The organism is Enterococcus sp. AZ088 (assembly GCF_051714845.1).
Lineage (GTDB): Bacteria > Bacillota > Bacilli > Lactobacillales > Enterococcaceae > Enterococcus > Enterococcus faecalis.
The window spans coordinates 2,140,889-2,256,231 of sequence record NZ_JBIOSQ010000001.1; the positions used below are offsets into that span (position 1 = coordinate 2,140,889).

At 37.0% G+C, this 115,343-nt stretch carries 112 protein-coding genes and 1 other annotated feature (1 of these 113 cut by a window edge); of the genes, 29 read left to right on the top strand and 83 right to left on the bottom strand.

Features of this window, described 5'->3' with window-relative positions:
- Positions 1-48: 48 nt before the first annotated feature.
- From IGL17_RS10290 to IGL17_RS10315, 6 genes are all read right to left on the bottom strand, one after another.
- Positions 49-732, bottom strand: a complete 684-nt coding sequence (locus IGL17_RS10290; protein ID WP_002368872.1) for a TVP38/TMEM64 family protein — start codon at positions 730-732, stop codon at positions 49-51.
- A 149-nt stretch (positions 733-881) separates the two neighbouring features.
- On the bottom strand, positions 882-1,955 hold the full coding sequence (locus IGL17_RS10295; protein WP_002376560.1) for an ABC transporter substrate-binding protein: 1,074 nt from the start codon (positions 1,953-1,955) through the stop codon (positions 882-884).
- The gene (locus IGL17_RS10300) at positions 1,952-2,788 is read right to left on the bottom strand and encodes an ABC transporter permease (protein WP_002356512.1); all 837 of its coding nucleotides are present in this window, start codon (positions 2,786-2,788) and stop codon (positions 1,952-1,954) included. The genes IGL17_RS10295 and IGL17_RS10300 overlap by 4 nt, the downstream gene beginning before the upstream one ends.
- Complete coding sequence (locus IGL17_RS10305) at positions 2,788-3,594, bottom strand: ABC transporter permease (RefSeq protein WP_010707223.1); 807 nt, start codon at positions 3,592-3,594, stop codon at positions 2,788-2,790. The genes IGL17_RS10300 and IGL17_RS10305 overlap by 1 nt, the downstream gene beginning before the upstream one ends.
- Before the next feature lie 18 nt (positions 3,595-3,612).
- Entirely contained in the window at positions 3,613-4,698 is a 1,086-nt protein-coding gene (locus IGL17_RS10310) for an ABC transporter ATP-binding protein (protein WP_002356508.1), read from the bottom strand.
- A gap of 25 nt (positions 4,699-4,723) precedes the next feature.
- Complete coding sequence (locus IGL17_RS10315; RefSeq protein WP_002356507.1) at positions 4,724-5,266, bottom strand: helix-turn-helix domain-containing protein; 543 nt, start codon at positions 5,264-5,266, stop codon at positions 4,724-4,726.
- Between the two features lie 263 nt (positions 5,267-5,529).
- Between IGL17_RS10315 and IGL17_RS10320 the strand changes: the two genes are divergently transcribed.
- The 4 genes from IGL17_RS10320 to IGL17_RS10335 are packed head-to-tail and all read left to right on the top strand — an operon-like array spanning position 5,530 to position 8,501.
- Entirely contained in the window at positions 5,530-6,522 is a 993-nt protein-coding gene (locus IGL17_RS10320) for a YhdH/YhfP family quinone oxidoreductase (protein ID WP_002382628.1), read from the top strand.
- A gap of 15 nt (positions 6,523-6,537) precedes the next feature.
- On the top strand, positions 6,538-7,311 hold the full coding sequence (gene coaB, locus IGL17_RS10325; RefSeq protein WP_002409489.1) for a phosphopantothenate--cysteine ligase: 774 nt from the start codon (positions 6,538-6,540) through the stop codon (positions 7,309-7,311).
- Positions 7,308-7,862 carry a phosphopantothenoylcysteine decarboxylase gene (gene coaC / locus IGL17_RS10330; RefSeq protein ID WP_002359573.1) on the top strand — a complete coding sequence of 185 codons (555 nt, stop codon included), beginning with the start codon at positions 7,308-7,310 and terminating at the stop codon, positions 7,860-7,862. The genes coaB and coaC overlap by 4 nt, the downstream gene beginning before the upstream one ends.
- A gap of 3 nt (positions 7,863-7,865) precedes the next feature.
- Positions 7,866-8,501 (top strand): ECF transporter S component, encoded by a 636-nt coding sequence (locus IGL17_RS10335; protein WP_002356501.1) that lies wholly within the window; start codon positions 7,866-7,868, stop codon positions 8,499-8,501.
- A 55-nt stretch (positions 8,502-8,556) separates the two neighbouring features.
- On the opposite strand, the gene IGL17_RS10340 is transcribed toward IGL17_RS10335, so the two are convergent.
- Both IGL17_RS10340 and IGL17_RS10345 read right to left on the bottom strand, forming a co-directional pair.
- A complete protein-coding gene (locus IGL17_RS10340; protein ID WP_016618424.1) occupies positions 8,557-9,762 on the bottom strand; it encodes an aminoacyltransferase in 1,206 nt (401 codons plus the stop codon).
- 237 nt (positions 9,763-9,999) lie between these two features.
- On the bottom strand, positions 10,000-10,506 hold the full coding sequence (locus tag IGL17_RS10345) for a QueT transporter family protein (protein ID WP_002356499.1): 507 nt from the start codon (positions 10,504-10,506) through the stop codon (positions 10,000-10,002).
- A 262-nt stretch (positions 10,507-10,768) separates the two neighbouring features.
- Between IGL17_RS10345 and IGL17_RS10350 the strand changes: the two genes are divergently transcribed.
- The gene (locus IGL17_RS10350; RefSeq protein WP_002356498.1) at positions 10,769-11,728 is read left to right on the top strand and encodes a diacylglycerol/lipid kinase family protein; all 960 of its coding nucleotides are present in this window, start codon (positions 10,769-10,771) and stop codon (positions 11,726-11,728) included.
- A gap of 66 nt (positions 11,729-11,794) precedes the next feature.
- Here the strand turns inward: IGL17_RS10350 and recD2 are convergent, their stop codons facing one another.
- The 4 genes from recD2 to IGL17_RS10370 form a co-directional block, all read right to left on the bottom strand.
- Entirely contained in the window at positions 11,795-14,404 is a 2,610-nt protein-coding gene (gene recD2, locus IGL17_RS10355) for an SF1B family DNA helicase RecD2 (RefSeq protein ID WP_016618425.1), read from the bottom strand.
- A gap of 26 nt (positions 14,405-14,430) precedes the next feature.
- Positions 14,431-15,075 (bottom strand): histidine phosphatase family protein, encoded by a 645-nt coding sequence (locus IGL17_RS10360; RefSeq protein ID WP_002362550.1) that lies wholly within the window; start codon positions 15,073-15,075, stop codon positions 14,431-14,433.
- A 217-nt stretch (positions 15,076-15,292) separates the two neighbouring features.
- Positions 15,293-15,799, bottom strand: a complete 507-nt coding sequence (trmL, locus tag IGL17_RS10365) for a tRNA (uridine(34)/cytosine(34)/5-carboxymethylaminomethyluridine(34)-2'-O)-methyltransferase TrmL (RefSeq protein ID WP_002356493.1) — start codon at positions 15,797-15,799, stop codon at positions 15,293-15,295.
- A gap of 313 nt (positions 15,800-16,112) precedes the next feature.
- A complete protein-coding gene (locus tag IGL17_RS10370) occupies positions 16,113-16,958 on the bottom strand; it encodes a methyltransferase domain-containing protein (RefSeq protein ID WP_010707217.1) in 846 nt (281 codons plus the stop codon).
- A 129-nt stretch (positions 16,959-17,087) separates the two neighbouring features.
- Between IGL17_RS10370 and cutC the strand changes: the two genes are divergently transcribed.
- Complete coding sequence (gene cutC, locus IGL17_RS10375; RefSeq protein WP_002359565.1) at positions 17,088-17,717, top strand: copper homeostasis protein CutC; 630 nt, start codon at positions 17,088-17,090, stop codon at positions 17,715-17,717.
- Positions 17,718-17,834: 117 nt separating this feature from the next.
- Here the strand turns inward: cutC and mgtE are convergent, their stop codons facing one another.
- The 4 genes from mgtE to IGL17_RS10395 are packed head-to-tail and all read right to left on the bottom strand — an operon-like array spanning position 17,835 to position 21,612.
- Complete coding sequence (gene mgtE / locus IGL17_RS10380; RefSeq protein WP_002362548.1) at positions 17,835-19,196, bottom strand: magnesium transporter; 1,362 nt, start codon at positions 19,194-19,196, stop codon at positions 17,835-17,837.
- 30 nt (positions 19,197-19,226) lie between these two features.
- Complete coding sequence (locus IGL17_RS10385; RefSeq protein WP_002408710.1) at positions 19,227-20,120, bottom strand: RluA family pseudouridine synthase; 894 nt, start codon at positions 20,118-20,120, stop codon at positions 19,227-19,229.
- Positions 20,121-20,127: 7 nt separating this feature from the next.
- Complete coding sequence (locus tag IGL17_RS10390; RefSeq protein WP_002356486.1) at positions 20,128-20,925, bottom strand: NAD kinase; 798 nt, start codon at positions 20,923-20,925, stop codon at positions 20,128-20,130.
- Positions 20,926-20,937: 12 nt separating this feature from the next.
- Positions 20,938-21,612, bottom strand: coding sequence for a GTP pyrophosphokinase (locus IGL17_RS10395; RefSeq protein ID WP_002356484.1), 675 nt, complete (start codon positions 21,610-21,612; stop codon positions 20,938-20,940).
- 196 nt (positions 21,613-21,808) lie between these two features.
- Here IGL17_RS10395 and IGL17_RS10400 point away from each other — a divergent pair, with 196 nt between their 5' ends.
- Positions 21,809-22,387 carry a CYTH domain-containing protein gene (locus tag IGL17_RS10400; RefSeq protein ID WP_016618428.1) on the top strand — a complete coding sequence of 193 codons (579 nt, stop codon included), beginning with the start codon at positions 21,809-21,811 and terminating at the stop codon, positions 22,385-22,387.
- Between the two features lie 63 nt (positions 22,388-22,450).
- On the top strand, positions 22,451-23,104 hold the full coding sequence (locus tag IGL17_RS10405; RefSeq protein WP_016618429.1) for a ClpXP adapter SpxH family protein: 654 nt from the start codon (positions 22,451-22,453) through the stop codon (positions 23,102-23,104).
- 576 nt (positions 23,105-23,680) lie between these two features.
- On the opposite strand, the gene IGL17_RS10410 is transcribed toward IGL17_RS10405, so the two are convergent.
- From IGL17_RS10410 to spxA, 6 genes are all read right to left on the bottom strand, one after another.
- Positions 23,681-24,619 carry a glycosyltransferase family 2 protein gene (locus tag IGL17_RS10410; protein WP_002376017.1) on the bottom strand — a complete coding sequence of 313 codons (939 nt, stop codon included), beginning with the start codon at positions 24,617-24,619 and terminating at the stop codon, positions 23,681-23,683.
- Entirely contained in the window at positions 24,585-26,159 is a 1,575-nt protein-coding gene (locus IGL17_RS10415) for a hypothetical protein (protein WP_010707214.1), read from the bottom strand. Before IGL17_RS10415 ends, IGL17_RS10410 begins: the two co-directional genes overlap by 35 nt.
- Positions 26,160-26,486: 327 nt before the next feature.
- Positions 26,487-28,298, bottom strand: a complete 1,812-nt coding sequence (gene pepF / locus IGL17_RS10420; RefSeq protein ID WP_016618069.1) for an oligoendopeptidase F — start codon at positions 28,296-28,298, stop codon at positions 26,487-26,489.
- A gap of 47 nt (positions 28,299-28,345) precedes the next feature.
- Positions 28,346-29,524, bottom strand: coding sequence for a competence protein CoiA (locus IGL17_RS10425; protein WP_016618070.1), 1,179 nt, complete (start codon positions 29,522-29,524; stop codon positions 28,346-28,348).
- Between the two features lie 88 nt (positions 29,525-29,612).
- A complete protein-coding gene (locus tag IGL17_RS10430; protein ID WP_010707211.1) occupies positions 29,613-30,275 on the bottom strand; it encodes an adaptor protein MecA in 663 nt (220 codons plus the stop codon).
- Between the two features lie 342 nt (positions 30,276-30,617).
- On the bottom strand, positions 30,618-31,016 hold the full coding sequence (spxA, locus tag IGL17_RS10435; RefSeq protein WP_002356477.1) for a transcriptional regulator SpxA: 399 nt from the start codon (positions 31,014-31,016) through the stop codon (positions 30,618-30,620).
- Between the two features lie 359 nt (positions 31,017-31,375).
- Between spxA and trpS the strand changes: the two genes are divergently transcribed.
- Positions 31,376-32,386: a tryptophan--tRNA ligase gene (trpS, locus tag IGL17_RS10440; protein ID WP_002359559.1), complete on the top strand. Its 1,011-nt coding sequence runs from the start codon at positions 31,376-31,378 to the stop codon at positions 32,384-32,386.
- A 42-nt stretch (positions 32,387-32,428) separates the two neighbouring features.
- Here the strand turns inward: trpS and IGL17_RS10445 are convergent, their stop codons facing one another.
- The gene (locus IGL17_RS10445) at positions 32,429-34,144 is read right to left on the bottom strand and encodes an ABC transporter ATP-binding protein (protein ID WP_002394119.1); all 1,716 of its coding nucleotides are present in this window, start codon (positions 34,142-34,144) and stop codon (positions 32,429-32,431) included.
- A gap of 327 nt (positions 34,145-34,471) precedes the next feature.
- On the opposite strand from IGL17_RS10445, the gene IGL17_RS10450 reads away from it, so the two are divergent.
- Both IGL17_RS10450 and IGL17_RS10455 read left to right on the top strand, forming a co-directional pair.
- Positions 34,472-35,185, top strand: coding sequence for an HAD family hydrolase (locus IGL17_RS10450; protein ID WP_002356474.1), 714 nt, complete (start codon positions 34,472-34,474; stop codon positions 35,183-35,185).
- A gap of 110 nt (positions 35,186-35,295) precedes the next feature.
- Positions 35,296-36,440 (top strand): IS3 family transposase gene (locus IGL17_RS10455; protein WP_202255322.1). Its coding sequence is split into 2 segments (ribosomal slippage): positions 35,296-35,569 and positions 35,569-36,440, totalling 1,146 coding nucleotides; the frame shifts between segments, so codons are not numbered across the junction.
- A gap of 61 nt (positions 36,441-36,501) precedes the next feature.
- Here the strand turns inward: IGL17_RS10455 and elrE are convergent.
- The 10 genes from elrE to IGL17_RS10505 all read right to left on the bottom strand — a co-directional run bounded on the left by elrE (position 36,502) and on the right by IGL17_RS10505 (position 51,213).
- The gene (gene elrE, locus IGL17_RS10460; RefSeq protein WP_002376547.1) at positions 36,502-37,527 is read right to left on the bottom strand and encodes a transmembrane protein ElrE; all 1,026 of its coding nucleotides are present in this window, start codon (positions 37,525-37,527) and stop codon (positions 36,502-36,504) included.
- Between the two features lie 74 nt (positions 37,528-37,601).
- Positions 37,602-38,378 (bottom strand): WxL domain-containing protein ElrD, encoded by a 777-nt coding sequence (elrD, locus tag IGL17_RS10465; protein ID WP_002388408.1) that lies wholly within the window; start codon positions 38,376-38,378, stop codon positions 37,602-37,604.
- A gap of 39 nt (positions 38,379-38,417) precedes the next feature.
- Positions 38,418-39,200, bottom strand: a complete 783-nt coding sequence (gene elrC, locus IGL17_RS10470) for a WxL domain-containing protein ElrC (RefSeq protein ID WP_016618107.1) — start codon at positions 39,198-39,200, stop codon at positions 38,418-38,420.
- Position 39,201: 1 nt separating this feature from the next.
- Positions 39,202-39,570: an LPXTG anchor domain-containing protein ElrB gene (elrB, locus tag IGL17_RS10475; RefSeq protein ID WP_016618106.1), complete on the bottom strand. Its 369-nt coding sequence runs from the start codon at positions 39,568-39,570 to the stop codon at positions 39,202-39,204.
- A gap of 3 nt (positions 39,571-39,573) precedes the next feature.
- Positions 39,574-41,745 carry an enterococcal leucine-rich protein ElrA gene (gene elrA, locus IGL17_RS10480; protein ID WP_438839746.1) on the bottom strand — a complete coding sequence of 724 codons (2,172 nt, stop codon included), beginning with the start codon at positions 41,743-41,745 and terminating at the stop codon, positions 39,574-39,576.
- Positions 41,746-41,934: 189 nt separating this feature from the next.
- On the bottom strand, positions 41,935-42,840 hold the full coding sequence (gene elrR / locus IGL17_RS10485) for an Rgg family transcriptional regulator ElrR (RefSeq protein ID WP_016618104.1): 906 nt from the start codon (positions 42,838-42,840) through the stop codon (positions 41,935-41,937).
- A gap of 67 nt (positions 42,841-42,907) precedes the next feature.
- On the bottom strand, positions 42,908-46,105 hold the full coding sequence (locus tag IGL17_RS10490; protein WP_002362298.1) for a DEAD/DEAH box helicase: 3,198 nt from the start codon (positions 46,103-46,105) through the stop codon (positions 42,908-42,910).
- Positions 46,106-46,124: 19 nt separating this feature from the next.
- Entirely contained in the window at positions 46,125-49,262 is a 3,138-nt protein-coding gene (locus IGL17_RS10495; protein WP_016618103.1) for an SbcC/MukB-like Walker B domain-containing protein, read from the bottom strand.
- A gap of 4 nt (positions 49,263-49,266) precedes the next feature.
- Positions 49,267-50,535: an exonuclease SbcCD subunit D gene (locus IGL17_RS10500; protein WP_016618102.1), complete on the bottom strand. Its 1,269-nt coding sequence runs from the start codon at positions 50,533-50,535 to the stop codon at positions 49,267-49,269.
- 51 nt (positions 50,536-50,586) lie between these two features.
- Positions 50,587-51,213 carry a lysophospholipid acyltransferase family protein gene (locus tag IGL17_RS10505; RefSeq protein WP_002356461.1) on the bottom strand — a complete coding sequence of 209 codons (627 nt, stop codon included), beginning with the start codon at positions 51,211-51,213 and terminating at the stop codon, positions 50,587-50,589.
- A gap of 188 nt (positions 51,214-51,401) precedes the next feature.
- On the opposite strand from IGL17_RS10505, the gene IGL17_RS10510 reads away from it, so the two are divergent.
- Together IGL17_RS10510 and IGL17_RS10515 are read left to right on the top strand one after the other, a co-directional pair.
- A complete protein-coding gene (locus IGL17_RS10510) occupies positions 51,402-52,136 on the top strand; it encodes a tRNA1(Val) (adenine(37)-N6)-methyltransferase (RefSeq protein WP_002356457.1) in 735 nt (244 codons plus the stop codon).
- The gene (locus IGL17_RS10515; protein ID WP_010707201.1) at positions 52,126-52,392 is read left to right on the top strand and encodes a GIY-YIG nuclease family protein; all 267 of its coding nucleotides are present in this window, start codon (positions 52,126-52,128) and stop codon (positions 52,390-52,392) included. The genes IGL17_RS10510 and IGL17_RS10515 overlap by 11 nt, the downstream gene beginning before the upstream one ends.
- Positions 52,393-52,458: 66 nt before the next feature.
- Here the strand turns inward: IGL17_RS10515 and IGL17_RS10520 are convergent, their stop codons facing one another.
- From IGL17_RS10520 to IGL17_RS10530, 3 genes are read right to left on the bottom strand one after another with little or no spacing between them, the layout of a single operon-like run.
- The gene (locus IGL17_RS10520) at positions 52,459-53,154 is read right to left on the bottom strand and encodes a 5'-methylthioadenosine/adenosylhomocysteine nucleosidase (RefSeq protein ID WP_002356454.1); all 696 of its coding nucleotides are present in this window, start codon (positions 53,152-53,154) and stop codon (positions 52,459-52,461) included.
- Between the two features lie 15 nt (positions 53,155-53,169).
- Positions 53,170-53,466, bottom strand: a complete 297-nt coding sequence (macP, locus tag IGL17_RS10525; protein ID WP_002356451.1) for a cell wall synthase accessory phosphoprotein MacP — start codon at positions 53,464-53,466, stop codon at positions 53,170-53,172.
- On the bottom strand, positions 53,463-54,047 hold the full coding sequence (locus IGL17_RS10530; protein WP_002356449.1) for an NUDIX hydrolase: 585 nt from the start codon (positions 54,045-54,047) through the stop codon (positions 53,463-53,465). The genes macP and IGL17_RS10530 overlap by 4 nt, the downstream gene beginning before the upstream one ends.
- A gap of 402 nt (positions 54,048-54,449) precedes the next feature.
- Here IGL17_RS10530 and IGL17_RS10535 point away from each other — a divergent pair, with 402 nt between their 5' ends.
- The 4 genes from IGL17_RS10535 to IGL17_RS10550 all read left to right on the top strand — a co-directional run bounded on the left by IGL17_RS10535 (position 54,450) and on the right by IGL17_RS10550 (position 57,862).
- A complete protein-coding gene (locus IGL17_RS10535) occupies positions 54,450-55,130 on the top strand; it encodes a 5-bromo-4-chloroindolyl phosphate hydrolysis family protein (protein WP_010713149.1) in 681 nt (226 codons plus the stop codon).
- 19 nt (positions 55,131-55,149) lie between these two features.
- A complete protein-coding gene (locus IGL17_RS10540) occupies positions 55,150-56,337 on the top strand; it encodes a toxic anion resistance protein (RefSeq protein WP_002356447.1) in 1,188 nt (395 codons plus the stop codon).
- A 144-nt stretch (positions 56,338-56,481) separates the two neighbouring features.
- Positions 56,482-57,321: an NUDIX domain-containing protein gene (locus tag IGL17_RS10545; protein WP_002384084.1), complete on the top strand. Its 840-nt coding sequence runs from the start codon at positions 56,482-56,484 to the stop codon at positions 57,319-57,321.
- Positions 57,322-57,337: 16 nt separating this feature from the next.
- Entirely contained in the window at positions 57,338-57,862 is a 525-nt protein-coding gene (locus IGL17_RS10550) for a GNAT family N-acetyltransferase (protein ID WP_002356445.1), read from the top strand.
- Between the two features lie 44 nt (positions 57,863-57,906).
- On the opposite strand, the gene IGL17_RS10555 is transcribed toward IGL17_RS10550, so the two are convergent.
- The 4 genes from IGL17_RS10555 to recX all read right to left on the bottom strand — a co-directional run bounded on the left by IGL17_RS10555 (position 57,907) and on the right by recX (position 61,809).
- Entirely contained in the window at positions 57,907-58,392 is a 486-nt protein-coding gene (locus IGL17_RS10555; protein ID WP_002356444.1) for a hypothetical protein, read from the bottom strand.
- Positions 58,393-58,529: 137 nt separating this feature from the next.
- On the bottom strand, positions 58,530-59,654 hold the full coding sequence (locus tag IGL17_RS10560; protein WP_002368824.1) for an LCP family protein: 1,125 nt from the start codon (positions 59,652-59,654) through the stop codon (positions 58,530-58,532).
- 180 nt (positions 59,655-59,834) lie between these two features.
- Positions 59,835-61,019, bottom strand: coding sequence for an A/G-specific adenine glycosylase (gene mutY / locus IGL17_RS10565; protein ID WP_016618101.1), 1,185 nt, complete (start codon positions 61,017-61,019; stop codon positions 59,835-59,837).
- Entirely contained in the window at positions 61,009-61,809 is an 801-nt protein-coding gene (gene recX, locus IGL17_RS10570; RefSeq protein WP_016618100.1) for a recombination regulator RecX, read from the bottom strand. Before recX ends, mutY begins: the two co-directional genes overlap by 11 nt.
- Before the next feature lie 131 nt (positions 61,810-61,940).
- Here recX and rlmD point away from each other — a divergent pair, with 131 nt between their 5' ends.
- On the top strand, positions 61,941-63,311 hold the full coding sequence (rlmD, locus tag IGL17_RS10575; RefSeq protein ID WP_016618099.1) for a 23S rRNA (uracil(1939)-C(5))-methyltransferase RlmD: 1,371 nt from the start codon (positions 61,941-61,943) through the stop codon (positions 63,309-63,311).
- Positions 63,312-63,382: 71 nt separating this feature from the next.
- On the opposite strand, the gene IGL17_RS10580 is transcribed toward rlmD, so the two are convergent.
- From IGL17_RS10580 to IGL17_RS10590, 3 genes are all read right to left on the bottom strand, one after another.
- A complete protein-coding gene (locus tag IGL17_RS10580; protein ID WP_002356434.1) occupies positions 63,383-63,631 on the bottom strand; it encodes a GlsB/YeaQ/YmgE family stress response membrane protein in 249 nt (82 codons plus the stop codon).
- A gap of 179 nt (positions 63,632-63,810) precedes the next feature.
- Positions 63,811-66,933, bottom strand: a complete 3,123-nt coding sequence (gene ebgA, locus IGL17_RS10585) for a beta-galactosidase subunit alpha (RefSeq protein ID WP_016618098.1) — start codon at positions 66,931-66,933, stop codon at positions 63,811-63,813.
- Positions 66,866-68,365, bottom strand: coding sequence for an amino acid permease (locus IGL17_RS10590; protein ID WP_002359464.1), 1,500 nt, complete (start codon positions 68,363-68,365; stop codon positions 66,866-66,868). The genes ebgA and IGL17_RS10590 overlap by 68 nt, the downstream gene beginning before the upstream one ends.
- 148 nt (positions 68,366-68,513) lie before the next feature.
- Between IGL17_RS10590 and IGL17_RS10595 the strand changes: the two genes are divergently transcribed.
- Entirely contained in the window at positions 68,514-69,344 is an 831-nt protein-coding gene (locus tag IGL17_RS10595) for an AraC family transcriptional regulator (RefSeq protein ID WP_002356429.1), read from the top strand.
- A gap of 318 nt (positions 69,345-69,662) precedes the next feature.
- Positions 69,663-70,535: an LPXTG cell wall anchor domain-containing protein gene (locus IGL17_RS10600; RefSeq protein WP_016618097.1), complete on the top strand. Its 873-nt coding sequence runs from the start codon at positions 69,663-69,665 to the stop codon at positions 70,533-70,535.
- Between the two features lie 249 nt (positions 70,536-70,784).
- Here IGL17_RS10600 and rplL read toward each other — a convergent pair whose 3' ends face one another.
- The 6 genes from rplL to lsa(A) all read right to left on the bottom strand — a co-directional run bounded on the left by rplL (position 70,785) and on the right by lsa(A) (position 74,880).
- Positions 70,785-71,153 carry a 50S ribosomal protein L7/L12 gene (gene rplL / locus IGL17_RS10605; RefSeq protein ID WP_002356427.1) on the bottom strand — a complete coding sequence of 123 codons (369 nt, stop codon included), beginning with the start codon at positions 71,151-71,153 and terminating at the stop codon, positions 70,785-70,787.
- A 62-nt stretch (positions 71,154-71,215) separates the two neighbouring features.
- Positions 71,216-71,716 carry a 50S ribosomal protein L10 gene (gene rplJ, locus IGL17_RS10610; RefSeq protein WP_010821795.1) on the bottom strand — a complete coding sequence of 167 codons (501 nt, stop codon included), beginning with the start codon at positions 71,714-71,716 and terminating at the stop codon, positions 71,216-71,218.
- Positions 71,717-71,908, bottom strand: coding sequence for a hypothetical protein (locus tag IGL17_RS10615; protein ID WP_033594421.1), 192 nt, complete (start codon positions 71,906-71,908; stop codon positions 71,717-71,719).
- Positions 71,846-71,975: a sequence feature (ribosomal protein L10 leader region), on the bottom strand. Its footprint overlaps the gene before it by 63 nt.
- 62 nt (positions 71,976-72,037) lie before the next feature.
- Complete coding sequence (gene rplA / locus IGL17_RS10620) at positions 72,038-72,727, bottom strand: 50S ribosomal protein L1 (RefSeq protein WP_002356425.1); 690 nt, start codon at positions 72,725-72,727, stop codon at positions 72,038-72,040.
- 111 nt (positions 72,728-72,838) lie between these two features.
- The gene (gene rplK, locus IGL17_RS10625) at positions 72,839-73,261 is read right to left on the bottom strand and encodes a 50S ribosomal protein L11 (RefSeq protein ID WP_002356424.1); all 423 of its coding nucleotides are present in this window, start codon (positions 73,259-73,261) and stop codon (positions 72,839-72,841) included.
- Positions 73,262-73,383: 122 nt separating this feature from the next.
- Positions 73,384-74,880: an ABC-F type ribosomal protection protein Lsa(A) gene (gene lsa(A) / locus IGL17_RS10630; protein ID WP_016618095.1), complete on the bottom strand. Its 1,497-nt coding sequence runs from the start codon at positions 74,878-74,880 to the stop codon at positions 73,384-73,386.
- Between the two features lie 375 nt (positions 74,881-75,255).
- Between lsa(A) and sdaAB the strand changes: the two genes are divergently transcribed.
- Positions 75,256-75,924, top strand: coding sequence for an L-serine ammonia-lyase, iron-sulfur-dependent subunit beta (gene sdaAB, locus IGL17_RS10635; RefSeq protein ID WP_002414070.1), 669 nt, complete (start codon positions 75,256-75,258; stop codon positions 75,922-75,924).
- 22 nt (positions 75,925-75,946) lie between these two features.
- Positions 75,947-76,819 (top strand): L-serine ammonia-lyase, iron-sulfur-dependent, subunit alpha, encoded by an 873-nt coding sequence (sdaAA, locus tag IGL17_RS10640; protein WP_002362308.1) that lies wholly within the window; start codon positions 75,947-75,949, stop codon positions 76,817-76,819.
- Between the two features lie 64 nt (positions 76,820-76,883).
- Here the strand turns inward: sdaAA and IGL17_RS10645 are convergent, their stop codons facing one another.
- Genes IGL17_RS10645 through IGL17_RS10655 form a run of 3 tightly spaced genes read right to left on the bottom strand, consistent with a single transcriptional unit; the run spans position 76,884 to position 80,471 of the window.
- Complete coding sequence (locus IGL17_RS10645) at positions 76,884-77,729, bottom strand: M55 family metallopeptidase (RefSeq protein ID WP_016618094.1); 846 nt, start codon at positions 77,727-77,729, stop codon at positions 76,884-76,886.
- Positions 77,726-78,829, bottom strand: coding sequence for a M42 family metallopeptidase (locus tag IGL17_RS10650; RefSeq protein WP_025193392.1), 1,104 nt, complete (start codon positions 78,827-78,829; stop codon positions 77,726-77,728). Before IGL17_RS10650 ends, IGL17_RS10645 begins: the two co-directional genes overlap by 4 nt.
- 13 nt (positions 78,830-78,842) lie before the next feature.
- A complete protein-coding gene (locus tag IGL17_RS10655; RefSeq protein WP_002362312.1) occupies positions 78,843-80,471 on the bottom strand; it encodes a peptide ABC transporter substrate-binding protein in 1,629 nt (542 codons plus the stop codon).
- A 77-nt stretch (positions 80,472-80,548) separates the two neighbouring features.
- Here IGL17_RS10655 and IGL17_RS10660 point away from each other — a divergent pair, with 77 nt between their 5' ends.
- Complete coding sequence (locus tag IGL17_RS10660; protein ID WP_002356415.1) at positions 80,549-81,271, top strand: MurR/RpiR family transcriptional regulator; 723 nt, start codon at positions 80,549-80,551, stop codon at positions 81,269-81,271.
- 92 nt (positions 81,272-81,363) lie between these two features.
- Here the strand turns inward: IGL17_RS10660 and IGL17_RS10665 are convergent, their stop codons facing one another.
- From IGL17_RS10665 to rpmG, 4 genes are all read right to left on the bottom strand, one after another.
- The gene (locus IGL17_RS10665) at positions 81,364-82,251 is read right to left on the bottom strand and encodes an alpha/beta hydrolase (protein WP_016618092.1); all 888 of its coding nucleotides are present in this window, start codon (positions 82,249-82,251) and stop codon (positions 81,364-81,366) included.
- A gap of 110 nt (positions 82,252-82,361) precedes the next feature.
- Positions 82,362-82,907, bottom strand: coding sequence for a transcription termination/antitermination protein NusG (nusG, locus tag IGL17_RS10670; protein ID WP_002384070.1), 546 nt, complete (start codon positions 82,905-82,907; stop codon positions 82,362-82,364).
- 124 nt (positions 82,908-83,031) lie between these two features.
- Positions 83,032-83,202, bottom strand: a complete 171-nt coding sequence (gene secE / locus IGL17_RS10675) for a preprotein translocase subunit SecE (RefSeq protein WP_002356409.1) — start codon at positions 83,200-83,202, stop codon at positions 83,032-83,034.
- Between the two features lie 20 nt (positions 83,203-83,222).
- On the bottom strand, positions 83,223-83,375 hold the full coding sequence (gene rpmG, locus IGL17_RS10680) for a 50S ribosomal protein L33 (RefSeq protein ID WP_002356408.1): 153 nt from the start codon (positions 83,373-83,375) through the stop codon (positions 83,223-83,225).
- A 285-nt stretch (positions 83,376-83,660) separates the two neighbouring features.
- Here rpmG and cbpA point away from each other — a divergent pair, with 285 nt between their 5' ends.
- Complete coding sequence (gene cbpA / locus IGL17_RS10685) at positions 83,661-84,299, top strand: cyclic di-AMP binding protein CbpA (protein ID WP_002365057.1); 639 nt, start codon at positions 83,661-83,663, stop codon at positions 84,297-84,299.
- Between the two features lie 73 nt (positions 84,300-84,372).
- Here cbpA and murB read toward each other — a convergent pair whose 3' ends face one another.
- Both murB and IGL17_RS10695 read right to left on the bottom strand, forming a co-directional pair.
- Positions 84,373-85,260: a UDP-N-acetylmuramate dehydrogenase gene (murB, locus tag IGL17_RS10690; RefSeq protein WP_002387193.1), complete on the bottom strand. Its 888-nt coding sequence runs from the start codon at positions 85,258-85,260 to the stop codon at positions 84,373-84,375.
- Positions 85,261-85,346: 86 nt separating this feature from the next.
- Positions 85,347-86,261 carry a Gfo/Idh/MocA family protein gene (locus IGL17_RS10695; RefSeq protein WP_002359452.1) on the bottom strand — a complete coding sequence of 305 codons (915 nt, stop codon included), beginning with the start codon at positions 86,259-86,261 and terminating at the stop codon, positions 85,347-85,349.
- Positions 86,262-86,467: 206 nt separating this feature from the next.
- Between IGL17_RS10695 and IGL17_RS10700 the strand changes: the two genes are divergently transcribed.
- The 3 genes from IGL17_RS10700 (at position 86,468) to IGL17_RS10710 (ending at position 88,502) form a co-directional block, all read left to right on the top strand.
- Complete coding sequence (locus tag IGL17_RS10700) at positions 86,468-87,223, top strand: exodeoxyribonuclease III (protein WP_002367205.1); 756 nt, start codon at positions 86,468-86,470, stop codon at positions 87,221-87,223.
- Between the two features lie 34 nt (positions 87,224-87,257).
- Entirely contained in the window at positions 87,258-87,791 is a 534-nt protein-coding gene (locus IGL17_RS10705) for a 3'-5' exonuclease (RefSeq protein ID WP_002356400.1), read from the top strand.
- 120 nt (positions 87,792-87,911) lie between these two features.
- Complete coding sequence (locus tag IGL17_RS10710; protein WP_002414076.1) at positions 87,912-88,502, top strand: hypothetical protein; 591 nt, start codon at positions 87,912-87,914, stop codon at positions 88,500-88,502.
- A gap of 99 nt (positions 88,503-88,601) precedes the next feature.
- Here the strand turns inward: IGL17_RS10710 and IGL17_RS10715 are convergent, their stop codons facing one another.
- The 14 genes from IGL17_RS10715 to IGL17_RS10780 form a co-directional block, all read right to left on the bottom strand.
- Entirely contained in the window at positions 88,602-90,284 is a 1,683-nt protein-coding gene (locus tag IGL17_RS10715; protein ID WP_033624302.1) for an FAD-dependent oxidoreductase, read from the bottom strand.
- 96 nt (positions 90,285-90,380) lie between these two features.
- Positions 90,381-90,944, bottom strand: coding sequence for an alkyl hydroperoxide reductase subunit C (gene ahpC / locus IGL17_RS10720; protein ID WP_002367212.1), 564 nt, complete (start codon positions 90,942-90,944; stop codon positions 90,381-90,383).
- Positions 90,945-91,184: 240 nt separating this feature from the next.
- Entirely contained in the window at positions 91,185-91,874 is a 690-nt protein-coding gene (locus tag IGL17_RS10725; RefSeq protein ID WP_002381418.1) for an O-methyltransferase, read from the bottom strand.
- 614 nt (positions 91,875-92,488) lie between these two features.
- The gene (locus tag IGL17_RS10730) at positions 92,489-93,493 is read right to left on the bottom strand and encodes a lipoate--protein ligase (RefSeq protein WP_002356394.1); all 1,005 of its coding nucleotides are present in this window, start codon (positions 93,491-93,493) and stop codon (positions 92,489-92,491) included.
- Positions 93,494-93,525: 32 nt separating this feature from the next.
- Positions 93,526-94,266 (bottom strand): MBL fold metallo-hydrolase, encoded by a 741-nt coding sequence (locus IGL17_RS10735; RefSeq protein ID WP_002356393.1) that lies wholly within the window; start codon positions 94,264-94,266, stop codon positions 93,526-93,528.
- A 145-nt stretch (positions 94,267-94,411) separates the two neighbouring features.
- Positions 94,412-95,203, bottom strand: coding sequence for a DUF975 family protein (locus IGL17_RS10740; protein ID WP_002399317.1), 792 nt, complete (start codon positions 95,201-95,203; stop codon positions 94,412-94,414).
- A 20-nt stretch (positions 95,204-95,223) separates the two neighbouring features.
- The gene (locus IGL17_RS10745) at positions 95,224-96,306 is read right to left on the bottom strand and encodes a M42 family metallopeptidase (protein ID WP_002367214.1); all 1,083 of its coding nucleotides are present in this window, start codon (positions 96,304-96,306) and stop codon (positions 95,224-95,226) included.
- Between the two features lie 212 nt (positions 96,307-96,518).
- Positions 96,519-97,793, bottom strand: coding sequence for a D-alanyl-lipoteichoic acid biosynthesis protein DltD (gene dltD / locus IGL17_RS10750; RefSeq protein ID WP_010707183.1), 1,275 nt, complete (start codon positions 97,791-97,793; stop codon positions 96,519-96,521).
- Complete coding sequence (dltC, locus tag IGL17_RS10755; protein WP_002356389.1) at positions 97,793-98,029, bottom strand: D-alanine--poly(phosphoribitol) ligase subunit DltC; 237 nt, start codon at positions 98,027-98,029, stop codon at positions 97,793-97,795. The genes dltD and dltC overlap by 1 nt, the downstream gene beginning before the upstream one ends.
- 32 nt (positions 98,030-98,061) lie before the next feature.
- Entirely contained in the window at positions 98,062-99,267 is a 1,206-nt protein-coding gene (dltB, locus tag IGL17_RS10760; RefSeq protein WP_002382500.1) for a D-alanyl-lipoteichoic acid biosynthesis protein DltB, read from the bottom strand.
- On the bottom strand, positions 99,264-100,784 hold the full coding sequence (gene dltA / locus IGL17_RS10765) for a D-alanine--poly(phosphoribitol) ligase subunit DltA (protein WP_002359445.1): 1,521 nt from the start codon (positions 100,782-100,784) through the stop codon (positions 99,264-99,266). Before dltA ends, dltB begins: the two co-directional genes overlap by 4 nt.
- Positions 100,785-100,798: 14 nt before the next feature.
- Positions 100,799-100,948, bottom strand: coding sequence for a teichoic acid D-Ala incorporation-associated protein DltX (locus tag IGL17_RS10770; RefSeq protein ID WP_002356384.1), 150 nt, complete (start codon positions 100,946-100,948; stop codon positions 100,799-100,801).
- Between the two features lie 203 nt (positions 100,949-101,151).
- Positions 101,152-103,248 carry an ABC transporter permease gene (locus tag IGL17_RS10775; RefSeq protein WP_016618088.1) on the bottom strand — a complete coding sequence of 699 codons (2,097 nt, stop codon included), beginning with the start codon at positions 103,246-103,248 and terminating at the stop codon, positions 101,152-101,154.
- On the bottom strand, positions 103,238-104,005 hold the full coding sequence (locus IGL17_RS10780; RefSeq protein WP_002356382.1) for an ABC transporter ATP-binding protein: 768 nt from the start codon (positions 104,003-104,005) through the stop codon (positions 103,238-103,240). Before IGL17_RS10780 ends, IGL17_RS10775 begins: the two co-directional genes overlap by 11 nt.
- Before the next feature lie 405 nt (positions 104,006-104,410).
- On the opposite strand from IGL17_RS10780, the gene nrdD reads away from it, so the two are divergent.
- Positions 104,411-106,594 (top strand): anaerobic ribonucleoside-triphosphate reductase, encoded by a 2,184-nt coding sequence (nrdD, locus tag IGL17_RS10785; RefSeq protein WP_002382497.1) that lies wholly within the window; start codon positions 104,411-104,413, stop codon positions 106,592-106,594.
- 32 nt (positions 106,595-106,626) lie between these two features.
- On the top strand, positions 106,627-107,223 hold the full coding sequence (gene nrdG / locus IGL17_RS10790) for an anaerobic ribonucleoside-triphosphate reductase activating protein (RefSeq protein WP_002356379.1): 597 nt from the start codon (positions 106,627-106,629) through the stop codon (positions 107,221-107,223).
- A 44-nt stretch (positions 107,224-107,267) separates the two neighbouring features.
- Here the strand turns inward: nrdG and dinB are convergent, their stop codons facing one another.
- The 11 genes from dinB to tenA all read right to left on the bottom strand — a co-directional run.
- Complete coding sequence (gene dinB, locus IGL17_RS10795) at positions 107,268-108,383, bottom strand: DNA polymerase IV (RefSeq protein ID WP_023894966.1); 1,116 nt, start codon at positions 108,381-108,383, stop codon at positions 107,268-107,270.
- A gap of 128 nt (positions 108,384-108,511) precedes the next feature.
- Positions 108,512-109,270: an ABC transporter permease gene (locus tag IGL17_RS10800; protein WP_002356377.1), complete on the bottom strand. Its 759-nt coding sequence runs from the start codon at positions 109,268-109,270 to the stop codon at positions 108,512-108,514.
- Positions 109,254-109,916: an ABC transporter ATP-binding protein gene (locus tag IGL17_RS10805; RefSeq protein ID WP_002356375.1), complete on the bottom strand. Its 663-nt coding sequence runs from the start codon at positions 109,914-109,916 to the stop codon at positions 109,254-109,256. Before IGL17_RS10805 ends, IGL17_RS10800 begins: the two co-directional genes overlap by 17 nt.
- Positions 109,917-109,930: 14 nt before the next feature.
- On the bottom strand, positions 109,931-110,803 hold the full coding sequence (gene rsmI, locus IGL17_RS10810) for a 16S rRNA (cytidine(1402)-2'-O)-methyltransferase (RefSeq protein WP_002356373.1): 873 nt from the start codon (positions 110,801-110,803) through the stop codon (positions 109,931-109,933).
- 111 nt (positions 110,804-110,914) lie between these two features.
- Positions 110,915-111,262: a DNA replication initiation control protein YabA gene (locus IGL17_RS10815; protein ID WP_002356372.1), complete on the bottom strand. Its 348-nt coding sequence runs from the start codon at positions 111,260-111,262 to the stop codon at positions 110,915-110,917.
- The gene (locus IGL17_RS10820; protein WP_002356371.1) at positions 111,255-112,094 is read right to left on the bottom strand and encodes a PSP1 domain-containing protein; all 840 of its coding nucleotides are present in this window, start codon (positions 112,092-112,094) and stop codon (positions 111,255-111,257) included. Before IGL17_RS10820 ends, IGL17_RS10815 begins: the two co-directional genes overlap by 8 nt.
- A 115-nt stretch (positions 112,095-112,209) precedes the next feature.
- Positions 112,210-113,160, bottom strand: a complete 951-nt coding sequence (gene holB / locus IGL17_RS10825; RefSeq protein ID WP_002384059.1) for a DNA polymerase III subunit delta' — start codon at positions 113,158-113,160, stop codon at positions 112,210-112,212.
- Between the two features lies 1 nt (position 113,161).
- A complete protein-coding gene (locus IGL17_RS10830; protein ID WP_002356367.1) occupies positions 113,162-113,491 on the bottom strand; it encodes a cyclic-di-AMP receptor in 330 nt (109 codons plus the stop codon).
- Between the two features lie 19 nt (positions 113,492-113,510).
- Positions 113,511-114,149: a dTMP kinase gene (tmk, locus tag IGL17_RS10835; protein WP_002382493.1), complete on the bottom strand. Its 639-nt coding sequence runs from the start codon at positions 114,147-114,149 to the stop codon at positions 113,511-113,513.
- A gap of 208 nt (positions 114,150-114,357) precedes the next feature.
- Positions 114,358-114,954, bottom strand: coding sequence for a recombination mediator RecR (gene recR / locus IGL17_RS10840; RefSeq protein ID WP_002356363.1), 597 nt, complete (start codon positions 114,952-114,954; stop codon positions 114,358-114,360).
- Between the two features lie 175 nt (positions 114,955-115,129).
- On the bottom strand, positions 115,130-115,343 hold the 3' portion of the coding sequence (gene tenA / locus IGL17_RS10845; RefSeq protein WP_002379778.1) for a thiaminase II. 449 nt of this gene lie beyond the right edge of the window; only the last 214 of its 663 coding nucleotides appear in the window; its start codon lies beyond the right edge, outside the window; it ends in the stop codon at positions 115,130-115,132.

Genomic DNA, 115,343 nt, shown 5'->3' on the forward strand with positions numbered 1-115,343 from the left:
TTGTAAATTTAACAGGATTTATTGTTCAAATGCACAAAAAAACCGTTCTTAAAGAACAGTTTTTTGAAATCTTTTTCTATCTTTCTCAATAATGACCACCAAGCCAACGAACAAAAGAACACTCACAATTAACAATACTGCCGTTTTATTATATCCATGAAAGAGCGCTTCGCCTCCACATGCGTAAAGTATTGAGGAAGGAATTACACCAATGAATATAGCGGCTATTAAATTTTTTAATGGCAACTGCATAGTATCTGCAGCAAAATTAATCACAGAAGAAGGAATAATTGGAATCATGTAGCCCACCATAATCCCAATTTTTGGATGCTTCATCCGTCGAATGGACTGGACCCAATGATTGGTCTCCGTTTTTCTATCTAAAAATTTTATATGATGCATCAAAAAGATTGCAACTAAATTTCCCAAACTATTCCCTAAAACGTTAATGAGTGTGCCGCTGAAGGGACCAAAACTCAATCCTGCAATCACACCAATTACCGAGGTTGGAATCCCTGGTACTGCACACATGATCGCGGTCAAAAAAACTAACAATAGCGCTGCTGAAAAACCATGTGAACGAATTCGCTCTAATAATTGTGTCTTACTGGCTTTAGGATTCAAAAATAATTGAATATCTGTTTGATATTCTAGATACAAACGGTAACCTACCAGCAGGATTAAAATAAGCCCGCTACTGATTAGTAGTATTCGGATTGTTTTCCTCTTCATTTTCTTTGCTCCTTTTATGCTTTATACAAAGTGTAGCACAGGTTTCTTCGTGCCTCAATTAGAAGCTTGTATGAATAAAAGCCGCCCCTAAAAGTTAGACTAAAAATCTAGCTTTTAGGGGCGATTCGAAAGTTATGAAGGTACTTTTTTTATTTCCGATACATCTTAAACTCCAAGAACAGATCATTATAAATTCCTAAGTATTCTTGACCTAAGTCTTGGTAAACTTCTAAATGTTTGATGGTTTCATCATCTGGATAAAATTGTTTATCTTCAGCAACTTCTTTTGGTAATAGTTTTTTAGCTTCTTTATTTGGTGTGGAATAACCAATATATTCTGCGTTTTGTGCTGCATTTTCTGGTCGTAACATAAAGTTCATAAATGCATAGGCACCCTCTTTATTTTTGGCTGTCTTAGGCATCACAATGTTATCAAACCAGAGATTAGAGCCTTCACTGGGAATCACATAATGTAGATGTTCATTGTTTTCTAGCATTTCAGCAGCTTCACCAGAGAAAGTTACAGCAACTGCACTTTCTTCATTAGCCATGTACATTTTGATTTCATCGGCAACAATTGCTTTGACATTGTTCGTTAATCGGTTTAACTTATCGGTAGCCTGACGTAATTGTTGGTCGTTTTTACTGTTTAACGAATAGCCTAAACTGTTCAAAGATAATCCTAACACTTCGCGAGCGCCATCAATCAGCATGACATTATTTTTTAATTCCGGGCGCCATAAATCATCCCAATGTTGGATCTGACGACCGTCAATAAATTTATCATTATAAATAATCCCCAACGTGCCCCAGAAGTACGGAACGGAAAACTTATTTTTGGGATCAAAGGATTGATCTAAAAAGCGTGCATCAATGTTTTCTAAGCCTTTTAATTTGCTGTGATCAAGTGGTAAAAGCATCTTCGCTTTCATCATTTTTTGAATCATATATTCAGAAGGAATGGCAATATCATAGGCTGTGCCACCTTGCTGAATTTTTGTATACATAGCTTCATTAGAATCAAAGGTTTCGTAATTGACTTTATAGCCTGTTTCTTTTTCAAATTTCTTAATCAAGGCCGGATCTATATAGTCCCCCCAATTGTAAATGGTCAAGGTATCTGCTCCTGCCATGCCACTTGCTTTCTCCAATTGGCGCACGCCAAAAAACAAGATGACAATAATAGCGATAATTCCAATAAAAAGTGACTGTAATTTTTTCATTTTAACTTGGCCACCTCACTTTGTTCCCGACGCATTTTCTTTAAACGTTTTGGCGTATTGTCTTTACTGATAAAGTAATAACCGACAACTAGAATCATTGAGAATAGGAACACTAACGCACTTAAGGCATTGATTTCTAAACTAATTCCCTGACGTGCTCGTGAATAAATTTCAACAGATAATGTTGAAAAACCATTGCCTGTCACAAAGAATGTTACGGCAAAATCGTCCAACGAATAAGTAAAGGCCATAAAGTAGCCAGCAATAATTCCTGGCGCTAAAAAAGGCAAAATAATATTTTTAATCACTTGAACATTATTGGCCCCTAAATCCCGTGCCGCATCTACCATAGAATCGTTCATCTCTTGTAGTTTTGGTAAAACCATTAAAACAACAATTGGAATACTAAAGGCAATATGCGACAATAATACACTTGTAAAACCTAAACTGATAAACCCTACTGCCGTGAAGAAAATTAAGAAACTGGCTCCAATAATAACATCTGGTGAAACGAGTAAAATGTTATTAAAGCTAAGCAACGTGTTCCGGTTTTTACGACGTTTTGTATAATAAATCCCCATCGCGCCAAATGTTCCAATGATGGTTGCTATTAAAGCCGATAAGAAAGCTAGCAAAAACGTATTCAGAACAATGGTTAACAAGCGTGTGTCTTCGAAAACGTTCCGATAATTATCTAACGTAAAACCAGTAAACTGATTCATCGTTTGCGTGTCGTTAAACGAATAAAAAATCAAATAAAAGATTGGTGCGTACAGTAGCGCAAAGACAACGAATAAATACACATAAGACCATTTAAACTTTTTCTTTTGCATTATTTGCCACGCCCTTTCTTCTTCTCACCCGTCAGCAACATCACAATAAACATGGCAACAATTAAAATCACACCAATTGTTGAACCCATGCCCCAGTTTTGCGTTACTAAGAAGTGCTCCTCAATCGCCGTCCCCAACGTAATCACCCGATTGCCGCCAATTAAACGTGTTAACATAAAGAGCGAGAGCGAAGGAATAAAGACAGCTTGAACACCACTTTTCACACCGTTTAGGGAGAGAGGAAAAATGACACGGCGGAACGTTTCCGCACTGCTAGCTCCTAAGTCCCGACTAGCACTAATCAATGAAGGATTCATCTCTTCTAAGGCATTAAAAATCGGCATAATCATAAATGGAATTTCAATATACGTTGCGACAAATAAAAAACTGAAATCTGTAAACAGAATTTGGTGCGTACCCAAACCCATAAAACTCATAAACTGATTGATACTCCCATGAATACTGAAAATCCCAATAAAGGCATAAGCTTTTAATAATAAATTCACCCATGTTGGTAAAATAACTAGCATTAACCACAACTGTTTATGCTTGAGCTTTGTCAAAAAATAAGCCGTAGGATAACTTACCAATAACGTAAAAATGGTAATCAGAAAAGCATACCAAACCGAATTAACGGTCATACTTAAATACGTTCCTGATGTAAAATACGTTTGGTAATTCGCCAAGGTAAACTGGCCATTCATATCGAAAAATGATTGATAAATAATCATTAGCACTGGCGCAATGACGAATAAAAGTAACCACATTACATAGGGAATCGAATAAATTCGACGCATTGTTTTCATTTTATTTTCCCCTTTCGTTTACTCGTCGTAACTTTCTAAACGGGCATCAAAGTCTTCTTCTGATTCATTGAAGCGCATCACGTGAATATCTTCTGGCTCAAAAGAGAGCCCTACTTGAGCGCCTTCTTTGGCTTTTCGAGTGGAATGCACCATCCATTCGTTTCCTTGTTCATCAAAACAAATAATTTCATAATGAACGCCGCGGAATAGCTGTGTATCCACCGTTACGGTTAGCTTGCCTTTTTCAAGCGTGGTAATCGTTAAGTCTTCTGGACGTAAAACGACTTCTACAGGTTCATTTTTCCGCATGCCGCCATCGACACATTCAAACTTTTTGCCCACAAATGAAACTAAATTATCTTCCAGCATCACGCCATCCACAATATTACTTTCCCCTACAAAGTCAGCAACAAAGTGATTAATCGGTTCATCATAAATATCGACTGGTGTGCCACTTTGCACGATATGACCTTTATTCATGACAAAAATTTCATCACTCATCGCTAATGCTTCTTCTTGATCATGGGTCACAAAAATAAAAGTAATTCCTAAACGTTGTTGTAAATCACGTAGTTCATATTGCATCGCTGTGCGTAATTTCAAATCTAAAGCGGATAACGGCTCATCTAAAAGCAATACTTTTGGCTCATTGACAATCGCTCGTGCAATTGCGACCCGCTGACGCTGGCCCCCAGACATTTCACTAATTTCACGTGTTTCGTAGCCGGGTAATTGAACCAAACGTAATGCCTCTTTCACTTTTTTTTCAATTTCTGCTTTGGATAGTTTTTTGATTTTTAAACCAAACGCAACATTATCAAAAACATTCATGTGAGGAAACAAAGCATAATCCTGAAACACGGTATTGACTTGGCGTTTATTGGCAGGTACATCATTTATTCTTTTACCATCAAAATAAACATCGCCAGAAGTCACGTCATTGAATCCCGCAATAATACGCAAAATCGTTGTTTTGCCACATCCTGAAGGTCCTAATAAGGTATAAAATTTTCCTTCTTCAATTTCAAAGCTGACATTTTTTAATACTGGTTCATCGTCAAATTGTTTGACAACATTTTCAAATGAAATCACATGGTTTCTCACTGGATAAACTCCTCCATTTCGTCCTTTATAAATACGATTCTGTCGCCACAATTAACGCACGACTTTTTCCTCGACCATTGTTGCTAATTTGGTGAGGTTCTGTTGCTTGGTAATACATGGTTTGACCTTTTTTAGCAATATACGTGGCTTCCCCTAATGTCAAACGAATGGAGCCATCAATCACATAAATAAATGTTTCCGATAGAGAAGGTTCAAACGTTTTGTATTCGCCATTTTTATCAAAAGTAATAATGACAGGTTCCATTTCTTTTTCATTTGAGGCTGGAATTAACCATTTTAGTTCATAGCCATGTTCTTCATCATAATAGAGGGTACTTTCTTCTTCATTGTAGACAATTTTCTGTTCAAGCGGTTGCTGACTAAAAAACTGCTCTGGCGTCACGCCTAGTACTTCTAAAATTGAGAAAAATGTTTCCATTGATGGTGAGCTTAAATCCCGCTCCAATTGGGAAATATAGCCTTTGGATAAATCCGTTCTTTCGCCTAATTCTTCTTGTGTTAAATTTTTCTGAATGCGTAAATTTCTCAACTTCTCACCAATTTCCATGGCACACCTCGTTTCTATTTTCAGCTAATCTTTTCAACAAAAGTTTTGTAATACTAAACTTACAGTTTAGTTTTACCTTTTTTAGTATACGAACTTTTTGAAAAATTTCAACCATTTTTCTTTATTTTTCTAGTCTAATTGTCACACAATCTTTCTTTTCTGTATAACTTACTGTTTATAAGAAGAAAAATGATACGAAAAAATCAGAATATGATAAAATAAGACGAGTTGCTTTTTTACATAATTGGAAGGAGAGTTTTTATATGAATTCATTTCAAGCATTTACGTTAAGAGAACAAGATACATCTGTTATTGGTCAACTAGAAACCATTACTTTAGACGATTTATCAGAAGGCACTGTAGTAATCAAAGCAGCCTACTCCTCAGTTAACTTTAAAGACTCTTTAGCTTCAAAAAAAGACGGCGGTGTGATTCGCAATTATCCAATGATTCCAGGAATTGATGTCAGTGGCACCGTTGTCACATCGGAAGATCCTCGTTTCAAAGAAGGCGATAAAGTGATCGTAACAGGCTATCAATTAGGGGTTACTCATACTGGTGGTTATTCTGAATATGTGCGTGTTCCTGGCGATTGGGTAGTTCCACTTCCTGAAAAAATGAGTCTCAAAGAAGCAATGATTTTCGGAACTGCTGGCTTTACGGCCGGATTATCTGTCACAGCTTTAGAAGACGATGGCTTACGCGACGACAAAGAAGCCCCCATTATTGTAACTGGTGCGACAGGCGGTGTTGCGACATTGTCTATTGCGATGTTGCATCAATTAGGCTACACTTCAATCACTGCATTAACTAGAAAGCCAGATTCTTTTGAGCTTTTAAAAGAGTTAGGTGTTAGTGAATGCTTATTAGTAGAAGATTTCTTAGCAACTCCTGTTAAAGCATTGATGAAACAGCGTTTTGCTTTTGCAATTGATACCACTGGTGGGGAAATTACTTCTGCTGTTTTACCACAACTTCGTTATGATGGCCGTTCAGCCATTTGTGGCCGCGCTGCTGGAATTACATTAGAGACAACCGTTTTACCCTTTATTTTACGGGGCGTTCATTTATTGGGCATTGATTCGGTTAATGTTGGTATGGACAAACGAAAAATAGTTTGGCAACGTCTTGCCACTGATTTAGACATCACTGAAAAAGCTGTGTATCAAGAGATTACTTTAGAAGAACTTCCCCCTGTTTTTGAAGCATTACAAGCAGGCCAACATATTGGACGGACCATTGTCCGAATTTCTTAAGGAGGCGTTTTGATTATGGATGTTTTAGTTACTGCTGGCGGAACGTCAGAACCGATTGATAATGTTCGTTCGATTACCAATCATTCTTCTGGCGGACTAGGAAAAGCAATTGCTGAAAGTTTTTTAGCTGCTGGACACAACGTAACCTACGTAACAACCAAACATGCATTACGTCCAACCCAACAATTGGACTTATCAATTAAAGAAATAGAAACAACGGTTGAATTAGCTACTACGTTAGAACAACTCTTTGCTGAAAAGCAATTTGATGCGATTGTTCACGCAATGGCAGTCAGTGATTTTACGACGGAAACCGCGCAAACGGAAGAACAATTTATTGATTCTTTTGCTCAACAATTAAGCGAACAAACATTGCCAAAGACCAAAGAAGCCTTGGCAACTATCGTTCAAAACACATTGAATCAGATTGCTGATATTCCTCAAACAGCAACAAAAATTTCATCTGATACGGACCGATTATTAATTTTTCTAAAGAAAAATCCTAAAGTCATCCAAATGATTCGTGACAAGCAACCCCAAACTGTTTTAGTGGGCTTTAAATTGCTTGTCGACGTTTCACAAGAAGAACTTGTCCAGGTTGCACAAGCCGCTTTGGTTAAAAATCGGTGTGACTTTGTCTTAGCCAATGACTTGATGAACGTTCATGAAACAGAACACGAAGGATTATTAATTAACGAAACGGGCATTGTCCAAGAAGCTTGTTCAAAACAAGGGATTGGTTCAATGATCGTTAAAAATGTTGAAAAGAAATGGAGAGAACAACAATGAAAACTATTTTATTAGGCGTCTCTGGCAGCATTTCTGCATATAAAGCAGCAGATATTACAAGTCAACTAGCTAAGCTTGGCTACAATGTGGAAATTTTAATGACTAAAAGCAGCACAGCGTTCATCACTCCGCTGACGTTACAATCACTTTCTAAGAATCCAGTGCATACGGATGTCATGATGGAAATTGATCCCAGTAAAATTAATCACATTGAATTAGCTAAAAAAGCGGATTTATTTTTAGTAGCACCTGCTTCGGCCAATACAATTGGGAAATTAGCCCATGGGATTGCCGACGACTTATTATCAACAGTTGCTTTGGCGCTTTATCCTGAAACACCCAAAATTATTGCGCCCGCGATGAATACGTATATGTACCAAAACCCCATTGTCCAACGAAATATTGGCATTTTAAAAGAAGTCGGCTATCAAGAAATAATCCCACGTGAAGCTCTATTAGCTTGTGGCGATTATGGTCGTGGCGCACTTGCCACTGTTGAAGATATCCTTCAAACAGTGATGAAAATTTTAGCATCTGATAACAAGGAGTAATTTATGAATAACACGAAAAAATTTACGTTAACAGCAATGTTCTTAGCTATCTTACTTTTACTGGCTTTAACCCCACTAGGATTTATCACATTAGGTCCTTTAAATTCGACCACGATGCATATTCCTGTAATTATTGGTTCCATTGTTTTAGGGCCAAAAATCGGTAGTATGTTGGGCGGCACGTTTGGGATCATTAGCTTAATTAAAAATACGACAGCACCAACACCTTTGTCGTTTGTTTTTTCTCCATTTATTCCTGTGATCGGTACCGATCATGGTAGTTGGAAGGCACTTTTAATTGTGCTCATTCCGCGGATTTTAATTGGGGTCGTTCCTTATTTCGCTTACAAATGGCTAAATAAATTAACGAAGGAAAAAGCGCAACCTGTCTCCTTATTTGTGGCTGGTGTTTTAGGCTCAGCAACGAATACCATTTTAGTCATGAACATGATTTATTTTCTTTTTAATTCAGCTTATGCTGAAATTATTGGTAAAGCTGGAACTGCTGTTTACCTAGCTATTATTGCGACGATTTTCAGTTCTGGTGTGCCAGAAGCTCTTGTTGCTGGTGTAGCTGCTTCAGCAATTGCTAGCGTTTTGCTTCGCTTAATGAAACGGAATGCAACACAAAAACTATAGAAAAAAACACAGGGACTAAAAATCAAGTTTGATTTTTAGTCCCTGTGTTTTTTATTTATTTTTTTTGTTTTCGTAATTTATAAGCATATTCACTGGCTTTAAATAATAATTTATTAACCGGTAAATCGAATTCCCCAATAAATTCATTAATCGTTGGGTTGAAGTTCGCTTTAAACTTAATTAAGCCATCATTTAAACTACCTTCTAAGCCGCCCATATTACAGCTTTCGCAGCCACGGTTAAAACATTCTTGAATGGCATCTCGCCAAGTCACATAAGTTGGCATGTAGCGTTTATAACGATCATCTAAGCCAGCATAAAGGATTTCACTTGTTGGACCAAATGTCACAGCCAAGGCGCCAGCAACCGTGACGATTTCACCAGCTTCTGCGATATTTTCTTCTAATTCTTTTAGTTCCCGAGTCAAGGAAGTATCTAATTCTTCTAAATTATGGCGCTTTTTCACTTGATTTTCTTTCAAATTACTCAAGTCTTTTTGATTTTTGTCATAGCGTTGTTGCGTGCTATCTAAGCGTTCCTTTAAATTGACTTGCGCCAACATAATAAAGGAGTCTTCTGGGTAAATGTTCAACAGCTTCTTAAAGTAATCACTATTCCTCAAAGAAATATGTTGGCGTTCCATGGTTGATTGAATGACTTTTTCAAATTCATCAACAAAGTCAACATGCCCTTGCTGCACAACGACCCCTTTTTTTTCAGCTGTTTTAATCATTTTCTTGGTACTTTTTGACAATTGTTCCTCACTAAAATCTTCACGATAAATATTCGCTTGGAAGCGAGGCTGGATGGTGGCCCCCATATCCATTGTCAGTCCTTGATATTTGGCCCCTGCTTTTTTCAAGGTCTCAATAATAGCTGTCGCTTCAGCATGCGGTTGATGTTCCTCTCCCAAATGGAAATCTTGATAGTGAACCGCTGGATCCATTTTTATAAATAAAGCTCGTTTTTTCTTGCCAAATTTTTTCAATTCAGCCATAAAGTAGCTGATCAAACGTTCATTTGTATAGTCCATTACTGGACCTCTTGGTGTATATAACATCGTAAAACCGGCTGGTAATGGTTTGATTAAAACTAAACTTGATGCAACTAATGTATCCTTTTCATAAACCCCAACAATTTCAGAACCCCAGTTATCCTTGACTTTTGCCCATGAAGATGACTGTAGTAAATTACATAATGGGTGATTTTTAACAAATGTATCGTGTACTTCTGCCGGAATACCGATTTTAAATGTGTACATGTTCAAACTCCTCTGCTGTGACTTTCCAATAGTCCGTTTATCTTACACTATCATAGTGTATTCCAACAGACTAGTAAAGTTTTACATGAAAATTTTTAGAAAAAATGTAGATCTTATTCTTTATGTAAAAAAGACGAGGTAGAAACAGTTCATTCTACCACTTAGTTCACTAATAGCAACGACACTTTTCTTCACTGCCATTCAAAGGATGAATCATTTCTATCCACATCTTTTCAATTAAATACGTGTTTCAAATTTTAATGACTTGTTGATAAAGTACATGATTGGTGCTGAAATCGTCATAATAATCGCTTCACTTAATGCTAACCAACCATAAGTTGTCCAAAATGCTTGGCCGCCACTTGGTACTAGCATAAAGGCAATAAAAAACATACTTACAGTGAAAAATAGACTATTTAGACACATTCTAACAGGAATACTTGGTACCTTTTTTTGTAAAAAAGCTGTTAAGCTCAACGCAAATAATGTTTGCGCTCCACCAAACAGAGCATCCATTACACCGAAACCAAAAAATAAGTTAAAAAAGATAACGCCGCCTAAAACACCCCACATCAATTTGCGATTGAAAACGACTAGGTGATTCAAACTTTCTGAAATTCTAAATTGAATCATACCAGAAGAAACTGGCCGAACCAATAAAGAGAGGACAATATATAAGCCCATAATGATACCATTGGCTAAGACTGTTCTTAGCTTTCGATTGGCTTGAAACGAATTTTGCATACTTTTTCCTTCTTTCTCCGAGTTTTTTTACAAGGGATGGTTGATGAACCTTGGTTACAATTGCAACAGTTCACATTCTAATATGGAAAGTCAAAATAGTCAATGAAAGCCCTGTTTTACTTTGCACTTATTTGCAGTTTTCACCTCTCGTGCATTGTTTCGTGCCTTTTTCTAGTCATTTTTTACTTTTTTAAGCAATCTTTATTCGCAGAAGTTCCTCCCTCTGGTATAATGGACAATAGCGATTCAAAGGAGGAGCTCAATGAACATTCACTACTATCTTATTATCAACGAGCAGGCAAGTAGCGGCAATGGCCGAAAAGTCGCTAGAAAAGTGATTCAACAACTCAAGCAACAAGAACTTAAATATACGGCTCTTTACACTGATTACGCTGGACATGAAAAAGAATTGACGAAGGAACTTGCAGAAACAACTTTACTTCCTTGGTCTGAAGACTTAGACGTTTCAACTTTTCCAATCCTAGTCGTGCTAGGCGGCGATGGCACACTACATAATGTCATTAATTCATTACTTCCATATGATTCAGCTATTCCTTTAAGCTATATTCCATGCGGCTCTGGAAATGATTTTGCACGAGGGGTGGGATTATCAAGGAATATTGATAAAGCATTGCATCAAATCCTGCGCACCAGACGACCAAAAGAAATTCAAACGATTCATTATGTAGAAGCCAACCAAGAAGAAATCGGCTTAGCTACCAATAATGTTGGCTTAGGGTTAGATGCGGCAATCGTGGAAAAAACCAACGAATCGTCATCAAAAAAAGCCTTAAATAAATTTAAGCTTGGCTCGCTTTCCTATATTTCTTCAATCATTCATGTCTTTTTTAAACAAAAAGGCTTTCCAATTTTAGTTGAAATGAATGGTAAACAATACACATTTAATCGTGCTTTCCTATGTACGGTCACAAATCATCCTTATTTTGGCGGGGGCGTATCAATTATGCCGACGGCCAATCCTCGCAAAGCAGTCGTGGACTTAGTTGTCGTGGAACGAATCAATATTTTTAAAATTTTGTGGCTTATTTTCCTATTGCTTCGCCAAAAACAAGGGAAATCTAAGCATTTTCATCATTTTCAATCAAGCAAAATTCGAATTGTTTCGACGATTCCACAAACCATTCACGCAGATGGCGAGATTTTAGGCAAACGAAGTATTGATATGGTTTATACCACACAAAAACGTTTGTTTTGGTTTTAACTGAGTCCCTTAAGGTTGAAAAAGAGTGCCATAAGTCAAAACGACTTATGGCACTCTTTCCTTTTCTCACATAAATTGATAAGGCGTCGTATCCTTCATTCCAATCATTGGATCAACAGCATTTGTTTGAATAATTTCGACTGTTAGTCGTGGTTCTTTTGGTAATGGTTCTTCGACAACTTTTGTCGCTTTCTTTGCTGTTTCTGGGGTTGACTCTTCCCCTTCATCAGCAAATAGTGAAACTTCTTGTACCGTTGTGTCAACTAATTGCTCGTCTGTTTCTTTTATCTGATCGGCTTTCGTTGATTGCTGTTCATTTTCATAAGAGACAGCTTTTGTTTCTTTTTCAGTAAATGGATGGTCTGCCGTTAAACCTTCTTCATAGGCTTCTAACTGAGTTCTAGTCGTTAAGGTCATTTGTTCTGCGTTCACGATTCGTTCTTTTAGCATCGTCATGCGACTAGCCGATTCGTTTTTGACACATGTTTCAAAAGCAGAAACCTCACCTAATAGAATTAATAATTCTTTACTACGTGTCACTGCTGTATACAGCAAATTTCGTTGCAGCATTCGGCTATACTGATGAACCATTGGCAGTAACACCATGCGGAATTCACTACCTTGCGCTTTATGAATCGAACAACAATAGGATAACGTAATTTTATTCCATTCATTTCTTTTATACGTTACTTCATTATTATCAAACTGTAAAACCAACTCGTCCACTTTGTCCTCTGAGTCTTTGGCTAAAGTAATTCCGACGATTTCTCCCATATCTCCATTGAACACATTTAATTCTGGCGTATTGACTAGTTGCAAAACTTTGTCCCCAATCCGATAGACGGTGTCATTCCATTTGACTTCTTTTTTCTTACCATCATTTGGATTGAAGATTTCTTGCATCATCTTATTCAAGGCATCAATGCCGGCTGCGCCACGATACATTGGCGCTAAAACTTGGATATCTTGTGGCGTAAACCCTTTTGCTTTTGCCTTTGTGACGATTTGTCGAATGTATTCTTCGATATGACCAATATCACTTGCAAAGAACGAGCGATCCTTTTGATTTTTTTGAAAATCAGCAGGCAACTTTCCTTCTTTAATTTCATGGGCAAGAGGAATAATACTTGAACCGTCTCCTTGACGATAAATTTCGTTTAACTCACATTTGGGAATTTCGTTAATTTGCAATAAGTCATGTAAGACTTGACCTGGACCGACAGACGGTAGCTGATCCTTATCACCAACAAAAATCACTTGCATGTTTGTCGGAATAGCTTTTAATAACGTATTGGCTAACCAAGTATCCACCATTGACATTTCATCTACAATTAGCAAACCGCCTTCTAATTCTTTGGCGGTTAAACTCGGATTTTTTTCACGACCTGTCAAGCCTAACAAACGGTGGATGGTACTTGCAGGTAAACCTGTCGTTTCGTTCATGCGTTTCGCTGCTCGCCCAGTTGGCGCCGCTAGCAAGATTGGAAACATCTCCTGCGTGTAGTCTTTGAGATCTAATGAAAGACCATTTAGTTCCGCAAACAACGAGACAATCCCATTAATAACAGTTGTTTTCCCTGTTCCGGGCCCTCCAGTTAAAATAAATAACGGCGATTTAATCGCTTCTTCAATCGCTGCTTGTTGCGAGTCGCCATACTGAATATTTAAACGTTTCTCAATCATTCGGATACTTTTTTGGACTTCTTCTTCCTCGTAATGAATTTCTTTTTTACGAGAAAGTAAACGTTGAATCGAAGTACCAATGCCCCATTCAGAAAAATAGAGACTGTTCTCAAAAAGTTTAGTCTCTTCTTGTTGGATTTTTCCATGTTCGACTAACGTAATGATTTCATTGGCCACTTGATCAGGTGAGATTTCCACTGGGCGACTTGCTTCCAAGGTCCGAATCGCTTCTTCTAACAAAACATCTGCTTGAACATACGTATTGCCTGAGCGAATGGAGTGTTCAAACACTTCATGTAAAATCGCTGCCCGAATTCGAACAGCAGAATCCGCCTGAATGCCGATTTGTTCAGCAATATTGTCCGCTCGTTTAAATCCGACTCCCTCAATATCTTCAACTAACTGATAAGGATTTTCTTGAATCACAGAAAGGGTTTCTTCTTGATAGGTTTGATAAATTGAAAAAGCTAACTGACTACCGAAGCCGTATCGATTTAGTCCCACAATCACTTGCTCCATCCCGTGATTCAAGCGAATTGTTTCGACGATTACTTGACGTTTTTTTTCATTTAAAACAGTAACTTCTTCCAAAACACTCGGGTCATCAATAATTCGGTCAATCGCACTTTCCCCTAATACTTCAACAATTTTTTCAGCAGTTCGTTTACCAATGCCAGGAAATTTGTCACTTGATAAATAGTTAACCACCCCACTAGCCGAAGTCGGTCTTTCTTGCTGATAACTATCCACCTGAAACTGTCTGCCATAACGAGGATGGTCCACAAAATGACCAAAGAAACGATAGGGTTCCTCTTCTTGAACTTGGCCAAAACTACCAGTTACTACAATTTCTTTTTCTAAATAATCTGTATTTGTATCGGTCACATTTACAAGAACGACTTTATAAAAATTACTGGGATTTTCAAAAAAGATTGCTTGTACAGTCCCAACAATAAAGGCTTTTTCTTCGTCCTCACCAAAAAGTGTTACCACTACAAGCCCTCCTTTCTGTTGTGTGCTTATTGTGCTTTTTCTTTAGCTAAAAAAGACGTATCATTCCATAACGTTAAGTCGTACGGCATGTTCCTTGATGCCTCTTTGGTTTCAAGGATTGAAAGGCTATTGTTTAACAGCCCGCCCATTGTCCGTAATTCTGATAATGGTTTACCAGCCATCGCTTGGATTGCCGCCGTCAGCGCTGCTCCGTGACCGACAAATAGAACTGGACCTTCGTGCTGCTTCGCCGCTTCAGCAACTGTTTCTGAAATCCGTTGAATCGCTTGCTCGATTGGTTCACCATCAAAAATTGTTGGATCATACAAATCTAAACGATGCCGTAAATGATCTAATTCTTCTCCATAAAAATTACGCATTTCTTCAATATATTGTCCTTCTAGACGACCTAAACCTAATTCTTTTAAAGTATCTGTATAAACAATTTCAACTGGATGAGTCAATTCTTGTTGAATTCCCCGCGCAGTATTTTTGGCACGTAATAGCGGACTAGAATAAATTTTTTCAAACGGAATATCTTGTAAATATTGGCCTAATTGTTTAATTTCGTCATAACTAGTTGGTAATAACGGCGAATCTCCTGTCATTCCTTGAAATCGTTTCTGTTGATTCCATTCAGTTTTTCCATGTCGTGTAAAATATAATTTCATGTAACTTCTCCAAACTTCTTTATCTCTTCATATGTCTTTCTAGTTTATCACTTCCCTGCGAAAATATCCATGGAAGTTTCTAGTAATCCAAGCAAAATAAGCCTAGAACAAAAATCTAAATTGTTTTTTGTTCTAGGCTCGGAAATTGGGCAACAGTAAAAATAAAACCACTTTCTTCTGACATTTTTGAAAAAAAGCGCTACTGTCTTAACTTTTTTTAATCCAATTTATCATTTTCATAATGATGCGTCAGTTCTAAGTTCGGAAAATTTTGCTGACGTAAGGCTTCATAAACAATTAGTGCGGCAGTGTTAGAAAGATTCAATGAGCGCACATGTTCATCATTCATAGGAATTCGGATACACTTTTCTTCGTTTTCTCGCATAAACGTTTCTGGTAAGCCTGTTGTTTCTTTTCCAAAAAGGAAATAATGGTCCTCGCCATCATTATAATTGACCTCGCTGTATGTTTGGTGAGCAAATTTGGTTACTAAATGCAAGTGTTTGCCTGCCACATGGGCTAAAAAGGCAGCCAAATCTTTATGATACGTAATATTTACATCATTCCAATAATCTAATCCGGCACGTTTTAAGTGTTTATCATCTGTTGAAAATCCTAAAGGTTCAATTAAATGCAACGGTGTATTCGTCGCTGCACATGTCCGTGCAATATTTCCAGTATTTGCTGGAATTTGTGGTTCAAATAAAACAATATGGTTCGTCAACTATCTTCAGCTCCTCAAATATCAATCGTGTTCATTTTAGCATAAATTCAAAATAAATAGCGCCCACAATACTTATTTTCAAAAAAAAAACCGCATGACGCGATGATGTCAGGCGGCAGCTGTTCTAACCAATAAAAAAAACGTACCGTCTCGGTGTCTAGCACGGCGAGTCGTTACGTTAGTGAAGGTCTCTTCACTAACTTTTATCAGAACAGGACCCTGATAAAAACCAATGAAAAAACAACTTGTAAGTAATATAACACCAATGTCACTTTATTGCAAGACTTTTTTAGGATTTTCTTCACAAAAAAGTCTATCTTTTACGACCTACTAACAAGCGGACGTCAATCGTGATTTTTTCCAATGGTCGCTGTTGTAGCTCGGCTTTAACTTTTTGAGAAACTTGCCACTCTAATGGCGACATTTCTAATAAATCCAACCGTCTTTCCTCGGGAATGTCAAAGCAATAAGTTATTCGTTCATCTACTTCCACAGCTAATTCCTCGGCAAAACGTTGGACTACTTTTTGATTGGAATAACTTTGTTTCTTTTCGTCATTGGGATAAAAAGCCGCTCGTAATTCCTTTAAATAATTCTCTTCAGGAATAATTTTAATCACAGTCCCGTCAGCTTTTAGTACTCGCCGAAATTCTTGATAATGTGAAGGAGAAAAAATATTCAAAATCGTATCAAGCCCTTGATCCGCAAATGGCAAATTCGTTAAATCCGCCACACACCAAAACGCATCAATTGGCTGATTACTTGCTAAATAGATTCCTTCCTTTGATAAATCAAACCCGATTTTCAGTCCAGATAAGCCTGCTTGACTTAACTCAGCTAGAAAACTCCCTTCACCACAACCAACATCGACTACTGTTTTATTTTGAGGAAGATAGTGCATAATTTTGTTTAAAACAGGCGCGTACATGCCACTTTGAATCATTTTTCCTCGAGAAGTAAACATTTTTTTATTATATTCTGTCTGAACGCCATGATTTAGAAAGTATAACGTGCCTTTCTTGGATAAATCAAATTGATGCCTCTGTTGACAAATCAGACCAACCCCTTCTACATGCATTGGTTGATGACAAGTTGGACAGCGAAATACAGCTGCTTCTTTTTTCAATAATTGTTGTGCTCGTTCAATTTTCTTTAACATTTAAAACTCCTTACGTTCATCAAATGAACATTTTCTCTTATAAAAAGTTGCACTCTTTTTTTCAGGGCTATGGTAGTAAGCAGAATTATGGTACAATGCCTGTGAAGAAAAAGCAAGGAGCGATAAGAAATGATTAAAGAATTCTGTGCCGAAAATTTCACTAAGATTCCCCAAGCCATTCAAAAAGGTGCGAATCGCATCGAATTATGCGATAACTTAGCCGTGGGTGGAACGACGCCAAGTACTGGTGTTATTGAAGAAGTCTTAGCATACGCTGGCGAACATTCTGTACCAGTGATGACAATCATTCGTCCTCGTGGCGGCAATTTTGTCTATAATGATATTGAATTAAAAATTATGCATACCGATTTAATCGAAGCAAAGAAATTAGGAACCGACGGCATTGTTATTGGCTGTTTAACTGAGGATGGTTGGTTAGATGAAGAAGCTTTGGACTTATTCATTGAAACAGCTGAAGGCTTGCAAATCACTTTTCATATGGCTTTTGATGCCTTGTCGAAAGAAAACCAATTTAAGGCGATCGACTGGTTAGCTGAGCGTGGTGTGACGCGTATTTTAACTCATGGCGGGCCAGCTGGTACCCCTATCGAAGACAACTTTGATCATTTAAAAGAATTAATTGCCTACGCAGATCAACGGATTCTTATTTTACCAGGTGGCGGTATTTCCACAGAAAACGTTCAAACTGTGATGGACACTTTAAAAGTCACAGAAGTCCATGGCACAAAAATTGTTTAATTTCTTGTATCTAAAAAAGTGAGGTAGCCGTCGTATTAACGGCTATCTCACTTTTTTGATTTTGAGCAAACCAACGTATCCTTTTACCTCAGTCTCATGATAAATAAGTGCAATTTTTTAAACAAAATAACGCATAAACATGCTTGCAATATTGAAATAAATTAATACACTGGTTAAATCACTTAAGGTAGTAATAAACGGGCCACTGGCAACTGCGGGATCAAACCCTAATTTATCCATTAACATTGGGATTAAACTCCCTGCTAAATTCGCCACAGTAATTGCGCAGAGCATTGCCATCCCAATCACAAATCCAAGCGGAAGATTATGTTGCCACACGCCAACCACAATCATAATGGTTAAACCTGTCACAGCCCCCGTCACTAGTCCCGTGAGCACTTCACTTAAGATTAAGCGACCAAAATTACTATCCTTTTCATCTTTCATAGCCAAACGGCGTACCGCGACCGCCAATGATTGCGTCCCGGCATTGCCGGCTGTTCCGGTAATTAAAGAAATAAAAACGGCTAAAATACTCGCTTCGCTAACTAAAGACTCATAATTACTGATTAACGAGGCCGTAGACATTCCTAAAAACAGCAATGTAATTAACCAAGGTAATCGTTTAGAAGCGGCTTTTAAAGGGTTCTCACTAACTTCCTCAACGTCGACCCCGGCTAAACCAGAGTAGTCGCTAGCGGCCTCATCATCAATAACATCAATAATATCATCAACTGTTACAATCCCCAACAAATGATCATCATAATCTGTAACTGGTACAGCCAAGAAGTCATAGTCACGAATTGTTTGCGCGACATCTTCTTGGTCATCGCCAACATGAACTGAAATAACCCGTTCATTCAAAATATCAGCAATCAAGGTATCATCATCATTAACAATTAAATCCCGCAACGAAATAACGCCGACTAAATGATTTTCTTGGTCGACTACGTAAACGTAATAGATTGTTTCTGCCATGTCCGCTTGATTCTTTAAGACGTACATCGCAGAACGCACTGTTTGATTCGCCACAATCGAAACAAATTCGGTGGTCATAATCGCCCCAGCAGTTTCATCTTCGTAATGAAGTAACTCTTTAATTTCGCCTGCTTCTTCACTACTTAACAAACTAAGATATTTCGCCTTTTGACTTTTATCTAACATATTTAGTAAATCCACCGCATTATCGGTATACATCTCAGCTAACATATCGGCTGCATAACTTGGGCGCATTTCAGCTAAATAATCTTTCATATTCTCATTATCTTCTTCGATAACATCAAACATATCCGCTAGTTCTTTCGGAGATAGGTAATTGTATAAATGTTGTCGGTCTTTTTCATCTAACGATTGGTAAAATTGTCCTTGTTCATAAATGTGTAACGCTAAAAATAGCTCACGAAATTCGTTCATTTGTTGATTTTTTAGCGTTTCTAAAAGAAGGGCAAATTGCTCTTCCATTTCTTGGCCTTCATTCATCTTACACTTTCCCCTCCTGCCTCTTTATTATTATAACGTATCATCTACACTTTTCATATCCTCCGCTAGTGGGGAAATCAGATGAACCGTTTCTTTGGTAAAAGGATGAGTAAAAATCAGTTCCATACAATGCAACGCTTGCCGCTCAATTCCTTGATCCATCTCTCCATGATACATCTCATCCCCTAACAATGAACAGCCAATTGCTTCAAAATGTACCCGAATTTGGTGTGTTCGTCCTGTATGGAGCTGAATGCGCACAGCTGCTGCTTTGGCTCCTCTTTTTGCGAGCCAATATTCTGTACTAGCAAATTGACCTGTTTCGATAACTTGGCGTTTTAATAAAGAGGACAAGTCGCGCCCAATTGGCTTTTCAATCAATTGATGCTCGTTTAACTGCTCAATCGCTCCACCAACAAGGGCATAATAAATTTTTGTCACCTTTTTTTCTCGTAATTCTTGGTCAATTAAAGCATGAGCAAAGCCGTGTTTCGCAAATAACATCAGCCCAGAAGTATCTCGATCTAAACGAGTCACGACATGAATGACTTGATTCACGTAATTTTGTCGCTTGTAATAGCCCTTAACACGATTCGCCATCGTTCCTGAAGGATGATACTGAGCAGGTATTGAGGCAATGCCAGCAGGCTTATTAACTACTAAAAAATGATCATCTTCAAACACAATTTCAATCGGTTCATCATCTGTTAATAATGTCTCATGTTCCGCTTCATCTGGAATCGTCATTTTAACGACATCGCCAGTTTGTAAAGGATAGATGGCATTTTGAACGGTCCCATTCACTTGAATTTTACCACCCTGAAATTTCACCTTAGCTAATAACCCTTTTGAAACGCCTTGTTCCTTTAAAAAATATTTCACTTGTTGTGTTGTTTCTTTGTCATATGTCCATTGAAATTCCATCGTTTAATTAATCCTCACCAATAAAGGCATCTTTCACTCGATGCCAAAAATGCATGTGCCGATAAGAGGCAAAATGAATCCGTTCGTCTGCAATTCGATAGCAGACAGAAGCGATATTTTCTTGATAAATATCTAATTGGTCCACCGTGACAAAATAATCATCACTTTCCTGTAATTTAATCTCCAGCCACTCCGTATGTGCGATTACAATCGGTGACCCCAATGTTCGAAAGACACGATTGTTTAAGGAGGCGATTTCGGTTAACTGAAACGCATTAATGCTTGGATGCAAAACAGCTCCACCAATACTTTTATTATACGCAGTAGAGCCGGTTGGGGTCGAAATCGACAACCCATCACCACGAAATCGTTCAAACAGTTCGTCTTTAATAAACACATCGCCCACCATCGTCCGGTTTCCTCGTTTAATTGTCGATTCATTTAATGCTAAAAAATGTTTATCTGGTTTCCCATCTCTAAACCGAATCCGCACATCTAATAATGGATAACTCGTACTTTTTTCACGATGAATACACAAACTTTCAACTAGTTCTTTTAATTCATAATCACGCCAATCTGTATAGAAACCCAAGTGTCCGGTATGTACACCTAAGAAGCTTACTTCGTTTAACAGATGATTAAATCGATGAAAAGCGGAAAGAAGCGTACCATCTCCGCCGACTGAAATCACAAGTTCAGGTTGACGATTGTCTATTTGAATTTGGTTTTGCTCTAATAGTGTTGTCAGTTGTTTTGTGACTTGTTTCGATTTTTCTTCCGAGTTATGAACAATCGCCACTTTCATAAGCAGACTCCTTTACTGATTTTCTGGTGTTTCGTTTTTAATTTGCTTATAGTATTCGTTTTCTAGCAAGCCACGGCCATGAGAGAAGTAATGTTGTGCTTCTTGAATTTCTTCACGAATAGATGACATTTCTTCATCTAATAAATAGGCTGCCTCTGCCGCTCGCTGAAGGCGTTCTTTCATTTCTTCAGGAAAGACACCTTGATATTTATAATTCAAAGAATGTTCAATCGTTGCCCAAAAATTCATGGAGAGTGTCCGAATTTGGATTTCGGCCAAAATAATCTTTTCCCCAGTGACTAATTGCACAGGATATTCCACTACCACATGGTACGAACGATAGCCACTTTCTTTTTTATTTTCAATGTAGTCCCGTTCTTCCACAATTTTTAAGTCTTTACGATTTCTTAAAAGTGCGACTACCTGGTAAATGTCTTCCACAAATTGGCACATAATCCGCAAACCAGCAATGTCTTGCATTTCTTCTTCAATCCGATTTAAAGGAATATGCCGAATTGCCGTCTTTGTCAAAATACTATCTACTGGTTTCACACGTCCTGTAACGAATTCAATTGGTATGTGTTTATCTTGCTCCCGAAATTGTTTACGAATACCTCGTAGTTTTACTTTTAATTCGCTGACCGCCTGTTCATATGGCGCTAAAAACAGCTCCCACTCTCGTTCCATGGTAGATCCCTCAATTTCCTTGAATTTCATTCACTGATTATTTTACCACAGTCCTCCCTAAAATAGGGTGTTATTCGCTATTTGATTTCCAAACGCCTTTCATTAGAAAAAATTTTCACAGAGAAGACCACTTTTCTTGACGGAAACCTATATAATATGTGAAAATTGGAGTGATTTAAGAAAGAGAGAGAACCCCATGAGTGAGCACTTAGAAATTGAATTTAAAACATTAGTTAGTCCACAAGATTTCAAACGATTAATCGACCATTTTGCTATTCAAAAAACGGACTTTTTTACGCAAACAAATCATTATTTTGATACGGACGATTTTCAATTAAAAGCACAACGAATGGGCTTAAGAATTCGCGTATTAGCAGATCGTGGTGAGTTAACCTTAAAAGTTCCTGCGCCAGAAGGATTATTAGAAATCAATGACCCTTTATCGCTTGAGACGGCGAACCACTTTATCAAGAGGAATCACCTCCCTACTGATGGGGCTGTGGCGAAGAAATTACAAGAATTAGGGATTGAAATCGCCTCGATCCATTTAATTGGTTCATTAAAAACAGCACGTGCAGAAAAACAAATTCCTCAAGGACTACTTGCGTTAGACGAAAGTTGGTATAACCAACAGCACGATTTTGAATTAGAGTTAGAAGTTACTGAAGCTAAAAGCGGCAAGCAAGCGTTTCAAACATTAATGGCTGATTTGAACATTCCCATTACGCTTGCACCTAACAAGATTCAACGCATGATGCGGACCACTGCCCCTTAGTATTCGAAGCACTGACGTTCTGGCACCTGTATTTGAAAAAGCATGGCATTGGAGGAAGTATGAATGGTTGAAATTTATTTGTTCGTCAATCCTTTAGGCGGCGTCTGTTTAGAAATTGAAAAAGAAATTATACAATTGTCTGTTAACGACAAGAAGAAAATACAATTGCGCTTTATTCCTTTATTAAACATGAAAACGATCAATGAATTTTTGAGTCGTCAACATATTCCGATTAATGACATTAAACGACGGAATCGAATTTTTGAAGATTTATACTCAGCCGCTCTTGACTATAAAGCAGCACAGTTACAAGGCCGAAAAAAAGGCCGACAATTGTTGATTGGCTTACAAAAAGCAGTAGCTGAAGACGGTCTAGCTTACTCTCCTGAGTTATCAGAAGAACTACTTCTAGCGGCCGGCGGGGATATTGATATGTATCGTAAAGACCGACAATCCGATTTTGTCAAAGAATCTTTCCAAACCGACCAAAAAGTTGCTCGAGAAATGGGGATTAAACAACATCCTACCGCAGTCGTTTACAACTATACTTGCGAGAACGATTTCGGCATTTTAGTCGAAAATTTTGAAAACATGGATGAAATTAAACAACTTTGTCGTGTCCATCCACATAACGAACCGTTGCTGAGCCAAGATGACGCAACCTTTGAATTTAAACGTCGCTCCAATTATCATTTTCCAAATTTACATTTATTATAAAAAAGAAGGACCATATAGCTGTATATTACGCCTCCAAAATTAGAACAAAAATCTAACTTTGGAGGCGTATTTAAACTAGCAAAATATGATTATTCATTCAAGAACAAAGTAGTAAAAGCTTATCAAAATGGAGAAAAGATGCTATCAAACACTGGACAAAGCAATTTAATATCTCTTCATATTCCACTGTACAAGAATGAGTCAAAATAGTAGAAAAATTTAATTTTAAGGTCCTTCATCAAAAACTACCAACGGATACACCTGAATTTAAGCATTCGAAACATAATCAAAACGGAACATCCTAATTAAGAATGATGCTCTAGCTGAATCCTTTTCTTGATTTGTTTAATGATGAAGTTTTGTCCTTTCCATATTGCTAAACACTCGAATATAAAAGCGATTCTTGACAAAAGAAATTAATAAATTGATTTCCTCTAATTATCAGCGAAGCAAAACGAAACTTCGGTTCAGTGTTCAATACTGTAAACGGTTCATTTCATAAAAATACCGGCCAGATTTCTCCAGCCGGTATTCGAGCTCAATTTTGTATTTTACTAAAAAATTCTATTTTTTAATTTAGACTTCTTCTTCAATAATAAAACGTGGTCGCCCCTTAACTTCGGAATAAATTTTACCAATATATTCGCCCACAATAGACAGACTGATTAATTGAATTCCCCCTAAAAACCAGATACTGATGATAAGAGAAGACCAACCAGCTTCAACATTTCCTGTAAAATGTTGTATTAAACTATAAATCATATAAAAGATACCAATTAATAAAGTAATAAACCCTATGTTTCTAACCATTTTTATTGGTACAATTGAAAAGGAAGTAATGCCTTCCATAGCAAAATTAAGCATTTTTTTTAGCGGATATTTTGACTCACCAGCTACTCGAATATTTCTTGAATAATAAACTTTTGTACTAGGAAATCCAACTAATGGAACCATCCCTCTTAAAAATAAGTTTTCTTCTTTAAAAGTTAGTAATACCTTAGTCGCTCGATTGCTCATCAAACGAAAATCTGCATGGTTTGGTACGGTATTCACACCTAGTTTATTCATAAATGAATAAAACATTTCTGCAGTTTTTCTTTTGAACGCGGTATCTGTATCACGGTTACTACGAACGCCATAAACAACATCGTTTCCATCATGATAAGCATCAATCATTCCCTCAATTGCCTCGACATCATCTTGTAAATCTGCATCAATCGTAACAATCATATCTGCAAATTGAACCGCTGTCGTCATACCAGCTAAAAGTGCATTTTGGTGACCAAAGTTGCGACTAAATTTAAGACCTTTAAAATGTTCTTCTTGTTCAGATAGTCTTTTAATAATAGCCCATGTTTTATCTTTACTACCATCATCCACAAACAAAATGGAACTTTCTGTACTTACTTTATTCTTAGCAATCATTCGTTTTAAAAAATCCAACAATACCTTGCTGGAAATAGGTAGTACTTCCTCTTCATTATAACATGGTACTACTATAAAAAGTTTTGACATTTTCTTTTTTCCTCCTATTAGTTGCTGTTAACACACTTTCCCATCCAATTGCTGAAAGTAAATAGAAAAATGGTAAAAATTGAATTAAATAGCGTGAACGACCACCTTCAAATAATAGTAGAAACATCATAGCTCCAATAATAGTAAGCTTTATGATTAATTCTTTTTCATCTATTTTTTTCATATTAAATGAACATCCAGTAATAAACATACCTATTATGGTTATTAGCCACATAATCTGCATATAAAGTTTCATGAATGACGTCCATTTACCTACTTGAAAATAATTGTCTTGTAAAAATATTTTAAACCTTGATCTATTAGAATCGCGGTCGAGTTCCATAGGTCGTGGTCCATAATCTTTCCAATCAAAATCTCCAGCGGCTGTATTATAATATTGCTTATTCAATAAAAACTTTGTATATCCTATCGGTCCATAATCTTTTAGTCTTTTTTTTATGACTTTAATATTGTAGTCCTTTTTATCCTGATATTTTTTTTGACTACTAGTCGCATTAGAATCGGATAAGTTATATCCTCCGTTGCCTTTTAATCCCATCATCATCCAATGAGTCATTGGATACTGTTCATTTTTATTGAATTCAATCGTTGTTTGTGTACTTCTATAAATAGAGAAACTACTGATTGTACCAAACATAAAAATAAAAGCAATAAGAATATTCAATACCTTCGCTAAATTTATTGGTTGTATTTTCTTCTGTAAACAATCAATAAATTTAACAATACTCCAAGCAATGATAAATATGATTGCAGATGGCTTAATTAGATATAATATTGCACAACAAATGCCTAACATCATACTAAAAAGTAAGCTATTTTGTTTTTTTGTGTTAATAAACGAATACAAAAACATACTAAAAGACACAATTGTGAATGCTCCTATATCTGTGTACGGAACAATAATTAACGGAGATAACGCTAAACTAAGAATCGACAAATAAAATACTAAATAAGCAATCATATGAGAAAATAACCGTTTGGTAGCGGTATATAAGAAAAAGAATCCTAAATCAATAAACACCGTACTACATAATTGCCAAAATAGCCACGTATTACCTATACCATCTACAAAAATATTAGCTATTTTTGTTATTCCTAACATCACAAAAAAGAAAAATGCATTATTAGGATATCTCGAAAGATACGCATCCATAGGTTGATTTTTTGTTACTCCCAAAAATATCACTTTGACATCCCAACCAATGGGAGCTGATATAGTACTCACAAGAATGAATTGTAATAATATAGTAATCGCAACAATTAAAATTGTAATAACTTTTATATTCTTTCTAATATAATCCTTAATTTGTTTCAAAAAAAATAAAAAATAATTTCTAACATTACTTGATATGATAATACAGACAATAAAACAAACTAATGCTAATCCTAAAACAAGTGATGCACCCTTTAAGTTTGCTATATTGAAATACGGATGTCGTATAACTCCAAAAAGTGTAATTAAGATTGCTAAAGTAAAAATAAAGTTAATAGACTTGTATAGAAAATTCTTAATATTCATCTCTTCTTCCTTCCAAAAAAATTACTGTATATTTTAACATAAGCAAAAACAGACAGCTTAAAATATAAAATCTCAGCTGTCTGTTAATTATATCATATTTATTTTGCAAAAAAATTTAATATGGGTAAATTTAAACTTATAAAAAATTAATTATTTTAGAACGCTTTTTATTTAATAATCTTCTCATAAAATACAGACAATAGAATTTAACACTTTATTTGATAGTTGAAACAGAAGCATTTCATTTTGATAAAACAAAGATAGAATCTCTATTCACTTATCAAGTTTCTAACATTTCTTAACTTAAACTTTAGTTTCTAATCCTTGTTATAATTTTTCAACCAAAGCTTCTAATTCCGTTAAACGTTCTTCAAAAACTTTCATTGCATCTTCGATATACGCGGCTTGTGTCATATCCACGCCCGCTTTTTTCATCACTTCAATTGGGAAGTCACTACTTCCTGCTTTCAAGTAGTTAAGATAGTTCTCTAAAGCTCCCTCTTCTCCAGCTAAAATATGTTTAGACAATGCCGAAGCGGCTGAGAAGCCAGTTGCATATTGATAAACATAGTAATTGTAATAAAAATGTGGAATTCTCGCCCATTCGTAACTGATTTCTTCGTCTCTAACTACTTCTGGTCCATAATATTTAGCATTGAGCTCGCCATAATACTCACTCAAATATTCACTTGTTAATGGCGTGCCTTTAGCATCTTCCGTGTGAATAAAATGTTCAAATTCCGCAAATTGCGTTTGACGGAAAATGGTTCCCTTAAAGCCGTCTAAATAGTGATTTAAGACATACGCACGTACTTTAGGATCTGTTTCTGTTTGTAATAAATATTCTGTTAAAATATTTTCATTTGTGGTTGAAGCAATCTCAGCTAAGAAAATTGAATAGTCGCCATAAACATACGGCTGATTATTTCTTGTATAGTAACTATGAACACTATGGCCCATCTCATGAACTAATGTAAATAGTTGATCCAAACTATCATGCCAATTCATTAAAATGTATGGGGCTGTATCATAAGCTCCTGAAGAATATGCGCCACTTCGTTTTCCTTGATTTTCAATCACATCAATCCAACGACTTGAAAAAGCTTCTTTAACAATAGATAAATAGTCTTCACCTAGTGGTTTTAAAGCCTCAATTGCTTTTTCTTTTGCTTCTTCATAGCTGTAACGAATTGGTGCTTCACCTAGCAAAGGCGCATACAAGTCGTACATGTGTAATTCTTCTACGTTTAATAATTTTTTTCTTAATTTTACATAACGATGTAGCAAAGGTAAATGTTTATTTACTACAGCTACTAATGTTTCGTGAACACTTTCAGGGATATGATTACTTGCTAAAGAGGCTGCCCGAGCAGAATCATAATTTCTAATTTTTGCTTTATAATTATGCGTTTTAACATGTGCACCTAAAGTTGAGGCTAATGTATTTCTAAATTGTTTGTACACTTTGTACAACCCTTTAAATGCTGCTTCACGAACAGATGGATCGACACTTTCCATTAACTGACCATAAACGCCATGAGAAAGTTGAATCGTTTCGCCTTCAGCATTTTGCACAGTTGGAAATTCTAAGTCTGCATTATTTAAAATTGAAAATGTATTACTTGAGGCACCAAAAATTTCACTAGCCCCCGCCAGTAAAGCTTCTTGTTCCATCGATAAAACATGGGGACGTTCATCTAAAATATTTTGAATATAGTGACGATAAACAGCTAATTTGGGCTGCTCTTCAAAATATCCCCAGATTTGTTCATCACTTAATGTTAAAACCTCTGGATCAAACCAAGAAACAGCTTCACTAACTTGTGCATATAAAGAACTAGCTCTGGCATATAAAGCTTGGTAAGCTGTATTTGTAGTGTCTTGATCATTTTTTAAATGAGAATAGACATATAATATTTCCACTTTTCGATAGACATCTAAAACGTATTCTAACGCAGCTAGAAAAGCTTCTGCACCATTCCCTAAGGTACCTTTAAATGTTTCTGCTTGATTTAGCTCCTCTGTCAACTGATTATACGCAACATCAAAAGCAGCATCATCTTTAAAAATTTTGGTTAAATCCCAAGTTAATGGAGTTGGAACTTCATCACGTGTTGGTAATTGTTTAATTTCGCTCATAGTTTACTCTCCTTTAAGAAACGTTTTACTCATTATACTATCATAATTTAACACGTGTGACTAAAAAAATGTTGTTTTTTCACTTTTTTTAGCCAATGAACGAGCTTTTCAGGATCTTCTCTTAGGAAAATACTAGTTATTAGGTACTTATTGTTTACTTTAATTAACACATAACATTCTTGTAACCAGATCAATAAGCTATTCCCCACGATTTTAAAAAGCTTTTTTAAGCCAATATTCGGCAGTGGTTGCCAAATAAAGTTCCCTTCTTCCAAAAAACTAGCTTCCAAGATACGCCATAGTTCCTGTTTGGTCACTAAACGCCCTTCTTTGGTTTTTAGTGCTTCCCAAACAAGCATTTTTAAATGAATATCTTCTTCAGAAGAAGGTAATAGCTTCAATCCAGGATAGTAAAACCAAGGAGGTAACTGGAGAAGGTGACAACCTTTCGTGTATAAAAAGCTTTGTGTTCTAAGCAACTGAGCATTTCTGTAACCAAGTTGTTGCGTCAATTTTTGATAATAATCATGCATCAATTGACCAGTATGCCGTCTACCTGGCAGTAAATTTAAATTAGCAGTCGGTAGTTGGATGATTTCTAGTAATTTTTTTTCGTAAAAATCCCATGATTGTTTTCTTCTATAAAATTGTTGACATTGACTCTCTTCAATATGACAAAGTAACTCTATTCGTTCTTGTTTCTTATTGGCCGTCCATAAATAAAACCCCAAGGACTCCGAAAAGTAAAGAAATTGTTTCGTTAATTGCGTGAGCTTGTCTTTAGGCACTAATCGTTCACCTAAAATCCAAACAACTTGATAGCCATGAGTTTGATAAGTCTCCGTCCGTTCCACCAAACGTTTAATTGGCAATGGACTACATTGAATTTCAATGGCTATCTTCCCAATGAGTAAATCTGGGCGTTGCTTCAAGGCGGGTAAGTATGCCTCAACTTGAAAGGACAGCTTTTCGCGTAAACACTTTTCCGCAAAAAGCTGCTTCAAGCGGAGGTGTTCTTCTGTTTCAGCTTCTGCTTCGTACCAACAACTATTCTTTTTACGATGAGCAAAATGGGGTATTTTAATGGGGCCTGCCTTCAAAATGACCGATTGATGACACATTGGACACACAAAAGCTTGTTCGCTTCGTATCTGTGTTAATTCATCAATCGAGCAATCGATTAAAGAAAATAATTCTTGGTTGTCTGCCGTTAAAGCTGTTAACATGATTTTCACCTCTCATAAATAAACTACGCAAAGTTTCTTAATTTTCATCAAAAAAAAAGCAAAAACTCGAAAGTTTTTGCTTTTTTGCTTAATCATTAAAGTAATAACGTGTTAATTCCAACGCACTGCGTTCCATAATACAAGTGCCATATTCGACTAAAGTATCCTGAGTGACAGTTGTTTTATGAGCAAATTCTAAAATCTGTGCAATTTCATTGTCAACATTTGTCTTTTCTAATTCATCGGTTAAGAACAAAACTTGTAAGTAATAACGATCGTTGTACGTGTATAAGTTAGTCAAAACAGATTGCATGAAGACTTCTTTGGATAATTGGATCATCGCTTCAAAATTATCTAATTCAAAGATTACATTTCTGTTTGTTTCATCTGTGGTTTCCATCTCATCAAGTTCATCGGCGGCTGCCTTGTCTGCTTCAATTTGTTTGCGAATTAATTCGCTAACATCTGCATTGACTTCGCTCAGACCTTCTAAGGAAGACAAGTCGTCCATAGCGACATTTTTACTAATAAACAGTTCTAAACCATCATTTTTAGGCAAGACTTGGAAAGTGACTGCTTCACTACCTTGGAATTCATCTTCGACATCAACTTCTTCTAAAATACTATAAAAGAAATTTTCAACATCTTTGTGGTTTCCTAGTAAGTCAAGAAAAGTAATCCCTCTATCCGCCAGGTCTTCGTTGCCAATTAACACACGAATCGTATTTTCATTAATATGTTCCATTTCCATAGCGCTACACCTCTCTTTGCTTCAATCAGGAAACTTCTTACGTTCATTGTAGCGAAAACTACACAAAAGTAAAGTGGAAAGTCTATAAATCCTCGAAAACTAGCGAACGTTTTATAAACTTTGAACTTTTTTAACGATTGGTTTTTCGCTCCTTCTACCTCTTCATCTTAACGCAGTCTCTCCAAAAAAGATACTATTTTTCCTTGACCACGTTCTGCTAAATCAAATGAATACAAGTTCTAAATATGTATTAAAAAGCCAGAGATAAAAATCCCTGGCCCTAAATTCATATGAATCGTTCTTTATTACAATTAACAAATAAAGAACAAAATTTTATATTTTTTATAAACCTGCCATTAATTGTGCTTGGCGCAATTCCAGTTGTCGAACATCTCTTGGTAAGAATCGGCGAATTTCATCTTCGTTAAAACCGACTTGTAATCTTTTCTCATCAATCATAATTGGCCGACGCAACAATCCAGGGTTTTCTTGAACCAACTCTAATAAATCTTGAAGTGGAAGCTCGTCCAAATCCATATTTAATTTTTGGAAAACTTTAGAGCGAGTAGAGATAATCTCTTCTGTTCCATCTTCTGTCATGATTAAAATTGCTTTTAATTCCTCAATATTTAAAGGTTCAGAAAAAATATTTCTTTCTTTAAAAGGAATTTCGTGCTCTTGCAACCAGGCTCTAGCCTTACGACATGACGTGCAACTTGGGGAAGTATAAAGTGTCAACATTGTGCATCACTCCTTTTCGCGAATCATCGCGTTTCTGAAACAGGGAACTGTACTGTTCCTCTATTTAAAACCAGTATACCTAATTTCTAATAAAAATACTAGGGGTTTTTAAACATTTTTTATTAACTTTGTTTATTTTTCCTTCATTACATCCGTGTAAAATTAGGGTTAATTTTTATGAAATTTTATGGATATTCGTTATGATTCTGTAAAAAAGTAATACAGTTTTCTATTTTTATGGTTGCTGTTATAATTTACTTCTCTTGGTGATTTTTCAAGAAGTTCCCATGTATTTTTTTCTAATAAAATGTATAATAGAACTATTCACTATCTTAAGTCTAAAGTCAGGTGGTTATTTAATGAAAACAATTTTTTCTGGTATTCAGCCCAGTGGTACTCCGACAATCGGAAATTACATTGGTGCAATGAAACAATTTATCGAATTACAAAATGAATACAATTGTTATTTTTGTATTGTGGATGAACATGCCATTACCGTTCCCCAAGAACCGCAAAAGCTACGCCAACAAATTCGTAGTTTAGCAGCTCTTTACCTAGCGGTTGGTTTAGACCCACAAAAAGCAACAATTTTCATACAGTCTGAAGTGAGTGCGCATGCAGAAGCTGGTTGGATCATTCAGTGCAATACTTCTATTGGTGAGTTAGAGCGAATGACACAATTTAAAGATAAATCGCAAAAAAATGGTCGTGCTGGCGTAAGCGCTGGTCTTTTAACATACCCTCCATTAATGGTTGGTGATATCGTGTTGTACAACGCTGACTTAGTGCCAGTCGGAGATGATCAAAAACAACATTTAGAATTAACACGTGATTTTGTGGAACGCTTCAATAAACGTTATGCCCAAAAAAATCAAGAAATTTTAACGATGCCTGAAGTAAAAATCGCTGAGCAAGGTAGTCGAATTATGAGCTTACAGGAACCAACGAAAAAGATGAGTAAGTCTGATACAAATGTGAAGGGCTTTATTTCAATGCTTGATGAGCCAGCAGTGATTCGCAAAAAAATCCGCTCTGCTGTAACTGATTCAACTGGTGTAATTGAATATAATAAAGAAGAAAAGCCTGGTATTACTAACTTACTAAATATTTATTCTGCTGCGACAGGTCAAACTGTTGAGGAACTTGTTCAAGCATACGAAGGCAAAGGCTATGGAGACTTCAAAGCAGATTTAGCAGAAGCAGTAGTTGCCTTATTAGAACCTATTCAAGTGCGCTACCAAGAGCTTCTAGCTTCAGAAGAATTAGATATGATTTTAGATGAGGGTGCAGAAAACGCTCGCCAGGTAGCCAACAAAACACTTCAACGAATGAAAAATGCTGTTGGTTTGGGAAGAAAAGTTCGGCGCTAACTAAACATAATAAAAACCTGCGAAGTTTTATTCGCGGGTTTTTTATGTTCTAAATTGAGCATCGTACAAGCGACGATAGTGGCCTCTTTGCGCGTACAAAGTTTCATGTGTTCCATCTTCTAAAATTCCTTGGTCACTCACTACGATTATTCGATCAGCATGTTTAATCGTTGCCAGTCTGTGGGCAATAATTAATGTTGTTCGCCCGTCAGCTAACGAGTTTAATGACTCTTGAATCACTTGCTCTGTTTCTGTATCTAATGCAGAAGTCGCTTCATCTAGAATTAAAATCGGCGGGTTCTTCAAGAACATTCGCGCAATTGCCACTCGCTGCTTTTGACCGCCCGATAATTTCACGCCACGTTCGCCAATAATTGTGTCCAAGCCATCTGGCATTAGCTGAATTACATGTTCTAAATGTGCTAATTTCACCGCTTGTTGAATGTCTATTTCTGTAGCATTTAAATTCCCATAAGCAATATTTTCTCGTAATGTTCCAGGGAATAAAAACACATCTTGTTGAACAATTCCAATTTGCTTACGTAATGAAGCCAAGGTCATTTGCTGGATATTTCTACCGTCAATCGTAATTTCACCACTACTGACTTCATAAAAACGAGGCAACAGATTGCACAAGGTCGTTTTTCCTGAACCACTTTGGCCAACGAAAGCAACGGTTTCACCAGGTTGAATTTTTAAATTGATATGGTCTAAAACTTTTGTGCCATCTTCATAAGCAAATGAAACATCTTTATAGGCAATCGTTCCTTCTAAATGCGAAACAGCAACAGCTCCTGGCAAATCTTTGATGGACGGTTGTTTGTCCATTTCTTCCGTAAAACGTTTAAAACCAGCAAATCCTTTGGGATAACTTTCAATCATATTGTTGACTTTTTCAATCGGCCGAATAAAAATATTGGCTAATAAAATAAATCCTACAAACTGACCTTCTGTAATTTCTCCTTTAATTGTATAATACGCACCAAAAATTAATGAAAATAAATTTATCAGACGAATTAATAAGTAATTATAGGCGGAACTGACACCCATCACCTTATAAAAATATAATTTCGATTTTCGATACATTTGATTTAAATAATTAAACTGTTTTCGTTCAAATGGTTCATTTGCAAAAGATTGCGTGACACGTATCCCACTTACTGACGCTTCAATCCCAGCATTAAATTCACCTAAATTATCGTAAATATCCGTATTCGCTTTTGTCATTTTTTTATTAAAATAGCCTAGCGCAATCGTGATAAATGGCAATAAAATAAACGTAGCGATGGCTAATTTCACGTGAATGGTTAACATTAATAAAAAAGAACCTGCTAACGTCATAATCGTAATAAAGACGTCTTCTGGACCATGATGCGCCACTTCCGAAATTTCAAAAAGATCAGTGGTCAAACGGCTCATTAATTTCCCTGTTTTTTGATTATCATAATACTCAAACGGTTGTGTTTGCAGATGTTGATATAATTCTTCACGCATATCTGTTTCAATATTCACGCCTAACATATGACCAAAATAAACCACAATAAATTGTAAAAACGTATTGATTATATAAAATGCAAATAAGCCCGCACTAGCTAATGCAATGAGGCGAAAATCTCCTTTTGGCATAATCTTATCAATTACTTGGTTGACTGCTACTGGAAAAGCCAACTCTAACAGCCCCGCAAAAACGGCACACCCAAAATCCAAAATAAATAATCGACGATAAGGTCGATAATACCCAAAAAAACGCTTTAACATAACTCCCTAACTCTCCCCCTTCATTCTCATTCATTATACGGAAAAAGACTGTCTCTTGCAAAATTCTAACTTCTATCAGAACACGTGTTATTTAAGTAACTTTGACTCAAAATCATTTTCACAAACTTTTCATTATCAGAATATTTTTTCATTTATCGTTTCCATTTTTTCGGTAAAAATAACTATAATTGTCTTTTCCCGCAAGGCTTTGATTTCTGTACAAAACCTTGAAATACAGTGAAAAATACTCTATTTATTTGTGAAAATATCGGCTACAATATAACATATGAAAAGTTTTGTAAAAAAGTTAAGAGGTGCACTTGTTAAATGAGAACCATTGTTTTTGATGTTGATGACACGCTGTACGATCAGCAACAACCCTTTCGAAATGCGATGACTAAAATTTTCCCGAACGTTGCGACAGAGGATATGCATGAATTGTATCTTCGTTTTAGACACCACAGCGATGAAACGTTTCCGAAAGTTTTAGCCAATGAATGGTCCCTAGATTTCATGCGGTTTTTCCGGATGAATGAAACATTAAAGGATCTAAACTATCCAGGAATTTCACAAGAAGAAGGAAAAATTTTCCAACAAGTTTATGAAGAAGAATTGGATAATATTACGATGCATCCAGAAGTTACTAAGCTTCTTGATACTTTACAAGAAAAGGAAATTCCGATGGGGATTATTACAAATGGTCCAACAGACCATCAATTTAAAAAAGTTAAACAATTGAATCTTGAAAAATGGGTTCCAAGCCAAAATATCATTATTTCTCAAAGTACGGGTTTTCAAAAACCTGAAAAGGAAATTTTTGATTTAGCCTGTAATCAATTTTGTATGGAACCTGAACATACTTTATATGTTGGTGATAGTTATGACAATGATATTGTAGGCGCACGTAATGGTGGCTGGCATTCTCTTTGGTTTAACCACCGCTCTCGTGAACTACCAAGTTGCCAACCTGCATCACACCTTGCAGAAGTCACTTGTTTCACCGAACTTTGTCCGACTGTGGAGAAATTATTTAATCTTTAAAAAAAAAGCCGCTCTTCAAATTGAACTGACCCAATAAACTGAGACAAAATAAAAAAGCACCTCTTGTTGAATTCACGTTAAAATGAATTTAACTAGGAGGTGCTTTTTCAATGGGAAATCGAGTGTCTTATCCGATTCACATCAAAGAAATGGCTATACAGATGAAAAAAGAGAATATTCCTGTAAAAATGATTATGGAAGAATTAGGCATTAAAAACAAAACACAAATTGAAACATGGTGGCGTTGGTACCGTAATGGCGAGAATCATCGTCTGGTTCAACCCGTTGGAAAACAATATGCTTATGGTAAAGGTCCAGAAATTCTATCAAATGAACAACAGCTTAGAAATGAAAATAACTATTTAAAAATGCATATTGAGGTGCTAAAAAAGTACAAAGAATTGGAAAGGACGTGGAGCCAGAAATATTTGTAGAATTAGTTAAAAAAATGAAAGGAAAAATAACCATTACTGCATTGTGTCAACTTTTCGGCGTTTCGCGAGCTACTTATTATCGTTGGACTCATCGAAAAGACTTGGGAAAGTTAACACCTCTTGAAGAAGCCGTTCGTCGACTTTGCTTCCAGCATAAGTTTCGATATGGCTATCGAAAGATTACTGCGTTGATTAATCAGGAATACAAAGTAAACAAAAACACCGTACAAAAGATTATGCAGAAATATCATTGGAATTGTCGCGTGAAAATGAAGAAACGCAGTAAAGTGGGACAACCTTACACGGTTGTCGAGAACAAGCTAAATAGACAATTTTCTTCAGACGCTCCTTTAAAGAAATTGGTAACAGATATTACTTATCTGCCTTTTGGTCAAAAGCAATTGTATTTGTCTTCAATTATGGATTTATACAATGGTGAAATTATCGCCTATACCATCGGTGATAAGCAAGATACGGCTTTTGTTCTGGATACACTTGATCAATTGCCCCAAACAACGGATTGTCTATTGCATAGTGATCAGGGCTCTGTTTATACTTCTTTTGACTACCAGAATCAAATAAAAACAAAAGGCATTACCATGAGTATGTCCCGCAAAGGGACACCTTCAGATAATGCCTGCATCGAATCGTTTCATGCCTCACTAAAGTCTGAAACGTTCTACTTAGATGGGCTCACAAATGAACCTACATCTATTGTAATAGAAATTGTAAAAAAATACATTACTTATTATAATGAAAGTCGAATTCAACAAAAACTAGACTACCAATCGCCGATAGATTATCGGAAATCAGCAGTCTAGGAAAATGCTTTTTTATTCCTGTCTCACAATCTTAGGTCAGTTCCTTGAAGAGCGGCTTTTTTTATTTATTTTTTTGTTTTTTCAGACGTAAAATGATGAACAGGCAGATTATCAGTAAAAGGATCAATAAACCGATTAAGAGATAAATAAGTTTAGATTCCGTTTTTTTGACGGTTACATCTTTCTCATTAAATGTTTTTGCTTCCTCTTTTGAAATCGTAAATTCTTTCGTAAATTGCCATTTTTTTCCTGAGCCTTCCACAGTCATTGCCAATACATACGTCCCAGCTTCCATTTCATTTTCTTCATAAGGAATAGGGAAATTAAAAATTGAATTGGGCGCCATTTGCATATCTTCTTGTTCTTTCTCTAAAATAACGTTATTTGTTTTCTTATTTTTAACATTTGCCGTTACTTTCATTGATTGAAGATAGGCTGCTTCATGGTTTAACAGTGTTGCAGAAATAACACTGCGCGCATTTCTTTGCGTCGGTTCAACTTTCTCTAAAGACAATTCTGGTTGTACAACTGTTTCATTTTCTCGAAGTAAAACAGCTACTGTATAGGCATAGCGATTTTCAATTGCTAAGCCGTTTGTATTTTCTTTTTGCTTGTCTTTCGTTTCATCGACTTTTTCACTAAACGTGATCCCGCCCGCTAGTTGCCCTGAAAACTCTTCTTTAGGCATCTTCACTCGTAATTCAACTACTTTTTCACTTTTAGCAGGCAATTCAACACTCTCACCGCCGTCTTTCAGTTGAATGATTTCTGATAAATCTGCTGGTGCAGATTTATCTAATGCTGTCAACGACTCACCATATTCAATCACTCCGTTGCTGTTTGTTGTGGCCGACTTCACACTAACATCAATCACTAAATTTTCATCTGTACTATTGGCCGCTCGAACTTTCAAAATTTGTTCTTGGTCTGGTTTCATCATTAAATCAAAATATGTTTTTGTTTTATCTATTTGGTTTTCTGGAATTTCTGTTTCAACACTAAATCGTAATTCTGCTGCTGAGGTTTCAATCCCAAAAGCAAAGAAATAAAAACTTAGGATCATCAGAATAAAATATCTATTTTTCATTTCGCTCTACACTCCATTTCTATGTAAAGGAGAAAGGCTGAGTTCCCCTCTTCCTTTCTCCAAAAAGGTTCTTTTTATACTGGCGTATTAGCTAATGTCCAAGTAATTGTTGTTTTGTAGGCATCATTTAATTTAACTGATTTACCTGGCACTTTTAATTGAACATCTTTCATTACTTGACGGCCGTCAACTTCAGCAATTGAACTAGCATTGCCGTATAAGTATGACCATTTCCCAGCGCCTTGATCTGTTGCGGCTACCATCACGTTATGACTTTCACCCACTGTACCAAAAGTTACGCTCGCTAAACTTGTTGGTGCAGCGCTTTGTCCTGCTGTCACAGCTGAAGCATTTTGAAAGACAATTTCAGTTCCTTCAAGCGTCTGACCTTTTGTAGCAGAAGTAAATGCAGAATTTTGTTTTGCAGATAAAGTCCAGCCTTCTAAAGTTCCACGATTATCTGTAATTTGAGCAAATAATGGGCCCGTTTTTTCAACATTATTTTTATCTTTTAAAACTTGTGCTGATGCAAAATAGGTTTCATCTTTTGTGCTGATGATATTTTCACCAAAGTTTAAACTTGAAGCATAGTCCAAGGTTAAGGGACCTGTAGAACCTTCATCAACTGGTTTGTCAGGATTTACTGGGTCGATAGGTGTCACAGGATCTTTGCCGTCTTTGTCTTCTGGATCCACTACAGGATTTTTGCTGTTGGGGTCTTTTTCATCTGGTGCTTTAAATTTTACAATAGCATCTGTGTCGCGATTAGCCACTTCCTCTGCTTGAACTGGTAGTGTGCCTACCGCGATGGTTGCTAAAATTAAGCTGCTTGCGATGGTCATTTTTTTCATGTTAGTGCTCCTTCTCTTCTATTGTTATAGTTTCAATAATTATACGCTTGGTAAATCAGCGATTGTCCATGTTAAAACAGTTTTGTATTGAACAGCATCTTTTGGTGTTGCTCCTGGTACAGTTAATGTGATCGCTGTATTTTTATCTACGCTTTCACCGTCAACTTCCACTTTTTCAATCCCACCGAACGCACTAAGCCAAGTTCCAGAACCTTGACCTTCAGCGGCAGACATCACATTTGATGAATCGCCAGCTACTAAAGTTACTTCATGCGCAGTTGGTGTGACTGCTTTGGAATTAGACACTGCTTTGTTTTGACTTAATTTAATTTCTGAACCGTCTAAAACTTTATTTAATGTTTCTTTTGTCGCTGTTAATTGTGTTTCTTGTTTAACTGTTAAGGCCCAACCGGCATTCGTTCCGCGTTTGTCGGAAATTTGTACATAATTTGGTTTAGGATTAGTCAAATCAGGACCAGAACCGTCTGCCAAGAAAAAGTATTGTGGATTTGCATAATATTTTTCATCTTTATTTGAAATTTTATTTTTGCCAAAGTCTAAACTAGAAGCATAATCGATACTTAGTGGACCAGTTGTTCCTTCATTTGGCTTATTACCAGTGTCTGGTGTCGTTGGGTCAAAGGGTTCAACAGGTTTTTCGGTATCTGGATTCACTGGATCGACAGGTTTGTTGATAGAGGTATCCGGCGTAAATTCTACGATGGCATTTGATTCATAGTTTTTTTCTTCTGCATTCACTTCTGGTGCAATAGCCATGCCTAAAGTGATAGCTGGGATTGTTGCTAAGATAATTTTTTTCATTTTATTGTTCCTTCTTTCTTTTTTTTAAAATAAAACTAGCCAAAAAGATGACTATTATTCCGAGATAATTAAACATTTGTTGCTGTTTAATACCAGTTCGAGGTAAGAAGCCTGAGCCTTTTTGATCAACCGTTTTACTTGTTGAATGCTTCAATGATTCTCCACTCACTGCTGGTATTGCTTCCGACTGCTTGGGGAAACGCTGTGGTATCTTACCATCTGGTTTTTCTTTGTTGGCTGGTGGCTCATACTCGCCATAAAAAGAAACTTCTGCATTTGTCGGATAGGCATTTGTTTCAGCAAATACATCAACTGATGAAAACAATCCTAATAACAACACGCCGTTAACTATTTTTTTGATAAGACTCACCCCCTATTTTGCACTGCCATCAGGTACGTCCATCAAGTGCCAAGTTAGTTTTGCTTCGTATTCTTCTGCTTTGGCCGTCCCTCCAGGAACAGATAATAACAACTCTTGGTCATTTTCTTTCCATTGATCAGAAATATTTGTTTCTTGATGTCCATTGACTTGGTTGTGAACAAAAATCGATTGGCCTTCTGGAATGTCCTGTAAGCGATGGTTGGTTCTAAATTTTAAAATATTTGGCAACGTAGCACCTGATTCAGATTTGAAATCAGAAGTAACGGTTAGTGCAAGCGACCAATTATTCCCCGTTTGACGAGTATCCCGTATCACTAATGGTTGATCCATGGAAACAATTGGATATTGGGTCGTGCTACTAGCGATTTGCAGCTCATTCCCAAAGGAAATCGCTGTGGGTACCGTTTTGAACCTGACAGAGCCAACCACAGTGACTGTTAGCGCTAATTCATCAATCTTGTAGCCTTTATCATAGACTTCCACGACCAACTGCTGTTTTCCATAAGTTAGTTCTGGTAATAACAAGGCTTTTTCCTTAAATGTTTTAGAATTAGTGGTTGTTTCATCTGCTAATTTCTGGATTTCTTGGCCCTCTTTTTTGACAATAAATTGTAATCTATTCCCAGCATCGACATCTTGCCAATAAAAAGGCAGGGCTGTTTTTTGAAAGTCATCAATATCGATTGTTTTTTCCATCGACTTTTCTATACGCTCTTTTGACCAAGATAGTTTCGTTTCACTTAAGAAAACTTCTTTGACAGGTTGGACGACTGTTCCAGAAAAGTTCCCTAAGTATGCTTTATCTGTTGATTCCCAGATATAAGAAACGCCTTCATGAGCTTTGGGTAAATTCCATTCAAACAGTCCTTTTGTGGCATCGTAACTTCCATAAGGGCTAATCGTCAGCGGTGGAAATAGTTGACCATCACGAGATACCACCTTATTTTTTAATTGCAGTGGTTTCCCAGCAATATAATCGACAGAAGATAAGATAATCATTTGATTAGATACATCTAGCCCTGTAATGGCCGTTAAGCCTTTTAACGGACTGATATCTGAAATTTGATTTTCTCCCACATCTAAAACTGTTAGATTGAGTGTTTTCTCTAACGGTGCCAAGGAAGAAATTTGATTGTTTCTTGCATACAGTACACGCAGATTAGGAACAGTGCTTAAAGCTTCCAGACTAGCAATCGTTTGATTCATAATACTCAACTCTTCTAGACGTGGCTTATTCGCCAAGGGCGCAATTGTTTTTAATTGATTATTTTCCACATAAAGACGGAGTAGGTTATTTGCTTCCGTAAGCCCATCTAAAGTAGCAATCTGATTATTGGCAGCCCAAATGGTTTCTAAATTACGAAGAGAACGAAGCGGGTCGAAGGAAGTCACTCGATTATTCGGCGTGATTTTTGACGGATGATCTGTCGTATTTTGGATACTTAAATTTTTTAAAGCAGCCATTCCTTCAAGTCCATTTAATGTCGTTAATTGATTGTTCTCAACATACAAGCCTTCTAAACTAATTAATCCTGCTTGACCTAACGGACTAAGATCAGCTATTTTATTATTTCTCATATATAAAAAACGTAATAGCTTAAATTCACCTTTAGCAAAAGGACTCAAATCTGTTACATTGAGCGAATCTTGAAAAGATAATTCTTCTAAGTTTCTTAGGTATTGAACTCCTTCCACATTAGAAACAACGACATTTTCTAAAATAACTTTATTCAGTTTATCCAATTCTGCTTGGGTGACAGTATTAGAGATCCGAGATTTGCTTAACTGTTTTCTGATATTTTCCGCAAAGGCTGGATCAGGAAATAGTGTACTGATAGGCGTCGCTTTATCTAAGACAGCACCTGCGTATAATTGGGGCATCATCAGTTGTGCTTCCGTTATCGCTAGTGCTTCATTTGGCGGCTCTTCACTTGTTTCAACAGTCGTTAACTCTTCTGATTGGGGAATCTCCGAACTACTGGTTGCTGAATTTTGCTCTTCTGCTGATGAAGTTTCTGGAATCTTTTCTTCTGAAACAGATGAAACATTTTCTTCACTGGAGGATGCGATTGTTTCGGTCGTTTCGGCGAAAGTTGTTACAGGAAGTAGCAAACTATTAGCCAAAAGTAAGGCACTAACTGCGGAGATGCACATTTTTTTCATAAACTTCACCTCCTGATATTTTCTTAATTATAGTGAATATCAACTGAAAATGGGTTCAATTACGACAAACTGTCCAAATTAATTTGTATAGACAAGACAAAGAGCGCCAAATAGGGTTTTCTACCCCTATTTGGCGCTCTTTGTCGCTAAACACAACCAGAATGTATTATGACAAATTCTCAATTATGCCTAGTTTTCTTTTATTTCTTTTAAACTATCCTCTATTTTTTCCAATTGCCCAGCAAAAAATTCTTGTTTGGCTTTTGGTAAAAACAATGTGATAGATAAGAGGATTTGTTCTTTAAAGATTGACCAATCTGCGAATATTTCTTCATTGGTTAAAATCATTTCTATTTTTTCTGCTATTTTTTTCCAGAGGATCATTCGCCAGTTATTTTCACCCACTTCATATTCTTTAAACATGCCTAATACATGAAGAATATGGGGAACATTTTGGCTGACAATCGCCGCAAATAAAAAATCAATAATTACTTGCTCGATAATTTCTAGCGAGCGAATATCAATAATTTCCCGCTCATTGACAGATTGTAGCACACGAAAAAGTAACGAAGTTGGAAACGGCTGCAAGCCAACGTTTTTTTGTAATGCTAAAAATTTCAAATTAAAAATAGTATACACATCGGCATTAATTAATCGTTCCAGAATCTGATTTTCTAATGCAATAATTTCCTCTTTTGTCACAACCGTTTGAGGGTTAAAAAGATATTCCAACGCCAACATCGAATACATTACTTCTTGCTTTCCTAAAGCAAAAGACGATTTATCATAATACGCTCGATAATCTGCAACGATTCGACTACTTTCTTGAAAATTTTTACTAAAGATTGCTTGATTAAACTGCTCCTTAGCTAAAACTGTTTTGGACATTGGCGTTAATTTTTCTGTCATTTCCATCGGCGAAATAGACAAGATTTCGACAATAATGGCTAAATCCGAAATACGCAATTCACTATTTCCTTGGACAAAGCGTTGATAACTTCTACTAGAAACACCATTTTCATCAAAGACACGCAGAGGAATATTTTTTCCTTTACGAATCCGTTCAATTTCTTCACCTAGCGGCCGATATTCCATATATTCTTTTTGTTTCAAACGAATTACTCCATTTCTCTTTAAATAAGATAGCAACTAAGTTGAACGGCTATTCTCCAATGCTTAAAATTGTGCGAATATCTTCTTCCGTCATTTTCGCTAATTGCTCTTCATTTCCTTGAATCACTTTTTGGAACAGCTCGCGTTTCTCTTGCTGTAAGGAATTCATTTTTTCTTCAACCGTTCCTTCTGCAATCATCCGCCACACTTCAACAACTTTTTTTTGTCCCATGCGGTGTGCCCGACCAGCCGCTTGTTCTTCGACTGCGGGATTCCACCATAAATCGTATAAAATAACTGTATCTGCACCAGTTAAATTTAGTCCGGTTCCCCCTGCTTTCAATGAAATTAAGAAGACATCTTTTTCTCCTTCATTGAAAGCATTCGCCATCGTTAACCGATCTTGAGGCTTCGTACTTCCTCGTAAATAAAACGTCTCTAAGCCTAATTCATTCAATTCTTTTTCTAAGATAGAAAGCATGCTTGTGAACTGAGAAAATAATAGGACACGACGATTGTTTTCTTTGGCAGCCACTAAAAAGTCTTTGACTTGTTCCACTTTGCCAGAACCTCCCGTGTAATCCTCAATAAACAAACGCGGATCGCAACAGATTTGTCGTAAACGGGTCAAGCCTGCTAAAATACTCATGCGATTTTTCTTGAAGGTCGCCTGATCCATTTGACTGACATCTGCTTGCATTTGTTTTAGATAGGCCAAATAAACCGTTTTTTGTTCTTCTGTTAAGACACTGTACATATTATTTTCAATTTTTTCTGGTAAGTCTGCGAGCACCGTTTTCTTGTCTCGTCGTAAAATGAATGGTTGAATCATTTTGGCAATTTCTTCCGGCTTAATTTCTCGAAAGGCTTTTTTGCCTGGGAACAATCCCGGTAAGATCATTTGAAAAATTGACCACAGTTCATCTAAATTATTTTCAATTGGTGTGCCACTTAATGCAAAACGTTGGGGTACTTTTAAACTTTTTAAGGCTTGCGCCGTTTTAGTCCCACTATTTTTAACCATTTGGGCCTCATCTAGAATCAAATAGCCGACACGCATTTCCTGATAAAGCTGAACATCTTGTCGCATACTTGCATAAGAAGTAATCAGAATATCTTCGGTGCTATTTTGTAAAAGCGCTGCTCGTTCTTGGCGATTGCCAGAAACCACTTGAACATTTAAGGTTGGCGCAAAACGTTTGACTTCGGCTAACCAGTTATAGGTTAAACTTGCAGGAGCGACAATCAAAGCTGTCCCTTTCAAGCGCTCTTCTTCTTTTTCCGAAAGTAAATAGGTAATGGTTTGTAGTGTCTTCCCTAAACCCATTTCATCAGCTAAAATACCGCCAAATTGATAATGGCTAAGCATTTTCAGCCATTTATACCCTGTTTCTTGGTAATGGCGTAACGTTGCTTGTAAGGTTTTGGGGACTTGCGCTTCAAAGTTTTCTGGATGTGTTAAATCCGTGACCATTTTTTTAAAGGAATCTGAAAAATGTGCCCGCTCGTTGTCTTCTAATAAACTTTCGATCATGAGGCCTTGGTTTTTGGGCACATGAATGACATTGTCTTCTTGATGCATATTTTTTCGCAGCTTCGTTAAAATTGCACTTGTATGGAAAAATTCCTCTGAGTCAAAAGCAAGAATTTCACCACTTTTTAACGTATAAAAAGCATCATTACGTAGCAGACTAGTCAATACTGCATCGATTTCGGTTTCATCAATGCCAGTGACATCAAACCGAATATCCAACCAAGAATCCCCTTCCGCAACTTCAATCGTTGGTTGATGATGCTGGGCATCTAAATACAATTCCCGTAATTTCCGTCCCATCCGAACTTCTCCTAATTGACGGAAAGCTGGAACTTCGGCTTTAAAGAAATAATACAAGGACTCTCCAGCAGGTAAGACTTTTTCAAAGCCTGTGGTTGTTTGCTGATAGGCAAACTGTTGAAATTGCTGCTTAATTGCTGTTTCTTTTGCTTTATCTCGAACGATTTCTTGATTGACTTCAGGTAATTGAGCATATTTCGGGTTTGTCGAGAAAATGACTTCTCCATAGTGATAGTCAATCCGAGCGTTAATCCGACCTTTAATTTTCTTAAAAATAAAGACTGCTTTTAAAGGATGATGGACGACTAATTCTTCAACTGATTCTTCAACAGACACTCGACCAATTTTTTCCAATAATGGTAACACTTCACTAAATAAATCAGAAACTGTTTCTTTTTCATAAATAATTGACGGCTCTTCCAAGCGTTTCATTAATTGAAGTAACGTGGTGTAGATGGCTTCCTGCTCTTCTGTTAGTAAATAAACCGTTTGATCCGCAATCGCCCAGTGATAGTGGGCTAGAAACGTTGTAATAGGATTCTGAATAGTTAATTTGAAGCTTTGTTCCTCGGTTTTTTGCACTGTAAACGTAAGTGGCAAACTGGTTTCTTTGAACGTTAGATAGCGATACTTATGAGTTTGATTGGTCAATATAAACTGACCCGTTCGATTCATTTTTTCAACTAACGATTGACTGCGATCAATTGGTAATAATAGATAACGTTTGTCGATTTTCCCTTTAACTTGAATACCGTTTGCACCTAATAATTGGCTGGTATGATAAATTGCCGCAAGTTCTGTTAAAATTTCTTGAATCTCCATTGAAAAAGAATCATGTAGCAAGGTAAATTGGTGTTGTTTATTCACCATAAAGGTCATTTCTTTTTCATATGCTTGTAAAAAATCACCAATATTTTTCACAATATATGTTTTAGGTTTGGTGCCTTCCAAACCAATTTTTAAAGAAAGACCAATCGTTGATAATTCTGGATAGTAATTATTCGTTTCGATCACATCTAAATGAAATTCTAAACGTAAAGGCTGCAAGGGAACTTCGGCAGAAGCTTTGCTTAATTTGGCAAAGCCTTTGGTAAACATTTCAGCTGTTGATCGATTTGTTTTCTCAAAACTGACTGTTTGATTCGCTTGAATAATTCTTGACACGCCTCGTTGTTTCAGTGCCAGTTCAACTGCCACTGTATGCTTGCAATAGCCATGTTCCATCCAATATTGACATTCACAAACATCTTGTTCTTTGGCGGTACCATCCAATTCAACAAGATAAAGTTCTTCCCCTAAAACCTCAGACAACCAGATCCTTTTTTCTGGATTTTGAACGATAGATAAGACCCGGCCTTCTTGCATATATTCGCGCCCTTGTTCAACGATTCGCTCTGGAATACTCCATTTCATCGACTCACCTCCTCTTCTACTAAGCTAGCTGATAGTGAACGGTACTTTGACCATTCCCATTGCTTTTTATTTGTAATTGTTGTGGAATTCGTGCTTTTAATTCGCCAATATGACTAATAATCCCAATCATGCGGCCTTCATTTTCAATCGTTTCTAACGCCTCCATTGCCATTTCCAATGCTTCTTCATCTAAGGAACCAAAGCCTTCATCAATAAACAACGCATCAATTAAGACTCCGCCGGCTTGTTCTTGAATCACTTCTGCTAAAGAAAGTGCCAAAGCTAACGCTGCTATAAAACTTTCCCCGCCTGATAACGTGTGAGCACTGCGCACCGTCCCCGAATTGTCATCATAAATATTGATTTCTAGCCCCGTTTGATTCCGATAACTGCCTGCTTCGTGATTCAATTCAAATTGATAACGACTATTGGTCAGGCGGTCTAAACGCTGATTAGCGACTGCCAGCACTCTTTCTAAATACGTTTGTAACATATACCGTTCAAAACTAATTTTTTTAGGATTATTGCCATTCACCGTATCTGCCAACTGCTGTAGTGCAGCAACTTCCTCAAACTTGTCTTCAATTGTTGTTCTTTGCGCATTAATTTCTTGAACCAACTGTTGATTGTTCAGCATTTTTTCATGCAGTTGATAGTATTTTTTTTCTTGTTCTTCAATTTGTTGTGTTATTTGTTCAATTTCTGTGGTGATTAAAGATAATTCTGGGAACGTATCACTAGATAATTTTTTTTCAATTTCAGCGAGTTGGATAGTCAGTTGGGTTTGCTCTTGTTCAAATAAAGCAATTTGTTCTTGCTGACTTTCTAGTGTCGGTACCTCTTTCAACCACTCCGTCAATTGGTCCTCTGTCACTCCTTGTTCCGTTAAAACTGCCTTTAACTGACTCTCAAGTTGTGCGACTGTTTGTTGAAGTGTTTGTTGTTCTTTCTCCAAATGCGTCAACGTACTTTCAAGGATCATTTCTTCTTTCTTCAAGGTTTCTCCTTGTGTCGTCACGTTTTCTTTTTGACGTTCAAATGCAGAGAGTTCTTCTTGAAGCAAAGCTTGTCGTTTAGTCATTTCTTCGTATGTGACGGTTGCATCCAATAATTGGCTAGCAATCATTTGCTGCTGGATAGTGATTCTTTCCAGACTTTGTTGCATTGTTTCTACTTGTTGTCGGAGCACTTCAAAGCGTTGAGAATTTTCAGCTACTTGTTCTTCTAGTTCCGCCAGACGGTCCTTTTCGACTGAAATTTCCGTTAGTTTTTGTGCTATTTGTTGTTTTTCTTTAGCTAATTGCGACTCAACTTCCGCAATTTCTGCAGGTGTTACTTGTGAAAAAGTTAGTCCTGTTAACGGCAACTGCAAGTCAGCAAACTGCGCTGCTAATTGTTCTTGTTCCTCAGTATACGCAGCTTCCTGTTCTTGTAATTGGCTTTCTTTCTGTTGCTTTTCCGCCCCTAATGCAGAGAGCGTTTCAGTAAATCGTTGAACCGTTTTTTCAACTTCCGTTAATTCCCGTTCCGCTTGATCAATCTCTTCTAAAGAAACTTCTTGATGAGTTTGTTGCTTTGGATGTTCTAAAGAGCCACAAACTGGGCAAGGTTCCCCCTCTTCAAGTAACAAGCTTAATCGTTGGATTTGTAAAGAGGCCCATTGACTTTTCTTTGTCTGCAACTTCGCTTCTTCGGCGCTTTTTTGTTGCTGTTCAACTGCAAACCGTTGTGTCAACTCGTGCAATTCCCCTTGGTTTTGACTAATTTTTTGCCAAGCTTTTTGATTTTTTTGCCAACGTTCTACAAAATTTTGCCAATGATCTGCTACACTAGAACATTCAAAATTTGCTTTTTCAAGTGTTCCTTCTTGTTCAATAAATTGTTTGGCTGTCGCCACTTTATCCGCTAATGTTATTTTTTCCTGTTGGCAAGATTCATACTCTTTTTGAATGACTTGATAATTGGCTTGTTCTGCTATTTGTTGTTGGGCTAACTGTTCATATTCTTGGTATTGTGGTAATTGACGTTGAATCGTTTGAAGACGTTCTTGTTTTTCAGCAATCAATGGTTGTTGTTCTTCCAACTCACTCATGATTGCTTGCCAATCTGTCAATGCTTGTTGCGTTTCCATAAGAGCTTGTTGTTTGGACTTTGTTTCTTGCTCTTTTTGTTGTTTTTCGCTTCGTTTTTCAAAGACTTTTTCAGCTAAAGGTTGCTGTTTTTGGCTCCATTTTAATTGCTGAATCTGTTCCTTTAACCGCTCAATGACGGTTTCCTGTTCAGCTTTTTTTGCTTTCTTTTCCAGTAATTCTTCTTTTTGCTGTTGCAAGTTTTGTCGTTCTTCAATAGCATAACGAACTTGCTCTTTTGCTTGTTTGGCTTGTTTTAAGGTTGTAATTTGTTCTCTTTCAACTAATAGTTGTTGCTGAGCCTCTTGTTGTTGGCTTTCTAATAATTGAAGTTTTTCAAAAAGTGTCATTGTCGGTTCAGGTTCTTCTGACCAATGCAACTGTTCTGTTTTCAGTTCAATTTTTTGCTGGGTTTCTTGAATCTCTTGATTGGCAATTTTTAAGCGTTCTTTTAAATTTTCGCTGAACAACTGATACAATTCTGTTCCGAATAAATTACGCAAAACCTTTTCTTTTTCATCACTTTTAGCAATTAAAAAAGTCCGAAACTCTCCTTGTGGTAACAATACAATTTGAGCAAATTGATTGGCATTCAAATGCAATAATTCTTGAATGAGTTCGTCCACTTCACGTCTTTTAGAATAGGCTCGTAGTTCTTTCCCTTGAGCATCTTTGACAATTAAAGAAATTTTGGCACTTTGTTTACGGACTCCTGTGCCACGTTTTTTAAAAAGTTCTTGTTCGGGAAGGCGGTTCAGTTCATAGAGATACTCGTTATGTTTAAAAAGCAAAGTAACTTCAGTGGCTTCTGAGGGGTCAGCAAATGTGGAACGCATTTCTTTGCCTAAACGTAATTTTCCAGAACTTTCACCAAACAAAGCATAGCTCATTCCATCAAAAATCGTTGTTTTCCCAGACCCTGTTTTTCCACTAATTAGAAAAAGTGAAGAATCTTCAAACTTCGTAAAATCAATGGTTTCATTAATATACGGTCCGAAGTTTTTCAATGTTAAAGATAATGGTTTCATCCTGTTACTTCCCTCTTTCTAATTGATTAAGTGTACTCAGTTCTTCTTGGACCCATTGTGCTTGTTGTTCTGTCAAGGCCTCTCCTGTCACATCGTTAAAAAAGTCATGCAGATGTTCTTCTGGTGAACGTTGTTCTATTTGTACCACTTTTTTCTGATTTCCGTTGCTTGTTTCTCGACCATTCAAACGTTCCAGCCCAATAATTTTGGGGTAAATTTTTCGCAATTGATTCATCATGTTGGGAATGATCGCTCGGTCGGTTAATTGGACATGTAAATAATTTTCCCGATTCACTTCTTGATAAAAAGCGGGATCCGTTAACTGCTGAAACGAGCCCGTCAATTGTTGAATGTCTCGCAATGGTTTCAAAGCACGGAATTGAAAATGAACTTCAGTTTCTGTTTCAACAAGCCAAACACCCTTTTCTTGTGTCATTTCTGATAAAGAAAATTTTACAGGCGAGCCACTGTATCGAGCATTAGGTGCCTGCAACGCATTTTTTCCATGTAAGTGGCCCAACGCGACGTAATCAAAAGGCTCTAACAAAGCCGTCGGAACAACATCCAAACCACCCACTGTTAATTTTGTTTCAGAATCAGTTTTTTCACTGCCAGCGACAAAAAAATGACTAACTAACACCTGTTTTTTGTTGGGAAGAAAAGATTCCTGCATTTTCGCGACAACTTTTTCCATCGCCGCCTGAATCGTTCGAATCGTTTCATCTTCAAAATATAAGCGAGCCGCAATCGGTTCAAAATAAGGCAACAAATAAAATTGGGTATTGTCGATTTCAATTGGTTGAAAGGCTTGTTCTAAACGCGTATTCAAATGAAATTGCGTTTGGTTAAACCAAGGGCCTCCTGTTTCTAAACGAGTACTGCTATCATGGTTTCCCGAAATAGCTAACACGGGGAAATGCTCTTTGAGATTCATTTGAATCATCATTTCATTAAAAATCTCGACTGCTTCAACCGCTGGAACAGAGCGATCATACAAATCTCCAGCGATCACAACAGCATCCACTTGCTCTTCTTTCGCAATTGCTAAGATTTGTTTAAAGGCTTCCCTTTGTTCTGCCAACAAATCAAAACCATGTAATTTTTTGCCAATATGCCAATCTGCTGTATGTAAAAATTTCATTTTTTCACCGCCTAAAAAAGTCCTTCTTATTATTATAACAAATTTCTGGTATTTTTTAAGAAAATCGGACAGAAGAATTAGATTTTTAACAAACTTTTTTCTTAACGCAAGAAAAAAGACAGGGAGCATCATCTTTTGATGAGACTACCTGCCAGTAACATTCCTATTTTGTAGCGGTTTGTTTTATTCTTTTTCTGTTGATTCATATTTAAAAGTTGGATCAATTTCTTTATCTAACTGATCAAATGCTTCTTGCATCCGACGTTCCACTTCAGCTAAACCGTCTTTATCCATTTTTTTAATATCGCTAATATCGATTGGCTCCCCAAAACGAACCGTTACTTTTTTCCGTTTAAACAACTCTTTTAAAGTTAACGGACCTTGATAAACAGATGGCACGATAGGTACTCGCCCCATTTTAGCAATCAAAGCTACCCCACCTTTTAATTCTGAGGAATGACGCGTGCCACTAGGGAACATAATCAAACTTAAATCAGAATTTTTTAAAATTTTGACAGGTGTTTTAATCGCGCTGGGACCGGGCTTCTCACGATCCACCGGAAACGCATTCGCATGTTTTAAAATGAAACGTAAAACAGGATTTTTAAACAACTCTTTTTTTGCCATAAAACTAAACTTCTTAGGACTGCCAGCAACAGCTAAATACAGCGGTTCCCACCATGTTCGATGCGGCGCAACTAAGACATAGTTTTGGTCTTTTGGTAATTTTTCTTTATTTTCATAATGTGCATTTCCATTAATCACAAATAAAATGACGCGAACCACGCCACGCATAAATGTAAAAAACATAATTTTCTTCCTTTCTTCTCTCCGCTTTCTAGTATGCCGAAAGCTCTACCTTTTGACAAGCTTTTTTTACGTCTATCAATTAGAGAAATAACATGTCCCTACTAATCTAGGGAACAGATTTTGTCATACGGGTTTAAAAGTAGTATAATACATGAACAATCAGATGAAAAGTTGGAGGTTCTTAATCTATGTTATTATCCGGCGAACGGATTGATCAATTATATGCGGATGATATTCAAATTATTCAAAGTAAAGAAGTCTTTTCTTTTTCCATTGATGCAGTCTTATTGGCTAATTTTCCGCAACTACCAAAAAAAGGCAAGATTGTCGATTTGTGTGCTGGCAATGGCGCGGTCGGCCTCTTCGTTAGTCGGAAAACAGCTGCAAAGATCGACCAAATCGAATTACAACCTCGTTTGGCAGATATGGGTCAACGAAGTATTCTATTAAATAAATTGGAAAAACAAGTAACGATGTATGAACGTGATTTAAAACAAGCGACAGAAGTCATCAAAAAAGATTCTGTGGATTTAGTACTATGTAACCCCCCATACTTTAAAGAACGACCAACTAGCCAAAAAAATCCAAACCCGCACTTAGCGATTGCCCGTCATGAAATTCACACGTCTCTTCAAGAAGTGGTCACTGTGTCGGCGGATTTATTAAAAACAAATGGTCGCCTCGCAATGGTTCATCGTCCTGATCGTTTCCTGGATATTTTACATGCCATGGAAAACGCCAATATTGCGCCGAAAAAAGCTCGGTTTGTTTATCCGAAGCCAGGCAAAGAAGCCAATGTTTTACTAATTGAAGGCATTAAACAAGGCAAAAAAGACGGTTTTCGTGTGTTACCACCTCTTTTTACATACAATGAAAAGAACGAATACGAAGCAGAAATGAAGGCTATGCTGTATGGAGAATAAGAAATCCCATTATTTTTATGTTTTACTTTGCCAAGATGGTTCCTTTTACGGTGGCTATACAACTGAGCCAGAACGTCGATTAACTGAACATAATAGCGGAACTGGTGCAAAATATACTCGATTAGCCAAACGACGGCCAGTCGAAATGATTCATACAGAGAAATTTGAAACACGTAGCGCGGCCACCAAAGCCGAAGCCGCCTTTAAAAAATTAACGCGCAAACAAAAAGAACAGTATTTAAAAACTTTCCATTAAGTGACAATAAGCAAAAAGAAACAGCCATCATTTCATTGATGAAATGATGGCTGTTTCTTTCTCTTTTTAAACTAAGTTTTCGACAAAATGAATAACCATTTCGGCTGATTTTTTCCCAGCTTCATCGATGAATTCGTCAAAGCTTTGAGTTGCTTCGCCATCTGCTGTATCACTCATTGCCCGTACAACTAAGAATGGAATATTGAACTGTGAAGCCGCTTGGCCAATTGCTGCGCCTTCCATTTCACAAGCTAAGGCTTCAGGAAACTCTTTCTTAATTTTGGCGATTTTCTCAGCGCTATCCACAAAAGTATCTCCAGTAACAATCAATCCTTTACGAATAGCTAAACCAGTTTTTTCAGCAGCTTTCGCAATTTCCATCCGCAAGTATTCACTTGTTTCAAAATACAAAGGCACGCCACCAGGCAATTGTCCATAGGCATAACCAAAACCAGTGACATCAACATCAAAGTAAGCTAATTTGTCTGCAATGACTAAATCGCCAACTTTTAGTCCTTCACCGATACCACCAGCAGAACCTGTATTAATCACCATATTTACGCCATATTGATGAATCAATAAAGTCGTGGTCACAGCTGAGGCCACTTTACCAATTCCTGAACGAACCACAATCACCTCATGTCTTCCTAACGAACCAGAAACAAATAAAGCGCCTGCTCGTTCCCATGACATTGTGTCTGTCAATTTTTCTTTTAGAATTTTGACCTCTTGATCCATTGCTCCAATAATTCCAATTTTCATAGTGATTCCTCTTTTCTATAAATTCAAAACGATATATGCCACAACGGCTAATAAAATCGCTACAATAATAATTGCCTTGTTTAACCAAGTACTCCGTTCTCGACGCTTCGAGTATTCTCCTACTCGTGACTTGTTGATTGGTTTTTGTTTTTTCTTTTCTTTACGATAAAACGTCGAAATTTCTTTTTCTTTTCGCTTATACGCTTTTTCCGCCAGCTTCTGCTCTTCTTGCTGACGACGTTCCGCTTCTTTTTCTTCTGCTTCTCTGCGTTTGCGAAGCTCTGTCCGAGTGACTAACGGACCTTTGCTCATTGCGTGTCCTCCTTAAACTGTCTCTGCAGTAAATACAATTCCCAGTATTGTATAGCAAAAAGTGTTTTGGCATCACAAATCGTGCCTTTTGCCACCTCTGCTTTGGCTTCAGCTATTGTTAGCTCGTAAAGTTCCAAGATTTCATCTTCATCTTGAGGACGCGGATTTTCGACTTTCTGCAAATCCGTTGCCAAATAGAGAGCCAATTTTTCATTAGCAAATCCTGGTGACAGATACATTGAATTTATGTAGGTAAGCTGACCTGCACGATACCCAGTTTCTTCTTCTAATTCCCGCATAGCCGTCGTTTCCAGTTGATTTTCTTCTCCAGGATCAATTTTTCCCGCCGGAATTTCTAAAATTACTTGTTCCAAGGGTTTTCTAAATTGTTTAACTAAGACGATTTTTCCTTCTGCGGTTAACGGAATCATAGCTACTGCGCCTGAATGAAAAACCAATTCGCGTTTAGCAGTGCCGCCTGTCGGTAAAGCCACGTCATCCAAAAAAACATCAATAATCTTTCCTTTAAAAATTTCTCGACGTTGAAGTGTTTTTTCTTCGAAGTCCTCATAATTTAACATATCTTTCACCAACCTTTCTTGTTTATCATACCCTAAAATGATAAAAATCGCACCCCTTCTTCTCTAGTTAAACCCTTTTCAAAGAAAAAAATTTATTGCTTTAGAAAAAAATTACATTTTCGAAAAAAAATAGACATAAAAAATTCACAACTTCCTTGTATTATTTAAGCATACCAACAAACAACCCTAACAAAACACTTTTTCATTTTTAACTCCTTTCCCGTCCTACCCCCAATTAGGACGGGTCTTTTTTTGCGTTTTATACTTTTTTTCTTAGGATTTCACTAAATCATAAAATACATCTTCCGCTGTATGTCTTTTCTCTCACAGAGTATGCTAAAATAACTATTGTAACGAGAGCTGACTCTTTCGAGGATTAGATAGATAGGAGGAACTATATAAATGAACAAATTAAATACAAAATTACTGATTGGCTATATTCTTTTAGGAGCCTTAATCATTGCTGTCGCTAGAGAATATGGCTTCTTCGCTTTTGTGATTCTGGTAGGCTTTTTAGGATTCGTTCTCTATCGAAAAAAGAAAAATGCCGCCGACAAGAGCGATCAAATGCCTTACTTAACAAAAGATAAAGAAGCCCATTATCGTGAGTTGGGGTTATCTCCACAAGAAATTGATTTTTTCAGAAGTACAATGAGCACAGCCAAAAAACAAATCATACAATTACAAGAAAACATGAATCGTTCAACTAAATTACGGGCGATTGACTTACGTAATGATACTACGAAGGTTTCTAAAGCTCTGTTTAAAGAGTTAGTGAAAGAACCTAAAAAGTTACACTTAGCCAATCACTTTCTCTATACACATTTACCAAATATCGTTGACTTAACAAGTAAGCATTTAGAAATCGAACAACATGAAGTAAAAAACAAACAAACGTATGAAAAATTAGAAGAAAGCGCACAAATCATTGACCAATTGTCAAAATTAGTTAAAAATGATTATGAGGAAATCGTTTCCGATGACTTAGACGATTTAGATGTCGAAATGTCGATCGCTAAAAGCAGCTTGTCGCAAAAAGCTGCAACTGAGGAATCACCTCAAGTAAACGAAGACCAGCAATAATCATTAGGGAGGAAAAAAAATGACTGAGCAACAACCCAAAGAAACAACATCTGTAACCAATACATTGGACGATTTATTAAGTAATCCATTTTCATCAATGGATGAACTAACACCAACGCAACAAAATGAACTATCTGAGTTAAAAGAACAGCAAGCAGCTCCTCGTTTAATTGATAAATTACCACAAGAACGTCAAGCCCAAGCAAAAGAGTTAGCTTCAAAAATTGACGTCCAAGATTCACAAGCAGTAATTACCTATGGTTCAAATGCCCAAATCAAACTCGGCGAATTTTCGCAAGCGATGTTAAACCACGTTCAAGCACAAGACATTGGTCCTGTTGGTGATTCACTGACCGATTTAATGTTTCGTTTAAATGAAGCCAATCCCAATGAATTACGTGCTGGCGAAGGCAACTTTATTCAAAAAATGTTAGGTAAAGTCAAACAATCCGTTTACGAAATTACCGCCAAATATCAAAAAATTGGTGCGCAAATTGACAAAATTGCTGTCAAATTAACCCATGAAAAAGATGGTCTTTTAAAAGATAATGCCATGTTAGATCAATTGTATCAAAAAAATAAAGATTATTTTGATGCCTTAAACATCTATATTGCCGCTGGGGAATTAAAAGCAGAAGAACTACGGACGCAAATTATCCCTGAAGCCATGAAAAAAGCGGAAGAATCTGGAGATCAAATGGATGTCCAAATTGTTAATGATTATAACCAATTTCTAGACCGTTTAGAAAAAAGAACCCATGATTTACGCTTGGCTCGTCAAATTACGATTCAACAAGCCCCACAAATTCGTTTAATCCAAAATACTAACCAAGCTTTGGCTGAGAAAATTCAATCATCGGTGAATACGGCGATTCCGTTATGGAAAAACCAAGTAGTCATCGCCTTAACCTTACTCCGTCAAAAAGATGCTGTGACTGCTCAACGTCAAGTCTCTGAAACCACCAATGACTTACTGAAGAAAAATTCAGAAATGCTAAAAATTTCTGCAATTGAAACAGCAAAAGAAAACGAACGTGGCCTAGTCGATATTGAAACATTACAAAAAACACAAAATGATTTAATTGAAACTATCCAAGAAACATTACGTATTCAACAAGAAGGAAAAGAAAAACGCCAAGCTGCCGAAATAGAACTTGGCCATATGGAAGAAGATTTGAAAAATAAATTATTAGAATTAACACAATAAATAACGTCTAGAACAAACTTCTTATAGTACAAGCCTGGGACAAAAATCCAAAGTGATTTTTGTCCCAGGCTTGCTTTTCTTTTTACGCTTGAATATTGTATTTCAGCCACTTAATGATACAATAAAAGAAAACCATGTTTCTTTTTGAAAGGAGGAGCAATTGTGCCACAATTTGCTTCTAAAGCGGAAGAAAAAAATTATTATGAACGCCAAGCTAGCTTAGCAGAGTTTTTAACTTGGTATCATCAACAAGAATTACCTGAATATGAAAAACCCTCTTTAACCGTTGATATGGTTCTTCTTTGTTACAACAAGGAAGCCGATCAATTGAAAGTCTTACTGATTCAACGTAAAGGTCACCCCTTTAGAAACTCATGGGCGCTTCCTGGCGGTTTTGTTAATCGCAACGAATCTACTGAAGATAGTGTTTTAAGAGAAACAAAAGAGGAAACTGGTGTGGTGATTTCTCAAGAAAATATTGAACAATTACACAGCTTTAGTCGCCCAGATCGTGATCCTCGTGGCTGGGTCGTGACAGTCAGCTATTTAGCTTTTATTGGTGAAGAACCTTTAATTGCTGGCGACGATGCCAAAGAAGTCCACTGGTTCAATCTTGAACGGCATGGTCAACATATCACGTTATCTCATGAAGATGTGGAAATTACTTTAGACTTGAAAACAGCGGCCTCTCTTGGTAAAGATACATTAGCCTTCGACCATAGTGAAATTATAATTAAGGCGTTTAATCGTGTTGTTGATAAAATGGAACATGAACCGCAAGTGCTTCAAGTCTTAGGAAAAGATTTCACCATTACGGAAGCCCGTAAAGTTTTTGCGAAGTTCCTCGGCGTTGATTATCGTAGCATTGACCATTCAAATTTTAAAAAAGCCATGACACAATATTTTGAAGAGTTAGGTGAACGTCCCGTTGGCATTGGCCGCCCTTCAAAAATTTACCAATTGAAAACAACAACAGGTTTCTAAGAGGAGGGAATATTTTTTGACTGTTTACTTAAGAAAAGCAGAACCTTCTGATTTGCCTGACATCCTTGCTATCATTGAAGATGGACGCCGCACCTTACAAAAAAGTGGCATTCCCCAATGGCAAAACGGCGATGGCCCGAATCAAGAAATTTTAGCAAAAGATATCGACCAGCAAACTTGCTATATTTTAATGGTTGAGGATACCTTGGCAGGCGTTGGTGTTTTATGTTCGGAGATTGATCCTGCTTATGAAGCGATTTTTAATGGTTCTTGGCAACCTCATTCTCAAACTACGTATACGGCAATTCATCGTGTTGCTTTAAAAAGTTCCTTTCAAGGTCAAGGACTGGCTTTGGTGCTTTTGCGCTCACTGGTTACAGCCGCTCGTTTGCAAGGTGCTACTGATATTCGAATCGATACACATCCACAAAATCTCGCTATGCAGCACCTGATTAAAAAAGCTGGCTTTGTTTATCAAGGTGACGTGATTTTAGATGTTAACGATGGCGAACGTTATGCTTATCAGATGATATTGAAATAAAAAAGTTAGGGATAACTGCCAGATTGACAGCTATCCCTAACTTTTTACATCTTATGAACACTATGAGCGCTTTGAATGCCCTCACAGGCTTCTTTACAAGCTTGATTAATTAATAAATAAGAGGATTCTTTTTGGCGGATTCCTAATTGATATTTCAATTCATCTGTCACTTGGCAAGATTCACTTAATGCCTCTAACCAGAAAAATACTCCTTCTTTATACGTATCTAATCCTTCTAGCAAGATTTTCGTTGCTTCTTTATCATAATACGGCTCTAAATTTTTACGAAACATCATTTCTTCTGTAAAAAAACGATTCACATTATTTCGGCAAAACATATAAGTGTCACGGCCTCTCCGATGTGCAGCCTGATTACAACCGTATTCTTGAACTTCTTTAGAGATGGCTTTGAAAATTTCGTTGTATACTTCAATTCTTTGCATAATTGACAAAATGGTATCTGTATAACTAAACATAACTCCTTGCTCCCTTCCCCTTCTAAGTAACAAAAATTTGCTTGTTACTTTCATTATAAAGGGAATGTTGGGTTTATATCAAATGATACGCTGTTTCCTTGCTAAAATCCTTCGTTTTTTCCTTAGAAGAATAATAAGTAAGCGGATTATTTAATCTGTTATGTTCGGATTTTCTACACTTGGAAAATAAATTATTTTATAAAGCCATTTTCCGTTTTAACTGATGGCAACGGGCCAGTCTGTGTATTGCCAGGAACACCAATATACGTATTGCCGTTGATGGAAGTCATTTCGTTTTCCTCAGCTGCTTCATCTTGAACGGTATAATCACTTTGATATAAAAATTCACCGTTCGTATGGAAGACATAGCCGTCTTGATCTCGTTCATCTGGCTTTTCTAAATTTAAAGACACACGTAATTGATGACGGACATTTTCAATACTATCTGGATATAGTTCAACCATACTGCGCCCTTCATTACTAAAAGTGCGCCAGTCAAAAGAAAGCTGTTGTTTATCATAATTGGTCCAAGTCAAACCTTCTTTGACTAAATGAGTCAATTCATTGGAATCCACATCAGTTTGAATGTTTCCATTTAACGAATCAATAATGTCCATTATTTTCATGATTGATTGACCAGATTTCAACTTGTCTTCAACTGCTTGAATAATTTCTTGTTGTCGGAATCCACGCATAATATCGTTATCGCTATGTCTTTCACGGGCATAAGATAAAGCTTTCGTACCATCTAAATGCTGTTTCCCTGCATCAAAATGAATGGATCCTGGCCCGTCTTTGGTGACACCATCAAACGCCTGCTTGACATTGACATCTATGCCACCAACCGCATCAATTAACTTAATAAAAGATAAAAAGTTAAACACAACGTAATGATTGATTGGAATATTCAATAATTTCTCAACTGTGTTAACAGAAGCTGTTGGTCCATCGTAGGTATAGGCGGCTTCAATTCGCTGCATCCCTTGGTAATTTTTCGCATCAATTTGAACAAAACTATCCCGTGGCAAACTTAAATAGGTTATTTTCTTCGTCTTGTTATTCACGGTAATCACCATCATAGCATCAGTCCTAGTTGTGCCTAATTTCCGTTCAATTGTATTGTCTAGACCCATGACCAAAAACGATTGACTATCTTTATTTTGCGCTTCAGTATAATCATTTTTTATGGGGACATAGCCTTTATCAATCGTTTTCTTTAAATAGCTACCCGCTACAGCAAAGTATGCTGAGCCGACTGTGACAAAAAACAAAATGATGACTAAACTAATTAAGCTGATTTTTCGCTTCCTACTCATTGGCTGTACTTCCTCTCTCTTGAAAAGTCTCCACCATCATTACTACTCCTCTAAGCAGACAAGAGACAAGTCTATCTTACCAGTCCCCTTCAAAACTAAACATAGCAGAATTTATATAGGGGTATAACCTAGAGGAAACAAAAAAGAGGGGCTTGTTTGTTTAAAAGCCTCTCTTTTTTGTTATTTATTTTTGTGTTCTTTTTTGAACAATTCCACCATTTTTTGCTGTGGTTTTGGAAAAACATACTCTGAAAATTGTTGTGCTGCCACCCATCGCTGCGACTCTAGTGTGGCTAATTCGCCTGTATTTCGGCCATAAAAGACTAAGATATGCCATTTTAAATGACTGAAAATATGAACGACTTCGCCTAAGGCACGTTTTTGCCAGACAACTGTTTCATAGTCAGCAAAAACATTGACAGGTTCTTCAGCGACCAAAGGCTCTGTTACAGGCTCTAACTCTAAAGTTAATTGTTTTTCCGTTTCTGCTGGTTGCGCCAGTTTTTGCAATTGTTGAAATTGTTTTTTGCTAATTTCTTCAATCGGAAACAGCCACATATTGGCTAACAAACCGGTTTCAGGGCGTTGTTCTAATAAAAATTCTTGCTTTTTATTTTCAATAATAGTGCCGACATAATACACATCTTTCGGCTTAACTTTTTTTGATTTGACTGGATAAGCGGTCATTTTATCTGCCTGATAGGCCGCACAATATTGCTGAAGCGGACAACTTTCACACTTAGGGGAAGTTGGGGTGCAGACGGCTGAGCCTAGATCCATTAAGGCTTGATTAAAATCCCCTGGACGCTCACGATCGATGATTTTAAGCATCGCCGCTTCAAATACTTTACGACTACTCGCTTTTGCAATATCTGCATCAATTTCAAATAAACGGCTCACTACCCGCATGACGTTACCGTCAATTGCTGGTTCGGGGAGATTAAAGGCAATACTGCCAATCGCACCAGCCGTATAGGGGCCGATTCCTTTTAAACTCCGAATATCTTCGATTGTGTCAGGCATTTTCCCACCAAATTCTGAAACAATCTGTTGCGCTGCCACTTTTAAATTACGCGCTCGTGAATAGTAGCCTAACCCTTCCCAAGCTTTCAACAACTTATCATCTGGCGCTTCCGCTAAATCTTGAATCGTCGGAAACCATTCCATAAATCGATAAAAATAATCAATGACTGTATCTACGCGAGTTTGTTGTAGCATAATTTCAGAAATCCAAATACGATATGCATCTGTATTCGCTCGCCAAGGTAAATTGCGTTTTTCTCGTTCATACCAAGCTAAAAAATCTTCCTGGAATGAACTAACTTTTTCGGGACTCCACGCCTCCCAAGGCTCTTTATTCGTCATGTTCTACTTCCTTTTCGCTAATAAATTGCTGAATCAAATCATAGTCAAACCCTTTTTGGAATAAGCTTTGTTTGACTTTTTGGACTTTTTTAGAAAAATCAAATCGCTGATTGGCACGCCATAAACGTTCGCCTTCCTTGTTTAACGCTTGTTGTTCTTGTTCTTCGTCCTTTTCAAAAGCTAAAGATTCCAAAGCTAGATCAATGATTTCATTTGTAAAGCCCTTTTGCATCAGATGCAGACGCGTTTTCTGTAGTGCATCTTTAAAACTTTTAGTTCGATAGCGTTTCATGGCCTTTTCTGCAGTTGCTATGGCAACATTAAGCTGTTCATCTAACGTATAAAAGGTCAAGCCATGCTGAATATCTTCTTCACTAATGCCTTTTTGCTTTAATTGTTGTGCCACATTTCGTGGTCCCTTATCACTGGTTCGCATAGCTGTCCGTACGTAACTTTCACTAAAAATTGCATCATCCAACAACCGCAGCTCTTCTAAATGTTGAACGATTTTTACTCGATCTTCAGGTACAATTTCTTTCTCTTTTAAATAAGTAAAAATTTCTTTCTTTGAACGTAATTGATAGCTTAAGTAATTCATCGCCATTTGTAACCCGACATCATAAGAACTAGCTTTTTTTATTTCTTCTATTAAAGTATCTGATAACTCTTGGCCTTTTAGCAGACGCTGCCGTACTAAAATATCTTCCGAGACACGCAGTTTTTCGCCTGAAGATAGCCAAAGTAGATAAAATTCACCTTTATCTTTACTAATTCGTGTGATTGTTGTCATCTTATTCTCCTGCCCCTCTAAATCAGAACATATATTCTACTATACCATAGAATCCTTGGAAGCCAAATAAATAAAAATGTGCTAAAATGGGAGGAAGTGAAAAATGTGAGATGACTAAAGGATGAAAGAATATGACCCAACAACTAGTAAAAAAAGGCCAACAAATTTCTTTAAAAATTAAACGATTAGGAATTAATGGCGAAGGTATCGGCTATTATAAAAAATTAATTATTTTCGTTCCTGGGGCGCTACCGAAAGAAGAAGTGACTGCCACGATCACAAATGTTACACCAAAATTTGCTGAAGGAACCCTTCAATCTGTCAAAAAAGCTGCTAAAGATCGCGTGGTCCCTCCTTGTCCTGTCTATGAAACATGTGGCGGCTGCCAACTACAACATTTAGCCTACAAAGCACAATTAGACTTTAAAAAAGATTTATTAAAGCAGGCGCTTAACAAATTTAAACCAGCCAATTATCAAAACTATGAACTACGAAAAACAATTGGGATGGAGAATCCTTGGAATTATCGAAATAAAGCCCAATTCCAATTACGCCAAATCGATGGCCAAGTAGAAGCTGGTCTCTATCAAGCTGATTCACATCAATTAGTACCGATTGATAACTGTTTGGTCCAACAGCCTGCGACAACCAAGGTGATGAATACATTAGTTGATTTATTGAATGACTTTCAATTACCAATTTATGATGAACGTAAAAATAGTGGTATCTTTCGAACATTAATGGTTCGAGTGGGCATCCAAACTGGCGAAGTCCAAGTAGTGTTCATTACACAATCGCAGAAATTTCCACAAAAAGAAAAAATGGTTCGCGCAATTAATGAACAATTACCAGAAGTTGTTTCTATTATGCAAAATGTCCAAAATAAAAAAACCTCTCTAGTAATGGGTGATGATACCATTCACTTATGGGGCAAAGAAAGCATTGAAGAACACATTAACGACGTTGTCTTTGATTTATCGCCGCGAGCATTTTTCCAATTGAATCCAGAACAAACGGAAATTTTATATAATGAAGGAATCAAGGCCTTAGATTTACAACCAAATGAAACTGTTGTTGATGCTTATTGTGGCGTCGGGACCATTGGCTTAAGTTTAGCGAAACAAGCGTATCAAGTTCGTGGTATGGATACCATTCCCGCCGCAATTGACGATGCTAGATTCAATGCAAAACGACTTGGTGTTACGAACACACATTATGCTGTTGGAACAGCTGAAGACTTATTACCTAAATGGTTCAAAGAAGGCTTTAAACCTGATGCCATTGTAGTTGATCCCCCACGGACTGGTTTGGATCGTAAATTATTAACGGCCCTTTTGAAACAACCACCTAAGAAAATGGTGTATATTTCTTGTAATGTATCCACGTTAGCACGTGATTTAGTTCAATTAGCCAAAGTATATCAAGTAGACTATTTACAATCTGTTGATATGTTTCCACAAACCGCTCGTTGTGAAGTTGTCGTAAAATTAACGAGAAAATAAAAAAAGGCACCAAGTTTCACGAAATTCGTGAGACTTGGTGCCTTTAACTAATTAAACAATTATTTACTTAATTAGCTATTTTTTCGTCCGAAGAAGAATGAAACCACAGCAACTAAAATTACTGCCCCAATAATTGATGGCACAATTGCCATACCTGCTACGTGAGGACCCCAGCTACCTAAGATTTTTTCTCCGATAAATGAACCAACTAAACCGGCAACGATATTCGCAATCCAACCCATTGATTGACCTTTGCTTGTAAGCGCGCCAGCGATAGCACCGATAACAGCACCAACGATTAAAACCCATAAAGTATGCATAAAATAATTCCTCCTAAATGCTTTATCTAGCGAATAATTCGCTATGTTACTATTATGGACTACTTTTATTAGATAACAAAATAGTTTGCTTGTTTCCATGAAAAAAAGCAATAATTTCTGATAATTTCATTAAAAAAACTCAGAACAGGAGACCGAAGTGCACTGTTCTGAGCTTTTATTTAAGAAATTGTTGGTCGTTTTACTCGTTCATGTGCGACATCCGCTGCTTGAATCTCTTTATTATTAAAAGGTGTTAAGCGGAATGCCAATTGGAATTCTTCAAACGTAGTCCGGTATTTTTCTAATTGCCACTGGCCACAAGAGTAGCTACCTAGGGCGTTTTGTTTGTAATCGATATTTAAAACAACATACTCACTTTCTTGTAATTCATTGGTATGCTTAGCAACATCTAGCGCTTGTTCTTCAAAATAAGAAACACTAAAATTATATGAATCAGCCGCTGTTGCTACTACCCCTTGGCCGCGATCATCCGTGAATGCGGACCATTTAGTCGCCATGTGGTTACCATTGGCTTGTGGAACAACATAATTAGTGAACATTTCCGCCACTGTAGCATCATAAACGCCAAGTAAACCAGCTTCTTGTGAATCTACATAGTTTTCTCTCGGCCCTTTACCGAAATATTTTACTTCTGATAGAGACTTGTCTAAATGGAGAGTCACACCCAAACGTGGTAACATATCTGGCGCATTTTCAATTTTACCAGCAGGACTACCTTTTAAGTCGAAGAAAATTTCGCCATTTGGTGCAATTAAATACTGATAGGTACATTGATAATGCCAAGCACTGTTAGTCGTTCCGTTAATTGTTTTTACGATGACTTGGATAAAATCATCAACTTTTTTCCACTCAAAAGAACGGACAATTTCATGCTCTAAATGTAAGAAATATTTCTTCTTCATTTCATCAATAATTTCCATATCATTACTGATCGGTGCCCGCCAAAATGTAAATTTCGGCCCTTTATGCAATAATTTTTTACCATCTCGTGTCACATTCGTTAAGGCACCCTTCACTTTATCAAAATTAATTGAAAAGTTTGGTCCTTCAATGTATAAATGAGGGCCAATTTCCTTTGCCATTAGCGAGCCAACTGGTGTGATCTCAATCCCTGGTGTTGCAATTGGCAATTCAAACTGTGCGGTAGCTAATTCATGACCAGCAGATGCATAGGCAGTCGTTTCTTTCAATTGATATGAAAGAGTTAAATAATAGGCGGCTCCTGCCTTTTTAGGAAAATCTAAATGATAAGGTAAGTGCAGTCTTCCTTCTTCTCTAGCAGCAATTGCTGGCACTGCTACTGTCCCTGATTGAATCACTGTTTGATCTTCAGTAATTGTATAAACCAGCTTAAAGATAGCCAAGTTTTCAAAGTCAAACCGACTCAATAATGAGAATTCACCTGACAGAACGTCAATAGCGCTAGTTGTAATGGGTTCAATGACTTTTTTGTATTCATACAAGCTAGGAGATGGCGTACGGTCAGGCATCAACATCCCATCAATACAAAAATCTTTGTTACTTGGATCATCGCCGAAATCGCCGCCATAACGATAATAAACTTCACCATTATCTGTTACAGATTCAATGCCATGGTCAAACCATTCCCAAATAAAGCCACCTTGTAATTTATCATGAGCATAAAATAGCTCTTGGTATTCTTTTAAATTCCCAGGGCCATTCCCCATCGCATGACAATATTCACATAAAATATGCGGTTTTTTTGAATTTTCAATAATCGTATTCATCAGTAATTCTCTAGTTGGGTGTTCCAACCACGTATACATTGTAGAATAGACATCCGTGACCTCTGCCTCAAAATCACCTTCATAATGAACCAAACGTGTTGGATCCATTTCTTTGGCAATACGGGCCATTTCAATAAAGTTATGACCAAACGCAGATTCATTTCCTAACGACCAAAAGAGAATTGATGGATGGTTTTTATCCCGTTGAATCATCCGTACCATCCGAGAAACATAAGCCGTTTCCCATTCTGGATCGTTGCTAATCCAATCATATTCTCCGGTTAATTCAAAGCCATGACATTCCAAATCAGTTTCATCAATCACATACATTCCATATTCATCGCATAAATCATAGAAATAAGCAGATGCTGGATAATGACTGGTTCGAATGGCATTAATATTAAATTGTTTCATTAAACGAATATCTTTTTCAATTTCTTCACGACTAACCACTCGACCATTTTTCGGATTATAATCATGACGATTCATTCCTTTTAGTTTAATGGCCACACCGTTGACTAAGAAAGTCTCACCAGATACATGAATATTTCTGAAACCAACTTTTTGCGGAATAACTTCGACGACTTCCCCTTCAGAAAAAACAGTGATAAATAGTTGATACAAGTATGGTTTTTCAGCTGACCAAGCAGTGACAGACGGTAAACTTGCTGAAAATTCAACCGTACCTTGATTTCCTGCGACAGTCTCTTTAAGAACCGTTTTTCCCTGCTGATCCATCAACTCCAATTGAACTTGTTGTCCTTTGTCTTGCCAAAATTTACCCGTAATTGCCAAGTGGCCATTTTGATACGAATCATCTAAATCGGAAATAATAAAGAAATCTTCCAGCCCATTTTCTGGTACACCGAGTAATTCAACATCACGAAAAATACCACTTAACCACCACATATCTTGATCCTCTAAATACGTACCATCTGACCATTGATAGACTCGCACCGTTAAATCATTTTTTTCACCAATTTTAGCGTAAGGCGTAATGTCAAATTCTGCTTCATTTCGTGCACCTTTACTGTAGCCAACTTCATGGCCGTTCACCCAAACATGATAAGCTGAATCTACGCCACAAAAACGTAAAATGATTTTTTTATCGTGAAATGTTTCATCTATAGCAAATGTCCGTTTGTAAATACCTGTTGGGTTTTCAGTTGGTACATACGGCGGATTAATGGGAAAATTGTACCATAAATCAGAGTAATGCATTTTGCCATATCCTTGGACTTGCCAATTTCCAGGAACAGCGATTTGATCCATTTGGCTTGTATCAAAGTCCGTCGCAAAAAAGTTTTCTGGGCTGTATTCTGGCGCTTCTAAAAAGAGAAAATGCCAGCATCCGTTTAAATTTTTGTATGCTTGTGTATATTTATTTTCATTTAATAACGCTGTTTCTTTCGAAGGAAAGCTCGAAAAATGTGCTCGTCCAGGCAACCGATTGATACTATCTACTTTATAATTTTCCCAAGTCTTCATAATCCATTTCTCCTTTACCAACTTCATTTTTTTCTTTTGTTTCATATCGTTTCCAACAAATCCAAGCAAAGCCCATAAAGACAATTAACCCAATAATGTTATACGCCAACATGCCCAGTGGACTAGCGGTTCCTTTCGGTAACGTGCCATTGATTTCTTCCATGATTAATTTTGGATCCGGCACAGTTGACATAAAGAATACAAAGATAAAAATGGCTAATAAGAAAATTCCCGCAATTAAGCCAAAGGTTCGATTACCAAAGCGGAAACTTCTCGGCATTGTTTCTTTTTTCCAACGAAGCCCAATATAGGCGATTAACAAAAACAAGACAGGCACTAATGACGTAGAAGCTGTCATATTAATTAACGTTTCTAAAAAGCTATCCATATTTCCAATTCCTAATGCTGGAATGGCAACTAAAATCGTCACAATAATTCCTTGAACTAACAAAGCATTGGTTGGATTTCCCTCTTCGTTGGTTTTCACTAGCCACTTACCGAAGACCCCATCAGGAATTTCTGAGAAAAATACTTTAACTGGTGCTGCCGTCCACAGAGCCAAAGAACCAAGACTTCCGACAAATAAGATAATTCCTACTAAGCGCACCATCATTGCTGCGGGAATATGGAAATACGTACCTAAAATTTTAAAGATATCAAAAATACCATTTGAAAAATTTCCTTTTAAGACGTCCGTTGGCACTACCAAACCTACAGCAACGGCACCAAGAATATACATGATACCGACCGCAATCGTTGCACCAATCATCGTGCGGACAAACGTTTTATTGCCGCCTTTAACATCCTTAATATATACACCGATACTTTCACCACCGCCAACAGCTTGTAAAATCCACGCCATCGTCATGAAAAAAGTCCAATTAAAAGTTGGCATAATTGACGTCGTGGTAAACTCTTGTGCTGGCTCATTGCCAAAACCAAACACGACGACAAAGGCTAAAACCACAAAAGCTACGCCCATAAATAAACGAGCACCACCCGCTAAGCTAGTCACTTTCGAAATCCACGAAACCCCTTTAATACAAACCCATGTCATTAACCAAAATAACAGGATAGAAATCACTGCAATTATTTTAGTACTATGGTTTCCTTGAAAAACGTTTTGACCTAAAAAAGCGTATGAACCATAAATCAATGTATTCGGTAGTAATGAACAGAAGAAAAACAAGTTGACAAAGAAATATGACCAAGCGCCTAAAAATGCCCATTTAGGTCCTAACACAGATTCCAACCAACTGTGAACACCTGATTCATTTTCAGAATTAGCAGAAGCAAATTCTGCAATCATTAGAATAAATGGTAAAAAGTAAAAAATAGAGCCGAATAAATAGCCTGGAATAGTTGCTAGGCCAATCTGAATACTGTTGTTAACAATGCTGGGAAAGGCAAAAACCGCTGAAAAAGTCATGAGCATCAATGCGACAGAACCTAATCGTTCCCGTGAATGTGTTGCCATTTTACTACATCCTCTCTTTATCAAATTAATTAGTACTCACACATTGTAAAACGCTTACAGTTTTTTAAAAATAAAAAATGTTGCCTATTTCTTGTAAAGATGTTGACTTTTAGAAAGCCTTTACATACTCTTATAAAGAGGTGATAGCATGCAAAATGTTTTTACAAATAATGTCAGCATCCTGATTAATGATCAACCTATTAGCCAAGAATTTCATCTTTATGAAGCTGGCTATGAAAAATGCCGTCCGACAAAACCAACTGAGTTTGCCCCCATTAATTATTGGGTTTTGCATTATTGTAGCGATGGTGAAGGCTATTTTTCAACACCCTTTATGGAAAAACAACACATTACCGCTGGCGATTTGTTTATGATTCCAGCCAATTGTCGCAATATTTATTATCCTAATCGGCAAAATCCTTGGACCTATCATTGGGTCGGTTTTGTTGGAGATCTTTCGTCTCAGTATTTAGAAAAAATAGGCCTGACTACCGAAAATTGTATTTTAAAAGGAACTGTTGATAAGAAATTAGAAAGTTTATTTAAAAATATTTACCAAGAAGCGAAGAAACATAATCATTTTGGCAGTTTAAGTGAAAGCTTTCAATTGTTGAATTATCTAGAGCATCATTCCGTTACACAGCACGAAAACCAAAGCCAACAATTATTTAACCAAATTAAAATGGCTATTCACGAAAATTTTTCAAACAATCTTTCAATTAGTCAATTAGCTTCCGAGTATAACATTGATCGTAGCTATTTATTTAAGCTGTTTCAGCGTTATGAACAAACAAATCCTAGTATTTATGTACAAAACTTAAAATTGCAAAAAGCCTGTTCTCTGTTAAGAAAAAGTTCCTTAACCATCACGGAAATCAGTTTTGAAGCAGGTTTTTCTTCACCTTCTTATTTTTCAAAATTTTTCTTCCAGAAAAAAGAGATGACACCTCGACAATATCGTCAACAGTTTTTGACTTAAAATAAATTGTCATTATTCTTAAATCTGTATTTTTATCCTTTTAAAAGATTGACAAGTTTTCGTTATGCAGCATACTTGTCAATCTTTTATATAATGACTAATTTACTCGAAACTACCATTAAGCGAATACAGTACTTCTATAACCAACACCTTTGAAATATTTTGACACTAATGTAGTGCTCTCTATGGATCGTTTTTTTGATAGATTAACAGTTTAAAATTTATATTTTTTATCACCTAGTATATATTCTTAAGCTTTTCTTAATATTTAATTGTTACAAAAATATTTCAAAAATGTTACAATAGGTAACGAAAGGAATGATTAAAATGAAAAAAATGTTTTTAGGACTCTTTTGTTTTGTTTCGATTACCACACTATCAGTTTCTAATGTATGGGCAGAAGATTCGGCTAATGAAGCTTCTGTGGAAAAGTCAACAGTTACTTCTTTAACTCAAGAAACTTCAGCAACAACAATTAATGCTTCAACTGATTCAACAGCACTTACAGCTGAAAGCGAGGAACTTCCATCGCTTCGTCAAACACTTCTTAATTACGTAGGTATGTATGGTTTAACAGAAACCTTGATAAATCGTTTATCTGATGACGAACTGGACTACGCAAAAAAAGTTTCGTTTCATTTTGTAAACCAAGACATCAGTGGAACAGCGAGAATGATTACTAAATTATATGGTGAGAAACCTATCCCTGAGGACTCCTACTCTACAGATTACTCAACATTAACGATTGATGACTTAAAAAATTATTTACCTCAAATTCGACTTTCGTTAATTTATGTATATGATTTAAATAGTGATGTTGTAAATAATTTAAGCGATCAAACACTCATCGATTTAATTAATCAAGTCAAGGTAGACTACGCTAACCAAAATTATCCATCTGATGTTCGTGGCGATTATGGTTTAGCATCAATGGCAGATAAAATAAAAGCAAACGATTATACGTCAATTAATCAAAGTGCTGAAAGTGTTTCTTCGGATACTACTAATACAGAATCTACATTACAAACAACTACAAGCAGTTCGAAGAAAGCTACTACATCAAGTTCAACTGAGCACAAAAAGGGGATATTTCCCAGTACTGGCGAAAAAAAATCAGTTTTATTTACCATCATTGGAATCATCTTACTATCTTTAGTTAGTATATTCATTATAAAAAATAAAAAGAAATAGACCTACTATTCAATCATTATTTAAATAATTTGCTTTTTATCAAATAATATTGGTAACGAGAACTTATAGAAATTATCAAATCCAGAGGTTAAGATCCTCTGGATTTTCTCTTTAGCTAGGAATGCTTATCTTTATTAAACGAAAAGATTATTTTGACAATCAATTCACTAACTTTACCACCATTTAAAAACTTAATAAAAAAGAACCCTTGCCACACAAGGGTTCTCGAACATTCAAAAGTTGAATGAATTATTTTACTGTTACTGAAGCGCCAACTTCTTCTAAAGCAGCTTTTAAAGCTTCTGCTTCTTCTTTAGAAACAGCTTCTTTAACTGGTGCAGGAGCGCCATCAACTACAGCTTTAGCTTCTTTCAAGCCTAAGCCAGTTGCTTCACGAACTGCTTTGATAACTTTAACTTTTTGATCGCCAGCTGCTGTTAATTCAACAGTGAATTCAGTTTGTTCTTCTGCTGCTCCACCTGCTGCTGGTCCAGCTACTGCTACAGGAGCTGCTGCTGATACGTCAAATTTTTCTTCGATAGCTTTAACTAATTCGCTTAGTTCTAAGATAGTTGCTGTTTCTAACTCAGCAACGATGTTTTCAATGTTTAATGCCATTTTGAATTTCCTCCATTTAAATTAAAATTGTTTGTTTTTTATTTGTTTGAATTAGACTGCAATTAAGCAACTTCTTCGTTTTTCTCTGCCACTGCTTTGACAGCGTAAGCCACGTTGCGGACTGGCGCTTGTAATACAGATAATAGCATAGATAGTAAACCTTCGCGGTTTGGTAGTTTTGCCAACGCAGTAATTTGTTCCACTGAAGAAACTTTTCCTTCGATGACGCCACCTTTGATTTCTAATGCTTTTGCATCTTTAGCAAATTCGTCGATGATTTTAGCTGGTGCTACTACATCGTCGTTGCTGAATGCGACAGCAGTTGGGCCTGTAAAGACTTCGTCTAAGCCGTCTAAACCAACTTTTTTAGCTGCACGAGAAAGGATTGAGTTTTTGATGACTTTCATTTCTACGCCTGCTTCACGTAATTGTTTACGTAAGTTAGTGACTTCTTCAACTGTTAAACCACGGTAGTCCACGATTACAACTGATGCTGCTGATTCAAATTTCTCAGCGGCTGCTTGAACTAGGGTTTCTTTTTTAGCGATTGCTGCTTCACTCATTTATTTCACCTCCTGATTTTGATGGTGGAGTTGGACTTGGTTTACGATATGTAAAGTAGAAGAATCAAATGAAACTTCGCTCACTTCGTTCGCCAAGTATTGTTTTACATCGGCTTTTTTCAAAAAGTCGTGTAAAACAACAAAACTCCATGCCACCGTAGACATAGAGGGACCGAATTGTATATAACTCAACAATTGTCCTCGGTAGGAAATTAAGACTTGCGTCACCTACTGTCTTCGGTACAGTTAATTATTAACCTCACTCACTTTACCATAGGGTAAGTGAGTGAGTCAAGAATTTTTTAATTATTTTCTTTCAAATTAGAAAGAAGCTTGGTCAACGTGGATTCCAGGTCCAAATGTTGTTGTTACTGAAATGTTTTTGATGTATTGACCTTTAGCAGTTGATGGTTTAGCTTTCAATAATACGTCGTTAATTGTGTTGAAGTTTTCAACCAATTTTTCGTTATCAAATGAAACTTTACCGATTGGTACATGGATGTTACCAGCTTTGTCAACGCGGTAAGTTACTTTACCAGCTTTAACTTCTTCAACAGCTTTTGTAACGTCCATTGTTACAGTACCAGTTTTAGGGTTTGGCATTAAACCTTTTGGTCCTAAGACACGGCCTAATTTACCAACTGTAGCCATCATGTCAGGAGTCGCAACAACTACGTCAAAGTCGAACCATCCACCTTGGATTTTTGCAACCATGTCGTCGTCGCCTACGAAATCTGCACCAGCAGCTTCAGCTTCTTTAGCTTTTTCGCCTTTAGCGAATACTAAAACAGTTTGTGTTTTACCAGTTCCGTTTGGAAGCACAACTGCTCCACGGATTTGTTGGTCTGCTTTTTTAGGGTCAACGTTCAATTTGTAAGCAACTTCAACTGTTGCGTCAAATTTCGCGATGTTTGTATCTTTTGCTAAAGCTACTGCTTCTTCAACTGAGTAAGCTTTTGTAGCATCAACTTTTTTCAATGCTTCTTGCATTTTTTTGCTCTTTTTAGCCATTTTGTTTCCTCCTTGATTGTGGTTATAACGGTTGTACCTCCCACGTCTTTCATATCTTTAAATATGAAACGAACTGAGAAGCTACTTCTTTGAGTAAGTGTGGAATAAAAATTATTCTACGATGATACCCATGCTTCGTGCAGTTCCTGCAACCATGCGCATTGCTGCTTCAACGTCAGCGGCGTTTAGGTCTGCCATTTTAAGTTCAGCGATTTCTTTCACTTGATCGCTTGAAACTGTTGCAACTTTAGTTTTGTTTGGTTCACCTGAACCTTTTTCGATTTTTGCAGCTTTTTTCAATAAGACTGCAGCAGGTGGTGTTTTAGTAATGAATGTAAATGAACGATCTTCATATACAGAGATTACTACTGGAATAATCAAGCCTGCTTGGTCAGCTGTACGAGCATTGAATTCTTTAGTGAATCCCATGATGTTGATACCTGCTTGACCTAACGCTGGACCTACTGGTGGAGCTGGTGTTGCTTTCCCCGCAGGAATTTGTAATTTAACGATTTTTTCTACTTTTTTAGCCACGAAAATACCTCCTTAAGTTCTCGTGCGTGGTTAATGGGGTTGAGATTTCCCCTCCCACTCAACGTACATTTAAAACATACCCTATTACTATACAGGATTCCCTTTACTTTTTCAAGATGTTTTTATGATTTCAAGGCAATTTTTTTATCCGTTATTTTCTTCATGAAATGCGCATCATGCTCAATCACTAGCATTGCAGGCTTCACAGATAAGATTAGCGCTTCTAATTGTTGATGATTAAACACATCCAAGTAATTAAGGGGTTCATCCCAAATATAAAGTTCAGCTGATTGAGACAATGATTTGGCTACTTCGACTTTTTTCCGTTGCCCCATACTCATTTGTTCAATTCGGTTAGTGAAAACGGCACGCTCCATCCCAAGTTTTCGTAAGTTATTTAAAAATTGGGTGTAATCTAACTGATTTTTCTCTGCAAATTCGGATAAAGTTCCTTGATTGTCTTCATAATCTTGGCGCACATAAGAAATGGTTAATTGGTGAGCCAAAGTGGCTTCGCCTTCTGAATCCCCGGAAAAATTATCCAATAAATACTGAATTAAGCTCGATTTTCCTGAGCCATTTTTTCCTGTTATTCCGACAATTTCTCCCGCGTTTATTGAAAAAGAAATTGGCGCAAATAGCCAATTTTTCTCGTAGCCTAGACGAAGCTCTTCCACCGACAATAATGTTTTGTGATGCGTTGGCTGATAATCCATTGACAAAGGATCAATATACTCAAGATCTTTTAATAGTTTTTCTTTTTCTGCTAATTGTGTTTCGGCGCGTTGTTGAATGTGTTTCGAACGCTTCATTACGCGGGCTGCCCGGGCACCAATGGCTCCTGTATCAAAAATCGCCCCGCTCCCTTTTTCCTTAGCGTTGCCGTACTTATCACCTTCACGGTTCAGCGACCATTCCGCTTTTTTACGAGCGGTTTCTTTCAAGCGATTGACTTCTTTTTTGATTTTTTCATTTTCTGCTAGTTCAAAAGCATCTCTTAATTTTTTTTGTTCTTCATAAATAGAAAAATTCCCTTGGTACAGTGTCAATTGACTTTTTTCAATCGCCAAAATATGATCAACCACTTCATCAACAAATGCCCGATCGTGGCTGACTAAAATAAACCCGTGTTTCTTTTTCTTCAAATATTCAGCCACTTGTTGTCTGCCAGCTAGATCTAAATGATTTGTTGGCTCATCAATTAAAGGAAAGGCATTTTCTTCAATAAAAAGAAGACCTAATAAAACTTTCGTCTTTTCGCCGCCTGATAAAGAAGAAAAGGGCCGCCATAAAACTTCAGGATCAACGTTTAAAAGCGTTAATTCTCGTTCTAATTCCCACTGTTCAAAAGAAGTCACATCTTGTAAGACATAATAAGTCAGCTGTTGTTCTTCCGCAACTGTTTGTGGAAAATAGACGAAATCGACTTGATGAAGAATCTCTCCTTGGTAATCCAACTGCTTTTGTAACAATCTTAATAAGGTTGTTTTCCCACGGCCATTGCGTCCAATCAATCCTAATTTCCAATTGGTATCCATCGTGATATTTGCCTGATCAAAAAGCAACGCTTCTTGATTATCATAGGCAAAAGATAGTTGTTTTAGTTCAATTTTCGACATAAATATACCTCCATAAAGCAAAATTGATGCAGCTTTACGGAAATCAGCGGCATCAATCCAAGGTATACAAAAAGACCCGTGGCTGAATTCTTTAAGCTAATTTCCGAAAATCCGCACACTCCACCCGTTATATTCAGGCAAAGTTATACAGTTTCTCTAAAAAATTAACTTAAATTTTCAACGCACGAATCCCTCTTTTCGTCTTTTATTATCTAGAATTTAGCATCTCTTCACTGATTTGTCAACGAAGGCCCCTTGCTTTCATTCTGATAAAAATTTAAATTATTCGCTAAAACACAAGCGATTGCCTAGTTCCCCGCCATTTTTTGTGTTAGACTTCCAATGAAAACATATTCTAATGAAGAAGGTGCTGAAATGGAAGAGTTACGCTTTAATAGTGTTTTTGATATTATCGGACCCGTTATGATTGGTCCAAGCAGTTCTCATACAGCTGGAGCGGCAAGAATTGGAAAAGTGGTTCGCAGTATTTTTGGACAGCAACCTGATAGCGTTGACATTTATTTATATGAGTCTTTTGCTAAAACTTATCGTGGTCACGGAACAGATATCGCCTTAGTTGGCGGCCTTTTAGGTATGGAACCAGATGATGAGCAACTAGCCAATTCTTTGGAAATTGCTTATGAACAAGGAATGGAAGTTTGTTTTATTCCTAAAAGTGAAAAAGCAGACCACCCTAATTCCGTTAAAATTGTGGTTTCTTCTGGCGACCGAAAACTATCTGTGACAGGAATTTCAATTGGTGGTGGAAACATTCAAATTTCTGAATTAAATGGCTTCAAATTGTCTTTAAGTATGGGCACGCCAACATTTATCGTTGTTCATCAAGATGTTCCTGGCATGATTGCTAAGGTGACCAACATCCTTTCAGCTAGCGATATCAATATTAGTACAATGACCGTTACCCGAGAATCTAAAGGGGAAAAAGCGATTATGATTATTGAAGTTGATCAAGCCGAAGTCGGTGACATTGTCATGCAATTAGCTGAAATCCCTCATATATATAGCGTTAACTATTTTGACTAAATGAACGTAAAGGAGTAATACGATGTTTTATTCAATTGAAGATTTGGTAGCTCAAGCGAAAGATTACCCTTCTGTGAGCGAATTAATGATTGCAACAGAAATGGCTCATGGCGGGTATTCTCGTGAACGAATTATTGAAACAATGGAAAAAAATCTAGCCGTTATGAAACAATCCGTCGCTGAAGGAATCGCTGGTGTTACCTCAGTAACAGGGCTAACTGGTGGCGATGCAACCCGCTTAAATGATTACATACATTCAGGCAACTTTTTAAGCGGTGAGACCATTTTACAAGCCGTGCGAAATGCGATTGCTGTTAATGAGGTTAATGCAAAAATGGGCTTGATTTGTGCTACACCAACCGCAGGCAGTGCCGGAGTAGTTTCTGGCGTCTTGTTGGCAGTTATTGATCGCTTAAAGTTAACGCATCAGCAACAATTGGATTTTCTATTTACAGCTGGGGCTTTTGGCTTAGTGATTGCCAATAATGCCTCAATCAGTGGTGCCGAAGGTGGTTGTCAAGCTGAAGTCGGTTCTGCTAGTGCAATGGCAAGTGCCGCTTTAGTTGCGGCTTCTGGCGGTACGCCTGATCAATCTGCTCAAGCTGTGGCCATTACGATAAAAAATATGATGGGCCTCATTTGTGATCCTGTTGCGGGACTTGTTGAAGTCCCTTGCGTGAAGCGAAATGCATTAGGTTCTTCTCAAGCCTTCATCTCAGCTGACATGGCTTTAGCGGGGATTCGAAGTGTCATTCCACCAGATGAAGTCATCCACGCAATGTACCAAGTGGGTCGCCAAATGCCACAAATTTTCAAGGAAACCGCTGAAGGCGGTCTTGCGGTGACACCAACTGCACAACGTTTAAGCAAAGAAATTCTAGAGAAACAAAAATAGAAATAACTATAGCAAGAAGCTTACAGAAAAAAACGTCCATTCGTTTTTTCCGTAAGCTTCTTCTTTAATCACTTGTTCCGCCTAAACCAACCACAGCGACAATTCCATTCATGACATCTTTCATCGTTTCACCTACAAATGAAACGGTTCTACCATCAATGCGTTTAATCATTGGTAACATTTCAATACGATCTGCTTGTGCTGTCGTCACACATTGCAATTTTACAGTTGCAGGTGTTTGCAAGGCATATCGGGGTAATTCAGACAACGCAAAGGAAGTTAACACCTGACTTGTAGTTGCTACGATAGCTTCCCGAACTTGTTGCATGGGTCTATTTTTGATTGCATAACGTCCCAGAGATTCTTTGGTGGAAACAAAGGGAACTTTGGACATCATTTTTTCTTGAAAAAGTTGTTCCTCTAAGCCTGATTCACCGATAATTAAACCAACAGGGACACCTAATTCGCTAGCGTAAGCTGCATTAATTGTCGTTTCATTCATCGCTAAGTCGTTTATTTTTAAATCATAAGCAACACTAGCGCTATACCCATGATCCATATTCCCTTTTTGTTTGCCAATACCGGCATGATAACCTAAGAAAAAGACTACATCATAGCTACTATCCAAGCCACTCATCATATAATCCATGCGAGGAAAGCCGCTCACTAAGGAAATTCGTTCATCCATTTCTGCCAAGCGCGCATAAGCTAAATTCAATCCACGGCTATGCGAATCGGCAATAGTAATTTCTGTAATTTGTTCATTTTTGGCACTCTTTTGAATCCCTTCAATCAACCAAGCCACATGTTGGTGATATAATTCTCGGAATAAAACGGTGTCTTCTTTTTCCATATCAAATGTCGCAATACCTGCTAATCCTTCAATATCGCATGACACATAAATCTTCATTTGTTCCACTCCTTTGACAATGGCTGAACCAGTGCTTGAATTTTGTCGGCGTCTAAATTTTTGATTAATTGAATGACTAATTCTTTCGCCGCTTGGTAATCTTGAAAGTCCACATAGCAATGGGGTGTGTGAGCGTAACGGACAGGAATTCCTACAACAATCGTCGGGGCTCCTTGAACTTGTGTAATCGCCATGCCATTGGTTCCACCACCACTTCGAACAGAAACTTGAACAGGAATTTTGTGTATTTTAGCAATCTCTAGTGCATACTCTTGAAATTCCGGATTCGTAATCATAGAAACATCAAAATAGCGTAACATCGGTCCTTTTCCCATTGCTGATTGAATCATCTCTGGCGCTTCTGCCGTATCATCAGCCGGGCAGCCTTCGAAAACAATAGCTAAATCAGGATTGACTTGCTTTGCGGCAATAAGTGCTCCTCTTTCGCCAACTTCTTCTTGTGCAGTTACTGTCGCAACTAACTTGAATGGAAGTGTCTCTTCTTTCAACTCCTCCATGACGTCCACTAAGCAAGCACAGCCAATGCGACAATCAAAAGCTTTTCCTAAAAAAAGATCTGTCTGTTCGTTGTAACAACACGTCACATCTGGAATGACCGGTGCACCAAGATCGATTTTGTACGTTTCAATTACTTCTTCTTTTGAGGTAGCACCAATGTCGATCGTCAAATCAGCAATGGTTAATGGCCGCTGACGTTCCTCTGGTGTCATAAAATGAGGGGGCCGACTAGTAACTACGCCTGGCAGATAGGTGCCTTCCCGGTTACGAATCCGAACTTTTTGTGCAGAAATCGTATTAGGGACCCAGCCACCTAACGGAAGAAAACGCAACAAGCCGTTTTCTTTAATTGCTTGAATCATAAAACCCACTTCGTCACTATGGGCATCAAAAAGCACAACTGGACCTTCACTTAGATTATTTTTCTTCTCAAGATATAAATTTTTAATGGCATCTAGCCGTTGAATAGTAAAATCCGCAGTTGCATGTTGAAGGATTCTAACGACTTCTGTTTCAAAGCCTGAAACACCATTAGCATTTGAAAGTTCCTGAATTAATTGAACAGCTTGACTTTTTTTCATTTTTTCCCAACCTTTACTTATCACTGATAGAGACTGATTTGTAATAGCCTGAACCTAATGGACCATAGACTAAATTTTGGACAGAATCGTCCACTAAGCGTGCTTCTGTTAATTGATAAAGAGGAACTAGGGGTGCTTCTTCCGCAACCAATTGATCCGCTTTTTGTAATGTTTTCCAACGTTCTTCATATTTGTTTGCATAAGTTACGTTTGCTTCTTGAAGCAACTGATCAAAGGTCTTATTAGACCATTTACCAAAATTATTGGAATTTTTTGATTGCAGTAAGTTTAAGAAATCGATTGGATCAGCATATACTGGCGTCCAGCCACCAACCACAATGTCGAAATCTCCGCTGCGACTTTTTTCTAAACGATTATTAAAAGGAACTGGTGAAACATTGACTGTTAAATTTTCTAAATTATCTGCTAAAGCTCCTTGAACATACTCACTGATTTTTTTAGCATTTTCTGTATCCGAACTTAAAATCGTTAGCTCCGCTTTTTCAATTCCTAATTCTTTTTTAGCCGTTTGCCATAACTCTTTCGCTTTTTCTGGTTCACTAGGATTTAAATCTCCTAATTCCTCTGCAAAATCTTTTTGCGTTTCTTGATTAGTGAAACCTGTTGGCACGAAGCCAAGTGCTTTTTTTGAGCCATCATTTAAAACATTTTTAGCTAAACGCTCAGAATTCAATGATAATGCTATTGCTCGACGTGCATTCTTATTTGCCAAAAGATCTTTTTGCGTATTTAATTGGATATAATACGTTCCAGGAATTTCACGAATTTTCAAAGCTGCATTGCCTTGTTCTTGTGCAACAATTTCTCCAGAAATTTTTACAACATCTAATTCTTTCCCTTCGAAAAGATTTTTCCCAGTATTGACTTCTTTAACTACTTGGACATCCACCTTATCTAGCGAAACATTCGCTTGATCCCAATAATTTTTATTCTTCACATAGGACCAAGTATTATTCGTGCCATCCCAACCTTCTAATGTGAAGGCGCCATTGTAAAGTGTTGACTCAGCTGATGTACCATAGTTTTTGCCCGTTTTTTCGACAAATGCTTCATTTAAAGGATAAAAAGCTGGTACCGCCAATAATTGTTGAAAATAACTCATAGGATAGCTTAGCTCTACTTCCAAGGTATGGTCATCAATGGCTGTTACTCCTAACTCTTCTTTAGATTTGCCACCGTCAACAATAGCACGATAATTTTTTAGCCCTTCAAAGTAATACGCTTGCGGGGAAGCTGTTTTTGGGTCCACTGTGCGCTTCCAAGAGTATTCAAAATCATTGGCTGTGATTGGCTCGCCGTTACTCCATTTTGCATCTTTTCGAATCGTAAAAGTATAGCTTAAACCATCATTGGAGGGCTGTACTTTTTCAGTTGCCAATGCTGGTTTCGCTTCTCCTTTTTCGTCAAAGGAGAAAAGTCCCTCCCCTACTTGGCTCATTACATCTGCTGCTGTATTATCCATTGCCAACGACACGTCTGCCGTTGATAATTCCGAATCAATCCCGACCCGTAATACCTGTTGTTCTTGCTTTTTGGTTTCTTTCCCAACACTTCCACAGCCCGAGAGAAGTAAAACCATGATTGCTGTCAAAGACAGCCTTTGCTTTGTTGCCCTTTTCATAAAAACACCTCATTTTTTTATTTTTTGATACCTTTTTCCCACAAAATTATTTATAATCTGATAAAGGAGGTTTGCTCATGAACTTAGATTACTTAAAAGAAACGTATCATTTAACAAAAACAGAAAGTCAGATTTTGTATTATTTGGATCAACAAAGTACGAACGCGGCCGATTTGAGTATTCGAGAAGTTGCCAAACACTGCTTTTCTTCGCCTAGTTCCATCATTCGTTTAGCCAAAAAATTAAATTTATCAGGTTATAATGAACTTATTTACAAATTAAAAGAAGCCCATTTTTCTCAGCCAATCCCTTTTGAAACAGCGCCTTCATTTGAAACAACCAACGAGTTTTGTCAACTGCTTGCCAAACACAAAAGTCATTTATTTGTTATTTTAGGTCATGACTTTTCACGACATTTGGCGGCTTACATTAGTGAAGTTTTCAATTTTCATGGCATCCCCAGTATCACAACAGCCCATACTCATTCGATAAATAGTCAAAATAATCAGAATTTTCTTTTTATCATCCTTTCACATTCTGGTGAAGAAAAATACTTAAAAGAAACAGCTCTGCTTGCGAAAGAGAAAAAACATCCTATCATTTCTTTTGTTGGCGCCAAAAATTCAACTCTTGGTCGACTGGCAGATCTCGTTTTTTCAACTGACTCTTACAGCCCGTTTTCAACAAGTGTCGCTCAGCCACAAATGTTTTTTGGCCAAACATTAATCACCTTTGAAGCCTTGATTTGTGCTTATTTAAATCATGAGGATTCCATTCCAATATCTCCTAAAAATAAATAATTTTATTTATTATAGCTGAAAAAAGCTATTTCGCTAGCCAAAGTATAGAAAAAGGCACATGTTCCATTTTTTATGGAACATGTGCCTTTTTGCTATTTTTTACTCGGCCATAGAAATTCGATTAGCAATTGATCTACTTCAGGATTTTCATGTAATTGACTATGTTGTGCATTTTCTCCTTTAATAATCTGGCTAGTGACTTGAGTTCCTCGCTGTCTTAGCAAGGCGTTGACTGCTAAGGCACTAGATAACGGCACCGTTCCATCACTTAAATCTGTTGCACTTAATTGACCACCAATTAATAAAATGGGCAGTTTTTCTGGAACAACATTAATCATCTCTTGATAATCCAAATAGCGGCTACTTTTTTCTGTGGGGCCGTTTTCTAGTTCCGTTTCGATGGTTTGGTGTTGACTCGTATCAATAAAATCATTGAAAGGTGCTCCAATGCTGACGAATTTTTCGATTTTAGGTAACGATGCGTCTTGCCCATAGGTTCCTAAATAACGTAAACCACTAACACCACCCATAGAGTGTCCGACAATATTGGCTTTGTTCACTTGATAATTTTTTTGTAAATAGAGTAATGTATTTTTTATCCATTCTGTTTGATTCCATTCATTGTTTTTATTATCTTCAAATAGAACTTGAACACTGGGATTCGTCGCTTTGCCACTTAAATCTCCTCGCTCTTTAACCACGGTCCCATCAGGTTTAACGAGTAGCACTAATTCTTGAGTTGTGGCACCTTGTTTCTCCAAGCGATGAAGTAACGAGCCAAACGAATTTTTAGTTCCCGCGTAACCATGAAAAAAGAGCGTTGGTGTTGTTGTGCGGTTTAACTCAACGGTTGCTTCTTTTGTGGGGGCTTGGTTGTCATTCTTCGTGGTTGCCCCAATTTGGCAAGCACTTAATAATAGAACAAGACCCATTAGCAAAGAAAAATAACGATATTTTTTGGCCTGTTTCATTTTTTTCATTCCTTTCTGCGATGAACTAAAAAAGGGCTTGGAAAAGAAGTCAGTTGACTGCTTTTCCAGACCCTACAATCTGTATCAATCAGCTGAACAATAGTTTGTCAGCTTGTTTATTAATCAATGTTATCGACTTGTTCAAAGTCTAATTCTGTACTTGTTTCACGACCAAACATATCGATGTTTACTTTTAATTTTTGTTTTTCTTCATCGATTTCTGTCACAACACCTTCAAGACCAGAAAAGGCACCTTCGATAATTTTCACTGTATCGCCTAGCGCTACTTCTAAGTCTGATTGACGGGTGCTCATGCCAATTGAACGTAAAATGTGGTTAATTTCTTCTTGTAATAAAGGAGCGGGTTTACTACCAGCACCATGTGAGCCTACAAAACCAGTTACGCCTGGCGTGTTACGAACAATATACCAAGAATCATCGGTCATAATCATTTCCACTAACACATAACCAGGGAAAGTTTTATGAACGATTTCTTTTTCTTTACCATTTTTGACTTCTTTTTCTGTTTCTTCTGGTACAACGACACGAAAAATATAATCGCCCATCCCCATGCTTTGTGCACGTGATTCAATGTTTGCTTTTACTTTATTTTCATAGCCTGAATAGGTGTGCAATACGTACCAATTTCTTTCAAAAGTTTCCATTACTGATTCGGCTCCTTTAAATGTTTTAGTTTATTTTTTTCGAGCAAATAAAAAAAGCTCAGTTTCCCGAAGCTTTTTCTCGAATACTATTATAGCACCCCTCGTCGGGAAATACTAGAATTAATTATTTTAAAATCCAGCCAAATGCCGTTTGGATAACAGTATCCATGATAAAGAACAATGCTGCAAATAAAATAGATGTTTCAATTACAACTAATGTATCTTTACGCAATTGTTTTTTTGTTGGCCAAGTTACTTGCTTCATCTCATCAGCAACGCTGCGGAAAAATTTCATGTTGATACCCTCCTCTAAATCTATTTCGTTTCTTTATGTAACGTGTATTGATTACAATATTTACAGAATTTATTGATTTCTAAGCGTTCGCCACGTTTACCTTCACTAACGGATTTAGAATAGTTGCGAGAGCCACAAACGGAACAAGCAAGAGCTGCTTTCTTTGTTGCCATGTTCTTCGACCTCCTCTATTCACAAATTTACTTCTTAACAGTACCATTATTCGAAAAAGTTGTCAAAGTTTAATTTACTTTTTAAAGAAGCACTGTGCCGATTCTTACGTAATTTTTTACCATTATCGCGAATACGTGCTTGATTTCTTTTATAAAATATCTGATTTTTCTTTATTTTCTATTTATTTTAACAAAATTGCTTTTATTCTGAGGTCTCAGCTATTGTTTTCTGCTAAGTTATGATATGATAAATTTATTAAAAATGAACCCTTAGGAGGCCTGTTTATGTTATTAAAATCTGTAGTTATTAAAAAAGATAATTTAACAACCGTCAATGAATCTTGTACTCTAGAAGAAGCTCTTTCTATTTTAGAAGACTCAGGTTACCGTTGTGTCCCAATTTTAGACGAATCTGGAAAAATTTTCCGAGGAAATATCTATAAAATGCATATTTACCGCCATAAAGCAAACGGTGGTGATATGAGTTTACCTGTTACCTATTTGTTAAAAAATGCCACAAAATTTATTTATGTCAACACTTCATTTTTCAAGGTATTTTTTACTATTAAAGAACTACCTTACATTGCTGTTTTAGATGAAAATAATTATTTTTACGGCATTTTAACACACAGCACCTTATTAAATATTTTAGCGCAATCTTGGAATGTAAAACAAGGGAGCTACGTTTTAACAATTGCTTCAGTTGGTCAACAAGGCGACTTAGCAGCCATTTCAAAAATCATTGCCAAATATAGCAGCATCGCCAGCTGTATTACATTGGATGTCGATAGTGAAGAGTTTGTTCGTCGCACACTTATTACTTTACCAGCCGGCACAACTGCCGAAACGTGTACAGCCATTGTAGAACATTTAGAGCGGAAAAACTTTAAAGTTGTAGAATTGGAAAATTTAGAAGACGAGTAAAATTTACGACCTTTATCTTAGGATTTAAAGCTAGGGAGGCAAGTCAAAATGACTTGCCTCCCTAGCTTATTTTTTAGACTTCTTCACCAATAATTCGAACTTCCGTTTGCAATTCAACATCAAATTTTTCTTTAATCACTTCTTGGATATGTGCAATTAATTCCACATAATCTGTTGCGGTTGCATGATCGATGTTAACAATAAATCCCGCATGCTTTTCGGAAATTTGAGCACCGCCCCATTTTAAGCCTTGTAAGCCAGCGTCTTGGATTAATTTTCCTGTAAAATGACCAACAGGGCGTTTAAAGACACTGCCACAAGAGGGATACTCTAGCGGTTGCTTCAGTTCACGAAGTTCCGTTAATTCATCCATTTGGGCTTTAATTTCTGCATGGTTTCCTTTTTCTAAAGCAAACGTTGCTTGCAAGACAATACAATGTAATTCTTGAATTTCACTATGACGATAACGGAAATTCAGGTCTTCTTTCGTCATTGTTTGGATAGTTCCATCTGCCAACAGCACTTCTGCAGACTGGAAAACATCTTTAATTTCCCCGCCGTATGCTCCAGCATTCATATAAACAGCACCACCGACACTTCCTGGAATGCCACATGCAAATTCAAAACCAGTTAAATCAGCTGCTAAGGCTTCGTAGGTTGTATCAATCAGCTTGGCACCAGCATCCACAATCATGGTGGTACCGGCTACTTTGATTTCTTTCATTTCTGTTAGCATAATCACGACATCGCGAATACCGCCATCACGAACAATCAAGTTGCTAGCATTGCCTAATACTAACCATGAAAGTCCTTGTTCTCGGCAATACGCCACAATCTCTTCGACTTCTTTTTTTGTTTTGGGTAAGGCCAACACATCAGCTGGGCCGCCTGTTTTGGTAAAGGTTACGTTTTTTAATGGTTCATCTACTAATAAAGTAATTTCGTTTAATGTTTCTAACATAGCTTTAGTGTTCACGAAAGTTAGTCCTTTCTTTTCAAAATATCTGTCTTATTCTAGCATGATAGAAAGAAAGTTGCTAGTCCTCTTTAAAGAACATGCCGTTGTTGTTGGCGTAGCATTTCTTCACATAACGCATGACTTTCATAGACTTTTTCTTGCTTTAACTCTTGCTCTTGCGGTTTTTGAATGGCCTGAATGAAAGCAGTAACCATTTGGTAAAAACCTCTTTTTTCCAATGTCGGCGTCCAATCCCCCATCTCTTTTACTTGGTATTCTTCTTCTGTTTGGATGGTCAAATGCGTTAAATTTTCCAAGCGATAAGTACCTGTGGGGCTGGTGACTTCAAAAGTTTCTGTATTGGCCCCAGAGTGTAAATCCATGGAACAAACAATCGTTGTCTGTTCGGTTTCTAATTGTAAAATTGCTCGTTTTAAATGACCGTTTTCTTCCACTAATTTTGATTGCACCACGTGGAGCGGTCCTTCCGCTAAATAAACGGCGGTATCAACGACATGTAAAAATAAATCATACATCATAAAACTTGTTTCTCTCGTTGTATTGATGCGGTTCTTTTTAATAAAAATTGTTTGTTTTTCAGGAATATTTTTCAATACTTCCGTATAAGGGGCAAAACGACGATTGAAGCCAACCATCAGGCGCAGATTTTTTGCTGCTGCTAATGCTTGTAATTCTTTGACTTCAGCAAGCTCTTCACTTAAAGGTTTGTCCACAAAGACGTGAATACCAGCCTGTAATAATTGGCGAACAACTGCGCCATGCACTTTTGTGGCTACATGGACAAAACAAGCATCAATCTTTGCTTCAATCAATTCTTCTATGGTCCCAACGGTTTCTGTAAAGCCATACTGATCAGCGATTTTTTGTCGTGTTTCTGGGTTTCTAGTTGCTAATACAAACTCTGCCAAGTGGCGGCATTCACTATAAGTTGGCAAATACGCTTTTTGTGCAATGTTTCCTAAACCAATGACTCCAATTTTCATTCGTTTGTCCTCATTTCTGCTCTTTTTACTATTTTATCATAGACTACTTCTTTCCAAAAATCAGTCATTTTCTCTTTTTCTTTTCAAGTATTTAAAACTTCTTTAAAAAGTATTAGAATAGAAGAAAGCACCAAGCGACCTTTTCTTTGGTTCTGGTTTGCACTGAAACGAGCAAAAGCGTTTCTTATTTGAAAGGAGTTTCAACAATGAAATGTATTTCTTGGAATGTCAACGGCTTACGAGCGGTTGTTAAAAAGAATTTTATGGATGTTTTTAATGAATTAGATGCAGATTTTTTCTGTTTACAAGAAACAAAATTACAAGCTGGGCAAATTGATTTAGAACTTCCTGGCTATCATCAGTATTGGAATTATGCCGAAAAAAAAGGCTATTCTGGCACAGCAATTTTCGCTAAAGAAGAAGCGTTAAGTGTTCGCTATGGCTTAGGTATCGAGGCTCACGATCAAGAAGGCCGCGTGATTACTTTAGAATATCCAGAATTTTTCATGGTCACTTGCTACACACCAAACTCACAAGCTGAACTAAAGCGTTTAGCTTATCGAATGACATGGGAAGATGCTTTTCGTGCCTATTTAAACGAATTAAATCAAGAAAAACCCGTAATTCTTTGCGGTGATTTAAACGTAGCTCATCAAAAGATTGATTTAAAAAATTGGAAAACCAATCAAAAAAATGCGGGATTCACGCCTGAAGAACGGCAAAAATTTACTGAGTTATTAGACAGTGGCTTCACTGATACATTCCGTTATTTTTATCCAGAAGCTGAAGGCATCTACTCATGGTGGAGTTATCGCTTTAACGCACGAAAAAATAACGCAGGTTGGCGGATTGACTATTTCGTTGTGTCAGAATCCTTGAATGAACGTTTAGTCAGTGCTAAAATCCATACAGATATTCTTGGTAGTGATCATTGTCCAGTGGAAGTTGTACTTGATTTTTAAGTGTTACTCAACGCGTTGAAAGGAGTTTTTTTTAATGAACTTTTACGCTTTTGACTTTGAAACAGCTAGTTATGATAAACATAGTGCCTGTTCCATTGCAATTGTTAAAGTAGAAAATAGTCGGATTGTGGATGAATTTTACACGTTAATCAAACCAGAAACACCTTTTTTCTGGCGAAATACGCAAATTCACGGCATTCATGAATCAGATGTTGTCAATGCGCCCAAATTCCCTGAAGTATGGCAACAAATTCAGCATTGTTTTCAACCAAATCGGTTAGTGGTCGCTCACAATGCAAGTTTCGATTGTAGTGTTTTGGCTGGCTGTTTAGATTACTATGGCTTAGAACAACCTAATTACCTTTCTTTATGTACAGTCAAAACGAGTCGCAAACTGTTTCCTGAATTTCCTAATCATAAATTAAATACCGTTTGTGAAAACCTCAATATCACTTTAAATAATCATCATGATGCTTTAGAAGATAGCCGAGCTTGTGCCGAAATTCTTTTACAGCAAGAACAACGATTTGGGGTTGAACCTTTAAAAAAATTAGTATTGGTGAAATAATCCAGTTCTTGTTTCCAGCGAAGGCGTTATCTCTTTCAGTGGCTAGTTGGCAGGAGATAACGTCTTTTCTTTTACATAACTTTTCCGCTAAAACAAAAATTTTTCAGAAAGGACGCGATGATGTATTCGATTCTTTACTTATTCACAGACTCTCTCAAAAATACGTGGCGCTCAAAAAACCAATTTAGTACGTTGATTCTTATCTTTATTATTAGTTTTCTGACTTTTTCTGCTCTATTATTGACTTTGTTGTTTTCTCGATGGCTTTCACAAATGATTCTTCTTGATAATTATGCAGTGATTCCTCCCTTGACAATTTTCAGAGGTTTGGCTGGAATCAGCGCTGGAACACTCTTTTTCTTCCTGATTAGTTATATTTGCCGAACTTTCTTCCTAACTTTTTTAGAGCAAAAAAACGACTTACTGATCTTAGCTCTTTTAGGTACGACAAAATTACAAATTTTAATTAGCTATGCCTTACAACCCATCTATTATTTGATTTTTATTTTGCCTTTAGCTGCTTTTCTAGCCAATAAGCTCATTCAACAGTTTATCCATGATTTTTTCAGCGAGGTACCTGGTTTAATGCATATCGATAGCTACATGCAAGGTATCTTTTTACCACTAACAGGAAGCCTATTGTTCATTTGCTGCTGTGTCTTTTTAATTCTTTTTAGGAAACTCAATCGCCTAATCAAAAGAGATACTTGACTAACTATGCGAAAAAAGTGAGAAATACGTCATCTCGACGTATTTCTCACTTTTTTGAATGACTTAGGTTCTTTAGGCTAATTACTTTTCCCGCCTCTTTTAAGCCAAGGCTTCAATAATTTCGGTCATTGTTTTTGAACCAAAAATCATTTGTTCGCCATCAATTAGCATTGCTGGAACGCTCATAATTTTCTTTTCTTTTTTCAACTCTGGAAACAGACTAATGTCCACCATTTCTGCTTCCACATGAGGATTAATTGATGCAATATGTTGGCAAGCGGCCACGACATCGGGACAGAAATGACATGTTAGTGAAACAAAAATTTCTATTTTTCTTTTTGGCAATGCAAGTATGTTCTTTTGGAGACTTGCTTCTAACGGCTGCCCCTCGCTACCGACATTATAAACCGCCAAAACCAACGAGTTTACTTCATGGCCACTAGGAATACCACTAAATTTAATTCCTGTATAGTTTCCTGCCGCATCTAAGAGCACAACGCTAGGCATTTTTTCAATCCCATACAGCAATTCTTTGGCTGGCTCAGTATCTTTCAAAATCGTTTCTAAAGTAATCTTCTGATCCAGACTTGCAAATTCTGTTAAGAATGATTGAAGTTCCAATGATTTTTCATCACTTACATCCAAAAACTGAAGCAATGTCACTTTTTTGGTTAGTTTAGTGAAAATACCGCTTAATTGTTGGCGCATACTTTCTGGGAACCACTGATGCTTACCAGTAACTTTCGCTGGCTGTTTTTCTTTTGATTGCTGACTGTTTGTTTCAGGGGCAGATTGATTAGCTAATCGTTCAGTCATTCGCTTCGTTACAATCGGTTGGCCCGCCTGTGTTTTTTGTTCTGTCACGTAACGTTGCGCATGAGTGGCGGCAATTGCACCGTCTGCAACCGCCGTCACAATTTGACGTAATTCTTTTATTCGTAAATCTCCTGCTGCATAAACGCCAGGGATATTGGTTTCCATATTCTCAGTTGTTGGCACATACCCACGGTCTAAGGCAATTTTTCCTTCAAAAATTTCTGTACTTGGTTTATTTCCAGCAAAAACAAACAGACCAAATGTACTGTCTTTTGGTGCTTCATAAACCGTTTCTTCTCCCGTCTGGTTATTGACAAACACAGCTTTTCGGACAAAATCATCTCCCGTAATTTCTTTCACTTCTGTGTTATAAACAATCTTAATTTTCGGGTGATTTTTAGCCGCCTCCGCAGTTAATTTTGCACATGTAAAATCGGGTTCTCGGATAATCATCGTTACTGATTTACCGTAACGTGTCAAATAAACGGCCTCTTCCGCTGCTGCATAACCGCCACCAATCACAAAAATATCCAGACCTTGGAAAAACTCCCCATCACAAGTAGAACAATAGGCCACGCCGCGTCCTGTAAATTCACTTTCCCCAGGGAAACCAATTTTACGAGCAGAAGCCCCTGTCGCAATCAATACTGCATATGCTTGATAGGTTTGACTCGCTGATTGAACAGTTTTTATCGTTTGACTAAAATCAACATCAATAATCTCGTCTTTTGTAAAAGCTACACCGAAGTCTTGTGCTTGAATGCGCATTTCTTCCATTAGTTCTGGACCTGTTGTGTGACGAATCGCTGGATAGTTCACAATTTCAGAAGTCGTCGTTACCTGTCCGCCAATTTTGTCTTTTTCAATAATTAAGGTATCCATCATTGCGCGACCTGCATAGATACCTGCAGATAAAGCAGCTGATCCGCCACCAATAATAATCAAATCGTAGATTTCTTCTGTCACTTGCTTCTCCTCTTTCTTCTGTGTTTCAGAAAAAGAGCTGAACAAAACATTTTCTCTGTTTTATCCAACTCTTTGACCTCTATTTACAAAGCGAATTTAAATTTTACCAACTAAATCTAAGCTTGGTGCAATTGTTTCTTCTCCTGGTTGCCAATTGGCTGGACAAACTTTATCACCATGTTCTGCTACAAATTGAGAAGCTTCTAATTTACGAACAAGTTCTTCAGCATTACGACCAATACCCATGTCGTTGATTTCATAAGATTTGATGTCCCCTTCTGGACTCACAATAAATGAAGCACGGTAAGCCATTCCAGAAGCTTCATCTAAAACGCCAAAGAAACGAGCAAGTTGACCGTTGGGATCGGCTAACATTGGATATTTAATTTTTCCAATCGTTTCTGTAGCGTCAGCCCATGCTTTATGCACATAATGACTATCTTCTGAAACAGAGTAAACCTCACAATTTAATTCCTGTAAATGCGCATAATGCTCTTGCATATCCCCTAATTCCGTAGGACACACGAAAGAAAAATCAGCTGGATAAAAGAAGAAAATACTCCATTTTCCTAAAATATCTTCTGTTGATACTCGTGTAAATTCACCATCGTGATAGGCATCACATTCAAAGTCAAAAAGTTTTTGATTAATTAAATTCATTGTCGTTCCTCCTCTGTTTTTTTACTCTTTAAGGATAACAGTTTATAATTATTCCGTCAATAGAATAATTATAAACAAACAAGGTTTTATTAACGAATAATACTGTCCTATTGAGAATTTTATGATTATCATTCTCAATTAGAAATAGCGAGATAACTTTTTAAATAACATAAAAAAGAAAGCGAATCATTAAAAGAACTTGCTTTTTAATGATTCGCTTTCTTTTTGTGAAGACATTCTTTAACTATCTAAAATAATCGTTTCTTTCTCTTTGGTAATTAAAATAACTCCATCACCAAGAGGAACTAAAGTAGAAGTTAAATCAGGGTGCGCCATGACTACATCTAAAAATTGGTTTAATTTACGATGAATCGCTCGATTTTTTTTCGGTACTTCCTCAGCAGGGTCTAAAATTGTCCCAGCTTGAAATACATCATCCACCATCAAAACGCCGCCAACTGGTAGCAACCGTAAACATTCAGGTAAAAATTCAATGTATTTTGATTTGGCACTATCCATAAAAATAAAGTCATAAGGTCCTTCCAACGTTGGTAGAATCTCAGCTGCTTGTCCTTCTAAAAGAGTGACCTTTTCTTCTAAGTCTAGGCGTTGGTAGGTTTTCTTCGCTTTTTTTATCATTACGTCAAAACGATCAATCGTGGTCACGTGACCATCTTCACCAACAAATTGGGCCATCAAGCTTGAAGAAAAACCAATTGCTGCCCCGATTTCTAAAATATTTTTAGGCTTTAGTTGTCCTAGCAAAAATTGTAGAAAAACTACTGTTTCGTGCGGAATAATCGGCACCCCTGCTTCATTGGCTTCCGCCTCCACTGCACCTAATTCTCCGGGAAGTTTCTTTTGTTTTGTACGCATATACTCAACCAATTCTGGTTTAACGACTGGTCGATGCATCATTTCGTTTCTCATCACTTTCGCTCCTTTTCGTCCCTTTATTATACGAAGTCCTTGTTCCTCTGTAAAGGATTGAAATAGGATTCTTAGTATTTGTTTGAAAATAACATGCACATTCTTAACTTCCTAGCTAAGTGCGGATTACTTCTTGTAAGCACATTTTTTCTTTGTTTCTGCTATTTTTTATTAAGTTTTATTCAGAAAACGTCAAAAAGTAGCCCTCAAGAACATACCTATTGATTTTTTCTCGTTATTTCTTATAAAAATACTTCTACATATGTTAATATTTTCCCTTAAATCACTATTAATTCTTGCTATTTCAAGCCCCAAAACAAGCCTATAACCTTGCCAAAATAAGAAACGTCAAATTTTACTACTTTGTCTGTAAAAATTTGATATCACAAAAGAAAGGAAATCTTGTATACTCTTTACAGATAGTGATTTATAGTGAAGCACATAACCAAATTCCCGAACTTGACTTGGTTCAAGTACATATGCAGGCGAGCTATTTGATAGCTCCCTGATAAAAATCGTTTCGACGATTTTGCACATAGCACTACCTTTCTAAAAGCTAAAAATTATTTTTAGCTAGAAAAAAGACAACCGTTTGAAACGGCTGTCTTTTTTTTTTAATAAATTAACCCAAGCAAATCTTCTTTTTCGATATTGCCAAAGTATTTTTTAACGTCAATTTGATCAATGGCTTCTTCTAAAGAAGCTTTATCATATTTCACGCCGGTTAAAATATCTTCAACATCTTTAATTTCACCAAGCCCAAAGAAGTCCCCAAAGATTTTAATTTCTTGAATGGCACCATCCGCCACATTCATTTTCATTTCAATTGAACCAATTGGGAAACGATGACGACGTTCTAAGTTAAATGCAGGTGATTTTCCATAATTCCAATCCCAATTGCGATAGTATTGCTCTGAAATTTTGTTAATAGCCGCCCAGTCTTGATCAGTTAATTCATACGTTTTAACTTGGTCGATCGAATCTACGCCGAAAATTTTCAAAAGAATTTCTTGGCGGAATTCTTCCGTTGTCATCTCTTGTTTATCTTCAGATAAAAATGGTTTAATGTTTGTTACCCGTGAACGAACAGACTTGATACCTTTAGATTCGATTTTATCTTTCCGTACTTTCAATGTATTTACAACTTCATCAATATCACTATCAAACATTAAGGTTCCATGTGCAAACATGCGGCCGTTGGTAGCGTACATCGCATTTCCTGAAAACTTCATATCATTAATCACTAGGTCATTGCGCCCTTTTAATTCGGCACCTTCAACGCCTAAGTCGTGCAATGCTTGAATAATTGGTTGGGTAACTTTCGCAAAATCACGGAAAGAGTTGCCGTCATCTGGCATAATAAAACTAAAATTCAAATTACCATGATCATGATAAACGGCGCCGCCGCCACTTAAGCGACGAACAACATGAATGCCGTGCTCATCTACATATTCTTTGTTAATTTCTTCAATTGTATTTTGGTTACGGCCAATAATGATTGACGGCTCGTTAATGTAAAATAAAAGAATGGGCTCATCTAAAGGCATTTCTGTTAACAAATATGTTTCAATTGCTAAGTTCACTCGTGGGTCATTATTTTCATTCGGTACAAAAATCACAATCGGTTCTCTCCCTTGGTATAGTTACTTTTTTAAATCTCAACTGTTAAATCTGGTTGGGCTAATGTCACTGGAATTTCCGTTCCAGCATAGTTTTGCGCTTCTTCCCGTAGTTGTTCCAATGACCCATGCTGTGGTAAATGGGTCAACATCAATTGTTTGACTTGTGCTGCTTTGGCAATTTCACCCGCTTCTCTTGACGTAAAATGTGCATGATGTCGTTCATTACCTTCAAATAAGTACGTATCCGCTAAGAATAAATCGGCGTCTTTTGCAAAGTCTTCAAAACTTGCTAAGTAACCAGAGTCTCCTGTAAAGACAAAGACTTTGCCAGTCGCTTTTTCAACAATCCGCATCGCGTAACAAGTGACAGGATGAATCGTTTCCATGAAAGTAATTAAAAATGGTCCTACTGCCAACTCTTCTGCTTCAAAATACTCTTTCCCTTCGGAAACGTTAGGAAGCGTTAGTTCTTTGAAATGCATTTGATCTTGTGTATGGCCATATATTGGCAAAATAGGCGTCGGTTCCAGCGTTGGATAAAGCTGACGATAATATTGTAAAACACCTAAATCTGCGATATGGTCATGATGGTAATGCGACAGAATGACAGCATCTAATTTCAATGGATCTAGATAGTTTTCTAAACGCACTAATGTCGTACTGCCTGCATCAATAAGCAAATGAAAGCCTTCAGATTCTAACAAATAGGAACTCGTTCCTTCTCCTTTGTATGGATAAGCACCTAAACAGCCTAAGACAGTCAATTTCATGTGTGGACAACCTCCTTCAATACGATACTTCCATGTTACCATAAAATAACGGAAAAACGAGGTTAAAACGCTTAAATTTTCACAAAAAGACCAAAGAAAAAACCTGAACCCTTTGTCGAGATAACAAAGGATTCAAGCTTCTATTTTATTCTTCGGCTAAACCTTTTTCTTCTAAGGCAGTTTGATAAAAACTAGCTAACGCTACATAGTTATAAGGAATCACCCATAGTAGACCGATACCAATAGCTAAAAAGCCCACAATATACCAACCAATAAAAGAAAATTGTAAACATAAATATTGCCAAAAACGATTTTTCATTAAATATAACGCCTGTTTCAATGCCATCATAATTGGCAGTTCTGGATTATCAAAACGTAGCCACACAGCAAATTGAAAAACGCCACTCACAAATAAACCAATTAAAAAGATCAAGATAGTGGCAACGCCAAATACTAGGAAAAAGGAAAAATCATTTAAGAAAAAGGCTTGGATTTCCTCTGGTGTAACTGTATTAAACATCAATTTGAAATACAAGGTTGTCCCTGCCCCAAATAAAATTGGTAACAAAAATAACAAACCAATTACACGTTCAAGTACTTTTTGAAGTAGGTTGACCACAAATAGCGGACCATAATATTTTCCTTGAAAAACACTCATTAAAATATTGACCCGCACCTTTTCACCACGCAACACCTTCAAGGCTGCGTAATATAGCGCATAACTTAACGCGAATAAAACAAAAATTTGCAGTAATACTGCGGCAAAACTACTTTGAAAAACTTGATTTTCACCAGAAAATAAATTTTGCACAATCGATGTTAAGAAGCTCTGTAAAACCACTCCTAAGAAAGTTAACCAAGCCATGATCCCCCATTGCCCATCAAGGGCTCTGCGAGCATTGGCACGATGTTGCGAATTTGTTACTAAACTTTTCATTCATTCCATCCTTTCTGAAACTAATAACTAGTCAATTTAGCGACTGTTTCTTTATCTAGACGTTTCACCACTTCTGTGACTAATTTGACTGTGTTGAAATAATCATCTTCATGAATAACTGAGGTATGTGAATGCAGATATCTAACAGGCACCGTGATGGCTAATGATGGAATCCCGTTGCGCGTTAAATGCATGCGACCAGCATCCGTACCTCCCCCTGTAATTACTGTATATTGGAAGGGAATGTTATTTTCTTCCGCCACTTGAATAACAAAATCACGTAATTTTTTATGCGGAATCATTGATGCATCATAAATCAAAATTTGTGGCCCTTCACCTAAAACAGAGTCGGCTTCTTTAGGTGTCATTCCTGGTGTGTCACCAGCTGTTCCTGTGTCTAAAGCAAACGCTATGTCTGGATTCACAAGATGCGTACTTGTTTGCGCACCGCGTAGCCCGACTTCTTCTTGCACATCACTGCCTGCAAATAAAATATTGGGGTGCCCTTCTGTCGCTAAATTTTCTAAAACTTTTAATGAAACGGCCGTACCAATTCGGTTATCCCACGCTTTTGCCAATAAAAATTTTGTATCATTCATGCGACGATAGTCAATATATGGTGTCACCATATCCCCTGGATGAATCCCCCATTCTGCAACTTGTTGATCGCTACTTGCACCAATATCAATAAACATATCTGCAATCTCATAGGGTTTGTTACGAACTTCCGCTGTTAACACATGCGGTGGTTTAGACCCAATGACACCATGGTAAACCTTACCAGTCGTGGTTTTAATCTGAACTTGTTGGGCCAACATCACTTGCCCCCACCAACCGCCAACGGTTTGAAATTTTAAAAAGCCTTTTTCTGTGATTTGGGTAACCATGAAACCGACTTCATCCATATGCCCAGAAATGTAGACTTTTGGTCCTTCTTTATCACCAACATTTTTTGCAATAATACTGCCAAGGCCATCATATAAAAATTTATCCGCATACGGTGCTGCATACTTTTTAAATAACGAACGTACTTCGTCTTCATTCCCAGCAATCCCTTTAGCACTTGTTAAATCAATTAACATTTTTTCTTCTTTTGCATCCATAAAAATAACTCCCCTCAAAAACCAATTTTATCCATTATACCACGAACTAAAAAAATACTTACAAAAAATAAATTGAGCAACGTTCTCCACTAAAAGTAAACGAAAAAACAGCCTGCACGCTCGTTATTCAACGGCAGGTACAGGCTATTTTCATTGTTACGAAGCGTTTCTAGTCCGCTTCAGATAATTGGTACTTGATCCATCTTGCCTTCTTAAAATTGAGGTAAGACCAATGGATTTTGTTGTTGCCAATCTGTCTGATAAAAACGATCATCAATTTGATACGCTAACTTTTTAGACGCAGGTTGTTTCATAAATTCATCTACTTGACGATCAACAGCGAGCCAACCACGCCAACCTAAATGAATCGTGTCCGCCATAAAGTAGCGTTCATTACTACATGTTGAGAAGTCAGCAATGTTAGTAAACCCTTGCTCTTGAAGTTGATATTTCAGCTTGCGTGCTACTTGTTGCAGCATATCTTGTGACAAGCCCGTATAGTCCGACCAACGTTTGTTAACAGGTGGGATTACAAATAAAACATCGACATTTTTTTCTGCTAACTGTTCTAACGCAGCTTGGAAATCACCATATTCTGGAGAAAAACGGTAATCCCATTTCTTTTGTGAATGAGCTAATTTCGGTAAAACTGGTTTAATCCGTTGGCGATAAAAACCGTTACTAATTTCAAATTTATTATTATTAATGGCTTTTGCCGCAATTTTTCCAGCTAGCTGATCTAATTCATTAAAATTATACGTAGAAGGTAATTGTTTCATATCTTTTTCAACAATTGGTTCTCTGCTAACCATGCCAATTTGGCTAAACAATTCATCTTCACGATTCAAGAAACGGAGATTCATTATAAAATAATCTCGTTGAGAGCGTTGGGGAAGTTGCCCTGCCTGCAGATTTGCCAAAGTTTCCATTAAGACTTTGTCTTTTTGAACAACTGGAAATTTGGTCAAACGTTGTGCTAGATATTGGTCACCGCTGGTTAATTCGGTTAAATTAGCTAACCATTGATAGGTTTGTAATTGTGAATAGTGTGCACCAAAACTATCATTAGGTACACCCTTTTTGACAAACCATTGCGGAGATAAAATAAAGACCGCTTTCTTATTGGCAATCGCATCGCCCATCGAATGAATGACCATTGCTTGGGTTAATGACTGTGTGCCCGCTTCTCCTAGTAAAAACGGTCGGTAGTTCCGTTGATACTTTTCAGAGAGCACACTAGGGTGGAAAGCACTAAATCGACTTAATTCAGAAGAGCCAAAAAAAGGAACATATTTACCAGAAGCCACTGCTTTGTTTTTAATCACATTGCCTTTTAAAACGTTCGGTGCCATTGACGTTGATGCTTCCTTCAACGTTTTTTCGGAAGTTAAATTGATTCTGAACGGTGCAAAAAAGAACACTGCAACCAAGACCGCTGAACAAAGCACTGGACCTAAGATTCTGATTAGTCGTTTTTTTCTAGACATTATTGTAAAGCTTCCACTTGTTGAATGATTTGTTTTGGTGTTCCCCATACTTCACGGTCAAAGTCTGATACAGGAACTTGGATTCCTAATTGTCCTTCAATTTCTACTAATAATTGAACCGTTGCTAAAGAGTCCAATAATCCTTCTTCAAATAATTGAATGTCTTGATTGTTCACAACTTCGTCTGTTCCTGTAATATCTTCTAAAATGTTTAATACTGTTTCTTGAATGTTCATTGTAAATTGCCCCTTTATATTTTTATTTTTGTTTATTTAAACCATAGTTTGTCTAAAAATCCTGAGAAAATCAGGAAGCTGACACAAACCGCTTGGAAAGTTAAAAAGACTGCAAATGCATGTGTAAATTTGTTTGATGGTATCTTGTCTTTATGTTTTTTCTTAAAACGTAGCCAAGCATCTGTTACACAAATTAGTGTTGCATGGTAGAGCCCATAAGCGATGTAGAACCACGTTAATCCATGCCAAATGCCCATGATTAAGAACAACGCAAAGTAACCAATATTAGAAGTCACAATCCGACTCTTAAAGACTTTCTTTTTCATTAAGAAAAACATTAAGCGCATGTAAATGTAATCACGGAACCAAAAAGATAAGGTCATGTGCCAACGATTCCAGAATTCTTTAATATTCCAACTTAGGAACGGTTTGTTAAAGTTCATTGGTGTATCATAGCCCATTAAATAACTTGTGCCAACGGCCAGTAAACTATAGCCTGCGAAATCAAAGAATAGATACAAACTGTAATTATACATATAGCCGACTGTCCACCAAGATAAACCACCTTGTGCCAAGGCCATTTTTTCCACATGTGGTAAAAAGACACCACCAAGATAATGACTGATAATAAACTTATATAAAAATCCTAGAAATAAATAAAAAATTCCTTTTTCTAAAAAGTCTAAATATTTCTCCGCACTCGGCGGGTTTTTCAAATCTTTTTCAAAGCGCCGATAACGATCGATGGGTCCTGAAGAAATAGTCGGGAAAAACAAGAGAAACTGAATGTAACGAAACGGATGATATTCTTTCATTACGCCATCCCGTAAATCCATGACCACTTGGACCGCTTTAAAGGTTAAATAAGAAATCCCTAAAAAGCCAAGTAAGGTTGTTTTGCCTGTCATGAAGGGAGAAACTTTCACCCAAACAAGCGGTAATATAGCTAAAAAGACAGCCAGATAAAAGACCCAACCTGCATTTTTATTTTTTCGATAAGCCGCATAGCCCCACGTTAGTAACGTTTGATAAATAACATATACAATCAGAGCGACTCCTTGTTGCCAAAATTCGCCACCAAAACTGATATATAGAAAGACCAGTGTCACGAGCGTTTGATACCAAGGCCAACGTGTCCCTTTAATGGCTAAAGTTAAAATCATCGGCAACAAGGCCGCAATTAGCAGAACAAAGTAATACGGTGCATTATAGGGAATCATATGAGGAAAATTCATCATGTGGCATTCACCTCATTCATCAACCCTTTCCGATCAATTTTGCCATTACTTGTCAAAGGTAATTGTTCAACATATACAAATTTTTGCGGAATCATATAGTCCATTGTCAACGTGGCTAATTCTTGTTTAATTGCCTTAGTTAATTGAAAATCACTTGAAAATTCATGTGCTTGCGGAACGACATAGGCAATTAATTGTTGGACTTTATTTCCTTGATATTTCGGCACAACGACTGCTTGTTTCACGTAGGAAACATTCGTTAAGTGATGATCCACTTCTTCTAACTCAATGCGGTAGCCATGCAATTTAATTTGAAAATCTAAGCGTCCCTCATACTGCAATAGGTTATCGACTAACTTTCCAGCATCGCCTGTGCGATAAGCTGGTACGCCATCTAATTGGAAAAAAGCTTCAGCTGTTTTCGCAGGATTATTTAGATAGCCTTTGGAAACACTTGGTCCAGCAATGACGATTTCACCAATTTCACCTGCAGGTAATTTTGACATGCCTTCCATAATATAAATTTGCGTATCCTCTTTCACATACCCGATTGGTAAACGTTGGACACTTTTTAAAACTTCTTGAGTGATTTCAATGGCACTAATCGCTACAGTCGCTTCTGTCGGCCCATACGTATTATAAATATGCGCAGTTGGGAAACGAGCGGCTAATTTCTCAGCCGTTGGTTTTGGCAATTCTTCTCCACAGAATAAAAACGTGCGCAGTGCTGGTAGATGTTCACCATCGAAGCTTGGTTCCATTAGACACAATTCAATAAAGGACGGTGTTGAAACCCAGACGTCGATTGTTAATTGTGGCAAACGCGTAAATAATTGTTTAAAATCGTTAATGATTTCATTGGGTAACGGAGTTAATGAGCCGCCTAACGCCAATGCGGGATAAATAGACATCACCGATAAATCAAACGAATAAGGTGCCTGTGCTAAAAAGCGGGCCCCTTCTTCTAAACCAAAATCTTGCAACAACCAATTCGTAAAGCTAACTAAATTATCATGGCTGATTTGCACACCCTTTGGTACGCCAGTTGTCCCTGAAGTGAAAATGATATAGTAATTACTTGCTCCTGTGACAGGTATTAACGCAGGCGCATGCCGGGGTGCATGCATCATCATTTCTGTTAATTCTTCCGCCGTAATTACTGGCACTTCAGTGGCTAACTCAGGCCATTCATGCACAGCAATCACTGCGGTTGGTTTGGCTACGTTTAGAATTAGTTCAATGCGTTCTTTTGGTGTATGTGCATCAATGGGGATATAGCTAAAACCAGCTTTCGATGCGCCTAAAAAACTCACAATCATTTCAAAATCTAATTCTCCGTATACGACAATCGCTGACTTGTCCGTTTTCAGCTCAGCTAAATAAGCGGCTAGATTGTCTGACTTTTCTTTTAACTCTCCATACGTAGAGACTTTTTCTTCGGTTAAATAAACAGGACGTTGGGGTTCTTTACGTGCCCATTCATCAATCGTTTGAATCATATTAATTACTTTTTCCATGTATAGCCGCCTCCTTAAAACTCGTTATAAATGAAGGTTCCTCCATTGATATTCTTATAATGATAAAGATAAATTAATGCAATGACAATGAAAGAATAAAATAACGTTTTACCGATGAATTTAAGACTTTCGTTATTGAGAATTTTCTGAAAAGTTGTTTTCATTATCATTCACCTCCTAAGGTTAATCGCTATCCATTATTTTATGCTATATTTCAGCAAAGTCCATTGAAATTTCTTACAATTTAATAAAAAAACTAACAATTTCGTCACTTCTTAAATTTTCATGATTTTCATAAACGGAACTCTCATAATTTTTTCGCATAAAGAAACTGTAAAAACCGCTTCACAACGGCTTTTACAGTTTTTTAAAAATGGATGTGTCGAATCATCCGCGCATAAATGGCAGACGTTAAAATATAAAAAATTAGATAAACAATTATTAAGATTCCACAAGAAAGATATACTAACAAATATCCTGGACTCTTAATAAATTGGCTTAGCAAATAAATGGCAAAGGTAGTATGCAAAATCCCAATGACCATCGGCGGAAAGAAAATCAAACTATTCTGTCGATAAATTTGCTTAGTTATCGCTTTACTAGAAACACCCATCCGTTTTAAAGTCACGTAATCTTGACGCTCACTTACAGCTGAAAACAGTTGTCGTAACATCAAAATACTGCCCGTAATAAACAACGCTAAAATTGCCACAAACATGGAGACATATAAAGTCAAGCCGTTAATTTTTCGTTCATAGCGTAAAGAGGCGTAGCGATCATTCATATTTAGCCGCCAAGTTTCTGTGACATCATCTTGCGTATTCTTTACCTCTTCGTTAGGCATTTGTTTGGCAAAACCACTCAACTGCTGGTTATTTTTTTCATACTTATACAAAATTGGCGCTTGCCATTCTGTGGCAATCTGTTTATTTACGGCTTCATAAAGTTTTTCACGGCTTTTCGTGTCAACATTTACGGCGTTAATCTGATACTGAATGGAATTTTTTGTCACTTTCTGATAAAGGGCATCGGAAACGACAATCGTTGGTAAGGAATATTGCAATAAAAAATTGCCTAGATAGTTAGGCAGCACTTGTTGCAGTTGTGCCTTCTCTCCTTCAACAAATTGCAGTTTCGATTCATAACGAGACATACCACTTAAAATATTGGTAAAGCTATCAATATAGATAACACTTTGGTCATTTTTTAAATGTAAATCGTTTAAATAAGGATTAATTTTTTGATAGTTGCGGTAATTTGAGAAGGATAAAACATTAACTGCTTCAATCGTTTCTTGTTCCTCTTGCGCTTGACCAATTCGCAAACTTCGTTCAATTCCAGTAATTTTATAAGAAAGTGTCACTTCATTTTTTATTTTGGTGTCCTTCGCTTCATCGAGAACTTTCTTCAATTTAGGATAGCTTTCCTGTGAAACTAAAAAGTCCACGGGGCCATCACTGTTGACCGTGTGCATACTAATCGTATACACAAAAACCATCACGCCAATCCCACTCAAGGCTGTCGCAATTAACAAGGTCAAACCAGTGAGTGTTTTGCTACTTTTAAATAAGTAGCGTTTGGCATTGCCTAAAGTAATCATGCGTAAATCTTGGTAATACCATTTTTTTCTATGATTAAATAAGCGAATGATAAAATACATGGTATAACGGAAAAATAAATAAGTTCCCACCACACAGAGACCCAAAATGATAAAAGGCGTCAATGTAATAATCATTGGAATCGAGATATCCAATGAATCATTTAATTGTTTATACACAATACCTGTCGCTAAATTCCGAAAATCAAACGCAATAAAATAACCAGCCAGTAAACAAATAGGTCCTAAAATACCTAGAAACTGCCGCCGTTTCGTTAAACGACTATAATTAATTTGACCAATTTTTTCTTGGTGCATAAGCTGCGACAATGGATAACGATAAATCATCCAAATACTTCTTAAGCAGACAATCAAAATCATAAATGCAAAAGCTACACCGGTTTCAATAACGGAACGCCAAGAAATATAGAAGAAACTGGGGACTTCTAAAAACATAACTTTGGCTAAAATCATTGAAAACAACTTGGTGAAAATCACTCCTAAAATAATTCCATTAATTAGTGAAACAAAGCCTAAAACTAAATTTTCTACTAAAAAAATTAGTGAAACTTGGCTCTTTCTCAAGCCAATTAATCGATACAAGCCAATTTCTTGGCTACGTTTTCCTATAAAAAAACGATTTGCTGCCAACATAAAGCCCAAAATAATAATGGTGACTAAGGTACTACCGAGTCCTAAAGATCGCTTAATTTCGATATCACGGCCTGCACCTGCGACAAGAGGCTGGTTGTAAGCAATCGCACGGAAACAATAATAAACGACCGCTGCAAAAGTCATACTAATGTAATAAACCAGATAATTAGGTACATGAGCTTTTAAATTTTTTAATGATAGTTTAAAAATCATTTGCGCGCCCGCCTCCACCAATCGTTGCTTGCATATCTATCACACGATTAAAAAATTCCTTACGTGATCCTTGACGAACAACTTCTGAGAAAATCGCACCGTCTTTAATGAACAAGATGCGATTGCAAAAACTGGCCGTGTACGGGTCATGTGTCACCATCAAAATTGTGGCATCATCATGTAGATTAATTTCAGCTAAATATTTCAACAATTCTGTTGCTGATTTTGAATCCAGCGAGCCAGTTGGTTCATCTGCAAAAATAATTTTAGGGTTCGTAATCAAAGCACGAGCAGCTGCTACCCGTTGTTTTTGTCCCACAGATATCTCTGGTGGATAAGCAGATAAAAGCTCCTGAATCCCCAAAATCGAAGTCACATGTAACAAACGTTTATCCATTTCTTCTAATGAAACTTTTTCTACAGCTAAAGGCAACAGAATATTGTCCTTCACATTTAACGTATCAATTAGGTTAAACGATTGAAAAATAAACCCCATTTCGTTTCTCCGAAAATCACTTAATTGATTATCTCGCATTTTTAAAATATCTTGTCCGGCGATGCGCACGATTCCTGCGGTTGGCAAAATAATCGAGGATAAGACATTCAACAGTGTTGATTTCCCAGCACCGCTGGGACCCATAATCCCCACAAATTCGCCTTCATCAACGGTAAACGAAATATTATCTAATACTTCTGTTTTATTATTTAAACGACCATATGTCTTGCTGACATGGTTTACTTCTACAATTTTTTTCATTTTTCTCGCTCCAACGTTTTGTTATTACTCTTATTTTACCAAGAAAAAATCTGAATGAACATCGTTTTATCTTACAATATCGTTCGGTAGTCAAAGAATAATTGGCATTTCGCGAATAAATCCGCAAACAATTATTATTTAATAATTGTTATTTTTTAGTGTTGCTTTTAGCAATTTGGCAAAAAACTCTTTGCTGTTTTTTAATTTGGACAAAGAATTTTTTTCACGCAAAAAAATTTGCTCAATCCTTTTCTTCATTTGTTTTCATATTTTTTCAAAACAACACAAGCACAATATATAGTGTTTGTCTAGTGATATTTTACTAAAAATACGCAATATATCGATTGAATTTAGCCGACCTTTGTATTAGGATAGTTACTAACGAGATATAAGGAGCTGGATAAAATGATGAAGATTACTGATGAAAAAGCCGAGGATGTTAATCTCTCAACAATTAAAGTCGTCAAACGAGATGGTCGTTTAGTGACTTTCGATGATCAAAAAATATACGACGCTTTGATCAAAGCTGAACAAAAAATACATGACCAAGTCACTCCTTTGACACATCAAAAAGTCCAATCGATTGTTGCCGATGTCAATCGAGAAATTGCCGAACGTTTTACCAATAACGTAAAAATTTATGAAATTCAAAATATTGTGGAACATACTCTGCTATCCAACAACGAATATGCCTTAGCCGAAGAATACATTCATTACAGAACCCAACGTGATTTTGAGCGTAGTAAAGCGACTGATATTAATGTATCTATCGGCAAATTAATTAATAAAGATCAGACTGTCGTGAACGAAAATGCCAACAAAGACAGTGACGTTTTTAATACGCAACGTGATCTAACCGCTGGGATTGTTGGAAAATCAATTGGTTTAAAGATGTTGCCTTCACACGTGGCTAATGCCCATCAAAAAGGCGACATTCATTACCACGATTTAGATTATCATCCATATACGCCCATGACAAACTGCTGTTTAATTGATTTTAAAGGCATGCTAAACAATGGCTTTAAAATTGGGAACGCTGATGTCGAATCACCAAAATCAATTCAAACGGCCACTGCACAAATTTCTCAAATTATTGCCAATGTAGCTTCCAGTCAATATGGTGGATGCTCTGCCGATCGGATTGATGAATTATTAGCGCCTTTTGCAGAACGTAATTATGAAAAACATTTAGCAGATGCGCAAGAATGGATTGAAGGAGAAGAACGCCAAAAAGCATTCGCTCAGAAGAAAACGAAAAAAGATATTTTTGATGCCATGCAAAGTCTTGAGTATGAAATTAATACTTTATTTACTTCCAATGGACAAACCCCTTTTACTTCTCTGGGATTTGGTTTAGGTACCAACTGGTTTGAGCGAGAAATTCAACGGGCGATTTTACAAATCCGAATTAATGGTTTAGGGATTGAAAAACGAACAGCTATTTTCCCAAAACTGATTTTCACAATTAAACGCGGCGTCAATGCGCAACCTACTGATCCAAACTACGATATTAAACAACTGGCACTGGAATGCGCAACGAAACGCATGTATCCTGATGTTTTAAACTATGATAAAATCGTTGAACTAACAGGTAGTTTTAAGGTACCAATGGGCTGTCGTTCCTTTTTACAAGGCTGGAAAGACGAACAAGGTGAAGAAGTAAATGTTGGCCGAATGAATTTAGGCGTTGTGACCTTGAACTTACCAAGAATCGCTTTAGAAGCGCAAGGAAGCCAAGAAAAGTTCTGGCAAATTTTAAATGAACGTTTAGCGATCGTTAAAGATGCTTTGGTTTATCGGGTTGAACGTGTTAAAGAAGCTAAACCAGCGAATGCACCGATTTTATACATGTATGGTGCATTTGGAAAACGTTTAGCTACACAGGATGCCGTAGATGAACTGTTTAAAAACAAACGTGCCACGGTTTCGCTTGGCTATATTGGCTTGTATGAAGTGGCTTCTGCCTTTTACGGCGGTGCTTGGGAGGACAATCAAGAGGCCAAAAACTTTACACTGGATATTTTAAAAGAACTGAAAAAAAATGCCGACAACTGGGGCAACGAATACGGCTATCATTTTAGTGTCTACTCTACACCGAGCGAAAGCTTGACTGACCGTTTTTGCCGTTTAGATACTGAAAAATTTGGCATCGTCGAAAATATTACAGATAAAGAATATTACACAAATAGTTTCCATTATGATGTACGCAAAAATCCAACGCCTTTTGAAAAACTTGATTTTGAAAAGGATTATCCAAAATACTGTTCTGGTGGTTTTATCCACTACTGTGAATACCCCATGTTACAGCAAAATCCCAAAGCACTTGAAGCTGTCTGGGATTACGCTTATGACAAAGTTGGCTATTTAGGAACCAATACGCCAATTGATCATTGTTATGCCTGTGGTTTTGAAGGGGACTTCCATCCAACTGAACGTGGCTTTGAATGTCCAGAATGTGGCAATCATGATCCTAAGACTTGTGATGTCGTTAAACGGACTTGTGGTTATTTAGGTAACCCACAAGCTCGCCCAATGGTACACGGTCGGCACAAAGAAATTTCCTCTCGTGTGAAACATTTAAAAAATTAAACTCGATTATTCTATAGAAAGAAGTTTTGCTGATGCGTAATCCGAAACCACAAGAATGGAAAACCGAAGACTACAGCCAAAAAAAGATTGCCGATTACAAAGCGTTCAACTTTGTTGATGGCGAAGGTGTACGCAATAGTTTATACGTGAGTGGCTGTCTCTTTGCTTGTGAAGGTTGTTTTAACAAAGCTGTCCAAAATTTCAATTACGGTACGCCGTTTACAGAATCTTTAATGAATCAAATTATTGAAGATTTGTCCCATGACTATGTCCAAGGTTTGACTCTTTTGGGTGGTGAACCTTTTCTGAATACAGATGTTTGTCTTAGTGTAGTCAAACGTGTGCGGGAAACATTTGGCTCAGCCAAAGATATCTGGTCTTGGTCTGGGTATACCTTTGAAGAACTACTTTTAGAAACGCCTGATAAGCTTGAACTACTCCATTCAATTGACATTTTAGTTGATGGGCGCTTTGAACTGGCAAAACGTAATTTAAATTTACAATTTCGTGGCAGTAGTAATCAACGGATTATTGATGTACCCAAATCACTTGCTGCTGGCAAAGCTGTTATTTGGGAAAAATGTCATGACGCCGAAACGTCTTATGAACAAATCAAAAAATCAATTTAAAAAAGTTAGCCCTTTAGCCATCTCTTGAGGATGTGTCTAAAGGGCTAACTTTTTTCCCATAAAGGTAAAACAATGTTTTCATACGCTAGTGGATCTAAATTCGTTAAAGTAATGCCTAATAAACGGATTCCTTGTTCTAAACCTAAAATATCTTCCCAAATTAAATTCGCTTGATAGAAAAGTTCTTCTTTTTTAGAAATATATTCAGGTAATGTCACACGTTTCGTAATCGTCGTATAGTCAGTATAACGAACTTTCAGGACTACTGTTTTGCCATGTTTTTGCACTCGTTGCAATGCACGCTCAACACCTGCTGCTAATTGTCTCAATTGAGCCGTAACCTGCTCTTCCGTCGTTAAAGGGGTGCCGTAAGTATGTTCCTTGCCTACCGACTTACGATCTCTAGTCACTTGAACTGGCGCATCATGGATACCGCGGACTTTACGATACAATGAATAACCCATTTTACCGAATAACCGAATCAACGTCATCTCATCTTGCTTGTATAAATCTGCTCCAGTAAAAATCCCTAGTTCATGCATTTTGGGCACTGTTTTTTTGCCGATTCCGTGGAAATCTTCAATCGGTAATGCTTTCAAAAAATCTTCGGCCTCTTCTGGTAAGACAACCGTCAGGCCCTTTGGTTTCTGAAAATCTGATGCTAACTTGGCTAAAAACTTATTGTAACTAACACCTGCCGAGCAAGTTAACTGCAATTCATGCCAAATATCATATTGGATCATTTTCGCAATTTTAATAGCCGACTTACTGTTGACCTTATTTTCAGTTACATCTAAATACGCTTCGTCAATAGATACTGGTTCAATCACATCTGTATAGCGGCGAAAAATTTCACGGATTTCTTGAGAAATTTCACTATATTTCTGATAATTACCTGGCTTAAAAATGGCACTTGGACATAGTTCATACGCCTTTTGAGCACTCATAGCCGAGTGAATACCGTACTGTCGAGCAATATAATTCGCTGTGGTCACCACTCCTTTGCCCCCAGTATCACTTGGATGGCGCGCAATAACTAACGGATGTCCTACTAACTCTGGATGATCTCGTTCTTCAACTGAAGCAAAAAACGCGTCCATATCTATATGTATAATTTTTCTCGACGTATCTTTTTTTAAGGGAAAACGTAATTCGCTCATCATTTTGATTCGCCTCCTCCCTCCATTATATACGAACGTCCGTTCTTTTTCAAATTGAAACTTCTTTATTTCAACCAGAAAAAGCTGAAAATCCGTGAAGTTATAAACACAGATTTCCAGCTTTTTAATTAAACAACCAATTGTTTTTGTTGATTATAGTAGCCTTTATAGGCAAGATAAGTTGCAATCACTGAACCAATACTTGTTGCTGATAGCAACATAAAAGTCACCATAATCTGATATTTTATCGCATGGACCGGATCAACGCCCGCAAAAATCAAGCCTGACATCATCCCAGGCAAACTAACAATTCCGACAGTTTTGGCAGAATCAATCGTCGGCGCCATCCCGGTTTTCACACTTTGTTGGATGATTGGTAAAGAGGCGAGTTTGATAGTTGCACCTAATGCTAGTTTCTCCATTACCGCTTGCCGTTGGTTTTGAAAAAGAGTATCTAAATTGCGATAGCATAAACCAATTGCCACCATCGAATTGCTGGCAATCATCCCACTGATAGGAATGATTTGAGAAGGAATAAATTTAATAGAACCAGAAAAAATCAAAATACCAATGGTAATTCCTGTACTACAACCAATTGCAATGAAAGAAATCAAAAAGCCCTTTTGTAATTGCTGGCTGCGTTTTTTTGCATTAAAGGCTGCGTTGGAAACAATCACCAAAACCATGATGAGCGTTAAAATCAGGTTATTGACTTGAAAAACATATTTTAATAAATAGCCGACTGCGACTAATTGAATGACTGCTCGAATCACACTAATAATAATATCTTTGGTAAAACCTAATTTTTCTTTAGTACTAATAATTAATGCGACCACCACTAGCATGGCTGAAAAAAATAAGGATAAATTATTAACTGCTAAATCCATCTGTCGGCGCCACCTTTCCTGCTACAATACGAATCACTTGCTGTGCTTGCTGAATTTCTTCGGTATCATGCGTGACACGAACCAGCGTGACTCCTTGCTCTTTGTTTAATTGGTTTAACAATTGATTGACAATCTGTTTGCTTTCTTCATCTAATCCCGTTGTAACTTCGTCTAATAATAAAACATCTGGTACAAAAATAATGTTTCGTAGCAAAGCAACCCGTTGTCGCTCACCACCAGAGAGTTCAGCTATTTTCTTTTCAAGATAAGCAGCGGGCAATTTCACTTGTTGGAGTAATGCCACGACTTTTTCCTGATTAAACGCTTCTTGTCTGACGGTAAATGGAAATAATAAATTATCATACACGGTTTCACCAAATAAAGTTGGCTGCTGAAAACAATAAGAAACCTTTTGGCGGTATGTTTCGATTGGCATTGTAGTAATTGGCGCTTCTTGATAAAAAATTTCGCCTTCTGTAGGACTTAATAATGAAGATAAAATTTTTAAAAATGTACTTTTCCCGCTACCTGAAGGACCAACAATTGTTGTATTGCTGCCTGTTTCAAATGACAAATCAATATCAGAAAGAATGCTACGACCATTTACTTGATAAGACACGCCTTCTGCTCGCAATAAATTACTCATGTTTCTCTCCTTTTTTAAATGGAATGATATTCTTTATATACTTCTTGTTTTTTTACATTTCTCAATTTGGCCACTTCTTTGATTGCCTCTTTGGAACTCCGTCCCTCTTCCTCCATTAAAACTTGCACATGTTCCTTGAGGGAAATAGCTGGCATTGCTGCTATTGTCTCTTTCTCACCAGTAAATCCGCTAACTAATAAACAACACTCGCCTTTTAGCGTATTTTCTGCTAAATATTCTGTTAGTTCACCTAAGGTACCACGCAAATACTCTTCATGAAGTTTCGTTAATTCTCGACAAATCACAGCGGGGCGTTCTTGACCATAGACTTCAGCAAACGTTGCTACCGTTTTAGCAATCCGATAGGGGGACTCATAAAAAATCTGTGTCGGCCGTTCTTCTTTTAATGCTGATAACACGTCTTTCTGTTCTTTTTTCTTTCTTGGTAAAAAACCATAAAACGTAAATGGCTGTGGTAAAAGACCCGAGGCAATCAAGGCGGTCATTCCTGCCGTAGGTCCTGGCAAGGCAATCACTGCCAGTTCTTCTTCAAGACATGCTGTAACCAATTCATGACCAGGATCACTAATTGAAGGCATACCTGCATCGCTAACTTGGGCAATCGTTTCACCACTCAGCAATCGTGTAATCAGTTGAGGAATTCGCTCTTTGTAATTATGTTCGTGTAAACTAATTTGTGGTGTTGTAATCTCAAAATGATTTAGCAATTTTTGTGTGTTTCTTGTGTCTTCACTAGCAATCACCGTTGCTTCTTTCAATATGTTTAAACAACGAATACTCATATCTTCTAAATTGCCGATCGGTGTTGGGACAAGATACAATTTTCCTTTTGTTGTTTGCTTATCAAAACTTTTCTGTTTTTGCATAGCGCATCCCTCATTTTCCTTTTTCGTTCTATAAATAGATAAAGGTTTGATTTGACAATCGATTGACTGTCAAACCAAACCTTTCCTTTTTATTTGCAGTGTCCACTAGACTTAACGCGTACGTTCCCCATAAATAACATCAAGACAAAAGGCACATTCTTCATCATTTTCACGTCTTGAACCATATAAAATATTGCAGACATGGAAGCCCTCTTCATAAAGTTTTTCCAAATTCATACGTGATTTTGATAGCTCTTGTTTTTCAGTTTCAGTTGTATTTCCTGCTAACTTATTCAGTTCTTGGAGATGCTCTCGTAAGCGTTGGTTTTCGATTTCCAACGTGGTATTTTTTTCTACCAACTCATGGAGTGCTGCTTTAATTTCTCTTAATTGTGTCACTGAACTGTCTAAATCAGTTTCCAACGAATTTAATCCATCATAGAGCGAACGTTTATCCATTTTGATCACCTTTTTCAGCAGCAACTTTCGCAGTAGCTTCTTTGATTTCTTCGTAATCATAATCCGCTGCGATTTCACGACCATGCAGACGAACTTTGACAATCCGACTTAATAGATTCAACCCGACGACTTTGCCTTTGCCATCTGGTGTTATTACTTCTTTTCCATAATCTGGTAATTCTTTTTTAGCGGCTTCATATTCGTCGTTTTCATATTTCAAACAACACATTAAGCGGCCACATAATCCCGAAATTTTGACAGGATTTAAAGATAACCCTTGATCTTTAGCCATTTTGATTGAAACTGGCATAAAATCTCCTAGAAATGTTGAGCAACACAGTTGTCTGCCACAAGGGCCAATGCCACCTAATATTTTCGCTTCATCTCGGACACCAATTTGACGTAACTCAATTCGCGTCCGGAAAATAGCCGCTAAGTCTTTGACTAATTCACGAAAATCAATTCGCCCATCTGCCGTAAAGTAAAAAATCATTTTGCTACGATCGAAGGTATATTCTACTCGCACTAATTTCATTTTTAAGTCATGAGCTCGAATTTTTTCATTGGCAATGCTTTTGGCAGCTTCTGCATCAGCCAAATTTTTTTGTTCTTTTTCTAAATCATTGGCTGTTGCTTTATTTAAAATGGGTTTTAGGTCCTCTGGTAAATCGTCTGAATCGACTGTTTTTTTAGGAATAGCAACAGTAGCTAATTGTTTTGACTGTTGAGATTCAACGAGTACTTTCTCATTATAAATATACTCAGATTTTCCAGGAGCAAAATAATAGATATGACCGGCTTCACGGAAGCGAACTCCTACTACTTCTACCATTTTATTCCTCCTAATCTAGTTCAAGTGAACGTCGCTTCAATCGGTTAAGGAACTTGTGAAACAACTAAGTTCCTACTATATTATGAAACTGAATGCCACTTGGCACTTTTTTCCTTTATGATTTAGGGTGAATCATTTGGATAACTAATTGTTCACAAACATTTTGCCAACTAACATTGGCAGTCCATTTTTGGCGTGCTTTCAAAATTAGCGCCAACCGTTCCGCCTGCTCTTCCGTTACTTTTTTGGCTTGCTGTGTCGCAACACTTTCTTCCAATAATTGACGGTAATAAACCATGAGCAAGTCAAAGCTAAGCGCTTGTTGTTCTTTTTCCTTAAATACTTTGACCATTTTCTTCTGAACGTAGATAAATGCCTGTAAATCATTACTTTTTAGATAATTAAACCATTGCAAAATGATTTCCCTAGCTTCATTAAACCATTCATCTTGAGAGATTTCAACTGCTTTCTCAAAACTATTTGTCAGCTCAGCTAAAAGGGTTGCAGTCTTTTCACCAATCCCCTGTTTGATTAAGCGATCAATTAATGTTTTTTTGACTAATGGTTGAAAATGTAAGGTTTGGCATCGTGATTGAATCGTTGGTAAAATTCGAGAAAGCGAAGTGGTTTCTAAAATAGCTAAAATTTGTCCTTCTGGTTCTTCTAAAAATTTTAAGAGACTATTGGCTGCGCCGGTACTCATTTTATCTGCTTCTTGAATTAAGAAAACTTTTTTAGCAGTCTCGACCCCACTTTTAGAAAACTCCGCTTTTAATTCACGGATTTGGTTCACTTTGATGGTTTGCCCATCTGGCGCAATTCTTAAAACATCTGGATGTTCATTTTCATTAATCCGCACACAATTATGGCATTCGTTACAAGGCTGTTGATTTACTAAATTCGTACAAAAGACATGTTTCGCCATCCATAAGCCAAATTCTTGTTTTCCAGTTCCTGTATCTCCTTCAAAAAGATAAGCATGGGCAAGACGACCATGCTCAAAACTTTTTTGGAGTTGCTTGTACAGCAAAGGTTGCATTTGCTGTAGCTGTTGTGCTTCATTCATCTTAATATTGATGGAATCCTTCAACTGGTAAGACGAAGCAAGTAGCGCCGCCTACTTCAACTTCCACAGGATAAGGAATTTGGCCATCCATTGTGATATCTAAAGTCACAGGTGTTGAAACATATTGTTTTCTTGATTGACATGTTTCTTTAATTAAAGCTAATGTTTCGTCGACACGTTCATCATCAATCCCAATAATAAATGTGCTGTTTCCCGCTTTTAAGAATCCACCTGTTGAGGATAATTTTGTAGCACGAATATTGGCATCAATAAATTCGTTGGCTAATCGGTTACTATCTTTGTCTTGTACAATGGCTAAAATAATCTTCATGGTCTACACCTTCCTATAATTAAAAGTTTTCTGGATAACGTCCAATAATCGCCTGATACGTTGCTTCTACTACAAGTTCTAAACTCATCCGTGCATCAATCTTTTTGATCCGTTGTGGATTTTCTTCTGCTAATTTCAAATATTCATGACGAACACGTTGATGAAATTCTAATCCTTCTGAATCTAAGCGATCAATTTGCTGTGTTCGATTTTCTTGAATCCGCCGTAAGCCAGTATCTGAGTCAACGTCTAAATAAATTGTAAAATCTGGTGAGACACCTTCTGTCGCAAACGCATTAATTGAAGCAATGGGGGCAATCCCAATTCTACGCCCAGCGCCTTGGTAGGCTAATGAGCTGTCAACAAAACGATCACATAGGACTAAATGACCCGCTTCCAAAGCTGGCAAGATTTTTTCCACTAAATGTTGACGACGAGCAGCTGCGTAAAGTAAAGCTTCTGTTCGCTCATCCATTCTGTCATTTCTTGGATCTAAAATAACTGTTCGAATCTTTTCGGCAATCGGTATGCCGCCTGGTTCTCTTGTGGTGACAATTTTTCGTTTTGACTCTTTAGCTAATCTTTCAGAAACTTCCTTCAAAACACTGGTTTTGCCAGCGCCATCTGGACCTTCAAATGTGATAAAAATACCCTGCACGTGCGAAAACTCCAATCAATTTTTACTTGTATCTATTATACTTCATCTTGCTCTATCAGTCTAATTGAAATCCTTATGTCCTATTTAAAGTGATGCATCCGCTGAAAAAAAGAAACTGAAAAAGAAGTACGGAAAAGCTTGAACTGCGACATTTTCTCACAGAAACGACCTACTTCGATTTCAACTTCTTTTTCCAACGATGTTTCTTTTAAATTTCTCGACGTCCTTCGACTGCTTTTAGCAAGGTTATTTCGTCTGCATATTCAATATCGCTGCCGACAGACAAGCCGTGTGCCAAACGAGTAACGGTGATTCCAGCTGGTTTAATGAGCCGTGATAAATACATCGCCGTCGCTTCTCCTTCAGTGGTAGCGTTGGTTGCTATAATGACCTCTTTCACTTCATCATCGTGCAATCGTTTGATCAAAGAGGCAATATTAATATCTTCTGGTCCTGTTCCTTCCATCGGTGAAAGCACCCCGTGGAGTACGTGATACAAACCTTGATATTCACGCATTTTTTCCATTGCCATAACGTCTTTTGGTTCTTCCACTACTAAAATAATACTACGGTCACGATTTTTATCTTGGCAAATTTCACAAGGATCTTCTTCAGTAATATTTCCGCAAATACTACAGAAATGGAGATCTCTCTTGACACTAATTAGCGCTTTTGCAAAAGCATTAGCATCTTCTTCTTTCATATCAATTGTATAAAAAGCAAGCCGTGTCGCTGTTTTTTGACCAATTCCTGGTAATTTCATATAACTTTCAATCAATTTTGCAATCGGTTCTGGATAATTCATGAGGCTTCTACAGTCCTTTCTTAGCAAGGCGTTTCTGTTATTACTAAACGAGTTATAACAGATTTTGCGTCACTGAATATCTTATCACGCCCTGTCAAAAAAGCAACTGACAATTACTGCGTTCTAATGCAAAAACAAGTCGTTAGTTACGAGCACTAAACGACTTGTTTTTGCATTAACCAATCCAGGTTTCGTGTGTATAGGCCATTTCCCAAAAAGCGTATTCCATCTCACTGCTGATAACAAAAGCGGTGATCATAGCTGCTTGTTCTTGTGGTGAACTTTCTTCATATAATTGGTCTAACAGTTGGCGTTCCTCTTGGACGTGTTGGTACGCTTCCTCCCCAGCATAGGTTTCAATCCAACGTTGGTACAGTGGCTCTGGTGAG

Bases quoted from the DNA above. Each gene is read 5' to 3' on its own strand.
- IGL17_RS10290 (WP_002368872.1), bottom strand. From the start codon at position 732: ATGAAGAGGAAAACAATCCGAATACTACTAATCAGTAGCGGGCTTATT.
- IGL17_RS10295 (WP_002376560.1), bottom strand. From the start codon at position 1,955: ATGAAAAAATTACAGTCACTTTTTATTGGAATTATCGCTATTATTGTC.
- IGL17_RS10300 (WP_002356512.1), bottom strand. From the start codon at position 2,788: ATGCAAAAGAAAAAGTTTAAATGGTCTTATGTGTATTTATTCGTTGTC.
- IGL17_RS10305 (WP_010707223.1), bottom strand. From the start codon at position 3,594: ATGAAAACAATGCGTCGAATTTATTCGATTCCCTATGTAATGTGGTTA.
- IGL17_RS10315 (WP_002356507.1), bottom strand. From the start codon at position 5,266: ATGGAAATTGGTGAGAAGTTGAGAAATTTACGCATTCAGAAAAATTTA.
- IGL17_RS10320 (WP_002382628.1), top strand. From the start codon at position 5,530: ATGAATTCATTTCAAGCATTTACGTTAAGAGAACAAGATACATCTGTT.
- coaB (WP_002409489.1), top strand. From the start codon at position 6,538: ATGGATGTTTTAGTTACTGCTGGCGGAACGTCAGAACCGATTGATAAT.
- coaC (WP_002359573.1), top strand. From the start codon at position 7,308: ATGAAAACTATTTTATTAGGCGTCTCTGGCAGCATTTCTGCATATAAA.
- IGL17_RS10335 (WP_002356501.1), top strand. From the start codon at position 7,866: ATGAATAACACGAAAAAATTTACGTTAACAGCAATGTTCTTAGCTATC.
- IGL17_RS10340 (WP_016618424.1), bottom strand. From the start codon at position 9,762: ATGTACACATTTAAAATCGGTATTCCGGCAGAAGTACACGATACATTT.
- IGL17_RS10345 (WP_002356499.1), bottom strand. From the start codon at position 10,506: ATGCAAAATTCGTTTCAAGCCAATCGAAAGCTAAGAACAGTCTTAGCC.
- IGL17_RS10350 (WP_002356498.1), top strand. From the start codon at position 10,769: ATGAACATTCACTACTATCTTATTATCAACGAGCAGGCAAGTAGCGGC.
- IGL17_RS10360 (WP_002362550.1), bottom strand. From the start codon at position 15,075: ATGAAATTATATTTTACACGACATGGAAAAACTGAATGGAATCAACAG.
- IGL17_RS10370 (WP_010707217.1), bottom strand. From the start codon at position 16,958: ATGTTAAAGAAAATTGAACGAGCACAACAATTATTGAAAAAAGAAGCA.
- cutC (WP_002359565.1), top strand. From the start codon at position 17,088: ATGATTAAAGAATTCTGTGCCGAAAATTTCACTAAGATTCCCCAAGCC.
- mgtE (WP_002362548.1), bottom strand. From the start codon at position 19,196: ATGAATGAAGGCCAAGAAATGGAAGAGCAATTTGCCCTTCTTTTAGAA.
- IGL17_RS10385 (WP_002408710.1), bottom strand. From the start codon at position 20,120: ATGGAATTTCAATGGACATATGACAAAGAAACAACACAACAAGTGAAA.
- IGL17_RS10390 (WP_002356486.1), bottom strand. From the start codon at position 20,925: ATGAAAGTGGCGATTGTTCATAACTCGGAAGAAAAATCGAAACAAGTC.
- IGL17_RS10395 (WP_002356484.1), bottom strand. From the start codon at position 21,612: ATGGAACGAGAGTGGGAGCTGTTTTTAGCGCCATATGAACAGGCGGTC.
- IGL17_RS10400 (WP_016618428.1), top strand. From the start codon at position 21,809: ATGAGTGAGCACTTAGAAATTGAATTTAAAACATTAGTTAGTCCACAA.
- IGL17_RS10405 (WP_016618429.1), top strand. From the start codon at position 22,451: ATGGTTGAAATTTATTTGTTCGTCAATCCTTTAGGCGGCGTCTGTTTA.
- IGL17_RS10410 (WP_002376017.1), bottom strand. From the start codon at position 24,619: ATGTCAAAACTTTTTATAGTAGTACCATGTTATAATGAAGAGGAAGTA.
- IGL17_RS10415 (WP_010707214.1), bottom strand. From the start codon at position 26,159: ATGAATATTAAGAATTTTCTATACAAGTCTATTAACTTTATTTTTACT.
- pepF (WP_016618069.1), bottom strand. From the start codon at position 28,298: ATGAGCGAAATTAAACAATTACCAACACGTGATGAAGTTCCAACTCCA.
- IGL17_RS10425 (WP_016618070.1), bottom strand. From the start codon at position 29,524: ATGTTAACAGCTTTAACGGCAGACAACCAAGAATTATTTTCTTTAATC.
- IGL17_RS10430 (WP_010707211.1), bottom strand. From the start codon at position 30,275: ATGGAAATGGAACATATTAATGAAAATACGATTCGTGTGTTAATTGGC.
- spxA (WP_002356477.1), bottom strand. From the start codon at position 31,016: ATGTTGACACTTTATACTTCCCCAAGTTGCACGTCATGTCGTAAGGCT.
- trpS (WP_002359559.1), top strand. From the start codon at position 31,376: ATGAAAACAATTTTTTCTGGTATTCAGCCCAGTGGTACTCCGACAATC.
- IGL17_RS10445 (WP_002394119.1), bottom strand. From the start codon at position 34,144: ATGTTAAAGCGTTTTTTTGGGTATTATCGACCTTATCGTCGATTATTT.
- IGL17_RS10450 (WP_002356474.1), top strand. From the start codon at position 34,472: ATGAGAACCATTGTTTTTGATGTTGATGACACGCTGTACGATCAGCAA.
- elrE (WP_002376547.1), bottom strand. From the start codon at position 37,527: ATGAAAAATAGATATTTTATTCTGATGATCCTAAGTTTTTATTTCTTT.
- elrD (WP_002388408.1), bottom strand. From the start codon at position 38,378: ATGAAAAAAATGACCATCGCAAGCAGCTTAATTTTAGCAACCATCGCG.
- elrC (WP_016618107.1), bottom strand. From the start codon at position 39,200: ATGAAAAAAATTATCTTAGCAACAATCCCAGCTATCACTTTAGGCATG.
- elrA (WP_438839746.1), bottom strand. From the start codon at position 41,745: ATGAAAAAAATGTGCATCTCCGCAGTTAGTGCCTTACTTTTGGCTAAT.
- elrR (WP_016618104.1), bottom strand. From the start codon at position 42,840: ATGGAATATCGGCCGCTAGGTGAAGAAATTGAACGGATTCGTAAAGGA.
- IGL17_RS10490 (WP_002362298.1), bottom strand. From the start codon at position 46,105: ATGAAATGGAGTATTCCAGAGCGAATCGTTGAACAAGGGCGCGAATAT.
- IGL17_RS10495 (WP_016618103.1), bottom strand. From the start codon at position 49,262: ATGAAACCATTATCTTTAACATTGAAAAACTTCGGACCGTATATTAAT.
- IGL17_RS10500 (WP_016618102.1), bottom strand. From the start codon at position 50,535: ATGATGCTCCCTGTCTTTTTTCTTGCGTTAAGAAAAAAGTTTGTTAAA.
- IGL17_RS10505 (WP_002356461.1), bottom strand. From the start codon at position 51,213: ATGTTTTTTACATTTATGCGTGGCGTGGTTCGCGTCATTTTATTTGTG.
- IGL17_RS10510 (WP_002356457.1), top strand. From the start codon at position 51,402: ATGTTATTATCCGGCGAACGGATTGATCAATTATATGCGGATGATATT.
- IGL17_RS10515 (WP_010707201.1), top strand. From the start codon at position 52,126: ATGGAGAATAAGAAATCCCATTATTTTTATGTTTTACTTTGCCAAGAT.
- IGL17_RS10520 (WP_002356454.1), bottom strand. From the start codon at position 53,154: ATGAAAATTGGAATTATTGGAGCAATGGATCAAGAGGTCAAAATTCTA.
- macP (WP_002356451.1), bottom strand. From the start codon at position 53,466: ATGAGCAAAGGTCCGTTAGTCACTCGGACAGAGCTTCGCAAACGCAGA.
- IGL17_RS10530 (WP_002356449.1), bottom strand. From the start codon at position 54,047: ATGTTAAATTATGAGGACTTCGAAGAAAAAACACTTCAACGTCGAGAA.
- IGL17_RS10535 (WP_010713149.1), top strand. From the start codon at position 54,450: ATGAACAAATTAAATACAAAATTACTGATTGGCTATATTCTTTTAGGA.
- IGL17_RS10540 (WP_002356447.1), top strand. From the start codon at position 55,150: ATGACTGAGCAACAACCCAAAGAAACAACATCTGTAACCAATACATTG.
- IGL17_RS10555 (WP_002356444.1), bottom strand. From the start codon at position 58,392: ATGAAAGTAACAAGCAAATTTTTGTTACTTAGAAGGGGAAGGGAGCAA.
- IGL17_RS10560 (WP_002368824.1), bottom strand. From the start codon at position 59,654: ATGAGTAGGAAGCGAAAAATCAGCTTAATTAGTTTAGTCATCATTTTG.
- mutY (WP_016618101.1), bottom strand. From the start codon at position 61,019: ATGACGAATAAAGAGCCTTGGGAGGCGTGGAGTCCCGAAAAAGTTAGT.
- recX (WP_016618100.1), bottom strand. From the start codon at position 61,809: ATGACAACAATCACACGAATTAGTAAAGATAAAGGTGAATTTTATCTA.
- rlmD (WP_016618099.1), top strand. From the start codon at position 61,941: ATGACCCAACAACTAGTAAAAAAAGGCCAACAAATTTCTTTAAAAATT.
- IGL17_RS10580 (WP_002356434.1), bottom strand. From the start codon at position 63,631: ATGCATACTTTATGGGTTTTAATCGTTGGTGCTGTTATCGGTGCTATC.
- ebgA (WP_016618098.1), bottom strand. From the start codon at position 66,933: ATGAAACAAAAGAAAAAAATGAAGTTGGTAAAGGAGAAATGGATTATG.
- IGL17_RS10590 (WP_002359464.1), bottom strand. From the start codon at position 68,365: ATGGCAACACATTCACGGGAACGATTAGGTTCTGTCGCATTGATGCTC.
- IGL17_RS10595 (WP_002356429.1), top strand. From the start codon at position 68,514: ATGCAAAATGTTTTTACAAATAATGTCAGCATCCTGATTAATGATCAA.
- IGL17_RS10600 (WP_016618097.1), top strand. From the start codon at position 69,663: ATGATTAAAATGAAAAAAATGTTTTTAGGACTCTTTTGTTTTGTTTCG.
- rplL (WP_002356427.1), bottom strand. From the start codon at position 71,153: ATGGCATTAAACATTGAAAACATCGTTGCTGAGTTAGAAACAGCAACT.
- rplJ (WP_010821795.1), bottom strand. From the start codon at position 71,716: ATGAGTGAAGCAGCAATCGCTAAAAAAGAAACCCTAGTTCAAGCAGCC.
- rplA (WP_002356425.1), bottom strand. From the start codon at position 72,727: ATGGCTAAAAAGAGCAAAAAAATGCAAGAAGCATTGAAAAAAGTTGAT.
- sdaAB (WP_002414070.1), top strand. From the start codon at position 75,256: ATGGAAGAGTTACGCTTTAATAGTGTTTTTGATATTATCGGACCCGTT.
- sdaAA (WP_002362308.1), top strand. From the start codon at position 75,947: ATGTTTTATTCAATTGAAGATTTGGTAGCTCAAGCGAAAGATTACCCT.
- IGL17_RS10645 (WP_016618094.1), bottom strand. From the start codon at position 77,729: ATGAAGATTTATGTGTCATGCGATATTGAAGGATTAGCAGGTATTGCG.
- IGL17_RS10650 (WP_025193392.1), bottom strand. From the start codon at position 78,829: ATGAAAAAAAGTCAAGCTGTTCAATTAATTCAGGAACTTTCAAATGCT.
- IGL17_RS10655 (WP_002362312.1), bottom strand. From the start codon at position 80,471: ATGAAAAGGGCAACAAAGCAAAGGCTGTCTTTGACAGCAATCATGGTT.
- IGL17_RS10660 (WP_002356415.1), top strand. From the start codon at position 80,549: ATGAACTTAGATTACTTAAAAGAAACGTATCATTTAACAAAAACAGAA.
- IGL17_RS10665 (WP_016618092.1), bottom strand. From the start codon at position 82,251: ATGAAAAAAATGAAACAGGCCAAAAAATATCGTTATTTTTCTTTGCTA.
- nusG (WP_002384070.1), bottom strand. From the start codon at position 82,907: ATGGAAACTTTTGAAAGAAATTGGTACGTATTGCACACCTATTCAGGC.
- secE (WP_002356409.1), bottom strand. From the start codon at position 83,202: ATGAAATTTTTCCGCAGCGTTGCTGATGAGATGAAGCAAGTAACTTGG.
- rpmG (WP_002356408.1), bottom strand. From the start codon at position 83,375: ATGGCAACAAAGAAAGCAGCTCTTGCTTGTTCCGTTTGTGGCTCTCGC.
- cbpA (WP_002365057.1), top strand. From the start codon at position 83,661: ATGTTATTAAAATCTGTAGTTATTAAAAAAGATAATTTAACAACCGTC.
- murB (WP_002387193.1), bottom strand. From the start codon at position 85,260: ATGTTAGAAACATTAAACGAAATTACTTTATTAGTAGATGAACCATTA.
- IGL17_RS10695 (WP_002359452.1), bottom strand. From the start codon at position 86,261: ATGAAAATTGGAGTCATTGGTTTAGGAAACATTGCACAAAAAGCGTAT.
- IGL17_RS10700 (WP_002367205.1), top strand. From the start codon at position 86,468: ATGAAATGTATTTCTTGGAATGTCAACGGCTTACGAGCGGTTGTTAAA.
- IGL17_RS10705 (WP_002356400.1), top strand. From the start codon at position 87,258: ATGAACTTTTACGCTTTTGACTTTGAAACAGCTAGTTATGATAAACAT.
- IGL17_RS10710 (WP_002414076.1), top strand. From the start codon at position 87,912: ATGTATTCGATTCTTTACTTATTCACAGACTCTCTCAAAAATACGTGG.
- ahpC (WP_002367212.1), bottom strand. From the start codon at position 90,944: ATGAATTTAATTAATCAAAAACTTTTTGACTTTGAATGTGATGCCTAT.
- IGL17_RS10725 (WP_002381418.1), bottom strand. From the start codon at position 91,874: ATGAGAAACGAAATGATGCATCGACCAGTCGTTAAACCAGAATTGGTT.
- IGL17_RS10735 (WP_002356393.1), bottom strand. From the start codon at position 94,266: ATGAAATTGACTGTCTTAGGCTGTTTAGGTGCTTATCCATACAAAGGA.
- IGL17_RS10740 (WP_002399317.1), bottom strand. From the start codon at position 95,203: ATGAAAAGTTTAGTAACAAATTCGCAACATCGTGCCAATGCTCGCAGA.
- IGL17_RS10745 (WP_002367214.1), bottom strand. From the start codon at position 96,306: ATGGATGCAAAAGAAGAAAAAATGTTAATTGATTTAACAAGTGCTAAA.
- dltD (WP_010707183.1), bottom strand. From the start codon at position 97,793: ATGTCTAGAAAAAAACGACTAATCAGAATCTTAGGTCCAGTGCTTTGT.
- dltC (WP_002356389.1), bottom strand. From the start codon at position 98,029: ATGAACATTCAAGAAACAGTATTAAACATTTTAGAAGATATTACAGGA.
- dltB (WP_002382500.1), bottom strand. From the start codon at position 99,267: ATGATGAATTTTCCTCATATGATTCCCTATAATGCACCGTATTACTTT.
- dltA (WP_002359445.1), bottom strand. From the start codon at position 100,784: ATGGAAAAAGTAATTAATATGATTCAAACGATTGATGAATGGGCACGT.
- IGL17_RS10770 (WP_002356384.1), bottom strand. From the start codon at position 100,948: ATGAAAACAACTTTTCAGAAAATTCTCAATAACGAAAGTCTTAAATTC.
- IGL17_RS10775 (WP_016618088.1), bottom strand. From the start codon at position 103,248: ATGATTTTTAAACTATCATTAAAAAATTTAAAAGCTCATGTACCTAAT.
- IGL17_RS10780 (WP_002356382.1), bottom strand. From the start codon at position 104,005: ATGAAAAAAATTGTAGAAGTAAACCATGTCAGCAAGACATATGGTCGT.
- nrdD (WP_002382497.1), top strand. From the start codon at position 104,411: ATGATGAAGATTACTGATGAAAAAGCCGAGGATGTTAATCTCTCAACA.
- nrdG (WP_002356379.1), top strand. From the start codon at position 106,627: ATGCGTAATCCGAAACCACAAGAATGGAAAACCGAAGACTACAGCCAA.
- dinB (WP_023894966.1), bottom strand. From the start codon at position 108,383: ATGAGCGAATTACGTTTTCCCTTAAAAAAAGATACGTCGAGAAAAATT.
- IGL17_RS10800 (WP_002356377.1), bottom strand. From the start codon at position 109,270: ATGGATTTAGCAGTTAATAATTTATCCTTATTTTTTTCAGCCATGCTA.
- IGL17_RS10805 (WP_002356375.1), bottom strand. From the start codon at position 109,916: ATGAGTAATTTATTGCGAGCAGAAGGCGTGTCTTATCAAGTAAATGGT.
- rsmI (WP_002356373.1), bottom strand. From the start codon at position 110,803: ATGCAAAAACAGAAAAGTTTTGATAAGCAAACAACAAAAGGAAAATTG.
- IGL17_RS10815 (WP_002356372.1), bottom strand. From the start codon at position 111,262: ATGGATAAACGTTCGCTCTATGATGGATTAAATTCGTTGGAAACTGAT.
- IGL17_RS10820 (WP_002356371.1), bottom strand. From the start codon at position 112,094: ATGGTAGAAGTAGTAGGAGTTCGCTTCCGTGAAGCCGGTCATATCTAT.
- holB (WP_002384059.1), bottom strand. From the start codon at position 113,160: ATGAATGAAGCACAACAGCTACAGCAAATGCAACCTTTGCTGTACAAG.
- IGL17_RS10830 (WP_002356367.1), bottom strand. From the start codon at position 113,491: ATGAAGATTATTTTAGCCATTGTACAAGACAAAGATAGTAACCGATTA.
- recR (WP_002356363.1), bottom strand. From the start codon at position 114,954: ATGAATTATCCAGAACCGATTGCAAAATTGATTGAAAGTTATATGAAA.